Annotated in this window: 100 protein-coding genes and 6 pseudogenes (2 of these 106 cut by a window edge); 78 read left to right on the top strand and 28 right to left on the bottom strand. The window is 32.9% G+C overall.

What is annotated here, in order from left to right; translation table 11 throughout:
- From MHH96_RS24515 to MHH96_RS24335, 37 genes are all read left to right on the top strand, one after another.
- Positions 1 to 1,465, top strand: the 3' portion of a protein-coding gene (locus tag MHH96_RS24515) for a site-specific DNA-methyltransferase (RefSeq protein ID WP_341118268.1). Its footprint begins 431 nt before the window's first position; 1,465 of the gene's 1,896 nt are visible here — the last part of the coding sequence; the start codon falls outside the window, past its left edge; the stop codon is at positions 1,463 to 1,465.
- Between the two features lies 1 nt (position 1,466).
- Positions 1,467 to 4,244, top strand: a complete 2,778-nt coding sequence (locus MHH96_RS24510) for a DEAD/DEAH box helicase family protein (protein ID WP_341118267.1) — start codon at positions 1,467 to 1,469, stop codon at positions 4,242 to 4,244.
- 1 nt (position 4,245) lies between these two features.
- Positions 4,246 to 4,971, top strand: coding sequence for a hypothetical protein (locus MHH96_RS24505; protein ID WP_341118266.1), 726 nt, complete (start codon positions 4,246 to 4,248; stop codon positions 4,969 to 4,971).
- 225 nt (positions 4,972 to 5,196) lie between these two features.
- Positions 5,197 to 5,511, top strand: a complete 315-nt coding sequence (locus tag MHH96_RS24500; RefSeq protein WP_341118265.1) for a hypothetical protein — start codon at positions 5,197 to 5,199, stop codon at positions 5,509 to 5,511.
- The gene (locus tag MHH96_RS24495) at positions 5,511 to 6,581 is read left to right on the top strand and encodes a helicase HerA domain-containing protein (protein ID WP_341118264.1); all 1,071 of its coding nucleotides are present in this window, start codon (positions 5,511 to 5,513) and stop codon (positions 6,579 to 6,581) included. Before MHH96_RS24500 ends, MHH96_RS24495 begins: the two co-directional genes overlap by 1 nt.
- Positions 6,582 to 7,178 carry a hypothetical protein gene (locus MHH96_RS24490; protein WP_341118263.1) on the top strand — a complete coding sequence of 199 codons (597 nt, stop codon included), beginning with the start codon at positions 6,582 to 6,584 and terminating at the stop codon, positions 7,176 to 7,178.
- Positions 7,179 to 7,311: 133 nt separating this feature from the next.
- Positions 7,312 to 7,941 (top strand): replication protein, encoded by a 630-nt coding sequence (locus MHH96_RS24485; RefSeq protein WP_341118262.1) that lies wholly within the window; start codon positions 7,312 to 7,314, stop codon positions 7,939 to 7,941.
- A complete protein-coding gene (locus MHH96_RS24480; protein WP_341118261.1) occupies positions 7,919 to 8,122 on the top strand; it encodes a DUF3173 family protein in 204 nt (67 codons plus the stop codon). The genes MHH96_RS24485 and MHH96_RS24480 overlap by 23 nt, the downstream gene beginning before the upstream one ends.
- A 2-nt stretch (positions 8,123 to 8,124) precedes the next feature.
- On the top strand, positions 8,125 to 9,357 hold the full coding sequence (locus MHH96_RS24475; protein WP_341118260.1) for a tyrosine-type recombinase/integrase: 1,233 nt from the start codon (positions 8,125 to 8,127) through the stop codon (positions 9,355 to 9,357).
- Positions 9,358 to 11,190: 1,833 nt separating this feature from the next.
- Complete coding sequence (locus MHH96_RS24470) at positions 11,191 to 11,748, top strand: hypothetical protein (protein WP_341118259.1); 558 nt, start codon at positions 11,191 to 11,193, stop codon at positions 11,746 to 11,748.
- A 19-nt stretch (positions 11,749 to 11,767) separates the two neighbouring features.
- Positions 11,768 to 12,583 (top strand): hypothetical protein, encoded by an 816-nt coding sequence (locus MHH96_RS24465; RefSeq protein WP_341118258.1) that lies wholly within the window; start codon positions 11,768 to 11,770, stop codon positions 12,581 to 12,583.
- Positions 12,584 to 13,855: 1,272 nt separating this feature from the next.
- Complete coding sequence (locus tag MHH96_RS24460; RefSeq protein ID WP_152116068.1) at positions 13,856 to 14,179, top strand: hypothetical protein; 324 nt, start codon at positions 13,856 to 13,858, stop codon at positions 14,177 to 14,179.
- A 336-nt stretch (positions 14,180 to 14,515) separates the two neighbouring features.
- Positions 14,516 to 15,454: a hypothetical protein gene (locus MHH96_RS24455; RefSeq protein ID WP_213086491.1), complete on the top strand. Its 939-nt coding sequence runs from the start codon at positions 14,516 to 14,518 to the stop codon at positions 15,452 to 15,454.
- A gap of 748 nt (positions 15,455 to 16,202) precedes the next feature.
- Complete coding sequence (ltrA, locus tag MHH96_RS24450) at positions 16,203 to 18,068, top strand: group II intron reverse transcriptase/maturase (protein ID WP_171510404.1); 1,866 nt, start codon at positions 16,203 to 16,205, stop codon at positions 18,066 to 18,068.
- Positions 18,069 to 18,345: 277 nt separating this feature from the next.
- Positions 18,346 to 19,146 (top strand): hypothetical protein, encoded by an 801-nt coding sequence (locus MHH96_RS24445; protein WP_341118256.1) that lies wholly within the window; start codon positions 18,346 to 18,348, stop codon positions 19,144 to 19,146.
- A gap of 698 nt (positions 19,147 to 19,844) precedes the next feature.
- Positions 19,845 to 21,644: a group II intron reverse transcriptase/maturase gene (gene ltrA / locus MHH96_RS24440; RefSeq protein ID WP_341118283.1), complete on the top strand. Its 1,800-nt coding sequence runs from the start codon at positions 19,845 to 19,847 to the stop codon at positions 21,642 to 21,644.
- Between the two features lie 841 nt (positions 21,645 to 22,485).
- Positions 22,486 to 24,318: a reverse transcriptase/maturase family protein gene (locus tag MHH96_RS24435; protein ID WP_341118255.1), complete on the top strand. Its 1,833-nt coding sequence runs from the start codon at positions 22,486 to 22,488 to the stop codon at positions 24,316 to 24,318.
- An 842-nt stretch (positions 24,319 to 25,160) separates the two neighbouring features.
- A complete protein-coding gene (gene ltrA / locus MHH96_RS24430) occupies positions 25,161 to 27,041 on the top strand; it encodes a group II intron reverse transcriptase/maturase (RefSeq protein WP_341118254.1) in 1,881 nt (626 codons plus the stop codon).
- Positions 27,042 to 27,203: 162 nt separating this feature from the next.
- Positions 27,204 to 27,977, top strand: coding sequence for a hypothetical protein (locus MHH96_RS24425; RefSeq protein WP_047944136.1), 774 nt, complete (start codon positions 27,204 to 27,206; stop codon positions 27,975 to 27,977).
- A 573-nt stretch (positions 27,978 to 28,550) separates the two neighbouring features.
- Positions 28,551 to 30,365, top strand: a complete 1,815-nt coding sequence (gene ltrA, locus MHH96_RS24420) for a group II intron reverse transcriptase/maturase (RefSeq protein ID WP_144545618.1) — start codon at positions 28,551 to 28,553, stop codon at positions 30,363 to 30,365.
- A gap of 229 nt (positions 30,366 to 30,594) precedes the next feature.
- Positions 30,595 to 31,194 carry a hypothetical protein gene (locus MHH96_RS24415; protein ID WP_047944134.1) on the top strand — a complete coding sequence of 200 codons (600 nt, stop codon included), beginning with the start codon at positions 30,595 to 30,597 and terminating at the stop codon, positions 31,192 to 31,194.
- A 10-nt stretch (positions 31,195 to 31,204) separates the two neighbouring features.
- Positions 31,205 to 31,933: a hypothetical protein gene (locus MHH96_RS24410; protein WP_341118253.1), complete on the top strand. Its 729-nt coding sequence runs from the start codon at positions 31,205 to 31,207 to the stop codon at positions 31,931 to 31,933.
- Between the two features lie 285 nt (positions 31,934 to 32,218).
- Entirely contained in the window at positions 32,219 to 32,869 is a 651-nt protein-coding gene (locus tag MHH96_RS24405) for a hypothetical protein (RefSeq protein WP_047944132.1), read from the top strand.
- Positions 32,857 to 33,537, top strand: coding sequence for a hypothetical protein (locus MHH96_RS24400; protein WP_047944131.1), 681 nt, complete (start codon positions 32,857 to 32,859; stop codon positions 33,535 to 33,537). The genes MHH96_RS24405 and MHH96_RS24400 overlap by 13 nt, the downstream gene beginning before the upstream one ends.
- Entirely contained in the window at positions 33,530 to 34,087 is a 558-nt protein-coding gene (locus tag MHH96_RS24395; RefSeq protein ID WP_047944130.1) for a hypothetical protein, read from the top strand. The genes MHH96_RS24400 and MHH96_RS24395 overlap by 8 nt, the downstream gene beginning before the upstream one ends.
- A 20-nt stretch (positions 34,088 to 34,107) precedes the next feature.
- On the top strand, positions 34,108 to 34,656 hold the full coding sequence (locus MHH96_RS24390; protein WP_341118252.1) for a hypothetical protein: 549 nt from the start codon (positions 34,108 to 34,110) through the stop codon (positions 34,654 to 34,656).
- 164 nt (positions 34,657 to 34,820) lie between these two features.
- A complete protein-coding gene (locus tag MHH96_RS24385) occupies positions 34,821 to 35,267 on the top strand; it encodes a response regulator transcription factor (RefSeq protein WP_047944127.1) in 447 nt (148 codons plus the stop codon).
- A 97-nt stretch (positions 35,268 to 35,364) separates the two neighbouring features.
- Positions 35,365 to 35,676, top strand: coding sequence for a DUF2325 domain-containing protein (locus MHH96_RS24380; protein WP_047944126.1), 312 nt, complete (start codon positions 35,365 to 35,367; stop codon positions 35,674 to 35,676).
- A gap of 15 nt (positions 35,677 to 35,691) precedes the next feature.
- Positions 35,692 to 36,099, top strand: coding sequence for a hypothetical protein (locus tag MHH96_RS24375; protein ID WP_341118251.1), 408 nt, complete (start codon positions 35,692 to 35,694; stop codon positions 36,097 to 36,099).
- 14 nt (positions 36,100 to 36,113) lie between these two features.
- Positions 36,114 to 36,959 carry a hypothetical protein gene (locus MHH96_RS24370; RefSeq protein ID WP_047944124.1) on the top strand — a complete coding sequence of 282 codons (846 nt, stop codon included), beginning with the start codon at positions 36,114 to 36,116 and terminating at the stop codon, positions 36,957 to 36,959.
- 213 nt (positions 36,960 to 37,172) lie between these two features.
- On the top strand, positions 37,173 to 37,466 hold the full coding sequence (locus tag MHH96_RS24365) for a hypothetical protein (protein WP_047944123.1): 294 nt from the start codon (positions 37,173 to 37,175) through the stop codon (positions 37,464 to 37,466).
- A gap of 19 nt (positions 37,467 to 37,485) precedes the next feature.
- Complete coding sequence (lepB, locus tag MHH96_RS24360) at positions 37,486 to 38,019, top strand: signal peptidase I (protein ID WP_053215780.1); 534 nt, start codon at positions 37,486 to 37,488, stop codon at positions 38,017 to 38,019.
- Positions 38,016 to 38,426, top strand: a complete 411-nt coding sequence (locus MHH96_RS24355; RefSeq protein ID WP_341118250.1) for a hypothetical protein — start codon at positions 38,016 to 38,018, stop codon at positions 38,424 to 38,426. Before lepB ends, MHH96_RS24355 begins: the two co-directional genes overlap by 4 nt.
- 13 nt (positions 38,427 to 38,439) lie before the next feature.
- Complete coding sequence (locus tag MHH96_RS24350; protein ID WP_341118248.1) at positions 38,440 to 39,786, top strand: hypothetical protein; 1,347 nt, start codon at positions 38,440 to 38,442, stop codon at positions 39,784 to 39,786.
- Positions 39,787 to 39,790: 4 nt separating this feature from the next.
- Positions 39,791 to 40,438 (top strand): hypothetical protein, encoded by a 648-nt coding sequence (locus MHH96_RS24345; RefSeq protein WP_341118247.1) that lies wholly within the window; start codon positions 39,791 to 39,793, stop codon positions 40,436 to 40,438.
- Between the two features lie 1,439 nt (positions 40,439 to 41,877).
- Positions 41,878 to 43,041, top strand: a complete 1,164-nt coding sequence (locus tag MHH96_RS24340) for an ATP-grasp domain-containing protein (protein ID WP_341118246.1) — start codon at positions 41,878 to 41,880, stop codon at positions 43,039 to 43,041.
- A 98-nt stretch (positions 43,042 to 43,139) separates the two neighbouring features.
- Positions 43,140 to 44,369, top strand: coding sequence for an MFS transporter (locus MHH96_RS24335; protein ID WP_341118245.1), 1,230 nt, complete (start codon positions 43,140 to 43,142; stop codon positions 44,367 to 44,369).
- Between the two features lie 103 nt (positions 44,370 to 44,472).
- Here the strand turns inward: MHH96_RS24335 and MHH96_RS24330 are convergent, their stop codons facing one another.
- Positions 44,473 to 45,003 (bottom strand): nucleoside-triphosphatase, encoded by a 531-nt coding sequence (locus tag MHH96_RS24330; RefSeq protein WP_341118244.1) that lies wholly within the window; start codon positions 45,001 to 45,003, stop codon positions 44,473 to 44,475.
- Positions 45,004 to 45,321: 318 nt separating this feature from the next.
- Between MHH96_RS24330 and MHH96_RS24325 the strand changes: the two genes are divergently transcribed.
- Positions 45,322 to 46,542 carry an ATP-grasp domain-containing protein gene (locus tag MHH96_RS24325; RefSeq protein WP_341118282.1) on the top strand — a complete coding sequence of 407 codons (1,221 nt, stop codon included), beginning with the start codon at positions 45,322 to 45,324 and terminating at the stop codon, positions 46,540 to 46,542.
- Between the two features lie 57 nt (positions 46,543 to 46,599).
- Positions 46,600 to 47,622 carry an LLM class flavin-dependent oxidoreductase gene (locus tag MHH96_RS24320; protein ID WP_341118242.1) on the top strand — a complete coding sequence of 341 codons (1,023 nt, stop codon included), beginning with the start codon at positions 46,600 to 46,602 and terminating at the stop codon, positions 47,620 to 47,622.
- Positions 47,623 to 48,161: 539 nt separating this feature from the next.
- Here MHH96_RS24320 and istB (MHH96_RS24315) read toward each other — a convergent pair.
- Both istB (MHH96_RS24315) and MHH96_RS24310 read right to left on the bottom strand, forming a co-directional pair.
- Positions 48,162 to 48,881 (bottom strand): IS21-like element helper ATPase IstB, encoded by a 720-nt coding sequence (istB, locus tag MHH96_RS24315; protein ID WP_036179323.1) that lies wholly within the window; start codon positions 48,879 to 48,881, stop codon positions 48,162 to 48,164.
- Entirely contained in the window at positions 48,878 to 49,645 is a 768-nt protein-coding gene (locus MHH96_RS24310; RefSeq protein WP_445669013.1) for a Mu transposase domain-containing protein, read from the bottom strand. The genes istB (MHH96_RS24315) and MHH96_RS24310 overlap by 4 nt, the downstream gene beginning before the upstream one ends.
- Before the next feature lie 189 nt (positions 49,646 to 49,834).
- Here MHH96_RS24310 and istA point away from each other — a divergent pair, with 189 nt between their 5' ends.
- The gene (gene istA / locus MHH96_RS24305) at positions 49,835 to 51,124 is read left to right on the top strand and encodes an IS21 family transposase (RefSeq protein WP_061801336.1); all 1,290 of its coding nucleotides are present in this window, start codon (positions 49,835 to 49,837) and stop codon (positions 51,122 to 51,124) included.
- Positions 51,124 to 51,882 carry an IS21-like element helper ATPase IstB gene (gene istB, locus MHH96_RS24300; protein WP_061801337.1) on the top strand — a complete coding sequence of 253 codons (759 nt, stop codon included), beginning with the start codon at positions 51,124 to 51,126 and terminating at the stop codon, positions 51,880 to 51,882. Before istA ends, istB (MHH96_RS24300) begins: the two co-directional genes overlap by 1 nt.
- A 52-nt stretch (positions 51,883 to 51,934) precedes the next feature.
- On the opposite strand, the pseudogene MHH96_RS24295 reads toward istB (MHH96_RS24300), so the two are convergent.
- Positions 51,935 to 52,582: pseudogene (locus MHH96_RS24295) on the bottom strand (IS21 family transposase); the annotation flags it as partial.
- Positions 52,583 to 52,753: 171 nt separating this feature from the next.
- Between MHH96_RS24295 and MHH96_RS24290 the strand changes: the two are divergent.
- From MHH96_RS24290 to MHH96_RS24270, 5 genes and pseudogenes are all read left to right on the top strand, one after another.
- Positions 52,754 to 54,319, top strand: a pseudogene (locus MHH96_RS24290) (polysaccharide biosynthesis protein); the annotation flags it as partial.
- Entirely contained in the window at positions 54,316 to 54,996 is a 681-nt protein-coding gene (locus tag MHH96_RS24285) for a PIG-L deacetylase family protein (protein WP_341118239.1), read from the top strand. The pseudogene MHH96_RS24290 and the gene MHH96_RS24285, both read left to right, overlap by 4 nt.
- Positions 54,997 to 55,047: 51 nt before the next feature.
- A complete protein-coding gene (locus MHH96_RS24280; RefSeq protein WP_341118237.1) occupies positions 55,048 to 56,199 on the top strand; it encodes an ATP-grasp domain-containing protein in 1,152 nt (383 codons plus the stop codon).
- Between the two features lie 58 nt (positions 56,200 to 56,257).
- Positions 56,258 to 56,950, top strand: a complete 693-nt coding sequence (locus MHH96_RS24275; RefSeq protein ID WP_341118235.1) for an NUDIX hydrolase — start codon at positions 56,258 to 56,260, stop codon at positions 56,948 to 56,950.
- Between the two features lie 514 nt (positions 56,951 to 57,464).
- Positions 57,465 to 58,112: a DapH/DapD/GlmU-related protein gene (locus MHH96_RS24270; RefSeq protein WP_341118233.1), complete on the top strand. Its 648-nt coding sequence runs from the start codon at positions 57,465 to 57,467 to the stop codon at positions 58,110 to 58,112.
- A gap of 224 nt (positions 58,113 to 58,336) precedes the next feature.
- On the opposite strand, the gene MHH96_RS24265 is transcribed toward MHH96_RS24270, so the two are convergent.
- Both MHH96_RS24265 and MHH96_RS24260 read right to left on the bottom strand, forming a co-directional pair.
- Entirely contained in the window at positions 58,337 to 59,005 is a 669-nt protein-coding gene (locus MHH96_RS24265) for a DUF3885 domain-containing protein (RefSeq protein WP_341118232.1), read from the bottom strand.
- Between the two features lie 44 nt (positions 59,006 to 59,049).
- Positions 59,050 to 59,560, bottom strand: a pseudogene (locus tag MHH96_RS24260) (insertion element protein); the annotation flags it as partial.
- Between the two features lie 279 nt (positions 59,561 to 59,839).
- Between MHH96_RS24260 and MHH96_RS24255 the strand changes: the two are divergent.
- Positions 59,840 to 60,094, top strand: a complete 255-nt coding sequence (locus MHH96_RS24255) for a hypothetical protein (RefSeq protein ID WP_341118229.1) — start codon at positions 59,840 to 59,842, stop codon at positions 60,092 to 60,094.
- On the top strand, positions 60,069 to 60,476 hold the full coding sequence (locus MHH96_RS24250; RefSeq protein ID WP_341118227.1) for a hypothetical protein: 408 nt from the start codon (positions 60,069 to 60,071) through the stop codon (positions 60,474 to 60,476). Before MHH96_RS24255 ends, MHH96_RS24250 begins: the two co-directional genes overlap by 26 nt.
- Before the next feature lie 185 nt (positions 60,477 to 60,661).
- Here MHH96_RS24250 and MHH96_RS24245 read toward each other — a convergent pair whose 3' ends face one another.
- The gene (locus MHH96_RS24245) at positions 60,662 to 61,825 is read right to left on the bottom strand and encodes a tyrosine-type recombinase/integrase (RefSeq protein ID WP_341118226.1); all 1,164 of its coding nucleotides are present in this window, start codon (positions 61,823 to 61,825) and stop codon (positions 60,662 to 60,664) included.
- A gap of 284 nt (positions 61,826 to 62,109) precedes the next feature.
- On the opposite strand from MHH96_RS24245, the gene MHH96_RS24240 reads away from it, so the two are divergent.
- The 4 genes and pseudogenes from MHH96_RS24240 to MHH96_RS24225 all read left to right on the top strand — a co-directional run.
- A complete protein-coding gene (locus tag MHH96_RS24240) occupies positions 62,110 to 62,433 on the top strand; it encodes a hypothetical protein (RefSeq protein ID WP_341118224.1) in 324 nt (107 codons plus the stop codon).
- Between the two features lie 134 nt (positions 62,434 to 62,567).
- Positions 62,568 to 63,548, top strand: coding sequence for a helix-turn-helix domain-containing protein (locus MHH96_RS24235; RefSeq protein ID WP_341118223.1), 981 nt, complete (start codon positions 62,568 to 62,570; stop codon positions 63,546 to 63,548).
- An 824-nt stretch (positions 63,549 to 64,372) separates the two neighbouring features.
- The gene (locus MHH96_RS24230; protein ID WP_016204205.1) at positions 64,373 to 64,996 is read left to right on the top strand and encodes an NUDIX domain-containing protein; all 624 of its coding nucleotides are present in this window, start codon (positions 64,373 to 64,375) and stop codon (positions 64,994 to 64,996) included.
- Between the two features lie 359 nt (positions 64,997 to 65,355).
- A pseudogene (locus MHH96_RS24225) lies at positions 65,356 to 66,271 on the top strand (IS110 family transposase); the annotation flags it as partial.
- A 15-nt stretch (positions 66,272 to 66,286) separates the two neighbouring features.
- Here MHH96_RS24225 and MHH96_RS24220 read toward each other — a convergent pair.
- Positions 66,287 to 66,495: pseudogene (locus tag MHH96_RS24220) on the bottom strand (transposase); the annotation flags it as partial.
- Between the two features lie 412 nt (positions 66,496 to 66,907).
- Positions 66,908 to 67,252: a helix-turn-helix domain-containing protein gene (locus MHH96_RS24215; RefSeq protein ID WP_016204206.1), complete on the bottom strand. Its 345-nt coding sequence runs from the start codon at positions 67,250 to 67,252 to the stop codon at positions 66,908 to 66,910.
- 147 nt (positions 67,253 to 67,399) lie between these two features.
- On the opposite strand from MHH96_RS24215, the gene MHH96_RS24210 reads away from it, so the two are divergent.
- The 16 genes from MHH96_RS24210 (at position 67,400) to MHH96_RS24135 (ending at position 79,253) form a co-directional block, all read left to right on the top strand.
- Positions 67,400 to 67,702, top strand: coding sequence for a hypothetical protein (locus MHH96_RS24210; protein WP_016204207.1), 303 nt, complete (start codon positions 67,400 to 67,402; stop codon positions 67,700 to 67,702).
- A 212-nt stretch (positions 67,703 to 67,914) separates the two neighbouring features.
- Positions 67,915 to 68,142, top strand: a complete 228-nt coding sequence (locus MHH96_RS24205) for a hypothetical protein (RefSeq protein ID WP_341118221.1) — start codon at positions 67,915 to 67,917, stop codon at positions 68,140 to 68,142.
- A 55-nt stretch (positions 68,143 to 68,197) separates the two neighbouring features.
- A complete protein-coding gene (locus MHH96_RS24200) occupies positions 68,198 to 68,497 on the top strand; it encodes a hypothetical protein (protein WP_341118218.1) in 300 nt (99 codons plus the stop codon).
- A 64-nt stretch (positions 68,498 to 68,561) separates the two neighbouring features.
- Positions 68,562 to 68,750, top strand: a complete 189-nt coding sequence (locus tag MHH96_RS24195) for a hypothetical protein (protein ID WP_047944802.1) — start codon at positions 68,562 to 68,564, stop codon at positions 68,748 to 68,750.
- 12 nt (positions 68,751 to 68,762) lie between these two features.
- Positions 68,763 to 68,936, top strand: coding sequence for a hypothetical protein (locus MHH96_RS24190; RefSeq protein WP_171510434.1), 174 nt, complete (start codon positions 68,763 to 68,765; stop codon positions 68,934 to 68,936).
- A 185-nt stretch (positions 68,937 to 69,121) separates the two neighbouring features.
- Positions 69,122 to 69,742: a thermonuclease family protein gene (locus MHH96_RS24185; protein WP_144545656.1), complete on the top strand. Its 621-nt coding sequence runs from the start codon at positions 69,122 to 69,124 to the stop codon at positions 69,740 to 69,742.
- Positions 69,743 to 69,782: 40 nt separating this feature from the next.
- Positions 69,783 to 69,956 (top strand): aspartyl-phosphate phosphatase Spo0E family protein, encoded by a 174-nt coding sequence (locus MHH96_RS24180; protein WP_016204211.1) that lies wholly within the window; start codon positions 69,783 to 69,785, stop codon positions 69,954 to 69,956.
- Positions 69,957 to 69,986: 30 nt separating this feature from the next.
- A complete protein-coding gene (locus tag MHH96_RS24175) occupies positions 69,987 to 70,223 on the top strand; it encodes a hypothetical protein (protein WP_341118216.1) in 237 nt (78 codons plus the stop codon).
- A gap of 500 nt (positions 70,224 to 70,723) precedes the next feature.
- A protein-coding gene (locus MHH96_RS24170; RefSeq protein ID WP_095329094.1) for an IS3 family transposase occupies positions 70,724 to 71,886 on the top strand; the annotation gives its coding sequence in 2 pieces (ribosomal slippage) (positions 70,724 to 71,000 and positions 71,000 to 71,886; 1,164 coding nt in all).
- Between the two features lie 4 nt (positions 71,887 to 71,890).
- Positions 71,891 to 72,148 carry a DUF4257 domain-containing protein gene (locus MHH96_RS24165; RefSeq protein ID WP_341118214.1) on the top strand — a complete coding sequence of 86 codons (258 nt, stop codon included), beginning with the start codon at positions 71,891 to 71,893 and terminating at the stop codon, positions 72,146 to 72,148.
- A gap of 115 nt (positions 72,149 to 72,263) precedes the next feature.
- Entirely contained in the window at positions 72,264 to 72,518 is a 255-nt protein-coding gene (locus MHH96_RS24160; protein WP_341118213.1) for a hypothetical protein, read from the top strand.
- A 265-nt stretch (positions 72,519 to 72,783) separates the two neighbouring features.
- Positions 72,784 to 73,239 (top strand): hypothetical protein, encoded by a 456-nt coding sequence (locus MHH96_RS24155; RefSeq protein WP_152112338.1) that lies wholly within the window; start codon positions 72,784 to 72,786, stop codon positions 73,237 to 73,239.
- 15 nt (positions 73,240 to 73,254) lie between these two features.
- A complete protein-coding gene (locus MHH96_RS24150) occupies positions 73,255 to 73,398 on the top strand; it encodes a hypothetical protein (RefSeq protein ID WP_341118212.1) in 144 nt (47 codons plus the stop codon).
- 397 nt (positions 73,399 to 73,795) lie between these two features.
- The gene (locus MHH96_RS24145) at positions 73,796 to 75,388 is read left to right on the top strand and encodes an NlpC/P60 family protein (protein WP_341118210.1); all 1,593 of its coding nucleotides are present in this window, start codon (positions 73,796 to 73,798) and stop codon (positions 75,386 to 75,388) included.
- A 291-nt stretch (positions 75,389 to 75,679) separates the two neighbouring features.
- Entirely contained in the window at positions 75,680 to 76,654 is a 975-nt protein-coding gene (locus tag MHH96_RS24140) for a toll/interleukin-1 receptor domain-containing protein (RefSeq protein ID WP_341118208.1), read from the top strand.
- 100 nt (positions 76,655 to 76,754) lie between these two features.
- Complete coding sequence (locus MHH96_RS24135; protein WP_341118206.1) at positions 76,755 to 79,253, top strand: ATP-binding protein; 2,499 nt, start codon at positions 76,755 to 76,757, stop codon at positions 79,251 to 79,253.
- Between the two features lie 54 nt (positions 79,254 to 79,307).
- Here the strand turns inward: MHH96_RS24135 and MHH96_RS24130 are convergent, their stop codons facing one another.
- Positions 79,308 to 80,942, bottom strand: a complete 1,635-nt coding sequence (locus MHH96_RS24130; RefSeq protein ID WP_341118204.1) for an IS1182 family transposase — start codon at positions 80,940 to 80,942, stop codon at positions 79,308 to 79,310.
- A 139-nt stretch (positions 80,943 to 81,081) separates the two neighbouring features.
- Between MHH96_RS24130 and MHH96_RS24125 the strand changes: the two genes are divergently transcribed.
- The 5 genes from MHH96_RS24125 (at position 81,082) to xerS (ending at position 87,634) form a co-directional block, all read left to right on the top strand.
- Complete coding sequence (locus tag MHH96_RS24125; protein ID WP_341118203.1) at positions 81,082 to 83,610, top strand: hypothetical protein; 2,529 nt, start codon at positions 81,082 to 81,084, stop codon at positions 83,608 to 83,610.
- A gap of 422 nt (positions 83,611 to 84,032) precedes the next feature.
- Positions 84,033 to 84,920 carry a DUF3800 domain-containing protein gene (locus tag MHH96_RS24120; RefSeq protein ID WP_341118202.1) on the top strand — a complete coding sequence of 296 codons (888 nt, stop codon included), beginning with the start codon at positions 84,033 to 84,035 and terminating at the stop codon, positions 84,918 to 84,920.
- A gap of 16 nt (positions 84,921 to 84,936) precedes the next feature.
- A complete protein-coding gene (locus MHH96_RS24115; protein ID WP_341118201.1) occupies positions 84,937 to 85,761 on the top strand; it encodes a hypothetical protein in 825 nt (274 codons plus the stop codon).
- A 20-nt stretch (positions 85,762 to 85,781) separates the two neighbouring features.
- Complete coding sequence (locus tag MHH96_RS24110) at positions 85,782 to 86,468, top strand: hypothetical protein (RefSeq protein WP_341118199.1); 687 nt, start codon at positions 85,782 to 85,784, stop codon at positions 86,466 to 86,468.
- 59 nt (positions 86,469 to 86,527) lie between these two features.
- The gene (gene xerS / locus MHH96_RS24105; protein ID WP_341118197.1) at positions 86,528 to 87,634 is read left to right on the top strand and encodes a tyrosine recombinase XerS; all 1,107 of its coding nucleotides are present in this window, start codon (positions 86,528 to 86,530) and stop codon (positions 87,632 to 87,634) included.
- Between the two features lie 145 nt (positions 87,635 to 87,779).
- On the opposite strand, the gene MHH96_RS24100 is transcribed toward xerS, so the two are convergent.
- Entirely contained in the window at positions 87,780 to 88,271 is a 492-nt protein-coding gene (locus tag MHH96_RS24100; RefSeq protein ID WP_171510449.1) for a hypothetical protein, read from the bottom strand.
- A 211-nt stretch (positions 88,272 to 88,482) separates the two neighbouring features.
- Between MHH96_RS24100 and MHH96_RS24095 the strand changes: the two genes are divergently transcribed.
- Entirely contained in the window at positions 88,483 to 89,130 is a 648-nt protein-coding gene (locus MHH96_RS24095; protein ID WP_341118195.1) for a hypothetical protein, read from the top strand.
- Positions 89,131 to 89,150: 20 nt separating this feature from the next.
- Here the strand turns inward: MHH96_RS24095 and MHH96_RS24090 are convergent, their stop codons facing one another.
- From MHH96_RS24090 to MHH96_RS24075, 4 genes are all read right to left on the bottom strand, one after another.
- Positions 89,151 to 90,413 carry a Y-family DNA polymerase gene (locus MHH96_RS24090; protein WP_144545509.1) on the bottom strand — a complete coding sequence of 421 codons (1,263 nt, stop codon included), beginning with the start codon at positions 90,411 to 90,413 and terminating at the stop codon, positions 89,151 to 89,153.
- A gap of 10 nt (positions 90,414 to 90,423) precedes the next feature.
- Entirely contained in the window at positions 90,424 to 90,645 is a 222-nt protein-coding gene (locus MHH96_RS24085) for a hypothetical protein (RefSeq protein ID WP_016204233.1), read from the bottom strand.
- A 339-nt stretch (positions 90,646 to 90,984) separates the two neighbouring features.
- Positions 90,985 to 91,137 carry a hypothetical protein gene (locus MHH96_RS24080; protein ID WP_162837595.1) on the bottom strand — a complete coding sequence of 51 codons (153 nt, stop codon included), beginning with the start codon at positions 91,135 to 91,137 and terminating at the stop codon, positions 90,985 to 90,987.
- 134 nt (positions 91,138 to 91,271) lie between these two features.
- A complete protein-coding gene (locus MHH96_RS24075; RefSeq protein WP_053215800.1) occupies positions 91,272 to 92,132 on the bottom strand; it encodes an ATP-dependent DNA ligase in 861 nt (286 codons plus the stop codon).
- A gap of 324 nt (positions 92,133 to 92,456) precedes the next feature.
- On the opposite strand from MHH96_RS24075, the gene MHH96_RS24070 reads away from it, so the two are divergent.
- Both MHH96_RS24070 and MHH96_RS24065 read left to right on the top strand, forming a co-directional pair.
- The gene (locus tag MHH96_RS24070) at positions 92,457 to 93,638 is read left to right on the top strand and encodes a hypothetical protein (protein ID WP_047944558.1); all 1,182 of its coding nucleotides are present in this window, start codon (positions 92,457 to 92,459) and stop codon (positions 93,636 to 93,638) included.
- A complete protein-coding gene (locus MHH96_RS24065; RefSeq protein ID WP_047944559.1) occupies positions 93,631 to 94,377 on the top strand; it encodes a hypothetical protein in 747 nt (248 codons plus the stop codon). Before MHH96_RS24070 ends, MHH96_RS24065 begins: the two co-directional genes overlap by 8 nt.
- Here MHH96_RS24065 and MHH96_RS24060 read toward each other — a convergent pair whose 3' ends face one another.
- The 8 genes from MHH96_RS24060 to MHH96_RS24025 all read right to left on the bottom strand — a co-directional run bounded on the left by MHH96_RS24060 (position 94,378) and on the right by MHH96_RS24025 (position 105,853).
- Positions 94,378 to 95,025, bottom strand: coding sequence for a hypothetical protein (locus tag MHH96_RS24060; protein WP_047944560.1), 648 nt, complete (start codon positions 95,023 to 95,025; stop codon positions 94,378 to 94,380). It lies immediately after the preceding gene.
- Positions 95,022 to 95,567 carry a hypothetical protein gene (locus MHH96_RS24055; protein WP_047944561.1) on the bottom strand — a complete coding sequence of 182 codons (546 nt, stop codon included), beginning with the start codon at positions 95,565 to 95,567 and terminating at the stop codon, positions 95,022 to 95,024. The genes MHH96_RS24060 and MHH96_RS24055 overlap by 4 nt, the downstream gene beginning before the upstream one ends.
- A 17-nt stretch (positions 95,568 to 95,584) precedes the next feature.
- Positions 95,585 to 97,657, bottom strand: coding sequence for a peptidoglycan DD-metalloendopeptidase family protein (locus tag MHH96_RS24050; protein WP_321198294.1), 2,073 nt, complete (start codon positions 97,655 to 97,657; stop codon positions 95,585 to 95,587).
- 6 nt (positions 97,658 to 97,663) lie between these two features.
- Positions 97,664 to 102,058, bottom strand: coding sequence for a hypothetical protein (locus MHH96_RS24045; RefSeq protein WP_144545511.1), 4,395 nt, complete (start codon positions 102,056 to 102,058; stop codon positions 97,664 to 97,666).
- Positions 102,059 to 102,078: 20 nt separating this feature from the next.
- Positions 102,079 to 104,193 carry a VirB4 family type IV secretion system protein gene (locus MHH96_RS24040; protein ID WP_144545513.1) on the bottom strand — a complete coding sequence of 705 codons (2,115 nt, stop codon included), beginning with the start codon at positions 104,191 to 104,193 and terminating at the stop codon, positions 102,079 to 102,081.
- Positions 104,141 to 104,998: a hypothetical protein gene (locus tag MHH96_RS24035; protein ID WP_249937973.1), complete on the bottom strand. Its 858-nt coding sequence runs from the start codon at positions 104,996 to 104,998 to the stop codon at positions 104,141 to 104,143. The genes MHH96_RS24040 and MHH96_RS24035 overlap by 53 nt, the downstream gene beginning before the upstream one ends.
- Positions 104,999 to 105,050: 52 nt before the next feature.
- Positions 105,051 to 105,401 carry a PrgI family mobile element protein gene (locus MHH96_RS24030; RefSeq protein WP_016204245.1) on the bottom strand — a complete coding sequence of 117 codons (351 nt, stop codon included), beginning with the start codon at positions 105,399 to 105,401 and terminating at the stop codon, positions 105,051 to 105,053.
- 68 nt (positions 105,402 to 105,469) lie between these two features.
- Entirely contained in the window at positions 105,470 to 105,853 is a 384-nt protein-coding gene (locus tag MHH96_RS24025; RefSeq protein ID WP_341118192.1) for a pilin, read from the bottom strand.
- 851 nt (positions 105,854 to 106,704) lie between these two features.
- Between MHH96_RS24025 and MHH96_RS24020 the strand changes: the two genes are divergently transcribed.
- Complete coding sequence (locus MHH96_RS24020; protein ID WP_341118190.1) at positions 106,705 to 108,039, top strand: hypothetical protein; 1,335 nt, start codon at positions 106,705 to 106,707, stop codon at positions 108,037 to 108,039.
- A 274-nt stretch (positions 108,040 to 108,313) separates the two neighbouring features.
- On the opposite strand, the gene MHH96_RS24015 is transcribed toward MHH96_RS24020, so the two are convergent.
- From MHH96_RS24015 to MHH96_RS24000, 4 genes are all read right to left on the bottom strand, one after another.
- Positions 108,314 to 108,598 carry a hypothetical protein gene (locus MHH96_RS24015; protein WP_341118189.1) on the bottom strand — a complete coding sequence of 95 codons (285 nt, stop codon included), beginning with the start codon at positions 108,596 to 108,598 and terminating at the stop codon, positions 108,314 to 108,316.
- Between the two features lie 285 nt (positions 108,599 to 108,883).
- Positions 108,884 to 111,829, bottom strand: coding sequence for a Tn3 family transposase (locus tag MHH96_RS24010; protein ID WP_341118188.1), 2,946 nt, complete (start codon positions 111,827 to 111,829; stop codon positions 108,884 to 108,886).
- A 1-nt stretch (position 111,830) separates the two neighbouring features.
- Positions 111,831 to 112,400, bottom strand: a complete 570-nt coding sequence (locus MHH96_RS24005) for a recombinase family protein (protein WP_000668444.1) — start codon at positions 112,398 to 112,400, stop codon at positions 111,831 to 111,833.
- A 321-nt stretch (positions 112,401 to 112,721) separates the two neighbouring features.
- Positions 112,722 to 113,884, bottom strand: a protein-coding gene (locus MHH96_RS24000; RefSeq protein ID WP_095329094.1) for an IS3 family transposase whose coding sequence is annotated in 2 segments (ribosomal slippage) — positions 112,722 to 113,608 and positions 113,608 to 113,884 — 1,164 coding nt in all. Because the reading frame shifts where the segments join, the coding sequence is not laid out codon by codon here.
- A 152-nt stretch (positions 113,885 to 114,036) separates the two neighbouring features.
- On the opposite strand from MHH96_RS24000, the pseudogene MHH96_RS23995 reads away from it, so the two are divergent.
- A pseudogene (locus MHH96_RS23995) lies at positions 114,037 to 115,051 on the top strand (IS110 family transposase); the annotation flags it as partial.
- Positions 115,052 to 115,111: 60 nt separating this feature from the next.
- Here MHH96_RS23995 and MHH96_RS23990 read toward each other — a convergent pair.
- On the bottom strand, positions 115,112 to 115,343 hold the 3' end of the coding sequence (locus MHH96_RS23990; RefSeq protein ID WP_108072854.1) for a Tn3 family transposase. 2,726 nt of this gene lie beyond the right edge of the window; only the last 232 of its 2,958 coding nucleotides appear in the window; the start codon falls outside the window, past its right edge; it ends in the stop codon at positions 115,112 to 115,114.

The raw sequence follows: 115,343 nt of genomic DNA, 5'->3' as shown, positions 1-115,343 counted from the left end.
AAAGGATGAGATTGACCGTCTTTTTGATAAGAAAATATTGACGAATGTTAAACGATTCGAGGATACTTCGTCAGTTAGTACAGATAATGGGATTGTTTCTTTTGATAAGGAGAAAGACAATCTGATTATTAAAGGGAATAATTTGTTGGCTTTGCAAACTCTTTATAATTTGTATAGCAATCAAGTTAAGCTCATATATCTTGACCCACCATACAATACTGGTAAAGATGGTTTCGGCTATAATGATAAATTTAATCACTCAACATGGCTTACATTCATGAAAAACCGTCTTGAGATAGCAAAAGAGTTATTAAGCGAAGACGGTTCAATATGGATAACATTAGATAATGCTGAAATCCATTACTTAAAAGTTTTGTGTGATGAAGTATTTGGAAGAGATAACTTCGTTAGTGAAATAGTCTGGATAAATAACAAGCAGTCTAAAGGATATGCAGATAAAATATCACTCCATCATAACACGATTCTAGTGTATAGGAAGTCTGAATATTTTTCGATTAACCTCTTGCCTAGAACTGAAGAAGACAATGTAAATTACTCTAATCCAGATAACGATCCGAATGGGCCATGGAGAGCTTCTGATGTTCGAAACGCTTTATGGCGCCCTAATCTTCAGTATGACATTGAAACTCCATCTGGAAATATTATCAAACATCCTGAAAATGGTTGGCGCTTTTCAAAGGAGACATTTGAAAAGGAGTTAGAAACAGGAAAGATAAAGTTCAATGCGGATGAAACTCGTATTATACGAAAGATTTATCTAAAAGATCAATCGGGGCGTGTTGTCGAATCAGTATGGGATACACTAACTTCAGGAACAACTCGTGAAGCAAATTCTGAAATCAAAGAGTTATTTGGCTCAACTGTTTTTGCTACACCGAAACCTGAAAAACTGTTAAAACGAGTGTTGGCAGTCGGTTCTAATGAAAAAGATATTGTATTGGATTTCTTTATGGGTTCAGCCACTACACAAGCTGTGGCAATGAAAATGAATCGTCGATTTATCGGTATCGAACAAATGGATTATATTAATACTGTATCGGTTCCAAGACTACAAAAAGTTATTGAAGGCGAACAAGGCGGAATTTCAAAAGAAGTTGATTGGCAAGGCGGAGGTTCATTCGTCTATGCTGAACTATTCCCCAAAAACATGGGCTACCTTCAAGATATTATCCACTCAAACACTACTGAGGAGCTTAAATCAGTTTATGAACGTATGCTACAAGGAACTGATACAGATGAACCTGCGGATATTTCCTTCCGTGCGGATTTATCTAAAATTGATTGGGCTGAAGGATTTGATGAAAATAAACGTCTGTTAGTTAAGTTACTTGATAAGAATGGACTTTATTATAACTACTCGGAAATTGATGATACGAATGTCCGTGATTTAGTTTCTGATGAAGATTACGCCTTCAATAAAGCGTTCTATGAAGGTGGTGAGTAATATGGCGAGAGCAAAGAAAGCTTCTGCTAACGTTCGACAATTCCCCTTAGTTGAGCAGGCTGAGATGGCAGAACAAAACTTATTTAGTCAACATCAAGGGTATGTTATTCCAGAGTATATCAATCAAAATTTACTCCATACGTTACGTGATTATCAAGATGAAGCAATGCGTAACTATCATTATACGCAAACCCAGATTAACCCAAGTCCTCAACACGTTCTGTTTAACATGGCGACTGGTTCAGGGAAAACGGATTTGATGGCGGGTCTAATTCTCTACCTTTATCAGGAACATAAGTATCAGAATTTCTTGTTTACGGTAAATACAAATTCCGTCCTTATGAAAACGATGGATAATTTGGTAAATGAAAATAGTGAGAAGTATCTTTTTCAAGAGAAGATTGAGATTGAAGGACAACGAATTTATATTCGACAAGTTGAGCGTTTCCCTCGTGTTCGCCAAAATAATACCATCTATATTAAGCTTTCAACCGTGCAAAAGCTATCAGATGATTTGTTTGTGTTAAAAGAGAACACAATGGGTTTATCCGATTATGAAAATCATCCTGTGGTTGTTTTGGCTGATGAAGCCCATCACTATTCCGCAAGCACAAAATCAGAAAAAGAAGCTGAGAACACTTGGGAATTTGCTATCAATAAGATTCTAAGGGCTAGGGATTACGAGGAGCAAAAGAATCTATTACTAGAGTTCACGGCAACAGTGGATTTTGATAAGGAAGCAATTTACAACAAGTATCGTGATAAAGTCGTTTACCGTTATCCGTTAAACAAACTTATGTTTGATGGGTACTCTAAGCAGGTTAAACGTATTGAAACATCCGCAAGTGATGAAGATAAAATGCTAAACGTGGTGTTACTCTCACAATATCGAAAATATCGAGCCTATGCTGAGGGTGTCGCGGGATCGTTCAAGCCCGTGATTATGTTCAAATCACCAAAAGTTGCAATCTCACTTGAAGCAACAAAAGTCTTTAATGACCTCATTGCTAATCTAAACGTAAGTGATTTAGTGTCATTCATCCATCGTCAGCGTGTATTGGATAGTAATGAAAGCTCTGCACTAGAGTTGGCTTATAATTTCTACCTACAAAATGAAGATGATTTAGCAAAGATTGTTCGTGAGATTAAACACGACTTTGACCCTCGAAATGTTTTGAATGCTAACGATGCCAGTGGCAATATGCTTGAAAAAGGTCAGTATGAAGCCTTGAACACTCTCGAAAGCCCAAACAACCTCTATCGTGTAGTTTTTGCTGTGGCAAAACTTACAGAGGGATGGGATGTACTCAATCTGTATGATATTGTTCGTATCGAAAAAGAAGCAGGCACTAACAAGAACGCTACCATGGTTGAAGCTCAACTGATTGGACGTGGTGCAAGGTATTATCCATTTGAAATAGATGGTGAGAAAAGCTATCAGCGGAGATATGACAATGATTCCTCAAATAAGCAATTATTTTTGGAAACCCTCCACTACCATACAATGAATGAACCTCAATATTTGAAACAGCTAGTGGGCTCTTTGAAACAAATGGATTTACCAACGGGACAAGATAAGAAAAATCCGCCTATTGAAATTAAAGTTAAACCTTCCTTCAAGAAAACAGATACCTATAAAACAGGGAAAATCTATTATAACGAAGCCGAGGACGTATCAGTTGAATGGTTCGACTCTATTGAAAAGTATGGAATTAACCATAAGTCAGATATATCTCGAAGCTTGAACTATGGTAGTCGGGAAGTTTCTTATAAAGCTACTGTTGAAAATATTGAAACAAAAACTATCAGTATAGAAAAATTTGATGTTCGTTTCATTAAGAAAGCCATCCAACGCTTGGAGTTTTACCAGTTTGATAATTTGAAAAAGTATCTTCCCCTCCTGACTTCTATGAAAGAATTTATCTATGGAGAAAAATGGTTAAATGCAGGGAATTTGAAGCTCTTCTTGACTGTTCCTAAAGGATACAAAGCGTCAGATATTTCTCCAAATGAGATTTTGAAAGTAACTATCGATTTATTGAAAGAGTATGAAGTAAAATTCAAATCAGGTTATATTAAACAACGAGGAACCAATAGATTTATCGGCTATCCGATTAGGGAATACTTAACAAATTACAACAAGCGTGTTCCAGAGTATGACACCGTCAACCTTTTGAATGTAGCAACTCAAGAGGTTGACGCTTATGAAATGGATGATGAATTTTACGTTTATGAAAAAGCAATCGTCAACAAGCTAGAATATGAGTTGATTGAGCGAATTAAAGCCTATGTAGATGAGTTAAAACAAAAATACAACAAGGCTGTCTACCTATTCCGAATGGACGAAAATATGCACCGCGAATCAGCAAAAAGTGAGAAACTTAAGTTGCATCAATATGGATCACGCATCAATCGTGCAGGCGAAACAGTAGACATGCACTTACAAGGTTTTCAACCTGATTTTATTTTATTCCTTGAGGATAGCAATTTTTATTTCCAAATATTCATTGAACCAAAAGGAATGAGCGGCGACAGGTTTGTCAGCGAGTTATGGAAACAAGACTTGTTATTGTATATGACTGACCACCAAGCAGAGATGGAATTTGAAGATGATACAAAGAATGTCCGAATTAGTGGGTTGAAATTCTACACTAAGGGTGATGGTCAAAAAACTATGGCTCAACTTGCGGAAATTACTCAAGTGCAGGAAGTATCTGTTTCCTCCTCGGCTCAAGAAATATTAGAGTTATCTATTGGAATGGAGCTGGGTGGTGAGTAAGATGGCAAGAGCAAAGGAAACTTTAGAACCATCCTTTGATAAAACATGTGAGTTAATTTATAAACTTGCTTCAGCTCGGATAAGTCAAAAGTATGGTGAATGGAAGAAAAAGCAACCTAATCGTGGTGCCATGATTGAGATTTACCCTGATAGAAAATTATTTGGTAACGTTCTGAATTGTATAAGAACAAAGAAGGATAATCCATATCTTTTAACTATAAAGTTGGCAAAGGCAATCGAAGAACGATTAGATTTTCATGACCTAAACGAAGTCTATTGGGGTAGTGACCCAGAATCATACTTTGAAGAATTGTTTACCACTCTACTCTTAGATATGCATACTTGCAAAGATTATTCTAAGTTTTGGATGGAAACTCCCTTAACAACAGAAAGTGAAGTCAAAGACTTTTATCGACTTAATCGTGAATCCATTGTTGAAAACAAAGAAGTTGGAAATGGACAAAATGGTTATGAAGAATATAAGTCTCTGAAAGACCGTTTTATTGATTTCACATATAATAAATACGATTATTTCGAATTAGTTGATGAGGTTGGGGAGTATACTGATGGGGCATCTGTTCATAACAAAGATGGTGAAACAGTCCTGACGTTTTACCAACTACCACTAAAAATAAATACTTTTGCAGAGAAGGTTCTACTTCCATTCGTGAGTGGTATTTGCCTTAATAATCTATTTGATTCCTTTGAAGAAGCTCCAACTGAATAAAAGAAAATATTGTATCATATAGGCTCTCGCTTTGTGCGGGGGTCTTTTTGTTATGTACAGATTTTTTTCCCCCCACATCAGAATTTGAATAGTGTCATACTTTCAATATCAAATGAACAGCAAACATTTGATGTTCTAAGGTCAGTCTTGGTTGCAAACAATTCTGACCCACAGATTGACTAGTTGCTGATAGTCAATACAAAAAGAAAGCAGGGGAAATGTACTATGAAAACAAAAAACTCACAAAATGCATACAACGAAAAAACGGCACGTCAGTATATTTCTGACGACAAACCAATCATCAATGTTTCTTCTGAGATTGAAACACAATATAACTGGATTGAGGGAAAACGTACAGATGAGGTGACAGGCTACAAGCTCTACTTCACTCAGGAGGGAGTTAACCCATTCGCTGTGAAATTTGTCAAAAAACCATCGTTGCCACCGTTTCTTTCAGAAGTAAAATTGGATAATCTGGAAGCCATCGAAATTCGCTCAAATGTGTACTTCCGTTCAGAAGGGATACGGGTTGTTAAATAATGAAGAACTCAGAACTTGAAGGGTACCTGCTCCAAGCTCTGAACATGGCATTGCAGATAAACGGTGAGACTTCTTACACCAACGCATTTAATGTAAGGGTAGCGGACGAAGGCTTTTACTTCGTCCCTCGCCTACCTGCAAGCTATGTCGTTGATAATGAGCTTTATCAAAAAATCTATCTTATTAGTAACGCGGCTCTATACCCCAATTTTACGTTATTAAAACAGGCGGGAGCTTATTTTGTCCCATTGAAAACGGATGATATTCATATGAAACGTGCTCTTTTCTTCCCATGGATAAATGGTATTTCTAAGCGATTGGTTATTCGGGACATTGACGAATATGTTGCGAAATTACCAGTGAACAAAGTACCTGTCATGGAAAATTTCGAGTTCAATTTAAATAAGGTTACAAGTATTGCTATCGCAGGAAACTCCGGGTCAGGTAAATCTTATTTTCTCACCTACCTTCTATGCGTATTGAAGAAGAACTCGAAGCTAGTAATTGTAGACCCCAAATTTGATATGCCAAGTAGATGGGGCAGGGAGAACAACGTTAAGGTTATTGCCCCAAGCGATAACCGAAACAAAAGCGATTACGTTTCAAGTGTGAATGCCGAACTTAGTCAGAGCTTGGAGCTAATTCATCAACGGCAACAGGTGCTTTACAATAACCCTCAAGCTGACTTTGAACACTACACGTTGGTCATTGACGAGGTTCTGGCTCTATCAGATGGGACTGCAAAGCCGATTAAAGAGGCGTTCTTTAGTCTATTATCTCAAATCTCATTGTTAGGCAGGGCTACAAAAGTCCATTTGCTACTGGTATCACAAAGATTTGATAGTAATGCCATTCCTATTTCTTGCAGAGAACAACTTAATGTACTGATTCAAGTGGGCAATATAAATAGCAAAACGACACAGTTTTTGTTCCCAGACTTGTCACTTGAAGGAATAGTCATACCGCAAGGAATCGGGACGGGATTGATACAAGTTATTGACTCCGAGCATCCGTTTCAAATTGTTCCATTATTAACGCCAACAATTAATGATTTGAAAGGAATAATGTAGATGGGGAAACTGGGTAAATCATACTTCATACGCACGTTTCACATTAACGGCTTTCTGTTAATAAGCTCGTTATTGCTACTTTTAGTTCTAGTTACATTCAAGATGATAGGCGCTTTTCTGCAAGCCGAAACAAATTCATCGCTGATTGAATATGCAAAATTCTTGTACAAAGTTGCGGATGTAGTTTCCAAACTCTTAGAAGGCATGACTGCGGTATCTTTCTTGCTTCTTCTTATGTTAGTGGTTCCTGAGATTGTAACAAGGATATCTAAGGATTCTCTAGGAAATTGGTTCAAGTCAATCTGGGTGAGCCACCGTTTAAGAAGGTTTTTAGTCAGGCAAACCGACCATGAAGGAGAAGGTGTTCTCAAGATTCAACAGCATAATAGATCAATACGAAAATCCGTCATTGATATTAGGAATAAAAAAATCACCTATCTCGTTAAATTGCCAAATGACATGCAAGCCCAAAAACTAATCTTAGAAGCAAAAGAAATTCTTCGAGAAGAAATATCAAGTCGCTTTCCAGACTACACTTTCTCGAATTTTGAACGGTACAAACACTGGCTGAGAATTGAGGGAACAAATATGAGGTGACGAATATTGGAGCTTTTGCCTGCCTTAGGCAGAAGCAAATAAGCTCCGATATTTTAAAAATTGGCGGAAAAATACTCCACGGGGCTACTACGACCCCCGTGGGATCAGTAATCAATAATCAAGGAAGGCGACTATGGGAAAAATTAAAGAACAACGAAGTAGCAAGTGGGCATTCTTGATTTACAAGGAAAGTGCTCCGGAAAATTATTTAACGATATTAGAAGAAATGCACGTCCCATTTATTTTGAGTCCATGGCATGACGAAGATGTGAACATGGAGACGGGCGAAATTAAGAAATCGCATAAACATGGTGCTTTCTTCTTCGATTCACTTAAAAGCTTCTCACAAGTTAGCGAGATGATAAGCGAAAAGCTGAATGGTCCTGCTCATGTTGAAGTGGTGATGTCCCCAAAAGGAATGTTTGACTACTTCACCCATGCAGAAAATCCAGATAAGACAACTTATAGCATTGATGACATCGAAAGTGGATGTGGCTTTGATTTAGCTAAATTTCTTATTGAACAGGAAGGCGGTTCATTCTTGAATGAGGTTATTGATATTATCGAAGAAAATGATTTTATTGAATTTGAAGAGATTGTTTCATTCGCAAGAAAGAATAACTCAATGCTATTGTCTCTCATCGTTGATAAAACCTATTTCTTTGCAAAACTCTTAGATTCAAGACGGTACAACTCTGAAAGGCAGAAAGAATACTTCAAATTAGAAAAGGGGAACGTTAATGTGCAAGATGTTAGTGAGTAAAGAAACCCTTATTAGATCAGGTTTTCCACCTTATACGGCTTCTTCGATTCTTAGACAAGCGAAGCATTTTATGGTACAACAAGGGTATGAGTTTTACGAGGGGCGCCGTGTATCGATCGTCCCAATACAGGCGATAAAGTCCGTTATCGGTGATGTAGAGTTTTCCGAAACGGAGGAATAAATTTGCCAAAAACTAGCTACCAAGATGTCTACCAAGACAACAAAGGGCAATACTATTATGAGGTAAGCTTAGGTACGGACAAAATCACAGGAAAACGTATCAAGCGGAAAGGGCGCAAGTCACAATCTGGAAAGAAATTTGAAACAGCAAAGGAAGCGTATGCGGAAGCTATCCGTGTGAAAAATGACTTCTTACAAACTCAAGGTTACTCAGATTATGGCATGACCTTTGAGCAATTCATGAATAACGTCTACATTCCGCACTATAAGACTGAAGTGACTGAGGAAACTTTTGAGTCAAGGAATCCAACGCTGAAAATCCTTTTGGCACGGTTTGGAAAGAAGCCAATGCGAAAGATTACTTTGCATGATATTCAATTTTTCAGAACGTGGCTTTTGGATAAAAACGCGGCAGGGTACTCACAATCCTATGCTTCAATGGTCTTTGGAATGTTGAAGAAAATTCTTGAGTTTGCCGTATCACTCAATTACCTTGATAAAAATGTTGCTCGACAAGTGAAACCAATCCCCAAGGGGAAAACAGATGTTGCTTACTGGACGAAAGATGAATTTGAAAAGGTGCTTTCAAAGATTTACACGGAAGACTTCTATGAGCATTTATGCTTCGTCATGTTGTGGATTTACTATATGACAGGCGTTCGTGTGAATGAAGGAACTGCACTTTGGTGGAATGATATTGATTTTGAGAAGAAACAGCTTCGTGTTCATCATATGCTGATTACCAAGAGCCGTAATAATTACAATCGTAAGAATCACACGAAAACGGCTGATGGGAAACGGGTGCTTGCCTTAGATGATGATACGCTTGAAGTATTGCGTATCTGGAAAGAACGTCAAGCACAACATGGAGACATAGATTTCATTTTCTCCTATGATGGCTTACCTATGATAAAGTCAACAATCGCTCGAATTATTGCACGTTATGCGAAGCTTGCAGGTGTGCCAATAATACAGGCGAAAGGACTTCGCCATTCGCACGTTAGCTTTCTCATTAACGAACTGAATGCTTCGGTTTTAGTTATCTCAAAACGACTCGGGCATAGCTCGCCAGAAATTACGCTAAAACACTATGCACATTTGTGGCGTGGAATTGATGATGGTGTCGCCGAATCTATGGCAGGGATTATCAAAATTAAAACCGCCCTAAGTAAGCAATTTGCCTTTGTCGGTAATCAAGCGGTGAAAAAGATGTCGCCAAAACTGTCTCCAAAATAGTGGAAACATCCTAAAAACGTGATAACAACAGGCTTTATTAAGTCTAACCACCCCATTGAGATGGAATAATTGTAGGTGAGCGGCCTCTCTTTGAATAAAAGGTTTCGACCCTTCTCCTATTGTCATTGCATTATTTGCTTCTAACTCTTTTTCAGTGTTTTTTCGAAGGTTCGAGAAGGGATCATTACAGGGGAACAGTAAAAATGTAAAAAGAAAAGGAGATGAGAATTAGAGGTAGTTATGATTAATCAAACGCAATCAAACAAGTAAGGTGAGATCTATGGAAGAATTTGAATATAAGACTAGCAATTATTTATGTAAATTGGATGAAGAGCATTTAATAATAACAGTTTTTAAGAACGAGAGAAAAATTGGCAGTATCCAAAATAACCACAATATAAAAAATTAATAGGGGAGAATTCTTGCAGCTGGTACAACATTACACCATGAAGTATGTGAAATAATATTGTAGGTAGCTTCTATATATATAAGTTATAAGGAGGATATTTTTTCTTTTTTAATAAAATTTCTTTTAATATAAAACCACTTTAATTAACAATGATTCAAAAGAAATATAATAAATTTTCCAATATATAGTTTAACAAGAAGTGTTATGCTTAAGTTAGTTATAAATACGTGTAAATAATTTGTGTGCATTATCTTTTTATTTAATTTTGAATACAAATAATCCCAAAAATGTGTTAGAGTATTACATAAGAGGTAATATAACCAATGTTAAAGAAAAATATCATACTCAATTGTTCAACAAAATGGAATCCCCATAAAAGCAGAGTCAAATATTGATTTATATACTCTATATTATTCCTGGAAGCAAAATTATTAACTAATACTCATGATTTTGAACCTTTTTTTGCAAGATTATAAAATGGGTAATTTATATGATATATGGCTTTATTCAAAAATTTTAAAAAACCTCAACTTTCAACCCCTTCTAGAGATTCAATTATTACCAAACAATTTACTATCAACAAACGATTACTTTTATCTTTTCACGGAGAGATAGCAAACAAGAACTAGTGAACTATTTAATTTCTACCAAAATGGCTCTGGAAATAATAGATAAACTCTCTTATGAGTTATCAGATCAAATTTACTTTACTATAAGTAATTGGCTTATAGTAAAGTATTCTGAGTTTGAATTAGATACCAATAAATATGAAATTGTTTCATTTTCTGGGTTTTAAATTTATTTTCTTCAATAGAAATAACATTGAAAAAACAAGGAATTGAAAATCCGTCAATTATTAAACAACTAAATCTTCTTAATTTTCAGAAATCTCTCTCGGATACAAAATAGGACATACAATTAATGGAATCAATAATGGATATTAATCAACAATTAGATAAAGATATTGTTCCAATTGAGATATAAAAAAATTACCGAATTAGAAAATCAAGATGGAGGTTATCCATTATATAGCCAACCTAACGAAAAATCTGATATTTTAACAACATACTCTAGTATATAATTTTTTTAAGTCAATTGAATTTAGAATAAACCTCACAAATAAGCAACTCATATTTAAATTACTAATTTAAAATAAGTGTTAAACAAAGGTATCAATTAAATTGATATAAACAACAAAAAATTTAGGGAGGAGAAAAAATGATGAAAAAAATAAGTTAACTGGAATGTAAGCGATTGTAATCAATGTGGAAACTTTGCCGGAATTAATGCAGAGGTAATTAGAGTTAATGATGGGGTAGTAATGTAATGGTTATTTTTACCTGTTTTTGTAGTTTTAAGAAGGTATGCAGGTGCTTTTGAAAAACATGTAATTATTTGAAAATTCAATCATTAGGAGGGGAACTATGAAAGGATTAAAGGGTATTCTGAAGGGGACGATTTTCGCGTTGATTTTTTTATTAATGGTTCCACAAGTAAGTTTAGGTTACAGTGGTGAGGAAGAAGAAAATGTAGAACTAGGAGAAAGTGTTAAGGTTGAAGGTCAGTTATCAGAACCGGAATTCACTACAATGGCTGCACATACAGCAGTAACTACGCTTTCAGGACCAACAACTGTGAAAAAATTTGTTAGGTACTTAACAGGATCATGGGCAAAAGCAAGCTCATATACTTGGAGTAAAAGTCAATCAGCAAGTTCAACTATATCTTCTAATGTTGGGGTAACTGCAAAAGGTATTTCAAATTCATTAGGGGTTTCAAATTCTGTGACAACCACTTATAGTGTTGCCATCACTATTCCAGCAAGCAACAGTAAATATAGTAAACTTGCTTTTTATAGTGATTATAATAAGAGGTATGTCAGAGTAAGATTGTATAATACACAAGGTCTGTTATATTCTGATAAAAAAACTTACCATTATGCTCCGCGTAAAGATACTTATTTACAGGTCGTATATCAATAATTGAGCGAGGAAAAATTTCATGATACAAAGCCGAAAAAAAGTATTTAGTTTAGTAACAATTGTTGCTTTGGCCTTTGTTGTTTTCTTTTTGATATTTCAAACAAACAACAAACGTGTCGAAGGTAATCAACATAACTATATAAATCTCAAATTCGGTGATAACTTTATAAGTTATATCGTTGAGAATAAAGATGGTATGGCCTTTAATATTTTTGGTGTTCAAGATGTCCAAAACACCAATTCTTCAATTAAAGACTTGGTGTCATCTATTGAGTTTAACAATCCAAATATTGATGTTATAGATTACCAAGTGGATGAAGGAATTATATACCAAAACTATAAGTTGATTAACATCATTGTTACTACTAAGGTCTTAACCGATAAAGTTGAAACAGCAGATCAAGTTCTTATTCAATTTGGTAATGAGGATGTAAAAGCATATAATTTTGGGAATTTAGCTATCCAAAGTGATGTTTCTTATCAAGATCAACATATTGAACCCTCGGGTAAATATAATGTTGGTTATCCTTCTTTATCTTTAGATGTTAGTGTTAAAAATAAAACAGACAAGGATATTAATTTTTCTGAAATTCACGACCTTACGAAAGACATTTCATACGAGTTTGACCAGTCTTTCAACATTCATTCACAAGAAAAAAAGCAAATAAAAATAAATAATCTTAATAAAAAAAGTGAAGGAAATCATGATTTCATGACCATTACACCTATCCTCTCATATACCTTCGGAAATAGTAAGTATGTGTATAATATGCCCGGTGTTGTTTATGGAGTTCTTGATAATGATATTGATAAAATAAAAAAAATTATTAATTAAAAAAACAAAACAGTTCTATTCCGTATTGAGGGCGCTTCTGAGCGTCCTTTTTTCTTTTACTTTAACCCAAGGGGATTACCAAAGGAAAATCCCACGAAGGCGAGAGAGCCTTATATGGCGTCTGGCAACGGTAACGGACCGAAGGTAGGATAAGGAGTTGACGGACTCACTGCACCAAGAAACTCTTGGTGTGTCAAAAGGCGAACGTTAAAAGTAACTTTCACAGGAAGTGGTAACGGAGATAAATTGCTTGTTTATACAAAGTATACCTTTAACGGAGCTACATTCTCCATTGCAAAATCACCAGCGCTTTCTAGGACCAGTTGCACTGTTGAACGGAAATTTATACCGGTTAATATATAGAGACCAAATATTTATCATACAATACCTTTCGGCGTAAAAAATAAATCAAATAATATATTAAATTTATCTATAATGCTATAAGATATTGGATTGCTTTATATGATTTTGGTCTATATAGCATAAAGATTAACTTCTATTTGTTATTATTTAATTGCCAAAAAACATTTTCGTCATTCTTCCTGTATCTTTAATATGCTTATATCTTATAATTCTTTTTCTTTAGTGTTATTAAAAGAAAATACATTTTGAACAATCTTTCCTCAAATTTTTGTATTCTTAAAAATAATAAAGAGTCATTAAAATGTCTTAAGCAATCTTTATTCAAAACTACAAATAATGTTAGAGTTACCCACTAATATTTTCCGCATTATCAAAATTGTAAGGGAGGGTTGTAAATTTTCCAATGCGTTTTGAATTTTTTACATCCCCCCTTGCAAAATTTACAAAGCGGAAATATAACATGGGGTTGTAAAAATTACAAGGCGCAATTATCTAATAATTTTCGCTTTGTAAAATTTTCAACCCCTATTGTGAATTTTTTAAGGTATTTATAGGTTGAAAAATTTCCAAGGGGCGGTTGTAATTTTTGCAAGCAAATAAATACTAAGTTAATAAAAACAATTCTTTTAAAAATATATATTATATAAGGGAAAACCAATTTTGTTATCTACTTGTCTTAAAAGAAAAGTAGGGATATAATACCACTATACAAATGTTTCGTACTTTTATTTTTTATTTGCAATCCCTTAAGGGATTAGCAGTCTTAATATAACGTTAACAGCCTTTGTGGTTGATGAAAATAAATAGCTTATAAGCTATTTATCTACATTAAATCACAAAGGCTTTTTTGCGTTATTTTAATGAAGCACTTGTATAGATGAATTCATAACAGAAAGGATTGAGAGAGGTATGACGACGAAAAAGCAATCTAAAAAGAGAAAATTAAAAGAGGGTACCAAGAATTCTAGGACCACCAAGGAACTAGTAAAACAAATCGAAAAGAAAGTAGAACAGGATGGATATTGCATTTTAAAGCAGATTCATCATGGGAATGAAACTTACCATAAAATTTGGTGGTGGATGGAAATAGAATTAATGATTGGAGAATATGACGTAGCAGCTAACAAGGTTAAAGAAATAAAAGATATCAATATCGAAAATCGACAGAATCTACTAGATATAGTAGCAGGATTAGAAGGAAGCGTATCCCTTGTGCCGCTTGTTAAAGATTAAACCAATCAGGAAGCACAATGTAATGGGAAATGAGATTATAACCACACACAAAGGTGAAAATATGAACATAGAAACTGTTCAGTTCTCGTATTTCAAATACAAAGATAGATATATAGAATATTGCGGTTATCAATACAACCAATATTGGTTTTTGATTCATAATTCAAAAAGATCCGAAGTAGTGTCTATATCTAATGAGCTTTGTCCATCTTTTGATACAGCAATGTCTTATATATCTAATATGTATATTGATAAAAAAATGAAATAATAAAAGGGAGGTGCCCTACCTAATTAGATAGAGGCATCGATGCTTTCTATTCTTATTAGGTAGAAAGCATGAAGGAAACTAAAACGATAAGTATAACAGAAGAGTTAATAGAAACACCAAAAATGATTGAAGTATATCTTGATGATGCATGGCAGACTGCTTTTTGCTATGGATTAGCCTATGAAAAACCAAAGCAAAATTGGCAAAGAGCAAAACTGCTTTTAACTATTATTGCTGGTAATGATTCTACTGTACAAGCTATGAAGGCTGCTATTGATATAGGATCAAGTGGTTTGTCTTTCGGAAACGGAGAGAAAGGCTTAACAGATTATACTTATACAAAAGAATTGGAACTCTATACAGAAAAAGGGAAATACGAAAAATTTCCAATGACTATTATTAATAATAGAAAAGCAATTGTTGTTGTTCATGATGAATTAATGGGAAATGATGATTATATTTTATCTTTTACTGGGGATCCAGCAGATGACTTACGTACAGTTTTAGGCGGAGGCAAATTTGGACTACATATCCTACCCGAATGGAAAGATATTATTTTTCATGAATTTTTAAATATAGGAATTTTACAATCTGTAGATATTTACTTTGATTCTAAATTATTTCCAAAAGGATTTTCCTTATTTAAGTTACAAGCTACAGAAGAAGAGGTTGATAATTTAATCTCTAAAATGATTAAAGAGAAAAAGTTAAGATTCCGCAAAGAGGGTACTGGAACTGAAGTAGAAATGGTATCAGATTTGACAGAGTATATGCAACAAAATGTTGAGGGAATGATTAATAAAGTTAGCAGAGAGGTATCACCAATTCATAATCCTTTAGTGGATCATATTAGTCCTAAAATTAGTACTTATAAACGTGAATTGTTTCCAGTTCAAGCTCATGTAAGTACTGCTGTAGCGAAAAAACTTGCTAAGAGTAAGGCTGTAATCATCCAAGGCGAAATGTCGACAGGTAGTGCGGCACGTTCCGCTATAAGTGTAGCTTAAACACGAAAAGCGGGGGCCGAATCTTTATAAGATTGGTTACAACTCTTTAAACGATTTACAGGGTGAAATTTCCCTGTCATGGCTAATATTCCAAGTCAAGTCATGTCTATGAGACTCCTACATGCGTCTATCATTCCAATGTGATAGAGGTCTGAAGCTAGGTGAAGTCGTCCTTGAAGCGAACTCGTTGAACGTGGATATAGGGCGGTAGGCTTTAAAAACATTCTATGATGAGCGAAATCGAACCCTCGTATGTACGCTCCGTTACTCATTCCCCAACCTAATAACGAGATATATGGTTGGGATTTGCGTGAAGGTATTTCTCTTTTGCCAGTAGAGAAATTGCTTATATAGGTCTTTCCAGTGCCTATATAAGATTCATGAGAGTTAGGAATAGTCTACTCATGAACAAGTAGCGCCGGAGTATAGAGGGCATCTAAGGAATGTAAAAGAAGGGCTGGTTTAAAGGGAACGTGCGAGAGCCAATAAGTGGAGGTATTGGAACTTATGAAACTTATTGGAAGTCAGCGACACCATAGTACCAATAATGAATAGCCGTTTGTATCTTGCTATAAGTTGCTTCTGCAACGAAATGTAAGAGAGGGTAGAAACTATTCTAGGGAAGGGTGTTAGTCGAGAAGTATTGCACTAATTGAGGAAAATGTTCAAACGAACCATGTGAGAGTAAAAGAGTTAATTCATTTCGGATAGTCCATTTTCTCTAATCAAGGGGGCGATCCACATAGAAATGAAGGATAATAAACAATTTCCACAAAACGAAAAAGAGCTAAAACTAGCACTTGATAGTATGTACCGATTAGCCAAAGAAAGCAATAAACCTTTCTATAACCTTATTGAACTTATGAAGAACGAGCAGACTATACTGACCGCCATTCATAATATCAAGGGTAATAAAGGAAGCAAAACTGCTGGTATTGATGGTAAGACTATTGATTACTATCTTCAAATGGACAGAGATAAGTTGATGTCCCTAATTCGTAGGAATATCAATAATTATCAACCTAGTCCAGTAAGAAGAAAGTACATTCCCAAATCAGATGGTAAGCAACGTCCCTTGGGTATTCCTAACATGATAGACCGCATCATACAAGAAATAGCCAAAATTGTCATTGAACCCATAGCAGAAGCTAAGTTTTACCATTACAGCTTTGGTTTCAGACCAATGCGTTCAGCTGAACAAGCCATTGCTGAAACACTAGAACGTATTAGGAGAAGCAAAACCTATTGGGTAATAGAGGGCGATATTAAAGGATATTTCGATAATATCAATCATAATAAGTTGATTGAAATAATGTGGACATTAGGAATCCGAGACAAAAGAGTGCTTATGATGATTAAGAAGATGCTAAAAGCAGGAATTATGGAAGAAGGTAACTTCAGAGACAGCGTTAGTGGTTCACCACAAGGCGGTATCATCTCACCTCTTCTGGCTAACATTTATCTTAATTACTTTGATTGGGAGATTGCTAGAATGTTCCAAGAGCATCCAGCTAGGTATAAGGTCAAAGACGTTTCTCGAAATGGGTTACAACGTGTTCGTCAAAGACACGAAGATACATTTCTAATCAGATACGCAGACGACTGGGTTATACTCTGTAAAAGTGAGGAAAATGCCAAAAGGATTCTCAAAAAAGTGGAGAAATATTTTAACCACCAATTGAAACTGGAGCTATCCAAGGAAAAGACCTTAATTACTGATGTGAGAACTAATAGGGTCAATTTCTTAGGATTCTGGATTTTTGCAGAAGAACATCGGCTTAGAAAAGGCAGCATACAAGGAAAAGCTATTCCTAATATGGATAAAGCCAAATTGAAAATAAAGGAAATTAATAAAGATATTAAAACCCTTTATGACCATCGCGGTACTAAATCCAAACAGGTTGCCATAATCGAGAGTATCAACTCAAAGATTGTCGGTATAGCAAATTATTATAAAATCGCCAACGTATCTACTATATTTCAAGGGTTTGATAAACGTATTCATTATGCCCAATGGAGAACATGGTTGTTTATGAACAATCGTCGAGGACGATATCATCAACTAACTACTCCAGCGGACACCCTTATAAATAGAAGAGATAGACATAAAGAGCAAAAAAGCAAGGTGTTCTTCGTTGAAGAGCATGGAGCCAAAGTAGGAATAACCAAATTTGCATTTACTCCTAAACGTAATGCAATGAAAGTGAATCTCTTAATGTCTCCCTACACAGAAGAAGGTAGAAATATTTATAAACGGACAACTGGCAAACGTGAGGCACTAGAAAGACCGAATTTCTTCCAAGAGGATATTCCTTTCTATCAACTCAATAACCGTTATCCGATATATAATTTCGAATTCTATCTAAATAGAGAGTACGCATTTAACAGAGATAGGGGGAAATGTAACTGCTGTAAGGTTTCACTATATGAATGGAATCTTAATACACATCACAAAAACCCTAAACTACCGCTCAATAAAGTCAATAAGGTGATAAATCTAGTTTCCTTATGCAAAACATGCCACAAGCTGGTTCACAATGAAAATCCTGTTACCCATACCAAAGGTGGAAAGAAAATAGAGCAACTTAGAAAGTTGCTTAAAGAGGCTAAATAAGTACGGCTTTCGAGGATTAATTAACTCTTATTCGTATTTGAACAAATTAGTGTGATGTCAGTTATAGTCGCAATGCTATAACAGGCTTTATGGAGAACTGAGACAACAGTTTAAAATATGGCTTCCCGATGGAACGCCGTATGCGGTGAAAATCGCACGTACGGTGTGAGGCGGGGGAAAAGATGGAGATTACTTCAAATTCTTACCTATCGCACCCGAAATGGGTAGTGGCTACCTCAATCCTTACGGATTGGGATGCCACACATAAAGTACCATTATGACTGCTGTGGCTGATGTACTATCGGATATGAAAAATAAAGAAGGTTATCATAGTGTTTTAATGTGCCCACCTTCTTTAACTAAAAAGTGGCCAGAAGAGATTAAAGAAATAATTCCTCATGCTGAAGTGAGAGTAATTGAAAGAACGAGTCAATTAATTACTTATCATCGTGATTGGTTAATGAGTGGAAGAAAGAAACCAAAAAAACCAGTTTTTTTCGTTATATCTTTTACGACCATGAGAGGAGATTCATCTATCGTTCCGGCTGTTCAATTTAGTCAGAAAAAAACTAGTAAACAGCAAAGTGAAGATAGATTACCTTATCGATATGGTTATTATTGTCCTTCTTGTGGAAAGGCTCACCAGGTAATTGAAGATATAAAAGTGATTCCTGATACGGATGAACCTTCTAAAGAAATAGAAGTGCGTTCTACAAGAACCATGGATAAAGACGAATTCGGAACTGGAAGAAGGCTCCAAAATACACAAAAGCCCGCAAATGCCTTTTGTTCAGAATGTGGAGAAAGCTTATGGACCAAGAAGGTAGCAACTCGTTATTCATCAATAAAAGAATGGTATGTATATGAAAAGAAATTGATTCATGCCATTAAAGAGGGAAATAAGAACTTATTAGAGCATATTCAAAGTAACCAAAAAGAGGTTCCAAAAAAGCAGGGTCAACCACGAAGAGTTGCTAGTATTGAATACATTCGAAGAAAAATGAAAAATTTTTTTGATATTGCAATTGTGGATGAGATTCATGAACGTGTGACACGTTACCTTATAAGTGTCGATTGATACGAAATAGGTGGTTTGAAGTTAATCTTCAGATACAACTGATATACCGATGTCGGGAATGAAAGCCGTCATGTTGAGCTGAAACCGGCAGTCTAATACTCCTACACGCATCTATCGTGATAGCGATAATTGCGTTTTGTGTGGAACTAGGTGAAGTCGGCTGAATCTAACACTATAGCCGCTTGCAAGAGAAAGGTATGGTTAGAGATAGGCCGGGACGCTATAAAATACCTATGGTGAGAATGTTCCGTTGGGGAACTGTCAAAGATCGCGAATGTACGTGCCTAGAGGATTAACGACTGGGAAACCTTTCGTACTACTTTTGTAGGGTGAGATACCGATGAGTAAGATTGTTCGTTATGAAAACCGGAATAACCGACTAAGAGGTTATAAGGCTCACAGGTGTAAAGCGACCACCTACGGGTATATATGCACAGCTAGGTATATCGGAACGTGGTAAGCAACCAACTCCTACCCAAACACCTATCAGTGGGGAGGTCACTATAAGGTTAATTTTAATCGAAGTGTGTTTATGGTTGTGAAAGTAGGGTCACAGTACCGTTGAAGCTATGGAAACATAGTGGAGGGATAGGCCCAAGTCTAGTCTTACTAATAGAAATCCGAGTAAAAGTTGAAGCTCATGTTTCGGGTAAGAAGGTGAGTTGGAAATCACGCTAAAGGAGTTGATTTCTGCACCAATGAGCGCAATAACGAAAAGACACAAACAATACTACGACTTCTCTGAAATACAAAATAATTTATTCCTTAGAAGTCGAGAGGGAACAAGAAATTTCAAAAGTTTGTTAGAGGTAATAATTTCTGACGAGAACATCCTTCTTTCCTATCGGCTTGTTAAGTCAAACATGGGGTCAAAAACTCCGGGTACTGACGACCAAACAATTTTGAATTTAGCCAAAAAGGAACAAAATGAATTTATCTTATATATGAGGAAGCTGGTGTTGAATTACAAACCCAAGTCTGTCAGACGCAAATGGATTCCTAAGAATTATGGAAAAGGGAAAAGACCTTTAGGAATACCTTGCATACAAGACCGAATCGTACAACAAATGTTTATGAATGTTCTGCAGCCTATATGCGAAGGGAAATTCTATAATCATTCTTACGGTTTCAGACCGACTCGTACTACAAGGCACGCAGTCGCAAGGGTACAAACACTAGTTAATATCAATAAATATCATTACACGGTAGATATTGATATTAAAGGATTCTTTGACAATGTTAATCACTCAATACTTCTTAAACAAATTTGGAATATCGGCATAAGAGATAAAAGAGTAATTGCAGTAATCGGGAAAATGCTTAAAGCACCAATAAAGGGCGAAGGAATACCAACAAAAGGTGTACCACAAGGCGGGATACTATCTCCTTTGTTATCCAACATCGTTCTCAATGAACTAGACCATTGGGTAGCAAATCAGTGGGAATCCTTTGAAACAGAGCATAAATACTCGGTTAATCACTCTAAATACGTAAATCTTAGACGTACTTCTAAATTGAAAGAAGGTTTCCTAGTAAGATACGCTGATGATTTTAGAATCATGACAAACAACCATGATTCAGCGGTTAAATGGTTTCATGCGGTAGTAGACTTCTTAAATAAGAGACTAAAGCTTGAAATTTCACCCGAAAAGTCAAAAATTATTAATCTAAGGAAAAAGTCTTCAACCTTCCTCGGTTATAAATTTAGAACAGCTATCAAGGGAGATAAAAGAGTGTTCTTCTCTCATATAGATGATGAAAAACGAAAACAAATCGTCAGAAAATTAAAAGGTAGAATTCTTAACATACAGAAACATCCGACAGCCTCAAACGCAAATCTTTACAATTCGGTGGTTTTGGGAGTACAAAACAATTTCAAATATGCCACTCACATTGTCAAAGACATGAGCGATATTGAGTACCGAGTTCTCCGAACTCTTAAAAGTAGGCTGAAGAAAATCTCAAAGTATGGCATTCCCATAAACCTTCCTAAAAAGGGAGCGTATTTAAAGTTTTATAGTAACACTCGTAAAACTTATAAAGTGGCAGATGTGTACCTGTTTCCAATAGGACAGATTAAGACAACGAATAACTTTAATTATTCTCAGTCTTTAAATCCTTATACAGATGAAAAGAATTTTGATTGGGACAAACAAATTGCTGAACTAATGCGTTCCAGACTTCCTAATAGAAGTGTTGAATACATGGATAATAGACTATCCAAATATTCCGCTCAAAAAGGGAAATGTTTTATTACTGGATTACCGCTTAAAGCAAACGATGTCCACTGTCATCATAAGAAGCCTACTAGTTTAGGTGGAAACGACGAATTTCAAAATCTTATCATTGTTCACAAAGATATTCACATTTTGATACACGCTACTAAGGAAGAAACCATATTAAAGTATGTTAATAGATTCAACCTTCATACCAAACAAATCGAGAAAGTAAACCAACTCAGGAAACTTTGTAAACTCGAAAGGATTACTATTAGATAAAACTAGATGGAACGCCGTATGAGCTGAAAGGTTCACGTACGGTGTGGAGCGGGGGAAAAGGTCAGTCTGAAATGGCTGTTTAAGGAGGAAGTTTAATTTATTCAACTATCCAAATACTTACCTATCGCTATTGAAAGCATCGACAAGTGCTCAAGGAAATGCACTTGGAAGTATTGCAGCTGCAGCTAAGAAAGTGGTTGGAGGAACGGGAACATTATTTGGTGGAAAAGTGCGCCCATAAGGGCATTTAGTAATTCGACTTTAGGCAAGTCGTAGGAGTGTAGAGGCATCGATTGTCTCCTATCATCTACTAATTTACTCGTGAGGGAAACCAATAACGGGGAACACAGCATATTAGGTGAAAAGCCATAAGTCACCAAGTTGTCATGGTGCAACTGAATGGCAAGATGAAACCGAAACAGACGAGGATGAATGCTAAACTGCGTGAACGATAGCCAAAGGAGTCCTAGCGAAGACATAGACGGAAGACTTCTATTAACGTCTATTGACCAAATATTATCTAATAGCCTTGCCGTTAGATAATTACTGCTTTATAAATAGCTTTTCCGTTTATAAAGTTATGCCTCAGTGGTCTTCCAACCATAGTAAATGGTAAATGGCGAAAGTCGCATCCGACACTGGTTCAAGCCTATGTTACTAAATGTACTAAATGGGGATTGCCTAAGTTGGAATGCCTGTAAAGGCTATGGCACTTTAGGTGTCTGAATATCCAATATGGCAACAGAGAGTCCGTAGTAGTCAGAGCTAGGGAAAGCCTAGTACATGGCGAAGGGACCAAGTTATCTAGTCCAGAACAAAATCAGGAAGGTGTGGAGACACTTTGAGAATCCCAAAAGTAGTTATGGACAACCTAGTTGAAATGTCCAAGAGAGATGAGAATTACGTTTTCGAGCGTATATATCGAAATCTATATAATGAAGAGTTCTTCCTAGAAGCTTATGCAAAGTTAGCCAAAAAGGAAGGTAATATGACAGAGGGAACGGACGGAAAAACCATTGATGGTATGAGCATCGACCGAATCCGTAAAATTATTGAACAGTTAAAAGACGAAAGTTATCAACCAAGACCTTCAAGAAGAGAATACATCCCAAAGAAGCCAACAGGTCAAAGACCTCTAGGAATTCCTTCAATGGATGATAAGTTAGTTCAAGAAGTAGCACGTAGAATCTTAGAAGGGTTATACGAGCCTATCTTCCGTGATTCTTCACATGGTTTTAGACCTAAACTTAGTTGCCAAACTGCTGTAGACAAAATACAAAAAACATTCACTGGAGTTAAGTGGTTTGTTGAAGGAGACATCAAAGGATTCTTTGACAACATTGACCATCACACTTTAATCAATCTTCTTAGGAAAAGGATAAAAGATGAAAAGTTCATCCGACTTATCTGGAAATTCCTCAAAGCAGGATACCTAGAGGATTGGGTTTACCACAAGACTTTCAGCGGCACACCTCAAGGTGGCGTTATCAGTCCATTATTAGCAAATATCTATCTACATGAATTGGATAAGTATATGGAACAATATGCTGAAGAATTCAATAAAGGTAAGAAGCGAAAACGGACACATGAATACAGAGCGTTAGAATGGCAACTAACGAAAATGAAGAAATCAGATGAAGAATGGGCTTTAATGTCCACTTCCGAGAAAAAGGAACACACCAGAGTTTACAAGGCACTCATTAAGAAACGTAATGAGATGAATGTGACTGACCCGTTTGATCCTGACTTCCGAAGAATCAATTATGTTCGTTATGCTGATGATTTTCTTGTCGGTGTAATTGGTAGCAAGGGAGATGCATTAAAAATCAAACAGGATATTAAAGCATTCTTAGCTAATAAGCTAAAACTTGAACTATCTGTAGAGAAGACCCTTATCACTCATGCTCATAAGGAGAAAGCTAGATTTCTAGGTTTTGATATTGTAACAAGTTACAGTACACAACCAACAAGAAATAAAGATGGCAAACTCCAAAGGCAAAATAACGGTAAGGTTAAACTTTATGTCCCGAAGGAAAAATGGGTAAATAAACTTCTTGATAGGAACATTCTAAGAATAAACGATAACGATTGGAAAATGATTCATAGACCTGAACTTATCAATAATGACGACCTTGAAATTATTAGCATCTATGATGCTGAATTACGAGGATTCTACGAATATTACAAAATAGCAAATAACGTGAGTGTGCTTAATAAAATGGCATACATCATGGAATACAGTATGTATAAAACGTTTGCTAGTAAATATAAAATTTCGGTTAGAAAAGTCATAGATAAATTCAGTGTTAATGGAGTATTTACTGTTCAATATGAAACGAAAAAAGGAATGAAGTCTAAAACTTTAATCAGCTCGTTTACAAGAGCAGAAAAAGTAAATAAAGATTTCAAAGTGGATAATCTACCTAATGGTTGGATGTACAGTGGTATCACAAGCCTAATTGACAGAATGAAAGCTCGCGTATGTGAATACTGCGGAGCGATAGATGTCGATTTAGAGATGCATCATGTCCGGAAATTAAAAGACCTCAAAAAGAAGAAAAATCTTCAAAAGTGGGAAATGATTATGATTGCTCGTAACCGAAGACAATTAGCTTTATGTGCTAGAGGACAAGGAAACGACTGTCATATGAAATTACACAAAGGACAATTGTAATTAAACTAGGTGGATAATAGTGAGCCGTATGCTTGGAGACTTGCAAGTACGGTTCTGGGGGAGAGTTGGTGGAAACCTACCATAGTAATATGGCAAGGCACCGCCTTCTTATCTCGTTGCGGAAGATATTTATTATAGTGCGCCATGTTTCTCTATAAATCTGGTAACAGATGAAATGAGAGGGTTTGAGTGAAAAACAAATCTAACTGATTTTCAGATTAATCAAGGTGAAATCCCTTGTTAGGGTCAAGGACTTAAAGATTCTACCCTAATACTCCTACATGCGCCCCTTTGTTCATAAAGGCGGGGTATGAAGCTAGGTGAAGTCGTAACGTGAGAGATTTACCTACATTTCTCAATATAGTGCGGGGGTCCTTAAAAGTAGGCTATGACAACGCGAGGAACTCATGTTTGAAGCATCGTAAATGTCTCCTGAACTTAAGTAGGTTCAAAGGTTCATATATTCACCGAATATCGGCTCAGTTTTAAATTGGAGAAGATACTAATACCAGTTGTTGTAGTTGGCTGGATATTAGAGCTAATCAGTTAAAGTCCATCTCGATTAGTGAGTAGGTGCGGTGTAGAGTGAGTGTCTAAGGTCTGCAAAAAAAAGGGATACGAAAATCGGAACGTGGGAAGTTACTTTAGATGAGGATATGGAACATCCTATGACTCTAATAGTAATGGCAGCAGCCCGTAGTAGTATTGAAGCAGAGTAATGTCTGTGGAGCGAAGGGGCATAGTCAATGCAAGAGGGAATTAATTAACAAGCTAACACGAACCGTCTTCTATATGAAGATTGTGAGAGTTAAACAGTTAACCTACCGAAAGGAAGTGATCGGTTGGGGGATAAAAGGCTTGTTATCAAAAAAGAGCAAGATTTGAGAAATACATTCGACAGAATGTACAAATCTGCCAAGGAAACTAATAAACCGTTCTTCAATCTTACGGATTTAATGATGGAAACCGAAACCATTATGACAGCAATTCACAACATTAAATCAAATAAAGGTAGCTTTACTGCAGGAATCGATAGGAAAGAAATTAACTACTACTTGCAAATGGAGCCCGATACCCTTATACGCTTAACTAGGAAAACAATACATTCCTATAATCCAAAACCGGTAAGAAGGGTTTACATTCCAAAGAAGAATTCTGAAAAGAAAAGACCTTTAGGAATACCCACTATGCTGGACAGGATTATACAAGAGATTGCAAGAATGGTAATCGAGCCAATTGTTGAAGCTAAGTTCTTCAAACACAGCTACGGTTTTAGACCTTATCGGTCAACCAAGCACGCAGTCGCCAGGATAGTTGACCTAATTAATCGAGGCGGTTACAAATTTGCTTTGGAAGGTGATATTGAAGGCTTTTTCGACAATATCAACCACAACAAACTGATATCGCTAATGTGGGAAATGGGAATCCGCGATAAACGCTACCTAATGGTTATAAAGAAAATGTTGCGAGCTGGAGTTATGGAAAACGGTAAAGTCTCTATAAGCGAAAAGGGTTCTCCTCAAGGAGGAATTATCTCTCCTGTACTTGCCAACATCTACTTGAATAACTTCGATTGGATGATTGCAAGTGAGTTTGAAGAACATCCTGCCCGCTATAAAGTCGATAATCCGAGGAAAAACGGAACAGCAAGAGTAAAAAGAAGACACTCCGCCTGCTACCTAATTAGGTATGCAGATGACTGGATCGTGCTTTGCGAAACCAGGAAAAAAGCGGAACAAGTTTATGGCATAGTAGACAAATATCTAAAACACGTTCTTAAGCTTAACCTTTCTAAGGAAAAAACGCTTATCACAGACCTATCACAGGAACCTGCAAAATTTCTTGGCTTTAACATAAAAGCTGAAAAAGCTAGGGGAAAAGACAAGATTGTTGGTAAACCCTTCATTAATATGAAGTCCTTAAGAGAGAAACATCGAGCCATCCTTGATGACATTAAGACAGTGGAACACGATTTTGTAGATGATGCCTACCTTGCTTACCAAATAGAACGAATCAATGCGAAAATCATCGGAATTGCTAACTATTATAATGTGGGCATATGCAATGACACATACAACAAACTTTCATGGAACCTAGTGAACCGAATGTTCAAGGTCTTTAAAAGGCTTAAGGGTGAAAAATGGAGAGATTTCTATAGACCTATCTATGAATCTAATAATCGAATAGAACGACACAAAAATTCTAAGAGAAAAACATTCATGATTAAAGTCGATAACGTTAACATCGGGCTTACTCAGTACATTCTTACCAAAAGCGAAAGGGCAATGAATTTCAATCAAGAAATGACTCCCTTCACTCCTTTTGGCAGAGAACTACGGAAAAAGCAGACGGACAAGAAACCTTTGTTGGTTAGGCACTCCCTATACAATGAAAACGACCTCCGTTTCATAGCCTATAAACCGAAGCGAGGTAATATTCTATTCTACAATTTCGAATACATTCTCAATAGGGAATATGCTTTCAACCGGGATAAAGGTAAATGCAAATGTTGCGGTAAAAATCTCAACTCAAATACACTCAGGTGCCATCATAAAGACCCAAGTCTTCCTATGGAAAAGGTAAATAAGGTTACAAACCTCATTTCCTTGTGTGTTGAATGTCATAATGCAGTTCATGGTAGTGAGCTTCCTAATGATGATAAAGTCGCAAAGAAAATAGATAAACTAAAAGGTTATCTCAAAAAACAAATCCTTGTGAGTTAATCCCAAAAAGTTTGTGAAACCTAAAAGGTCAATCACACGCTTGCATTGATGGAACGCCGTATGCGGTGAAAGTCGCACGTACGGTGTGAGGCGGGGGAAAAGACGGAGATAACTTCAAAGTCTTACCTATCGCCATCCTTATGGAGGCTGTTTCCTTCTTTGATGGTGGAAAATGGTTATAAATATTCTGAAGTTAGAAAATGGAACGAAGAATATGGGGTAATTGAAACCACCACTTATAATCAAGATTCCAATGCTGAATATACAAACAAGCAATCAAGAGGTGGGACAAAAAGAAACGAGAAAATACTACCAGGTATTTCACCGTTTGTTTTTTCAAAATTTCTTGTACAAAATACAGTACTTGTTAGATTAGTTGATGTTTGGCCAGATCCAGTTGAATTCGTGAATGTGCCAACTATACTAGTGAAACCAGATGAAGATCTTCAACAAAATTATCTGAGAATGGTCAACACTTTTGAAAGATCCATTGAGGAGTTAGAAGATGGGTTTAAATTATATATGCCGTTAACTCAGACTGGAATTTCATACCCAGATAATCCATTTACTTATCCGGCATTTTATATGAATGGTGAACTTATTTGGAAGCCAGAACCATTTGAACAAGAAAGAATTCTTAGTAAAGAGAAGAAGTTACAGGAAATAATTAAGGGCGAGATATCTGAAGGAAGAAAATCTATTGTTTATGTTCGAGATACCGGGTCAAGCGTTGAAGGTAGGGATGTTAGACCACGATTAAAGCATATTTTAGAAATGATTGGTGCTAAGGTCTGTATCCTGGATACTTCTTCAACAAGTACAAATAGACGAAGTGAATGGTTAGAAAAAAAGATAAAAAAAGAAAATTATGATGTTTGTATTGTATCTCAAGAATTAGTGAAAGTAGGATTAGACCGTGCGACAAGAAGTTGCTAAATAATAGTGTTTCCATAAGAAACCGTCTTAGTCATTGAGGACGTTCCCGCCCGACACTGCTTTTCGAGTAATCGAATTGTTGGGTTGCATGAGGGTTAAATGCTTAATGGAGGAATTTACACAGAATTCCAAAAGAGCTAGGGAAAGTTAGGAAGGTATAAGCGTAAGCTGAACCTTTGTAGTCTTCGTTACCGACAACAAGCGTACTGTGATTGAACAAGCTTGTAGATGTGGATAGGAAAAGTTCTACGGTCGAGGAACTGCGAAATGACCCATAGATCCACCGGAGTAAAGAAGGATGCCTAACCTAACGTATCTATTATTAGTGAAACTTGGTAAGCCCTATACATTCCTCTCATCTAAGGTAGGGTGACCGTAAGGAAACCACAATATGTAGAGGGTAAAGGAACGTGGAGAAAGCGAATGTCGACATAACGAAAGTTAAGGTGAAAACTCATTTGTATAAGCCGTCGAATAGGGCAATACCCAAATCGAAAGATTGCAGACTTCCACGTGGTCATCAACACGAATAGAAAGCGAAAAGAATAATCCTTAAAGAGAGGGAGATATGTTATGAAAACCAACGAGTACGTTGCGTCGGCTGTTTCCCCACTGGTGGATAACTGGCACTCAATTAATTGGATGAAAGTTAATCGCTATGTAAGGAAACTTCAACAACGAATCTATCGTGCCGAACAACTTAAACAAACGAGAAAAGTAAGGAAATTACAAAGACTTCTACTTAGAAGTAAAGCGAATTTACTGTTAAGTATTAAGCGCGTAACGCAAGAAAATAGAGGCAAAAAGACAGCTGGTATAGACGGATATATTTCTAACACTCCGCAAGAGCGAGTTGAATTATACAACAAACTTAAAATGTACAGTATAAGAAATATTAAGGTTAAACCGGCTAGAAGAACATATATCCCTAAAAAGAATGGAAAGAAACGTCCGTTAGGCATTCCTGTAATTGTTGATAGAGTGTACCAAAACGTATTTAAAACTGCTCTAGAACCACAGTGGGAAGCAAAATTTGAAATGACATCGTATGGATTCAGACCTAAACGTGGCGCACATGACGCTATGAGCGATTTATTCGTGAAATTAAGCAGAGGAAGCGCTAAGGGGTGGATTTTCGAAGGTGATTTTGAAGGCTGCTTTGACAACTTAAACCACGACCTTATTATGGAAAGAATTAAAAACTTCCCAAATAACAAAATCGTTAGAGAATGGTTGGAAAGTGGATACGTTGACAATGCTACATTCCATAAAACAGACAAGGGAACACCACAAGGCGGAATCATCTCACCACTGTTAGCGAACATAGCATTACATGGGATGGAAGAAGAAATTGGAGTAAGATATATCCACTCTAAAAGACAGGGAGATACATTGTATACCTCGTCAGTTGGCGTTGTTAGATATGCAGATGATTTCGTTATCGTCTGCCCTACGAAAGAACAAGCCGTTGGGATGTACGAAAAATTACAACCATATCTAGACAAACGTGGATTGAAGTTAGCAAAGGAGAAAACAAGAGTTGTTCATATTAGTGAAGGATTCGATTTCCTCGGATTTAACTTCAAACAATACCCAACTAAGGATGGAAATAAATTATTCATTAAACCATCACTTGAAAGTGTCAAAAATGCTAAACAGAAAATCAAGGAAGTATTCGACTGGGGAAAAGGCAGAGAAACAGCATATCTAATTGAAAAACTGAATCGTGTATTACAAGGGATTGCAAACTATTGGTCACCAACAGTAGCCAAAGTAATTTTCAGAGACATTGATACTTATGTTAATGAAAAAGTCGTAATTTACCTTAAACACAGACATCATAGAACTTCATTTAGAAAACTGATGAAAATGTACTTTAAACCAGACAATACAGGCGTAAGCAAAGACAAGTGGCTCCTAACGTGTCCAAAAGATAATACGAAACAGCTTATTCGCATGAGTTGGACTAAGATTGAAAGACACGTAAAGATCAAACAATATAATAGTCCATTTGACGCATCGCTTAAAGCTTACTTTGATAAACGTGACGAGAAAATATTCAATAGGGAAAATACTAATGCTAAAAGGAAACTTGCGAAAAAGAGCAGATACAAATGCAGAATTTGTGGTGAATCCTTACAAGGAATAGAACCAATTGAAAGCAATCATATAGTGCCTGTAGTAATTGGCGGAGTTGATAGTTATGATAACCTCGAACTACTACACAAATCATGTCATAAAACACACCATGTATTGTTAGAGAATTATGGCGAAGGTAAGAAATTACCAAAAGTCGTAAACTACCTAGAAAGCAATGGTATCAAAGACGTGAATAGTAAAAAGGCTATTAATCTTATGAAAAGAGCATTCAAGAAGTTCCGTTATTAAGTTGAGAGGATGATAGATGGCTTGAGCCGTATGTGCTGAAAGGTACAAGTACGGTTCTTAGGGGGGAAAGAGGTGGTAACATCTCCGACCTACCCGACTATTATGTACTCCAACATTGATATTTTATCAATTTAGTTGGTCTTTATTTACAATTAATCAAGCTGCACGAAGAGCGTGGAGAATAAAACAAACTGAGGAGTGTAGACTGTATTATTTAGCGTATAAAAATATGTACCAAGAACAAATGGCAACATTGATAGCCATGAAGAATAAAGCTGCTGGTGCTATTAACGGTGATGTTTCTAGTGATGGATTGAATGCTATGTTAGGGGATACAGGGGATTTACAATCCATGTTAATACAGTCGATAAAGAAAGGAAATGTGCTTCAAGGAAGTACGGAAGAATGGGTTGCAGAAGCGTCTGATAGAGCTAGAGAAATTCTTTCTAATATTGGAAAACCAAAGAATTTCTCATTAAAATCAAACAAAGAATATTTCGAAGAATGGGCTAATAAGTACATTAAAACTGACAGTTCAAGAAATGTTCTTATAAGAAAATCTAAAACTATCGCTAGCAATATAGAGAAAGGTAAAATTCCTGGTTTTCATTTTAACGAAATGATATTGGAAGTAGATTTATATGCTGCTTTTGGAAGTGATTCAGCTCTTGATGGTGAAATAGTAGACTATTTAACTCGAAGTGAGAGGGAGTCTAAAACAAATAATGATAGTTCACAAATTTCCTTGTTTGATTTAGTGGAGGAAAAACCAGAAAAGAAAAATAAACGTAGAGTAGTCAGTGGTCAGCTGGCATTCGAATTATTTTAGGAGGATAAAAGTGCATACTATTACGATAAATTTAGATTGGTTTGTATATATGTATTTTCTAATAGAATATTTTTTCCATGCAGTCTGTATGGATTTAAAGATGAAACAGTATTATTTAGAGAATGGATTAATTCCAACAGAGACAGAACCTAAATCGAAAGATGAAATTATTTATTTAGAAGAAACTCAAAATCTAAATATACAGGAAGATGATTGGGAAGAAGTTATGCGCCCAACTAATATTTATCATATTACTCCGACTGTTTCAGAATTAGATGATAGAACAATAGAATACTTATCGAATTTGACTAAAGAAATTAATTTTGAGGAACTATGTGACGAGCAAAGTGGACCTCTTGAAGAGGAACTTAACCTTACAGATTTAAATACCACAACTTCTCGAGAATGTAGAAATAAACAAGTAAATTCAGAAATAGAGGATCAAGTGGATGATATACCCACTACAAAAATAGCTGATAATTTACAAGGGAAGCAGCGTTGGCTTGTATCTGTTCTAGGTATGGAAGAGGAATATATTCATGTTTCAGATGGTAAAAGAGCGTGGATAAATATTGGCGAAAGTGTGTATCGAATAAATAGAAAGGATTCCTTGTCTTTAGAAATTGAAAGAGAAGGAAAAAATATAAGAGTTTTAAAGATAGAAATTTTAGAACATGCTGTTTCATCAGATTATATTATCCCGGATGAAAAAATCGAATATGAGGCAGCTGCAATTTAAGGGTTATTTGCTATTCGGAGGAAGTGAATTTAGTTCACCTCCTTCACTAAATGAACAAATTAGGATTTGTTCATTTAGTGAAGGGGGAATCCTCTCGGGTACAAATCCACCAGTCAAGGTCTATTTAACTAGTTTTTGGTGAATTTTTCATGAAAATTAGTAAAAATATCCCTGTAATCGACAAGCTTCGACAGTTTTACTATATATATTAATACTATACTAATGTACATCTATGATAAAAAAAATGAAAGAAATTATAAAAAGCCATCTAAAGGGGGCAGTGGAATGAGATCTGAAATCAACACAGCTGGTTTAGAATCTATATTGTCTGTGATTGAGGATGACAATCGTTATATTCAAAAACTAAATTTAGATTATAGGATAAAAGATAATAAATTCTATATTGGTTGTTTATATGGAGATACATTTAATACGTCACTCAAGAAAAATTACTTAGAGGTGCTATCTCAAGAAGTAATTAATATGTACGAGAGATGCTTATTGCCTTTAAGCACTCTTAAAGTTCATGATTTTACAGTAAATTTAGAAATTAATGATAGAGGTGAATTTATACGGGAAGAGCAATATATAGAGATTATTATCCCTGTAGAAGCAGTTGATAAATTATCAACTTTATCCCAATTATATAGCAAATTTAAAAAGCTCATCCCTCTTTTTCCCATAATTAATTCGATAGAGGTTCAAGGAGAAAGAAAACAGTTAAATCAAATTCGAATTTACCTTAACCCTAAGGAAAAATCCTATTTAATAAATGAAAATAAAACGGATGTTTTAGGACAATGGATAGCAAGTTTTGATAATTTTATAGACAATCTTCCAGAAACACCGTTCTATACAAAAATTAAAGTCCAAAATGGAATGATAAAACCAATACAATTTAAAAATGAAAAGGAGAAATGGAAATGGTTCGTATAGGAGAAAAAAGTATAAATGAGATTATGGTAACAATTAAGGAAAAACAATTAAACTTATCGAGATTAGAATTTAAAACGAGAGATAAGTTTGTTTTAATAGGGCCAATTGGTACAGAGAAAATAAAGCAAGAAGATGACTATTATGAAAATGTAAAAGAAAATCTTATATTTGCTAATTATAGCTGGCTTTCACCATTATGCGATGATTTAAATTGTCCATTTCAAGGACATTTAGAAGTCTTACCATCAGGAGAAATGAACCATCATAATATTGATTTAACAATCAGTATCCCACTATCTGGAAGCCTAGAAAAGGCAAAAATAATGAGTACATTATATGAGCAATTTAAGGTGTTAGAAAAATATCGGAATTTCATCCAATTTTTTGATGTAAGTGGTTTTAAATACATGACAAATCTCATCCATGTAAGTTTAAAAATTCCTGGTAATAAAATTACGCCTCTTTTAAAAGAGGCAAAAACAAAACCTGTGAATAAACAAATTATTTCTCAGTGGTTAGCTACAGTAGAAAATATCATGGATCAGAATGCCAATAATTTCAGTTATTCACATAAGGTTTATGCTGTTGATGGTAGAATGCAATCCACTACTTTTGAGTCGAAATTCACTTTTAAAGTTCATCAACGAAGAGGGATCTTTAATGATTAGAAGCCAAGTCAAAACGATTATGTCATTAATAATAATCACAATTTTATTGATTCCTACAAAAGCAATGGCAAATCCCTTTAGTGATGCTCCATCTATGGATGATATGATTACAAATTGGGGAAATTCCATAAATGATTCTGCACCGATAGTTTCTAGTTTATTCTCATCTCTTTTTACGATAATGTTCCTGGTTGGAGTTGTTAGGCTAGGGTATTCAATTGTTACAAAAACTGGGCAAGTTATGAAAGGGGCTACCGGTGTACTAATTTGGGCTCCAATTTCTTTCTTTATAATTCGTATTTTTTTAATTGTATTATTTACAATAAACACAACAAATGTTACACTGTTTGCAACTGATGTAATAAACTTATTACAGTTATCTGGTTTTTATACAGTAGTGGGAATGACATTAGTTGGATTAGTTATGTTTCTATTCTATAAACTTTTGAAACACCCTGAATTTGGTAGATGGAGTAAGAGACTATGGGCATCTGCGGGATTTCTATTGATTATTAGCTTTATAATCCCATATGCATTTGGTGCAGCATAAATAAAGAAGGTGATATCTTGTTGTCTTTAGTAGTAGATAATACAAAAAATGCGAAAGAAATATCTTATACATGCCGGAATTCTTGTGATCTTTATGATGTTTTAACAGAATCCTGTTCAATTAAGAATAAGGTAGATGTAGATAATTCATTCGTTGTTTCAAAATGTAGTAGATATTTACCCATAAGTAGTTTGGAACTGGATATAAAAATAAATCAAAAAGAATTGGATGGTTTAGAAGAAGAGGAAATCTCTTATCCTGAGATACAAGGACAAATTGAAACCTTAGAAAAATCGTGCTATCCTTTTAAACCGGATTTTCCAGCTGGAAGAACGGATGCCAATTGGTATGTTTCTCCTTGTCAAGAATACGGTTGTTGGATAGTTAATGATTATAAGAAGCCAATTGTATTAGTTAGTCCTAATCCTGGAGAAAAAGTCTATAAGTCGGCAGTACCACTTCATAATCATAATGCATCAATAGGTTTAGCATCACGAATAGCTTGGTATATTGATGAAAATGGTATGGGGCGATATGTAACCTTACTCAATGGACATATTCTAAACTAACAAAGCCATCAAAGTTTGAAGTAAACGTTGATATCTAGCGATTCAAAGGATATAATAATATCAATTAATTGAATATCTAAAGGGAAAAACCCTATCTGAGTTAGACACTTTTATGGTGTCTTACTTAAGATAGGGTTTTTTTGATTTCTTAGGGAGGACCAGCTATGAAGGAATGTATTTTTATTGTTGAAAATGAGAATATTACTTTTCGCAAAGGCTTTAAAGATCTATTGGAGGTGAAATTCGGTAAAGATTATATAGTCTCGACAAAAGATAGTCTACAAGATACTTTACGTGGTGAGCCAAAACTTATAATTCTCACACAAGAGGCTTTAAAAGAAGTAAAAGCTATGGATAAGATAAAGACTTTGTACGAGTATGGTACTAAGTTCATTTTGATTAAGGAAAATGATAATGGGTTTCCTTTTGAATTAAATATGTTCAACGGTTTTTTATCCAAACGAATGCCTACTAAAGAAATGACTGAAGCGATAGAAAACGTATTGTTACATGGAACAATCTATGTTCACCCTGATATAGGTGCATATATCTTATCAAAATATAACCGATTTGTTAATGTCTTAAAAACAAAAGAAGAGATTCGGTTGTGAATGATGTAATGAAAGTTTTGTTTTATTTAAAAAAATAGTTGTATTTGTGGTATTTTGTGTTATGATTATTTTAAATTAAGTAATTGGAGTGATCATAATGGCAAATACATTGTTGGTTGTTGGTGGAAATCAAGATAAAACGTTCAAAAAAATGGGCGACAGATTTGAGCTTAAAGTGCTACATCATCCTGGAGAATCGAAAAAGTCAGGAAATAAAAAAGAATACCAAACGTTAATCAATAAGGCGGATTGTGTAGTTGTGTTAAAAGGGGCAATAAATCGTAAATCTATGATTATGGTTAAGGAGATTTGCAAAGAGCAAAACAAAACAATTGTTTATCATCAAGGACGCGGAGTAACTGGAGCAATTCAATCATCACTTGCTTATTTTGAAGGATTGTCTGCATAAAAAGGAGCTAAGATAATGTTCTTCATTACTACGGACATTAAAGGTGTAAAAGGTAAGATTTACGTATTTTATAAAATTTCTTTTTCAGATGAAAAATTTGAAAAGTATTTATTAGAATTAGCTTACCAAAAGGTAACCATACATTTAGAAATTAAAAAGCAACATTTTCATTTGTTTAGTAGAAATAAAGGAGCAAAAATCATTTTCTCTGATAGTTTGCTAACAAAGGATCAGGACTGTTTAGAGGACTATATTTTGAGCGGAACGACATTCTCCTTTTCTGAGATGGAAGAGGCATTAGAGTTTGCAAAAAATGTTAGAAAAGCAACTATATATTATTTGAGAAAGCAAGAGAAGAAGTATAAATGGAAATGCCGCCAAGTTAATTGGAGCACATATGTTAAAGCTAAATTTATGTTATGAAAGGAAGACATAAAATGATATCAGCTATGTTTCGTGATGGAAGGATTATCTCTATTAATGAATATAATGATGATCTACACAGTCAACAAATTTATTGTATCGATAAAAGCTGCAAGGCACCATTGGTTCATGTAAAAGGTAACGAAAGAACAACACCATATTTTAAAACTACAGGTAAAAATGAATCTAAGCATACTTCTTCCTGTGGATTTTACAGACCTCTATCGTTTGAAGAGAGCCTTTCGAAAATTAATGACTATCAAAGTGATTTTATAGATCAAGGGTTAAGTGAAACAGTGATTAAATTAAGTTTTAATAAATTAGACCCTGATTATGAACCTAGAAGAATCCAAAGAGAAGACAAAGATGAAGAAAAAAAGAATAAGGAAACTATTAAAATAAAAAACGAAACCGCTCCTCCTAACAGCATAAGCTCACTGAAATCTATTGTTAAATTGTTTTCCACTTATGAACCAGATATTCTTAGTAGTATTTTAATTCAAGTGAAAGGCCACAAAATCCCTATTTCCAATTTGATTTTGTCCCAAGAGGTAGCTCATGAGAAGTTATGGTCTGATATGGCTGTACTTAACCTTCCTTATTTAGTTCATGGAGAGATAGAAGCAATAAATAGAAGAGAAAAAGTTATTTACTTGAACTTTAAAAAAATTAATAATATCCCTTTTTCAATCGTTATCTTTGAAAAATACTTTAAATATTTCACTTATACGGATGAAGAATTAATCGGAAAGTACATTCTTTGTTGGGGACACCTACATAAAAATACATTTAACGATAAGAGTTTTACCAATCTACTAATTAAATCGGACGAATATATAGAAATCATTAAAAAAGGATGAATTAATTTGATCAGACAAGAAGTAATAGAAACCTTAGAAGGCAACCTAATAAAAGGGATATTTTTAGGGGGATGTTTCTCCATTCCGTTATGGATTTGTTTGATAGGTTGGATAAAGCTATTTATATCTATAATGGAATATTTTTTTGAAACGGGTTTCCCCTACATATAGAAAATTTCAACTTGTAGGAGAAACAAAAAGGTGAGGTTGTACATGAAAAGGGTGGGTTACTTAACTAAGAAAACCTCTAAAGGAAAGGTGTATTTGTATATTCGTAAATCTTATAGAGAGGGGAAGAAGGTAAAACATCAATATATATATGGATTTGGACCAATTGAAACGGCCAAAGAAAAGCTATATAAAATTTTTGAGGAAGAAATAGAATTCCCAAAAGAATTGAAGATAAATGGATTTAATCTAGATGATGTCTATGATTGGATATTAACTTTAGAAACAGGTGTAACAAAAAGTGGAAGGTTATTTGATATAGGCTGTTTTCGAAAATAGATAGGAGTATAGATATAAGATGATGAGTCAAGAAGAGAGAACAAAAATGAAAACATATGTAAGGAAAATTCTTATTTTTTTTATAGTATTGTTCATCGTAAGATCATTTATTTTTGTTCCTTTAAAGGTAGATGGAGAATCTATGAAGCCTACACTACAGAATGGTGATTTAGTTCTAATAAATAAATTTAATACACCGGATAGATTTTCAATCATAATTGCCCGTCTTCCATCAGGAGAGAAAATAGTAAAGCGAGTAATTGGGTTGCCAGGTGAAACGGTCCAATACAAGAACAATCAATTGTTTATAAATAATGAAGCTATTGATGAGGTGTTTATACCTAAAAACAAAGATATTTATACGGAAGATTATGCTTTAGTGGGGAAAGTACCAGCTGATCATTTATTTGTATTAGGGGATAATAGACAATTTAGTACGGATAGTAGAGAAATAGGAACAATTCCTATTGAAAGTGTAGAAGGCTGCATTGGAATGCGTTATTGGCCTTTAAACAAAGTGTCTATTTCAATCGGAAAGGATAGTTTTAAATGATTATTTTTCTTCTAATATGTGTTATATCGTTAATGTTTGTTATTGACTACTTGCAAAGAAATATAACGGAGTTGAAAAAAGAACAACGAAGAGACAGTTTGGAACATAGAAAAATCCAACAATTCATAAACGGAAGTAATGGTACTGAAATAAGAGAACGAAGTGGAATGAAAAATGGGCAATTGAAAGGTTACTCTAATATAAGCAGTTATGAAACTAACAAAAACTCTAATGAGTTTTTCAATAATAATTTTTATTTTGAAAATGGAAATGTCCTAAGGGAAATGATTGAAAATTCAAACGAGTCATCAAGTAGTTCTGATTATACAAACAATAATTCTTATGATTATTCATCTAGTGATTATAGTAATGACTCTTCAAGTGATAGTTCTTCATCTTTTGATTAAGGAGGAAAATGTAATGAAACAAAAAATAGCAATAATGTCCCTCAGTATTATTTTATTATTTTTCACAGCATATAGTACAGCCTCTGCAAAGGTATCTTTAGGGAAAACCGGAGGTTCTAGTGTGAAAAGTTCTTCTATTAATAGCGGTAAGGTTAGCTCAGTGAAATCAAAAACTAATACAAAAACCAATGTAAAAACTAGTCCTAGTAATATTAAAAGTAAAAATGCTGCAGCAACTGCAACTAAAGGAAAAAATAAATATAAAGGACAAGCTTATTATAAGGGGAATAATTTTAGCAAAACATTATTAACCGCTGCTGGTGTGTATTTGATTTTAGATTCTGTGACCAATGAAGGAGATCCGATATACGTTTCTGCTGAAACAGGCGAACCAGTTAAAGTTGAAGAATTGAAAGATGTAAAACCTGTTGAGGATACTGAACCGATTACTGAAGAAGAAAAGGAAGAGGCGAGCAAAAAGGTAAATAGTTATTATGAATTAATAAGGCAAGGGAATTATGGAACAGCAATTAAAGAGCTGTTACTATCTAAACCGGAAATTGAAAGTCAATTAGTGCCTGAAGATAAGAGAAATACCTCTGATATTCAACAAGTAATAAAACAAATATCCCAATTTTATACTAGCAAAGGTAATTCTGTTGCTACTTTTAGCATAGAAGATGCTAAGGAAATCGATGGAAGAAGTATTTTGTTTACTGCTTCGTTAACTGACACCAAAAAATATACCTATCAAGAAAGAATCGTTGCTATTAAGTTTGAAAATCAATGGTATTTAACTTTTGAACTAGTAGATGATGCTGTTAACCAAGTGATCGATAAACATGATTTAACCCCAAGGGAAGTAGTTACTAAATATTATAAAGAAGTAATAAATGCAAACTATGGGGCTGCAAGCACTTTAGTCTCTAAAAATCAAAGCTTTACAAAGGGGAAGACAGATGAAGAAATTAAAACTGAAATGATTGAAGCATTTAGTGAAAACGAAAACCCGTTATCATCAATAGACATACTTAAAGAGAAAAAAGAAAATGATCAAATGTATTCTTTCACAGTTAATCTAACTCATCTATATCCTGGATTTTTTGAGGATTATATAGAGAAAACAACTGAGGTTGAAATTAAAGCTTTATATGAGGGAGGAATGTGGAAGCTTAACTTTGATGATGAGAAAAAGGCAAGTAGCAAAAACGAATCCCCCTTTTTATCACTAGATGATTTAAAGATTCTGCTGCATATCGTCTTTATAGGTGCTTTATGTATTTCAATAGCGATAATGTTAAGCAATGGTTTAAAAGATCGGAAGAAGCTTAAAATGACCATTATAAAAGGGAGAAGGTAATAACATGCAAATAATATTATGGATAGAAAAAATACTGTTGGTTTTTCTTATTGGTTCATTATTATTTAAGATTCATTATTCTCGTAAATATTTGGACCAATTAAAAAATCATAAAAAGGTAAGTTTTATAAATGAAATTGATATTCCTTATGGGAAGAGCATAGGGAAAGTTATTGAGTTTTCTTTTCCTATTAATGAATATGACCCTCTGAATCCGAAATGGAATCTGATTTGGTCCATGAGAAAAGAAAATCTTAGGGTAAGTAACCGTTACTACGAAGTAAATAAAAAGAGATTTGCTTTCAAGCTGGACAATAGCAATTATTACTTATTCAGAAATGAAATTTTGATTCCTTTATCAAAAATTAAAGAAGAATATTTTGTGATTCATTTTAATGAAGAAATTATTTATTCGATTTCGTCATTGGAAGACCTCTCTAAAAAACTTTCTGAGCAGGATTTAAAAAAAGAGATAGAGAGAGTTATAGGTTTTATTAAGGAAATTTCTGAATATGCTAATGGAATTGAAAAGCAGGCTAGTCAAAAAGTAAAAATCTATCAAGATGAAAAGATGAAAGATTTATTGGAGAAACATCATTTAGCTATGGAACAAAATATAAAAAAGGTGCAATTGATCAACAAGATCAAATAAATAGAGAAGGAGATCAGGTATGTTGTTCTATATTGATGTATTGGGTGCCATTCTGAAGATACTTGGTTGGATTAAATCATTGTTAGAAATGATTGATTAGTAAAAGGAGATATTAATGTTATGAATGAAAATTAAATGTTACTATTTAGTCCAGATAGTTATTACGATGTAGTGTGAAACTATATATTACTCTCGTTGACCACTTTGGCCACCCGGACTGCTCCTTCTAGAGTCAAAGTGGTGAAACACATTAATAAGCGAACAAATTGATTCAGTTTAAAACTAGGGATGAAAGTAAAAAAAGTTTTTGTGTCTTTACTCTTGATTAAAGTAATATTCGATCGATTTATACTCCATGTGAAAAGAAAATTTAGTGATGTCTGGAGAGTGTGAAAATGATTTTAAAACCAAATTTCTATTTCATCTTGATGGGGAGTTGTTAAAAGAATAGTTCTGCTTTCTTCTTTGAAACGAAATATAAACTTACGCTTGTTCTTAATGTTATCCAAATTTAATGCAAAAAATAGCTCATCAAAATATTACTTTCAAATTCTCTTAATGCCCGACAAATTGATAACTTAAACGTCATACTGGAGAATAATACTTAGTCTTTTGAGTATAATTCGGGTGAAATTACTCTGCGTTGTTTAATTATTTGGGTATCGTATCATCAATTTTCCTTCTTATCTACTCTTGTAAATTTTAAAACTATTCTTACTAGCAATAAAAACTGGACGGTCTATAATAGCTTTTGAAATTTTTTTCATTATCTCTATTACGGATTTATAAGAAAGTCTGTATTAGTAGTTTATTATACTTTTTTGTTTTTTATTAAAATTTACTGGTAATTATAATTCAAAAATGTTATTATTTACCTGTATAGGTGTAAGAGTTCAAAGTATCATGAAAATTACAGAACTGCTTGGGCGTATACAAAAAGATGGAGATTCAGCAATTGCATAGTTAAACTAAGTAACCTAACTATAAGTTTAAAATTTAATGACTAGTCTAAAATCGGATTGTTATAAAAAATGAGCGCTTATTTTATAACAAGTTTAAAGTTAAAAATACTTCTTTTTTTAATCCATTCTTATTTATCTATTATTTACTTATTTGACTCTTTTCTAACTTCATGTCTAACTATATTCGGTAAGAAAGATTTTTATTGAATCTCTATAAATTTCCAAACTCCTATTATAAGCAAATCAAATAAAAAATCCCGTAGTAATTTACACAATAGTAATAGAAATAATTTACAAAGATATAAGAATATTAGTGTGAATAATTGAATAGTTATTAATTCAGTAATTAGGAAAATTAAAAATTTATATCTATTTTATTGGAAGGAAATCTTGTAGGAACTAAAATTTTAAAGTTATAGGAATTAATTGGTATGATGTTCAATTATTATAGTAGTTTGGAACGTTAGGAGTGCAGAGATGAAAAAAAAACTACTTATTATTAGTATTGGAAAGCATCGAGAATTTGGTGTTAAAACTATACTTAATAGAAATGATATTATTCCTATTCTTATTGAAAGTTATAATAATAGAGGATTATCGCCTTTTTTTGAAAAAACTATCTTTGTAAGAGATATTAAGAATGATAATGAAGTTTTTGAACAAATCATATCTTATCTAGATAAAGATGAGATCATTGGAGTAATAACCTATGTAGAGCATCTAGTACCTGTGGTTGCAAGAATTGCTGAAAAGTTTAGATTACCCACATTGGGATATGCTAATGCTATAAACGCTAGAAATAAATGGTTTATGAGACAGCGAATTAGAAATGAAAGATTAAATTTTGTTAATCAACCTAGATTTAAATATCTTTCAGGACCTACAGATCCACAACTTAAAAATATTGATATTTTTCCAAGTGTTATTAAACCCTTGGATATGGCAGCAAGTATAGGAGTTAAAAAAATTAGTTCTAAAACTGAACTTTTTTTCGTTATTAATAACACTCCTAATTATAATAATAAGGGATATTTATTTGAGGAATATATTGTAGGAGAAGAATATAGTGCAGAAGGATATGTACAAAAAGAGCAAATAAATTTATTATGTTTAACTAAAAAAAAGGTAGATAAAACAAATTCTAACTTTATTGAAGTAGGTCATGAATTGCCCGTAGAATTCAATTCAGAAATAGATACCTATATTTATAGTTGTGTCTGTGAGGTAATTAGTGCACTTCAATTAAATAATTGTGTATTTCATTTAGAATTCAAGTTGACGGAAGATTCTAAATTTTATTTTATAGAAATCGGTGCTAGACCCGCTGGGGGATTTATTTGTGATTTAATATATCACTCTTTGAACTATAATCTTTATGATATATTAATTGATATTTCAATTGGGAAAACAGTTAATATTCCAAGTAAAGTTCAGAAAATTCGTTTTTCAGGGGTTCGTTTCTTTTTAGATGAAATTCCTAAGTTAAACTGGATATCCAATAATAATATTTTAAATCTAAATGCTTCTATTTCAAAAAATACTAAAATAATTAATTCAAATATTGATCGTACTGGTTACGTTCAAGTCTCAGCAAATACCATTGAAGAAGTAAGAAGGATACTTTGGGAAAAAGAGAAATAAAACAAAAAATTTTATTTATTTTAAATTGCCTAGGCATATAACGATTTCTTTTTAAACAATATTTAATTTTTGTAAAACAGGATTAGATGGGAGGTATTATGTATAAATTATATTATAAAAAATATCCTTGGTTATTTTCATATTTACTCGCATCTTTAATTTCAAAGACTGGAAACAAAATGTATTTAATACTCCTTCCTATTTTAATTTATGATTATACTGAGTCTGCATTGTTAATGGGAGGTACTTTTTTCTTTCAGACATTACCTATAATTCTTTTTTCGCCTTTGATTGGAATCTTTATTGATAATTATAATAAAAAGATAATAATGTTTTTTTCGTCTATATTGCAAATATTACTTTTGTTTACTTTATTAAGTGTAGTTTATACAGACAATGTTTCCCCTACCTTAATATTCTCTATTTCCTTTTTACTATCGACTTTTGGAGTTTTTTTGGGTTTATGTAATGAAACGATTCTTCCAGAAATTAGTGAAAGACAAGACTGGCTTACTATAAACTCCCACTTTCAAGTAATAGACACTATTGCACTAATGCTTGGTCCATCAATCGCAGGAGGGGCAATATCCTTATTTGGACATGAATTAACAATAATTGTAAACATGATTACTTATCTGCCAATCATTTTTTGTATTTGGCTTCTTAAATACAAAAAAATTAATAATAGTAATAAAAAACATTATATTAAGATAGGGGAAATTATAGCAATCCAGAGACAAACTTTTAAAAAATTGTTTGATAATAAAATACTTTTGCCTATATTATTAATTTCTACATTGGCTAATTTTTCAAACGGAATCATAGAATCAATGTTCATCTTTTTTGCTAAATATGAAATGAAAATAGACTCATTTGAGATTGGAGCAATATTTTCAATCTCAGCAACTATAACATTAGTTACAGGTTTTTTTGCGAAAACTATGGTAAACAAATTTAAATATAGCAAGATAATTTTAAATACTAAATTAATAAGTGGATTGGGCGTACTACTTATGATACTTTCTCCAAGTTGGATTTTCTTGGCGGTTGGTAAATCATTATTCGAAGGGCCAACAATACTTTCTAATATTGTAAACAGAACAACAAGACAGATTTTAGTACCTATTGAAGATTTGGGGAAAATCAACTCCATATATAGGATGTTTGTATTATCTTCTTTTTCCATTTCAGGTTTAATTGCGGGTACTCTAGTAGAAACAGTAGGCTTAAAAGTTACTTTTGTAATAGCAGCACTTATATTTGTTTTTTCTTATCTACTATTTTTTCAATCATCATTAAGAAAAATAGATGAACTTTATGACAACTAGATTAGTTTGATCTTAAATCTGATTACTTTTAAAGCAAAGATAGGAAAAATTAAATAAAGAAAGCTAAAATTTATTAATAAAGTTAGAGGATAATCTCAAACTCCTATAGATAATCTCTTATGATTTGATTTAATTCAGTCTGTATTCTACGGATAATATCTTTATTATTATGTTTATTTAAATAGAAAGTGTTGATGTCTTTTTTTTGTTTAATTTTATCTATAACAGGATGGGAATCAAAATAAATTGTTCCTAACACAGTATGTGAAGATTCTAATAAATTTTCTATAGTGTAAAGAAATTTATTAGATGAAATTTGCATAGGTCCAATTTCATCTATAACAATAATTTTATTTTGATTGAGAGACTTATTGATTGAATGTATGGCAATATTCTCGAATTTTTTAATATCTATCCCGTATCGCCCCACTCTAGTTAAACTATTAGAATAAATACTTGCAAATATAGATTCAGTACCATCCAAAGAGATAACTTTAAATCCTGTTCGCTGGTAGTTAACTACGACTTCCTCAGAATAAAACCCACTAAATTTTTCGCTACCAATTTCAGCTATTATTTTCTTTAATGCCGTTGTTTTGCCTACCCTTGGTACTCCTGATAGAAAGTATTTCATAAATTTGATTCACCTCATTTTTAAATTTATTTTAGTTAATATATATATAACATTTTTAATACTAATAACCAATTTATTTTTCAATTAATTGTTATCAATCATTTTATTATAGGAGTAGGTGCATATAATAATAGAATCTATATTAAAAAATAGGCGTTATATTTTGGATGTAATTCCAAAGTGAAGTTCCTAAAAGAATAGTAAGATGAATTTTTAACATTCAATCAATTTGTAATGATATCATTTTTATAGTATATATATTCCAAGTATTGGCATTGGTTTAAGAATATCTTAAAGGGAGTGGTTACATTGAATGAAATGATAATTTTACTGTTTGGTCATTATGCTGCTTTAAAAGCAGCTAGAAAAAATGGATATAAAGTTATAAATATCCAATTAAAAGAAATGATAGGTAACAAAGATTTAAGCAATAAGGTTATCAACGAAGCCTTTCAGACTTACATTTTAGATAATGCTACACAAATAGAAGACGTTGTGAAACAAATAATCATAACAAATAAAGTAGTAGGTGTTTTATCATTTACTGACAGACATAACGGGGTGTTAATAGCAAATGAATTAAACAATAAGTATATTTTTAATAATAAATTCACTCCAAATGACTCTGTAGGTATTATAAATGATAAGGGACGGTTAAGAGAGTTTATTAGAGAGAAAAAATTGAAATCCATTCCATATAGGGTCTGTAAAAATCCAATTGAGGTAATAGAATTCTTAAAGCAATGTAATACTTCGATTATACTAAAGCCAACGAAAGGACAAGGTAGTAATAATGTGGTTAAAGTTAGCAGTGAATGCGAAGTTAAAGAATACTTTTCTGTTAACGAAAATATAGGTGAAGTTATTGCTGAACTATTTTTAGAGGGCAGAGAATTTAGTGTTGAATCTATAACTTATAATTATACAACAAAAATATTGGCTGTAACAGAAAAGCTCACAATAGGAGAAAATATACACGGAGCTAATCCGTTTGTTGAATTAAGCCACACTATTCCAGCTAAAATAGAAGATACTTTTAGATATGAGATGGAAACACAGGTTAAGTTACTATTTGATATGTTAGGAGTAGTACATGCTGCAGGTCACACTGAATTTATTGTAGGGGAAGAAGGTCCATATATAATTGAATCCCATCTTCGACCAGGAGGGGACAGTATTCCTAAACTAGTAGAACTCTATAGAGGATGTGATATACACTCATTAGTTTATGACTGTTTTTATAATAAAAGCATTCCAGAAAATTTCTGTTATTTAAAAAAGGCTTGTGTATATTTTTTTATTCCTCCATTAGGAAAAATTACGTATATTGAAATCCCGGAAAATATAAAAAATAGAGAAGATGTTCATTTAGTAGATGTGCGCTTTAAGGAAGGCGATTGGGTAAATAAAATTTCTAATACAGTGGACAGAAAATATGGACATATCATAGTTACTTCGAACCTAGATCAAGGAGTAATTGAGAAGACTAAAGATTATATTAATTCTATTATTATTAAAACTGATATAAAAGTAAATTGAGAACTTCATATTATGTTGTAGCTTGAATATAATTGATTATTTATTGGGGGAATTGAAATGAAGAAAGAATTGAGGATTTATAGCCAAATACCAGGTCCAAAGGCATTAAATGAAAATATAACTTTTAAAGAGTTTGTTATAAAGATTGCTAGACTTTCAGAAGGATTTAACTTTGATGGTTCTCTTATTTTTTTCAATTATAAAATGTATGATCCATGGTCTATTGCGTCTATTGTTTTAGAGAATACTGAAAAACTTACACCTCTAGTTGCGGTTCAGCCAAATACAATTAATCCCTTTATGCTTGGGAAAATTGTTCAAAGTTTAAGTAATTTATATAACAGGAGAATAGACCTTAATATGATAACTGGAAATTCAGCAATTGAATTAAGTCAAATTAATGATAGGCTTAACCATCAGGAAAGATACGATAGGCTTGTAGAATATATAAAAATTTTAAAAATGATTTTTTCAAAGAAGCATGAGGAGGTTTCCTTTAGTGGAAATTACTATAATTATAAAAGTTTGGTTATGGAGCCAAAATTACAAAATAAAAATTATCCCATGTTTTTTGTTCCAGGAGCTTCTTCTACAAGCATAGCTATTTCGAAAAAATATGCAGACGTAGCTTTAACAAGGCCACAACCTATTGAAGTATTTAAAAAAGAGTATAGTACAAAATTTAATGATTCAGATACAAATTTAGGCATTCGTATTGGCATTATTGCTAGAGCTTTAAGTAAGGAAGCGTGGAGTGTGGCAAGGAATTTATTTGGAGTAACAAAAGAAGGGAAAGAAAGATCCAAATCTGAAATTAAAAATGGTAAGACTATAAGTAATTTAATTATGGCTAAAACAGCTAATGATAAAGAACTATATGATGATATTTACTGGATGGGGGCATATTTAAGCGGAAATAATAACAATCCTTATTTGGTAGGAAGTTATGAAGAAGTTGCAAAGTATTTAATGCGGTATATAAAGTTAGGTGTCAATATAATTTTAATTCCCGACCATTACTCTGAGGAAATGTTTTTTCATACAGATAAAGTATTTTCTATACTACGAAACATTAATTAATTTCATAAAGTTTTAATTAAGACTTTTTATCTTATGTGCTAATAGCTTCTATGACACAGATAACTAGTAGTATTCTAAAGGAGATTCTATTTCATGATTAATTTTAATTAGATCTGTAAAAAGTGTATATAACACGTAATCCCCTTTAAATTTCTCCTATTTATTAATATGTTTTACTATTTGATAACTCTTATAAAATATTCGTACAACGAACCACTAAAGAGGGGAAAAAGAATGATAAAACAAAAAAGGATTGTATTTTCATTACTCCTAGATTTATTTCTTATTCTAGTTTCTGTTTATTTTGCATTCTGGAGTATATATCCAGGGAGATTCTATTTTACTTCAGAGATTTTAATTACAATGATTTTGATAACAACCAGCTATTATTTTTTTGCAACTGTTTTCAAATTGTATCGTTGTGTAGGGGGGGGAATGGACCTATTTACGATAATAACAATAACCAAAGTCACTATGTATTTGGCAAGCAAAAAATGCATAAAACGGCAATCAAAAATGTAACCACTTGCCAACGAAATTTAATTCTGAATAATTGACTCCTTATAACGATAACTATCGCCTTTAAATACAATCAAATGCGAATGATGGATGAGTCGATCAATTACTGCCTCCGTTAATATTGGATCCCCAAAAACGTGATTCCATTGACCGAATTGAAGGTTTGTCGTGATTATGATGCTTTTGGTTTCATAACACATCGAAATAACCTGAAACAATAATTCAGCCCCTTGTTTGTGAAGAGGAATGTAACCTAACTCATCCAAAATCAAAAGATCCAATTTCTCTATTTGCTTAAAAAGCTTATTGAGATTACCTTTTTCATTTGCTTCTAATAATCGATTAACTAATGATGCCGCTGTATAGAATTTAACAGCTTTGCCATACCTTTGTATGGCATTCAATCCAATTAACGTAGCTAAATAGGTTTTACCTGCACCTACACCCCCATAGAAAATTAGATTTTCTTGCTGCTCCATGAATACTCCATTTAATAGGTCTTCACTACTTAGTCCTGCTGTTAGGACAATGTCCTTCCAATCAAAAGGTTTCCCATTGACTTTAGGTAAGCTTGCTTGTGTAAGTAAAAGATTTGTTTTTCGTTCTTCTCGTTGCTCAATTTCTTTTTCAAAAAGCTTCAGTAAATACTCTTCATTTGATGTGGCTTCTATCTCTTGATAATGTTCTCTAATCCAACTTAATTTCAATCGTTTAGCGAATTCTTGAATCTGCGTACTCAATTTATTTCAGCTCCTTTTAGAAGCTGATTATAATGCTGTAGACCTCTAGTAGCCTCCGGCATAATAGGCAATGACTTTTGGAGATGTACTTCTTCGCGTATCCCTCGACCATTAATTAGTTGGTAGAATACTTGTTTAATTGATTCAACCGAAGGATGACCATGCTCTGATGCAATCTTCAGCGCTTCAGTAATTTTACTAAAATCATAATCTTTCATCACTGTACCTAATAACTTCAGGGCTTCTGATTTTTCAGAGGAAGTACATGAATTAAAATATGTTTGCCATTCTTGTGGTAACTGCTCATAGAAACTAGTATATTTAAGTGCCATAGGACGTTTGGCCATTAGATTTAAGTATGGCTGCCAATTAATCGATTTTCTATATTGACCATAGAGTCGAGGATGGCTAACGACTAGTTGATAATCATCTGTAAGAATATCAATTGAATTATATGAAATACGAATTAGAACCTTATTTAAAGCGTATCTTGGTGAAGTAGAATATAGATTTTTTTCTACTTTAATATAACCGTACTTATCGGCTTTCACTGTTTCGTATCTGATGCATTGGTATTCCTTACTTGGTAAAACCAAAAAGGCTTTCCGATCCTCTTCAAACAGCTGGGATATGAAAGATTCCTTTTCATAATGTTTTCTCTCACGATCTTTCTCAGCTTTTTCCCACAACGTCTTATTAAGTTCGTCTAAATTCAGTACGTGGAGACCAGGCAATAAATAATTGTTTCTCACATATTTCACCATTGCTTCCACATGACCCTTTTCATTCCCACTATTAGGATTACAAAATTCACTTTCGAACCCATAGTGTAGAACGAAGTTCTGAAATTCCTCTGTTAACTAGAAATGCTATTTTAAATATGTACAATAATGCTTGGATAAATATGTACAAATTTGCTTTCATTTTACATACTAGTCTTGAGGTGACTAGTCATGTATATATCATTAAATGTCGATGTTAATTTTGAGATTAATAGTCTTTCAGACTTACCAAAATTCAAACAAATAATGGAGCATATGAAAATGAAAATTAATAAGAGTAAATTGGCTGAAGAACTTGGAGTAGATCGACGAACAGTTGAGAAATATCTAAATGGTTTTGTCCCCAAGAGGACAAGAAAAAAGTCCTCAAAAATTGATGAATATTATGAAGTGATCGCTGCTCTTTTATCTGAGGATTCTAAACAGGTGTTTTATTATCGGCGGGTGCTTTGGCAGTACTTAAAGGATAATCACGGTTTAGACTGTGGTGCTTCGACCTTTCGAGCCTATATCGCTCGAATACCTGAATTTAATGCTTACTTTGTGGAGGACAAACGTATTGCTTCTCCGAAGGGGACGGTTCGCTATGAAACTCCGCCAGGTAAACAAGCTCAATTAGATTGGAAGGAAAATATTCAATATGAAACAAAAGATGGCGAGCAGGTCGAGATCAATGTAGCTGCGCTTATTCTATCTACTTCAAGATTGCGAGTATTCCACTTGAGTATTTCCAAGTCACAAAGTACGCTGTTTTCCTTTCTAACAGAAGCTTTTGAAACGTTTGGCGGTGTTCCTGAGGAACTCCTTACGGATAATATGAAAACAGTGATGGATGAAGCAAGAACGGAACATTATCCGGGTAAAGTGAATGCAAAGTTTGAGCAATTCGCAAAAGACTTTGGCTTTAAAGTGAAAGCCTGTATCGCTGGCAGACCAAGGACAAAGGGAAAAGTCGAAACGACAATGAAATTGTTAGACGAAATTCATGCCTATCAAGGACAATTCTCTTTAGAGGAACTGCATCAATTTATACAAGAGTTAGCCAACAGAGTGAATCACCAGATTCACCAAGGGACAGGAAGAATACCAATGATTGAATATAAAAAAGAAAGGAACCACTTACTCCAGCTACCAACTGATAAAGTAAGAGATTCCTATCGCATTAAGCACACACAAGTAAAAGTCAATGCATCCAACATGATCTCCTACAAATCAAACCAGTATTCCGTACCACCAGAATATCAAGGAAAGAAAGTAGGTTTACAAGTGTATGATAACAACTTATGGATTTATTATAACATGAAACTTATTGCACAGCATCCAATCAGCAAAGCGAAGCTAAATTATCAGGAAGCACATTATAAAGCAGGTTTGGCTGTTTCAGCCCCTTACTATAACTATCCGGAAATCGATGATTTGGCAAAGAAAAATCTAGCAACGATTGGAGAAGTGTATAAATAATGAATCTATCCACTAATTATCAACAATTATTAAGAAACCTAGAGTATCTAAAGCTGAAGCAAATGACTCTACATTTAAATGAAGTAATTGATTTCGGAGTCCAGAACCAGCTGTCATTTATTGATACGTTAATCAAGTTAACCAACTATGAAATTGATGTGCGAGAACAAAATATGACGCAGTCGATGGTAAAGGTGGCTGCATTTCCACATATGAAAGAAATAAAAGATTTTGATTTCACTTTCCAAACCTCAGTCAATCAGCAACAGATTCAAGATTTTCTAACCTTTCGCTTTATTGAAGAGAACGAGAATATTGTTTTCTTAGGACCAAGTGGTGTTGGCAAAACACACTTGGCCACCGCCATAGGGATTGCGGCAGCAAAGAAAAGAACAAGTACCTATTTCATTAAATGCCATGATTTAATTCAGAATTTAAGACGAGCACGATTGGAGAACCGCTTAGAAACTCGTCTAAAACATTATACAAAATATAAACTATTAATCATTGATGAGATTGGTTATTTGCCAATTGATCAAGAAGATGCGAAATTATTTTTCCAACTGATTGACATGCGATATGAAAAGCGCAGTACGATCTTAACAACGAACGTAAACTTTAAGGCATGGGATGAAGTATTTCAGGAGCCTAAGCTGGCAAATGCCATCTTAGATCGCATCTTACACCATGCGAAGGTTGTGACAATGGTGGGAAATTCCTATCGTTTAAAGGATCATTTAGTGCAAGAAAACGAGTGATTTTGTACATCCTTAAACGAGCGAAAATGTACATATTTGTGTTGACATTTATAGTTAACTGCCGTTCGCCATTTGGCAATACCTTCTTTACGGCAGCTGAAAGATTATCGAATCTAATTGTTCTTGGAACACCACCCATATGGTGAAAAATACGCTTTAATCCTTCTAAAAAACACTCTTTGTTTTGAGCGGGGAATACCTGAAAATAAAATGAATTACTATATGGATAAGAAAGAACCAGATAGGGTAGAGTTATCTGTTCCCCTTGATATTTAAACGGAGCTTCTCCAAAATCCACTTGAGCTGACCCAGGTTTGCTCTCTAGTGATAACGCTGCTTGATTCGCTTCATTTAATAGTTCTTTTTTTCGATGGGATATGTAGTTTCTTACTGTTCGATCAGAACCCTTAAAATCAAACTCCTCTTTTAATTGCTCCCAAATTCTCTTTGCAGTTCTACGGAATTTTCTCTTTTGTTTAAAATCTTCTATTAACCATTCATCTACTATATGTTTAATAGGATCCATCACTGGAGATGGTCTGTCTTGTTTGATATTTTCTACAGGACTAAAATCATCCTGTTCTGCATACTTCTTAACAGTTCTACGATCTCTTCCTATTCTTTGTGCAATCTCCGAATAGTTACTGTCTTTTATGTTTACCTCATGTCTGATATAATTAATTTCGGCCACTGCCAACATCTCCTTAATACCTCCTGCGCTTGTTTGTCCCAACAGGAAGTGTATGTGTATTTTGGAATGTTGACAAGTGGTTTTTTAATTTGTGCAGGGCCTACGGCCCTATTGCACAAATTTAATGCCATACCCTACATTTTTATGATGCCATAAACAGTCACTACCTTTTCATTCTTATTTAACATATTCATTGAATTATTTATTGTGAATTATGGACATGAAAGGGTGATCTTTGTAAGCTACTTTTTTTATACTATGTTGGCTTCTGTTTTTCGGTTATTAGTGCCTTTTGGAAATAAACTTACAAAAAAACCTGGGAAAATTCGAACAATGGTAATCGGAGCAGGAATAGAGGGAATGTTAGTTGTTAAATACTTACAATTAAGTTCAGGGACGGATTTAAAACCAGTAGTTTTTATTGATGATGATCCATTAAAACAAAATACTATTCTATTAGGAATAGAAGTTATTGGTGGAAAAGAAGTAATACAGGATACTGTAAATAAATTAAAGATTAATCGCATAATTATTGCTATGCCAACACTTTCTAAAAATCAGTTAGATTTAATTATAAATGAATGTAATAAAACTCGATTAAAACCTAAAATTATTCCCAAAATAGAGGATATTATAGTTGGGGAAAAGTCACTTCATAATTCAAATGAAATACAAGTTAAAGATATTTTAATACGAGAACCAGTGTCACTTAACACTGAAAGTATCTCAGTTACTATAACAGAGAAAACTATTTTAGTAACAGGAGCAGGAGGATCAATTGGTTCTGAAATATGTTGTCAAATATGCAAGTATAATCCGAAGAAAATCATCTTAGTCGGACATGGGGAAAATAGTATTTATTCCATTAACACAAAACTTAGAGAGCAATTAACAAAGGGAATTGAAATTATTCCTATCATAGCAAGCATTCAAGATAGAGAAAGAATTGAGTATATATTTAAAAAATACAAACCAGATATAGTCTATCATGCAGCTGCACATAAGCATGTACCTTTAATGGAGGATAACCCAAAAGAAGCAGTTAATAATAATATTATTGGAACTAAAAATGTTGCTGAAGCCTCAGAGAAATACTGTGTTGGTACATTTGTCCTCATATCTTCTGACAAAGCAGTTAATCCCACAAGTGTAATGGGGGCAACAAAACGTTTAGCAGAAATGATAATTCAAAATATATCGATTGTTAGTAAAACTAAATTTGTAACTGTTCGTTTTGGAAATGTCTTAGGAAGTCGTGGAAGTGTCATTCCTTTATTTAATAGGCAGATCCAAGAAGGTGGTCCGATAACGATTACTCACCCTGAAATGCATCGCTACTTTATGACTATACCTGAAGCTTCGGGACTAGTAATTCAAGCTGGTATAATCGCAAAAGGTGGGGAGATTTTAGTTTTGGATATGGGAGAGCCAGTTAAAATTGTAGATTTAGCAAAAAATTTAATAAAACTATCTGGACATAAAATAAGTGATATTGGTATAAAATTTACAGGGTTAAGACCTGGTGAAAAATTATATGAAGAACTAGTAAATAAAGATGAAGTTTTTAAAAAATTTATTTTCCCTAAAATTTTTGTTGTAAAGACACCTATTTATAATAAAAATACAATAGATAAGTTTTTAAAGAATTTTAATAGAATGAATGATAATGAAATTAAAAGTAATCTACTTGCAATCACTAATTATACTAACCTAAAGAAAAAAATAAAACAGGAGGATTTAATTTGAATTATTTAATTGTTGTAGCACATCCGGATGATGAAGTACTTGGCGCAGGTGCAACCATATGTAAGTTAATAGAAGAAGGTAATGTTGTAAATGTTTGCATATTATCTAGCCAAGTAGTGGCAAGAAAAGGGAGACCAAGTTTAGAAAAGCTGAATCAAGATATTGATAGATCTTTGAATATCCTAGGAGTGAAGAATGTAATAAAGGGGACATTTCCTAATATACAATTTAACATCGTTCCTCATTTAGAATTAGTTCAATTTATTGAAGACTCTATTATAAAAACTAAAGCAGAAACTATTTTTACACATCATCCTGCTGATTTAAATAATGATCATTATCATACTTCCATAGCATGTCAAGCAGCAACTAGACTGTTCCAAAGAAGAACATTAGATTTTACAATTAAAGAATTATTATTTATGGAAATTCCATCATCTACTGAATGGAGACTGAATAGCTCATTAAATCAATTTAATCCAAATACCTTTGTACTGGTAGGAAAAGAAAGAATTGATAAGAAATTTGAGGCACTAGCTGCGTATGAAGATGTAATAAGAGACTATCCACATCCTCGAAGTAAGGAAGCAATAAAAGGTCTTGCTTTGTATCGCGGTGGGCAATCTGGGATGGTATATGCTGAAGCCTTTGAAAGTGTATTTAGAAGAGAGCTGTGATTATGCTCAAAGTAATGAATATTTATCTAGAATCTATGGAGGTATATAATAATGAGAGTATTAATTGTTGTAACATCTAGGCATTCCTTCTTATCAAATATGACTTATGACTATGCAATAAAAAAAGGATTTGAAGTATTTATTATAAACGGGTTTAAACATGATGATTACCTAAAAAGCACGTTTGATTTTTTTAATAATGTTGATTCAATAGTTAATATCGCCATTAGCTTAAAGGTAAATGCAGTTATTTGCTTATCAGCGGAGAGAGTAATCTTAAGAGACGCTTTACTTAAAGAAGAACTTGAAAAAAAGGGTATAAAAGTTATTGGAAATAACTTCAGTACTGCAAAAATTTTACATGATAAGAGAGAAACAAAGGATGCACTTATTAAAAATAATATTAAAACTATTCCGGGATTTAATATGATAAATTCGAAATTACAGTGTTCAAAATATGCGGATGAAATTGGATTTCCTCTAATAATTAAACATACCTTGGGATCTGGGGGTTTTGGGAATTCAATTATTAATCACAAAGATGATTTCCTGGATTTTTTTGAAAAAACTTTTAATATTGAGGATTTTATTTGTGAAAAGCTAATAGATGGTATAGAGCTATCTGTAGAAGTATTTGGCTCTACTAAAGGTTATATAGCTCTACCTTTAATAAACAAAGGAGTTACATCCAAAATGGGAATTCATCCAAAAAATAAAATTAGGTATACCCACGAATTTGATAATCTTACACAAAAGTGTCATGATATAGCTCTTACTATAGCTGAGAAATTTAAAATTTTAGGTGTTATCGAGGTAGAATTCATTTGGAATGAGGAAAGTGATAGCATATACATAATGGAAATTAACCCTAGAATGGGTGGAGCAACCTTATTAAGTATGGCCGCATCTAACCTTCTATTACCTGAATTGTACGTGGATTTACTTTATGATTACCAGGTGTTAGATACTATTAATTATGATTTAATTCAGAGAGCCGTAGAAATTCCTCTAAAAGAGCCAATTAAAAAGGAAGATCAATGGAAATTTCTTAAGTTAAATACCTTTAAGTACTTTTCAGGGACTAATTCTAGGAAAGAATTTCAGGGTATAATTTTAAGTGGAAAAGTAAAACAAATACAAAAAGATTTATCTTTAATCAAAGATTTTGTCTATGAAATTCCAGATAACACACTTAAATTTTAGGGATAAAATCTAAGTATTTCTTTTAAAACTATATTTAAAATGGAATGGGGAGATAGAGTTGTTTGTTGAAAAAGAGTATAAATTAAGTAAGGTCTCTCTTTCTGATTTTCAATTATTTTTAAAATCCAGTATCCACCCTTTTTACTTTAGGCATAACGTTAAACTAATTGATAGTTGGTATATACAAAGTGAAAAAATCATCAAAGAATACTGGGAATATAAAGATATACCTCATTTTAATTTAGTATGCAGACAATATAATGAGAATTTACGTTCTATAATTGATAGTAAAATTGCTTATGAAAGTTTTTCATTTGTTTATAGAATGGGTGGAGGAATCCCTAAAAATATAGTTTCAGTTTTCGGCTGTATATTCAATGACAAAGATGAAGTACTTATTATGAAATCACTATTACGTCAAGACACATGGGAGTTTCCAGGAGGGTTAGTAGATGAAAATGAACCCTTAGATTTAGCTGTTAAAAGAGAGATTTATGAAGAAACTGGGTTTAACGTTGATTTAGAAGGGATAACAGGTATTTATTCTAATATAGGAGTTGGAAATATTGTAATTGGATTTAAAGGTAGAATATCTGGAGGTAAACTTAAACTTTCAGAAGAAACCAAAGAGTTAAAGTTTATTAAGTTGGAAGAAAAAAACATTTCATCATATTTCAAAAGAGATAACTTTGCTATAAGGGCGCTTGATGCTATAAAAAATAAAGCACAGCCAATTCATAAAACCACTTGAATTAGATTCAAAAATATTAGCCTTACGCTCATAAAAAATGAATAAAAAGGAGTATTTAAAATAGCCTAATCGAATGAATAAGTAGGAATAGAGAGTCTTCCTCTAGTCTAAGAGTTAGTCTGTACATAAGACCTGACATTCAAGATTAAATGGTTTAAGAGTCGTCTATCCTTTTTGAGCTTTTTTTAAGTATTTAAATGGATTAAGATATATAGTCAAGAAAATCATGTTTATGTGTATCATTAACTGTGTTGAAATACCCTACCAGAATTTACTACAGGTCCTATTAATTTGTAAAACAAATTTCATGCATACAAGCTTTTTTAAGATTGTTAATTGACTTCATTTCCCTCTTGATTGTTAATTTTTAATATTACTATCTGAATCATCTTATTCTCAATTAATTCAAATTAGTAGAATCTTAAATTTTTGAAGATATAAAGATTCTCTAGGATTGTCAATAGTAAATATGAAATTAAGTTATTATATATATTTAATATAAGGAGTGAAAAAAATGTTTGATTATAGGGATTATTTTCAAATAAGTGATTTTTCTCATAAAATTCTATTCTATGATGTTAAAAATGTTTGGGAACCCTTATTAAGGATTGAGGATACTATGTCAAAGACAAAATCCATTATTAAAGGGATTGTGGAACCTGGAGCTTATATCAGTGAGTATGGTGTAATTCTTGAAGAAGATACTTTTGTTGAGAATGGCGCTTACGTTAAAGGACCCGCTTATATTGGTAGAGGAAGTAAAATATTCCATGGAGCTTATATAAGAGAAAATACAATAATTGGGGATAATTGTATCGTCGGTCATTGTTCAGAAGTAAAACATTCAATACTATTAAATGGTTCTAGAGCGCCTCATTTCAATTTTGTTGGAAATAGCATATTAGGTAATAATGTAAACTTAGGTGGAGGTGTAATGATTGCGAATGTAAAAAATATTCCATATGGAGATAATATTATAATTAACACTGGAACCATAAAGATTGATACAGGTTTAAAATATTTTGGAGCCATAATAGGAGACCAATCTAAGATTGGGGCAAATACAGTAATTAACCCTGGGACTCTAATAAAAAAAAATGTACTAACTTATCCGCTTTCTTCTGTTAAAGGTGTTATAGAAGATAACTCAATAGTTCGATAATATTATTTAACTTACTAATCGTAGATAAATTTCAATTATATGTTGAAAAATAAGCAGGTGACTTCAAGACTAACGGGTTCGGTTTTGAGCTACAAAAGTTTAAATAGCATAATGAATTTAAGGCGTTTTAGCAACAAATTCGAATTACAAATAACCATAAAAACAGCAATAAAAATGGACCATCATTTAGTGGACCATTTTTTATGTTAACCAGCTCATATTAGTTAGTTGAAAAGTAGTTCAATCTTTTCCTTGTCATATTCGCCAAGCCAATTTTTGTATTGATTATATAATGGTCGAATGGTTTCTTTATTATTTGCAATGACTTCGCAACCTCTATCATCATAAATAAAAAAATGATATTTTTTGAAGCGTTTATGAAAAAATACATCTGGATAATACGAGCCATTTCTTCTTCCAAATTTAGGTTTCAAGGGAAAATCTTCATTACAAGCTGCTTTAATCAGCGAAAGGTATCGTATATCACTATTATTACACTTTAAAAAAAACTGAGAAGTGTAAAATTCATCCGCATCTTCTTCATCATCAAAAACAAATGGTAATGTCGTTTGCCGTATATTAAATTTCAAATTTTTATTTTTTATAGAACATTGATACACTTTTATTGGATTTGTCCTATCTTTCAAACATTTAAGATGATATACATTCGTAACAAGAAAAATCTCATCTTGGTCAGAAAAAAGATAATCGAAAATAGCTAAGGCTTGATTATATACACGATTAAACATATCAAGATTAAGAGTATTATCGTCATTAAACTGATACATCCCTTGGGCGAACTCGAAGTGCAGACCAATATCCCATTGATTATAAAGACTTGGCTTTAAGATTAGTCCTGGAAAAGTTGTATTTAAATATTCCTTTAATTCCATAATTCACGAACCTCGTTTACTTCTAATTTTTAATATCCCCCCTATTATCTAAGATAAATAATATCATTCAATTCAAATTTTTTTGTGCTTATACCTAGTCTTTGGGTTGGTGTAGCGATTGTTTCGGTCTTTCCTTCCTTTGTTTTATACGCCAAACAAAAATTGTAATAAGTCCGAAGGATTGTCAATGCCATTTGAGCATACTTGGGATTGAAGTTTGAGTAAATATAACTTTTTCCATCGCCACGAGCCGTTGTCAGCGGTCTTTCTAAAATGGATAACCTTCTCCGAATGTGTTGAATGAAGGTGTTCGTAGCATTATCATTTACATTTTCAATTAATGCCGCAACATCCCTTTGGCTCAAGAAAAGAAACATCCGTTGTACAATCGACTGAACGAAATCCTCTATCAGGTGTGGCTAAAGGATGTTCAATCGGATTATCCGCATACTCGTTATGGGAACTCGCTCCATCCGATATTACTTTATGGAATTTGTGAGTTTCAAATAATTCCGCTAAGTAAAGGTACGCCAATTTGCGTAAAGAGTTAGTTCTAACTCTCAACGATACCAATGTAAGGTGTGCAAGAAGTTTACCAATGTTCTGCTGAACCAAAGACAATCATCCACCTACCACCAAAAAAGAAGCGAGATAATGCCGTTATTTGCTAAACTCCTGCTTAACCGAACCCCAGTAAGCAGAACCTGTGAAATCTTAGAGATTGGCAGAGGTACTTATTATGATAAGCTCGAAATCTTATACCGAAGGTGTTTGGAGTTCCTAGAAAAACACGAAACCAAGCCTTTAAAAAACACTGAATTCAAGAAAATGTGGTTGAATACAGATAAGATGACCTATTATCTAAATAATGTCCGCAAAAAGGGGCAAGGCAGTTTTCAATTTGATGGAATTGAGGAACTCCAACTGCCGACAAGTGTAGTCATTTCTGCTGATGTTCTATCCAGGTATGTGTTTAGATGCGATGTGGCGTATGTTTGGGATATTACCTTAAGTGACATTGCCCTTGATACAGCTTTGTTGAAGGAAGACCATTTAAACCTATTTGCCAAAAAAACACGCTCGGTTTGATGATTATTCTCATTACCCAATGCCACCATCTAAAAATGATACACAAACGCAATCCGATTACCATCGAGAACCTCTTAAAATAGAACGTCGGGAAAGGTACATTGATGGTCTCCACGTTCAGGCATCTTATACTACCATTGCTCATTATTGGCTTTTCAAACAGCTTGTAAATGCTTCTGAATGGCGTTTTGTCACCGATGATGATAAATCATTAATCAACTCTATCCATTGTGTATTCTCGCAAGAAATCCTCCGTACAGATGGGCATTATTTTTTATGCCAAACCGATCAAACCAAATTACGTAAAAAAGCCTATGAGGAGTTTAAGGAGGCAAAAGTGAATTTATTGGAATGGGGTTCGGTTAGGGATATTGGAAAATAACTATACCTATTTAAATTCTTTAACAATCCCAGTAAAAGACTTGTAAGCTTTATATTAATTTAGTAATGATAAAAAAATTATTTTCTTTTACTGAAATATGTAAAAGTCTCTAGTAACAGTTTATTTGTATTGGTAAAAAATGCTATATCGCTTTAATTACTTAACGTTACTAGAGAGCTTTAAGATTATATTGAATTAAGTATACTTGAATTTTTCCAAACAAGACCAGCATTGTTCTCTCTTCTTGATTTCTTCTGCAGATAAATAGATGTTGTTTGAATCGATTTGTGCCCCAATGCAATTTTAATTTGATCCAAACTCGCTCCTTGATCAGAACTAATTTGTGCAAAAGCATGTCTAAGTGTATGTGGCGTAATTGGATTTTTCCTTGTTTTAATGAAAGGCAATTCCACTTCATTTATTTTTTTGGTTAAATAATTGGATAGATATTTATAATGGTACGTTTTTCCTTTGTTCGTCGTAAAAATATATGAATTATCACTACCATCTAATATAAAATCTAAACGTCTTGTTCGTCGAAATTTCCGTATTTCTTCTATTATATATGGATGTAAGAGTACCTCTCTTTCATGTCTCCCTTTTCCTAATACATATAACCAGTAATCTCCATCCACATAAGAAATATCCGATATTTTACTATGACATAATTCGTTTATTCTAAGCCCTGTTGTAATTAAGGTTGCTAGTAAGCAATGAACAATGGGATGGTCTTTATAATAGTCCAATATCTGCACTACCTCATTTTTTCCTAAATCCCTATCCGGCCGATCAATATCCCGCACATTACTACTCAACATTTTTTCATGCAGCGGAACTTCAATATACTTTGTTTTATATAAAAAAGAAAGGAATCCTTTAAGAACTACTATTTTACGACTCAGTGTAGAAACTGCGTATGGCTTCTTCCCCTTCCCTAACGGAGCTGCAGCTAACCACTCTTGAAATTTTCTAATATGTACATGATTGAGTAGTTTAATTATCTGGCAGGGATTTTGCTGTGCATTTAAATCTAATCCAATGGAAAAAGCATTTTCTATTATCTGTTTATACATGATAAGTAAATCTCTGCTGTACTCTTTGATGGTGTTCTCCATTTTATTCTTTCGTATATCCATATCTTTCTTTTGGTGTAAAAATAAATACATCATTTCCAAGTCATTTATTTCCTTATTGTTAGATACGTCCTCCATAATGATTAACTCGTCAGGTAAATTTTGAAATAGCGATGGATCTGTTAAAGTTTTTGAAAACGATGCGATGGACGACTGACTTCCAGTAAATTCTAACGAATTCTTGTTCGAATGGAATGAAATTTCCTTTTCTAGCATTTTTACACCTCTTTTAGCATTTTTTGAAAACAAAGTGATTATATGGTTATAGGTGACTCGTTATTAATTTAATTTAGGTATATTTAATATACACTACTATATTAGTAGAAAAATACTTTATTTGTCTACTATATATACATATAAATAAAATTAATATTTAAAATACATTTTAATATAAAATAGTAGGCGATGTATTTATTTATATAAAATAGACATTAAACCTTTGTTTAATATTAAGATATATATTATAATCTGATTAATGATAAAAGGAAGAGGTGGATTTTTTGATTAGCGAAAGTTTATACCGAGCATTAGATGAAAGTACTTTTTTTGTAAGTAAATATGAAGTGCAAGTGAAAACTTATTTCTTACAAAAATCCAAATATGGTCTTAGAGTGCAAGTTAGTAGATTTGTAGATAAAAGAGGAAATTTGAGTCGAGAAAAAGATACAGTGGAGATTAAATTATTGATAGGGGGAGGAGGGGTAGTTATTGATAAAACTTTTAAAAGTATTACATTAGAAAAACCAACAAGAAAAAAGGTGGAAGAATGTATTACAGATTTTTTAGAACATGCTAGTGAGTATTGTAAACAAAGTGAGAATTAATACATAAATTAGAATTATTCCCCAATTGAATATTGACTATAGTAAATGGTAACATATAAATAGATTATAATATTGAGTTAATATTAAATGATATGTAAACACTATTTTAATAATGATTAGTTGGGGAGAATAAAATGGGCCAAGAAGATAAGAAAAAGCAAATTACTACAAAACAGGCTGCGGAATTATTAGGTGTTGCTGAGAACACAGTTTTATCATATTCCAGACAAGGCATATTAACTGCAGTGAATGAAAAAAGTTGGCAAATTGACAATACGAAGTACTTTTATATAGATGATGTAGAAGAGGTAAAAGACAAATTAAAAAAGCCAGGACTTAGCACTGGTGAAGTTGCTGCACAATTAGGTGTATCTACTGTAACGGTATTTAACTATATAAAGGATGGTAAACTTACTGCAGAGAAAGAAGTTTATAGAGGTAGGGAATTATATTTTATTAAACAAACGGAGCTTGAACGTTTTCAAAAAAATTATAAAAATATGAGACGTAGAAATAATAAAGAGTTTTATTCCAAACCAAATAAACATGGTTGGTTTCAATTGTTTATTCATGAAAGAAGTGAAGAACATGGAAGATTGATGGTTGGGGAAGATGAAGATTACTTTTTATTAACTGCTAGTGGAAATAAGATTCCATATACGAAAATTGAGCAATATGGTTTTAAACCGGTTTATTTAATTGAAAGAGGTTCGATAATTTCCAAAAGGAAATTTGCTAAATTTGAGTTCCCTTATGAAAATAATGTTGAATCTAATATATACTCTTTCTTAGATATATGTTATGAATATATCACTCCAACAAATATGAAGATGAACATAAATAAAGAAAAGATAGAGTTAGAAATTAAACCATATTGTTTCCCTTACGATACTTTAGATGAAGATACGATAAAAACTATTAAGGAATATATGGTGGAAGGTTCCATAATCTCAACGATTAAAGGAATTTATATAGATTCTGAATATGATGTGTTATCTTTAGAAATACCATCTCAGGTTAAAGATTCATTGAAACGAATTGCGTCTGAAAGAAATTTGACTTTGGAAGAGTTGGTTTCTGAAATTCTTGTAGAATATGTGAATGAAAAACGTTAATATATGAATAAACTCAATTGATTGTGCAGGAGTAATCATATCTCGAGATTTTATAAATGAACAAAGTGAAATTATTTGGGTTTCCATGGATGTAATCTTAAATTTAACGTCCATCTTTATTGTGTTGTATTAATGTAGAATATACAACCATTACAGATAAAAAAAGCTACCATAGGCGGCTTTTTATATATCGCTAAAGGAGCATGTTAAAGTGAAATAAACCTTAGAGTATTACCATTATTTCAAAGATAATATGATATACTAAATATAACCATTGTTAAAAATTACTTTTGGTTACTTAGAAAAAGGCTGTCCTATATAGAGGATAGTCTTTTTCTTACAATTTTGAAGTAAATATTTGAGTATAAGGAGAAGAAGAAAATTTCTATGAAAGAGCATTTTATGTATGAGAACGAGTTTACAAATAAAATAATACCAGCTGAAGATACATTAAAAAGAGAAGCGTTAAAACAAGTATTGGACAACCGATTATATTTTTCCTAGTGACATTAATATTTCTTTTTATAATTCTAATAGAAGGTAAGGTTAAAAATTATAAAAATTCTTTTACAAATGATAAAGATGATCATTTCTCAACTAGGTGAGAAATATCAAAATAACATCCATTATCTAAATATGATTTTTCATCATGTTCACGAATAATAAATAATAAAGTTATTTAAAAATGAAGAGCATTCATCGTGATCTTGTCAGTTTTTCTTGAACGAAAGGGTAGGATAGTGAAAAAAGGAGATTGATGTATTAGTTTATAATCTAAGTGATGGTACCAAAGTGTTCTACTAAATATTTGCTTGGAGGTTTATATGGAAAACGTATTAGGAAAGGTAACATGCTTTATCACTAGAAAAAAAGATAACAGGCAAGAACTTCTTTTAATCCAACACCCAAATGCAGGTGTTCAAATACCAGCGGGTACAGTCGAAATCAATGAGAACTTTTATCAAGCAGCTTTGAGAGAAGCTATGGAAGAAACTGGTCTTAAAGAATTTATTTCAAGTAAGAGTATAGGAAAACAAGAACAAAATTTAGAAGGTAAGTACATTATTTTTGATAAGGCAAAAATATATTCGAGACCAGACATCTCAAGTTTCCAATGGGCGGAAATTAGAAGAGGGATTACTGTCCTTCATGAACGAAGCCATGAGGAATTTGTGCAAATTTCTTATAAAGAAGGAGATAAAATTCCAGAACCAAATTACATAACATATCAGATAACGGGTTGGACGGAAAAATCTAATTTAGCATCAAAAGTAACAAGACAATTCTATCATCTACAATCAAATAGTCAGCTGGATGAATGGGAAATAGATACAGATAATCACAACTTTAAATTATTTTGGTCTCCGTTAGACAACTTACCACAGATTGTTTCTCCTCAAAATGAGTGGCTTGACTATCTTTTAAAGGAGATTAACAATTTGGTTTAAAATTATTACCTGACAATATGCAACCTTTATCGAGAAAATAATATATTTAAATTCACCAAACATATGGTTCACTTGTTTCAATAATGTGTGTTTGGCTGTTGAAGAGGTGCTTCGTATTATATGGTTAACCAGTTTTTACTGGTTGACCTTTTTTTAATAGATTCTATTATAGCAGTAGCCAGGGTAGGACGTACGGGTGCGTGAGTCTTTGATTCCGTCAACTAAACTGTCCGACCTTACTTGTAGAAACATGTTTGAGGCTGGTTGGGATGTCGATCTCGTATAACAAGCGAAGCTATGATACTTCAAGGTGGAATAGGGGTTACTGGTAAATAAATCGAGAGAGGAAGAGATAAATAATGAATCCAGTAGTTGGTCTGGATGTTTCAAAAGGGGAAAGTGAAGTCCAAGCATTTTTAGATAAGGGTAAGCCTTACAGAAAAAGTTTTAAAGTATCGCACACCAATGTGGGCTTAGATTCCTTACTTCATTTTTTAAAAGAGGTAGAAAATAAGTCAAGGCTGAAGCCAATGGGTCATTATCACGCTCCTATAATTCAGTTTTTAGAGGAACAGAATTACTTGTATATTATGGTCAATCCAATACTGTCTTAACAGGCGAAAAAATCGAGTTTGCGAAAGGTGAAAACAGATGCGATTGATACTTTTCACTTATGTGAGCTGTATTACAAATAGGACTTAGAACCTTATAAGAAGTGAGGAATTCAACTCTTGAAATTCGTAATCTTACTTGACAGCACGAAACAATTACGGTTTTTATGCAAGCTAAGTTACAGTTTCATGCCATATTAGATCAAGTATTCCCTGAATATAAAGAGGTATTTGGAGATATGTATTCGAAAGTCTGTTTTAAATACTTTATTGGAGTTTAATACGTCCGAATCCGTGTTACAAGCTGGGGAACGTAATTTAATAGATAAGATTGCGGGGTTATGTATAACTCGTTCAGAACGTTGGGCATAAGAAAGGGCGAAGAAACTGAGTGAAGCGGCACAGCGTAATCCATTCAAAAATACATTGTATCAAAGTCATTTGATAAGTCTTGAAATATATTAAGATGTTTCTCCAGTACCAAGAGCATCTAGCGAAGTTAGATAATCAAATAGATGCCCTTGCAGGAGAAATAGAAGAATATAAGATTATCCAATCAATCCCTGGAAATGGTGAAAAAATCGCTGCAACGATTCATTCCAAAATGGATGATATTGAGAGGTTTAATCATCCTAAAAAACTGGTTGCATTCTCTGGAATAGATTCGAGTGACGTTTAAATAAGTCCAATGAATAAGTTTGTTTACACATGCAATCATAGCTACTTTAAATGGCTTTCCTTCTTCTCGCTTTCTATCATAGAACTTCTTTAACTTTTTATTGCGAGAGCCCCTAATTCTACAAAGGCCATATATAATGCATGACGTAACCTACTCGAACCTCTTTTGGCAATCCGATTTATCGTTGCTTTAAATTTACCAGACGAATGGGCTTAAGAGATAAAATTAAGAAATATATATAAAAATTCCAAAATGGTTGAGGAAAGTTATTTGGCATGAGCTTTTTAGTATATCATTAACTGTTTAATAATTTTACAGAAAAATATGGACATCCTATTAGCTGGTTTAGTTTGATAAGAATCAAACAACTTTATTATCAAATTCAAAAATAAGAATAATTATATTGATAGAAATTTAAATAACTTTAAAAAATCCTTACTACAATAAATCGTAATAAGGTTATGGTTTTATGTCAAAAATAAACGTCTTTATTATCTCTATACACATCAACAATTTAACTAATTTAAAGAACCTAACTACACACTAAATTGTAGCTAGGTTCTTGTATATTTATATCCAACCTAAAGATCTTTATTTTCACTAAGTTTTTTTCTACCAATATCATTTTCGATCTATTAATTGCAAAATGTTTTGGGTTAATTGATGGACAATTATTATCTCTTCTGTACTTCTTGTACTTAATAATTCCTGATGAAGCTTTAATAGTACTGTCTTGTCAGTTTCTTTTTTTAGGTAGTTATGTTCAAATAAATCAGTAGGTGAAATTTCAAGAGCTTCCGTAATTTTGTTAAGCGTTTCCAGGGAGATATTTCTTTCTCCTCTTTCAATACCACCAATATATGTATAGTGAACATTTGCCTTTTCAGCTAGTTCCTCTTGTGTAAAACCTCTATATAATCTGAAATAACGGATTCTTTCTCCAATGGTTTTTACTAAGTTATTCATTTTTTCACCTCTTTCTATAAGGGTAAAAAACAATGGAAATACTATACAGTAGTTTATATTCAAAAAAATAAGTAAAATAATATTTATAAGTATTAAAAGACAGGTGAATTTCTACATTACTATAATAAGTAACAGAAAGGATTTCCCATGAATGAAGAAAACTACTATATTAAGAAAAAAGAAACCATTATACCATTTTCGCATGGTAAATATAAAATTAAGAAAACTACATACTATCTGCAGGATAATGAGTATGGATTAAGAGTTGAAGTCACAAGATTTAGTCTAACCGGAACTGTTGAAGTGAGGCTAGTGTATGGTGGGGGACTAATTATTGAAAAAATTTATACAACTAAGAGTATTGTTCATCCTACAAAGGAGCAACTAGAAAAGATAATAAAAGAGTTCTGTGTAAATTCCCACCAATATAAGAAATTAAGTGGTAAATAATCAGTAATTATTGCTTTTTTCAAAATAATCAACTAGAATTTATATATACATTTTTTTGTAATTTTTATTTTTAGCTATCTTTATGATAAGCATATTCTAATAGACACGAAGCCTTTGGGCCTTTGATTTTTACTTAACAATATTTTTGTTAGGTTAATAAAAGGACCAAAGGCTTTTTTGTGTTTATCACAGAAAGGAGCGGCATGTAATTAATGAAGGGGAAATATTTAGGAAAAGCAGATAGTTCTAACTTAGTGCCTGGAATGAGTTATTACTTATTTGAAAATGGTAAGGATTATTTTTATGTTTCTCGTTTTAACAATAAGAAGGCTCATTTTGGTTGCTACGAAAAAACACCTTTTGAAATTAATGAGGAAACAAGGGAGAAAAGTGAGGTTACATTTAAAGTAAGTAGTTCAGGACAGATTTCATTTTTCTAAAAGAGATCAGTTGGCATTTATCATTGGTTTTTTTTATAAAAAGGGAGGCAAAAGAATGGAAACTTTAATAAATACTGTAGAACAGGTGAACTTTAAAGTTGAAACTTCATGTTTTAAAACATATGAATTTTCCACGCATAATGGATTATATGTTGAAGAGGCACAATTGGAGTTTAGTTCATTTCGTTTAATGATCTATAAAAATGAAGAAGCGGCTATATTTGTTGCAAATGAGTTTGATTATGATATTAGCGAAGAGGTTTCTTATTTATTTGATATCGAAAAGATTAAAAATATTTGTGAAAACAAAAAGGATGTACCAGATTTCTCTGATGATTACTATGAAGAAAATTAAAAATTCTGATAATTGTTGAAATCATATTAGTAAGAAATGGTACAGGTGAAATGGAGGAACTGAGATGTATTACGATCGTGAAATACATATAAGAGTGGAAAGAGAGAGAAAAAGAATAATCGAATTCCTAAAAGAAAAGGGGATCACACGAAATAAAGATGATGAAAAAATAGATGATTTAACACTTTTGTCATTAACTTTAATGGAAAATGAATTACTAGCAGATATAAATACCAAAAAAGTATCTATATAGGAGGACTATTTAATGATTAGTTATACTGAAGAAGAAAAAGTAGTTGTGACTAAATTAGTTATGGAGTTAGCAAGAATAGATAATAAGAAAAGAAGAAAAGATTTAGTTTGGTGGTATTCCATGGCCAGTGGAATCAATAATAATGAAAAAACTAAGAAAATCATGGAGGATATAGAAGCAATTTAGCTTTGCCTTTTCTGAAAGGAGAGTTTAGTTTTTTTGAGGTTGAATTTTTCTATTTTAATCCTTATTATAAATATATAGGAAATTAGAAGAGTGAATATAATATTTGGAGAAATGGGAGCACCCCAATTACTAAGTAAAGTCTTAGTATATTGGAGTGCTCTCTTTTTTGGAAATGAGGGGTTTAGATGAAAAAGATTATTTCCACTTTATTTATTTTATTTTTATTAAGTGGATGTTCAACAGATAGCCTAGTTACATACCAGTCTAAAGAGAACTACAAGACTGATAATCAGGTAGAAAAGGAGATTTCGTTTAAGAAGTACTTTAATGATGTCAATCGTTCTAGTGAAAAGGCAGCTGATATTAAAACAGAAAAACACAAAGCTATAGTAAAAAAAGTGATAGATGCTGACACTTTAGTTTTGGAAGCAGATAAGTATACCGCTTTGAGGTTAATCGGAATAAATGGACCTGAAATTACAAAAGGGAAGAATGAGCCATTTGGACAAGAAGGCAAGGAATATCTGGCTAACCTTATAGAAGGCAAGGAAATTACCTATCAATTGGATCCTAATGCTGATGAAAAGGATAAGTACGGAAGAATTTTGGCGCATGTCTTTTTAGATCAAATTAGTATTCAGTCATATTTATTAAAAGAGGGATATGTTAAATTAGCTTACTTATTTGATGAATATGAATTTATTGATGTCTATAAGGATGCAGAAAATATAGCAAAAGAAAAACAATTAAATATTTGGAGCATCCCTGGTTATGCAGATACTGACTTAAATGGTTTTGTTAAGTAATACAAAGATATTCTAAAACAATAAAATTGGAGGAATACTCATGTATAAACTAAGAGATCAAATAGAGCGGGTAAGAGAAGAAATGTTAAAAATTGCATTCTCAGAGGGATTTAATTCTCCCGAAGCAATAAAGAAGAGTAAAGAGTTAGATGAATTAATACTAAGATATCAGCAAATGAACCAAAATGAATCGGTAGAAGTTAGAATTTGTTAAGAGGGTAAGAATAGTTTAGGAGGGGACTTAATGATAGATTGGAGAGAAGAAGACGTTAATAGATTCTTTAGCTATCATAAAACAATTACTTATTATGGTGATGAAATACCTAAGTATCTGGTTCTAGAAAATCCAGATGGGGACGGTTGGATAATTGGTATGTTTTATCCATTTATAGGAGGAGAGTACGTTCCATTAGAAGAAGCGGGAGACGTACGACTAATATTTTCTACATTAAAGTCAGCAAAAAAATTATGTGGATTTTAATTTATGGTGAGAAGTGATCAAATAATAAAAATTCTTAGACTTGAAAATTTATAAATCTAGTAAAAAGGGATAGGTTTACTATCTCTTTTTAAATTGTGTAGTGTTATAAGAAAGAAAATCGTATAATAAATGTATAACCATTTTTTCTTTTTTCTTTTTTGGCAATCCTATTTAGGATTAGCGTCTTAACTAATAAACACGCAGCCTTTGGGCTAATAGGCATAATACATGTAACGCATGTATTTATTGTCTATTGCCTCAAAGGCTTTTTTGTGTTTGCGCAAATTTTTCAAGAGAGGTGAATAGGCATGTTAAATAAAATAATTTTGGCTGGTTGTATTGGATTTGGTATGGGAGTTTTAACTCACGCAAAGAGGTATGGGACAATAAAAAAACCGAGGAATAATAAACTTACATTAGACTAACCTAAATAAATGAGACACTATAAAACACCTTCGAATGGTACACTTAAACAAAGTACTAACTCGGAGGTGTTTTGCGTGGGCAAAAACATATATTCAAGTGAGGTTAAATGGGCAGTTGTTAAAGATAAGATGAGTGGTCAGTTTACGAATCAAGAAATCATGCAGAAATATGGAATTAAAAATGTTTCTCAAATCAAAACGTGGATGAAATGGTATCGGGAAAATCAAGTTCATCGATTCGATCAACCTATAGGAAAACAGTATTCATACGGGCATGGTCCAGATAATTCAAGTGATGAAGATAAAAAAGAACGTCAAATGAATCACTTAAAGCAGGAAAATGAAATCTTAAAAAAGTATTTGGAAATCGAAAAGGAGTTGAAAAGGAAATTGTCCTCCAATTAGTACAGACATTACGAAAAAAATATACTGTATCAGCTATTTTATCTGCTTTACATGTTCCAAGATCTACGTATTATCGCTGGGCATCTTCGCAACCAATGGAGTTATCTAAGGAGGAGGAAACAATTATTTCCCTCTGCAAAGAAACAAAGTACCGATATGGACACCGGAAGATCAAAGAGCTGTTAAAGCGTAATTATCAAATTAAATTAAACCGTAATACTGTTCAACGGATTATGCAAAAATATCATCTTCAGTGTAGAATAAAGCAAAAGAGAAGGTGGAAATCACAGGGGGAATCGGTCATTGTTGCGCCCAATTTATTACAGCGAGAATTTTATGCAAGCAATCCTAACGAAAAATGGGTAACGGATATTACCTATATTCAATATGGTCCAGATACTTTATATTTATCTACCATCATGGATTTGTATAACAATCAAATCGTTGCCTATAAGCTTTATCCCCATCAACAAACTTCTTTAGTAATGGATACCTTGGATGAAGCACTAGAAAAACGAGGGAATCCTGAAGGAATAATCATCCACTCCGATCAAGGCAGTGTCTATGCTTCTTATGCGTATCAAAGTCGGGTCAGAGAGCAAAATTTAGTCAGTAGTATGTCACGCAGAGGAAACTGTTGGGACAATGCCGTCATGGAGTCCTTTCATTCTAATCTAAAATCAGAGGAATTTCAGTATGTTAAATTCCATTCTTTATCTTTAAAAGAAGTAAAAGAGCGTGTAGATCAATTTATGAGATATTATAACGAAGAACGTATTCAAGAAAAATTAGGCTACCACACACCAATAGAGTTTGGTAATATGGCAGCCTAAGAAGGTGTTTTATTACTGTCCCATATTGCTAGGTCAGTCTACATTCTATCCGGGTTTCTTATTGGATGGTTGTTTTGGAGCTGTTGGAGCTATTGTTACAATTTTATTCAGTGATCCAAATGGAACGGAACGAGTAATTTTAACATCAATCTTAGGTGGATATGTAGGTGAAAATGCAATTATAAAAGTTGAAGAATCACTTCAATCAAAGAAGGAAAGCAGAATAGAGGAAATAAACAGAAAGATAAATCAGGATCTGTAGTGTTTATTTTTTCAACATGATTTCGATATGTTATAATATTTATAACAATAATCGTAGTATAGTGCAGAAGAGCATAGAATATAGTCGAGGTAAGATAGACGAGAGGAGAGAAATCATGAAACTGAATGATATCCTAACGGAAGAAGAAAAAAAACAAGTTAATGATTTAATGGTAGAGTTAGACGATTGTATTACTGAACGCCAAATGGATAAGATAACTAAGGCTATAGAAGAGATTTTTAATGAAGCTAAAAAAAGATATTATGAATCAATAGGTTCAAATAAAGAGCAAGCAGCTGCCTTACAGGAAGATAGAAGGATATTTCATAGAAGATCCCCTAAGCGATTAAGAAAAGTATCATCTTACTGAACAGAGAAGAGATTAATAATCTCTTCTTTTTGTTTTGTTTTTGATAAGTACATAAGTACGATTCTTATGAAAATAAGAAAATAAAAGTGCTTATAGGATAAAGGAACATTAAATTAATGAAAATTAATAACAACTAGACTTTTCGTTATATGGTTGCTATAATTTACCTATATAAATAACGAAGAGGGAATCCCCCTAGATGAAGACATATAAACTGTATGTCTTATTCTAGGGGGATTTTTTTGTTGAAAGGAGAAAAAGCGTCATGGAAAGAGAGAAAAAACTGAAAGAAGGCACATACTGTACGAATGTTTTATTAAGATGGTTAACAACAGATTTATTATTAACTAATAAACGGTTTAAAGGGTATGATCGTAATACCGTTTTAGGTTTAATGCCTATAGGAAAAAATGAAGTTACTATGTCCTTAAAGAACATAGCTAGTGTTTCAACATCAACAAAATTTCATCTAAAGAGATTTTTGTTTGGTCTGTTTTTTACATTCATATTAGGACTTCCTTCTTTTGTTAATGGTGATTTTTTCATAGGATTAGTCCTTATTCTTATCGGTATTGTTCCCTTGTTTAACAGTTATACTTGTTCGTTAAATGTATCGAATAATGGAGGGGTAGCTTTACCTATTGAGATTTCTATACTGGAAAGAGGGAATTTACAAGAATTTGCAAATGCGATTAATGACACAATTGCTGAAGTAGAATAGGGGGCTTAGAAACAAATGTCTCTATCTTCAGAATTAGTTAAAAACGACTTTATTCAATTTCCTACAGATTATACAGATATGGTAATTAGATATGAATTAAGTAAATATGAATATATTGAAATACCCTTTATTAAAAAAAAATGGAGAGTAAAGAATTAGCAGAATTAATTATAGAAAAAAGTAGTAGAGAAGAGAAAAAAACGCTTGTTGAGATGATAAACCGTATTCAAAAAAGAAATAGCTCGACAAAAGGGTATTTGGGGATCCTAGCAGTAGCTTTATCTACCAAAGAGTAATGTTTGAGAAAGTAATCACTTGATTAACAAAGGTTTGATAGAGAGTGAGAAGTAAATGTGTATAGGAAAAGTACTTTTTGGTCTGAATATGGGCATTGTGCTAGCATTACCTCAATTAATCCTAATTTTAATTGATTATTTAAAGTGTTAATACATGAATATGTTGAACAAATTGAAAATTCAAATGGGATAACCCCAAGATTCATAGAGAGACATTCATTTCTATGTATTCTTGGGGTTGTTTTTTGGGGAGGGTTAAAATGAGTAGTAAAAATAAAAGTATCACTTTTCTTTCTGCTATTGGGTTATCCATAGGGTTGATAAATGGACCAATCCATGTTGCTGCAAATGAGAGTGAAAAAGAAATAACAACGATTGATTCGATTGATGAATATAATAAAAATTTGAAAGAACAAATTGTAAAGATGGATAAGGCTATAAATATAACCCAAAATGAATTAGTTTTAAAAAAAAGGCAACTAAATCATTTAAAAACAGCAATAGACTTAAATAAAAAGCAGGTAAAAAAAGTTAAAGATGAACTGGCCGCGAAAGAACATGACTATCGGGAAAAAAAGAAAAGTTCGGTGAATGATTTACCCTTTCTTTCGGATAATTTTGCCGGGATAAATGAAGATATTATTATAAAGAAGAACGTAAAGAACTTTAATTTCGTAGAAGATTTGAACAGAGATTTTACGTATTTAATGGAAAAGCAAACATTACTCAATGAATTTAGCGATTTGAATGAACAATTGCAACAACAACAGGAAGCTTACAGTAAGTTAATAGATGCATTGAAGGAAAAAGAGGATACTTATAAAGAAGAAAAAGAAAAATTAGAATTAAAAAGCAAAACTTTATCAAAGGATAAAGAGATGATTGAAGCCGCTATTACTAATGAAATTGCCAGGGTAAATGGAGAACGATTTGAAAGTGATTTTTACCAAAAAAGCATTACATCATCTAAAGAGGTACCAGAAGAATATATGCCATATTATCTTTATGGTGAACAGACCTATAACATACCATGGTATTACTTAGCGGCTATACATGCTGTAGAAACCTCCTTTTCTACTCATGTTACCATGGAATCCAGTGTTGGAGCCATAGGACCTATGCAATTTATGCCTTCTTCATGGGTAGGATCTAAGTACGATATTGGTGGAGGATTAGTATCTGAAGATATAGACATCACCGATTTAGAAACCATAAAAAGAGGAAACGGGTTTGGAATTGATGCTAATAATGATGGAAAAGCAGACCCATGGAATCCAGCGGACAGCATTGCAAGCGCAGCGTATTACTTAGCCTCTCATGGATTTGAAAATAACAAAAAGAAGGCAATATGGGCCTATAACCATGCAGATTGGTATGTTGATAAAGTTATAAAGTTAGCAGAGAGCTTTAAATTCCAAAAGGACATATCTACAATCGATCTAAATATTAATAAAAGTAGTGGGATTGATGTTACAACAGTAGGATATAAGTGGATAAATAATTCTTATTACGTATTTGGAGGAGGAAGGAGCAAAGAGGATATAAGTAGAGGGTATTTTGATTGTTCTAGCTTTGTTCATTGGGCATTTGAACAAGTTGGAGTAACCTTAGGCAATAGAACCGGAGTGACAACAGACACTCTTAAAGAAATGGGGAATGCGGTTAATTATGAAGCTGCTAAACCAGGAGATCTCGTATTCTTTGATACTTATAAAAAAGATGGGCATGTTGGGATTTATTTAGGAGAAGGGAAATTTATCGGCGCGCAAAGCTCTACCGGAGTTGCAATTGCAGACATGTCTAATGGCTATTGGAATCAAAAGTTTAATGGGAAAATAAAAAGAGTGATGTAATGAGAGGGAGAGGAGAGGGCTTATGCTATATTATTAGCTTAGAAAAGCTATATGAAACTAGTTGGTAATTAGTTAATCACAAAAAATATATGGTATAAATCTCATTATAATAATTAGTTACTAAATTAATGAACTTTCTAATATAAATAGAATCCCATCTTTACCTTTTCAATAACTAATTTCATTTAGGAATATTTTAGAAATGAACCAAAATATTCCTAAAATATGATAAACTATAGATATTTAATTAGTAACATAACAGACCAAAAATTAACTAAAAGAGAGGATATTATGGGACAAGTTAGTGATATAAAAAAGGTGTTTATTAGTTACAGTTGGGATAGTACCGCTCACCAACAATGGGTACTAGAATTAGTATATAAGCTAAGGGACAATGGAGTTGACGCCTCAATAGATATACTCAAAACCCATGAAACAGTTAATTTAAATACCATGATGGTTTCTAATATAAGGGATAATGATTATATCATTATTGTACTGACTGAAAACTATTCAAAAAAAGCTGATGAACTTACTGGGGGGGTTGGCTTTGAAACATTGCTTACAATACCGTTATTATTACAAAATCCTCAAAAGTTAATTTTTATTACTAGATACTCAAACAGCTTTAATGAATCTATTCCATTCCATCTAAACGGTTGGTATATAATAGACTTTTCAGGAGATGTAATGGATAAGCCGTTTAAAGAATTATTACACCGTATAGAAGGTATTCCATTATATGAAGAAAGACCACTTGGTCCGAAACCTAGTTTAGTTCCTCAAAGTAAATTAGATCAAGTACCAAAAACTAAATTTGCAAATATAAAGATTTCTAATGTTAAAAAGGTTACAGATTTAGATAAGGAAATGTTTATTTCAAATAAATTTAAGGAATTAAATATTATTTTGAAAGAGTTACTTTATGAAGTTCAGTCTGTAAATCCAGAATTCAAATTTACAGTTGAAGAGTATCATGAAAAGTATATATATAAAGTGTTTATTAATGGAATTTTAAAAGTATGTTTATCAATATGGTTTACATCCAATCATAAATATTCATCTATAAAAATTGCATATGGCAATAATTTTTATTCTATATTTAATGGGAGTTATAATGAGGCAATAATTTGCGAGGAATCTAATAATAATGAATTAGTTTTAAAAACTACAATGAATCTTAGCAAAAGGAAGAATTACAACGATATGGTTGAATTAGTAGAAAATATTTGGAAGGAATATATTAATATATACATTAGTTTTTAGGCTCCATATGTGGAGCTTTTTTGTTTATTATTTGTAACGAAATTGTAAAATTTTGACGGATTAATTATAATATTACTATAAAAATATTGGGGGAATAGAGATGCAACAGCAATTAATGGATTTAATCACTGTATCAAGTACATATCCTCATACTTCTCCGAAAGATTTAATAACCCTGGATAATATACTAGAAACAATTGATCAACGTTTTCAAATCTACGATGATGAAATTTTGATAATAGAAGGAGAGGACGGAGCTGGAAAGACAAGTTTACTGAAACAATTCTGTGATAAATATCATAACAACGCTATCTCTGTATTTATTCGTCCAACGAGTAAATATGGATATGATCCTCAAATTATTAGGGCTGAGTTATATAATCAAATCTATTGGATACTCCACAAGAAAGAATGTAAAGAATTCGAAGATATAGACCAAGCCCAATTGAATATCTTATTTTTAAGATTCAATAAATTTATTAGGCGTAGTAGTGATTTATTTTATATAGTCATAGATGGTCTAGAAGACATTCCAGAGAGCGAAAACTATATATTAGAAATGATTCTAGGGTTTATTCCATTAGGAAATAGTAAGTCTAAACTCTTAATATCTTCAAATGGAAAAAATAGAATCGCAAACTATTTAAATAGAAATCACATAAATTACAAGTCGAATTTTTTGTCAGGCTTCTCCAAAGAACAGGCATCTAAATATTTCGAGGAATTTGAAATAACAGAAGAACAGGTAGAGGAAATTAGGAAGGTTTGTAAAGGAAAACCAGGGGACCTATATACAGTTAAAAGGACATTATTAAATGGCATTAGTCCAGAAGAATTATTAAATGAAATGCATGATAAATTACCAAATTTGTTTGAGTATGAATGGTTTCATATGGATAAACAAAATGATAAACTGTTAGAATTTTTAGCTATAATAGCTCATGAACCTAAGAATAATAAATTGAGTTTTTTATCAAAACTTTTAGAAGTAACTGAAACTGAAGTTAAAGAACTGTCTAAAATGGTTGATTTTATATATTTTGACTTGGAAAAAAATGAATTCTACTTTGATTCAGAAAGCTATAGAAAATTTGTTGCAAAAAAGCTTGCTCATAAAAAGGATTATGTCGTTAATTTAATTATAAGACATCTCTTACAAGAATCAAACGATGAAAATATTATTCTTTTGCCCTCATACTTAAATGAGGCTGGTAAATTAGATGAATTAATAGATGTATTAACCCCAGAGTTATTTTCTAAATTGCTTAAAAAAACACAAACAATGGGAACTCTGACTAGAATGGCTAATTTAGGTTTGGCAGCCTCTTCACAATTGAGAAAGGATGGGGAGCATTTTCGATTTGGAATACAAAGCTCTTTATTAATGGAAAATTATAATACAAAGATTTGGGGCTCTGAAGTAAAGGCACTAATTAGTCTTAATGAAGAGGATCGGGCTATGGCATTGACACATAGTAATTTGCTCATGGAAGATAGACTACATATGTTGAGTATTATAGCGAGATACAAAAAAGAACAAGGCTTTACACCCGACCCTGAAATATCTCAAGGTATTAAATTTCTTTATGATTCAATTGATTTTAAGAACATAGGAGAGAAGGCATTAAATATAGCAGAGGAGTTAGTTTATACAAATCCTGAGCTTGCTATTTCTTTAATAGAAAAATCAACTGGTAACAATGGTGAAGAAAACGCTCTTGATTTTGCAATAGCAAAATTATCATTAGCTACAATGAGCGGGACAAATAATCATAGTAATAATTTAGAAGTTTTCGAAAGTCTCAATTCTAAAATTAAAGATCCAAGAATGAAATCTTTTTTTGATGATTTTTCAGCATTTATAGCAGATAATTCTGCAAAGGACCTATTGAATCAAGTAAAGAAGTTTGAATCTACTAGTGATCAAATATATATATTGAGTAATTGGTGTGCTGTAACTTCAGTTAAAGAGGACATTGAAGATGTTATTAAATATGCATTGAAAATAACTATTCAAACAACTAGTTATGCTCCTAATGCTGGAGTTTATAGGAAATTATCTACACAGTTACCTTCATTAGGTATTAATAATTCCACCAAAGAGTTAGTAGATTTATTTGAGAGTCAGTTGTATAATATCGAGAAAATAGGACCAACTGAAGATTATATTTTAATTCAATTGAATTTAGCAAAAGTTTTATTTAAATATGATTATGAAGGTTGTACCGAAAAGTTAGTAGATTTATATTTATATTTAGGTGAGTTAGAGGACATTAGTGTACAAACCCAAGGGTATGCTAATCTCTTAAACACATTAAATGATATCGATCATAATTACTCTATTGAAGAAGAACATGGATTACAGACACTGGTTACTATTGATCTAGATAACAAAATAAATGATTTGTTAATGGGTGCCGCCAACCAATTTGAGTGTTTTAGAGGTACAATAAATGCTCTTTCTAAATCTTTTCCTGATAAAACTTTAGACTTAATAAAAAGACTAAATACTTCTTTAACAAGAGAAAAATCATATGTAGAATTTATTAAATCATATGTTAATGAAGAAATGGGGCTGTCCGAAAAGTCCCTAAAATAAGGCAAGAGGAGAAAAAGGCTCGTTTTTCTCCTCTTGCTTTTCTATTCTGTTGTTTTATTTTTGAAAGTAGCTGGCGATGCCCGCTACTTTCAATAGGTTGTGGGCCAATGCCACAATCCCAAACTCGGCATGAACCTTATCGAGCCCCCGCAACGAAAACCTGCGGAACGACCGATTGCCCTTAATATGACCGAACGCACTTTCTACTTCGATTTTCCGTCGAGCGTAGATTGCGGTCTTCTCTTCACATTCAAGGGCTGTTTTCGCTTTGGTTTTCATTTCTTCAAAAATCGTATTCCAGTGAATTTGCCGATTTCCCTTGGCTTTTGTGCACTGGGCCTTCAAGGGACAATCTGTACAGTCTTCGCATTCATAGATTTTGAAACTTTGTTCATAACCGGAGCGATTTTTTTTGGTTTGATATTTTTTAAAGAGAACCTTCCTTCCATTTGGGCAAATAAAATAATCGTCTTGTTCCATATAAGTCCAGTTTTTAGCGTTTTTGATATCATTTTTGAATTTACGTGTTTGTTCATGGAGGTAGGAACCATAAGGAATAAGAAAATCAAAACGTAGCTCTTTTTCTTCTCCTACCGCATAAACATAATTTTCTTCGCTTCCGTAACCTGCATCGGCAATGACGGTTTTAGGCATCGGTAATGATGTAGAGGCGAGCTTTTCCATATGTGGAATAAAACAACGTGTGTCAGTTGGGCGTTGATGAATCGAGTAGAATAGGATAAATTGATTTTCTGTCCCCATTTGAACATTGTATCCTGGTTTTAGCTGACCGTTTTTCATAGGATCTTCTTTCATTCGCATAAAGGTGCCATCTTTGTCCGTTTTTGAATAACTGTTTCGTTCGCCAAAGACTTCGTTCTGTTCCTTATATTTGGCAAGTCGCTCGATGAAATCCTGTCGGATTAACTTCACTGACTTCTTTAATGTACTACGTTCTTTTCGCTTTTCTTTACGGATGTGTGTACAAGATTCTATTTCGATTTCCTCTGTTAACGTTTCTACTTTCTCCTCGAGTTTCTCCGCTACACTTTCTAGAGTAGGTATCGTGTGGTCTTCGTTGAGAAGAACTTCTCCTTGGATCATACCAGCTTCCAATTGGGTTAGTTCCTGAATATGTTGAAGGGTTTCTTGAATTTTTTCTTTTAATTTAGCTTCAAATTTCTCGGTTGATTTCTTCCATACAAAAGTATACTTATTGGCATTGGCCTCGATTTTGGTCCCATCCAAAAAGTAGTTTTCCATTGTGATGTAGTTTTCTTCTATTAGTTTTAGAATCATCACTTCAAATAGCTCGTCTATCAAAACATTCAACCGTACTCCTCTAAACTCATTAATGGTACGGAAATCAGGTTGTTGCATCGCAGCTAGCCACATCGCTGGGATGTTTTCTGTAATCAGCTTTTCGATCCCACGGCAAGAATAAATTTTTTGAGAATAGCCAAATAGAATGATTTTAAGCATCATTTTAGGATGATAAGAGCTTCGTCCTCCACCTTTATAATGGGAGAATAGAATTTTGTCCGAAACAGCCTCTACCATTTCATCTATCACACGGGCCACATGATGAGCTGGAATGAAGGATTCTAAATCAAAAATTGCTTGGATTTGACGGTTGTTGTAAGGTTTGAACGTTGGGGATAATTGCCTTTTATTGTTTTTTTTCTCCATCTCATTCCCTTCTAGAACTGGAAGTAATGTCATTTGCGTGTTATAATTTTCAGTAGTAATCATTTGATTGCACAAAAAAATCATCCTTTCTTTTAATGTTGTGTGGTAACTTCATTTTACTAAAAAGGATGTTTTTTTTGTGCATTTTTTTAGAAAAAGGATAAAAAAAGGGGTCCGAAAAATTAGCTTTTACTCACTTTTCGGACAACCCCTTGAGGATATCCTTGATAATAATATAAGTGATATCGACTTGTTTAGCGAGGCATTACTTATAATTATAGAAACTTTATACTTTTCGGAGAAAGAATATGAAGAAGAATATATAAAAAAATTTCTAAATGTTTTCAATAAAGTCAGAGAAATAGCTGAACCCACGTCTAGATGTAAGGGCTTGTGTTTAACATATCTTCTAATTAAAAATATAGATAGCCTAGCCTCATTAAAAGACTCAATTTTAAGTAATATACTAAAATCATGGGAATCCATAGATATTGGATGGAGAAAAGTAAATATTGGATTTAATATTATTGAAGCACTTTCCACTGGTTCAATAGAATTTTCACGAGAATTATTGAGGAAGATTGAAGAATTTCGTAATGATATTTCATTCTATGATCCTCATATCTCTTGGTCTTATTTAGGTGTTTTAAGACTCGCTATTAGAGCATTTAATGGTTTACTTACTAACGAAATCAATAGTGACCGTGATATGGAACATATTTCTACTCTAATTGAAATGGTACCGTCAAATGGAGAAAAGGCAATTCTTTGGAATGAATTAGCACAAAGATTGTTCTTAAATGGTAAAATTGCCGATAGCAAAAGGCTAGTTTTTGAAAAAATTAAGCCATGTATTAACAAGATTTCAGATTCTGACTACCGATATAAAGTTTATGTACTTACAAAGGTTGCACCAGCTTTATTCATTGCACATAAAAGTACCGCTTTTGAATTATTAGAAACAATGCCAATAGTTGAGAGAGACTTTGCTTATTATCATACTGCTCAATTTTTATTCACTAAAACTCCTCCTTCTGATCCTTATGATTCTTCACCAGGTAAAGGTTTTGATGTGAATTATGAAGATGTAGTAGATTTGTGTGAAATAATTGAAAAAACCAAACTAGATAGTATAATTTTTTCAATTATTAGAGATATAGCTGATAGCATACATCAAAATAGACGATTTACTGTTGAGCAGAAGTATGATATTGTAAAAAAATTAGAGGGCTTAATTAACAAAAAACTACCAAGTACAGAAGATATTAAACATGAAGGCTATAAGATTGTTAGTCTTGCACAGATATTAAAAATAAAACCTTCTGTTAAAATGCAAGAATGGCTAGATTTAATATCACAAGCGAGAAAAATTCCTAACAAATCTGATAAAGTTTATGTCCTGACATTGGTAATAACAAATCTACCTAAAAGTAAAACAGAAAAAATTACTGAAATAATAGATGAAATAGATGAGATGGTTGAAACACTTCCTACAATATCTGACAAAATAACACAATATGAAGCATTAGCTAATAATCTAGTAAAAATAGATCAAGTGAGAAGTAAAGGTTTCATAAGAAAAGCAATGGATTTATCCTTATCAAAGGACAATGAGAGTAATGAATTTACCTTGCAGAAGCGATTAATTGATTTTGCTCACAAGATAGACCCAGAATTTGCCCAAAGTTTAGTATCTATAAATGATAAAGATCCAGCAAGGCAGAGAATAAAGCATGAACTTGAAGAAGAGATTCAAATGCTAGAATTGAAAAAAAGGATGTTAGATATTAATGATGATAATAGTAAAGAAACAAATGTAAGTGAACAATATATACAGGCATCATGGAAATTATTAGCTGGTCTACACTCTGGCAGAGTAGGTACAATCCATGTTGAAGATGCTCGAGAATATATTGATGTTTGTTCAAGTTTACCATTAATGGAAGCATATCCTATATATAGTTGGCTTATAGAAAATTTAAATTATAGATTTAAACAGAACAAAAATAGAGCTTCGGAATATATTAGACCAATATTTGAGTCTGTATTATTAGGAGCGGATTTATCTATAATTATGTCAGGAAATAATAAAAACCAAATTAACCGAACTCAAAATAATGTTGTATCTAACTCGAATTCGAGTATATTAATTAAATCAGGAGACAGAGAAAAAGCTATAAGCTACTTAAAAGAATGGTTTGAAAACAATGCAGAAACCTATGTAAAGATTTGTGATCCTTTCTTTAGTCCTGATGATTTAAAAATTCTACAAATATTTAGAGATATTAAACCAAATATAAAGTTTGCTATTTTAACTAGTGTTAAAAATCAAAGACAAGAAAATATCAAAGGTAATTATGAAGAAGAGTATATGAATTTTTGGAGATTAAATATATCAGATCAGGATCCTCCAGAAGTAGACATAACTATTGTAGGGAAAAAATCAGATGGAGAGTTACCAATCCATGATAGATGGATTTTTACTAAGGAAAATGGTTTAAGGATGGGCACATCTTATAAATCACTTGGTCTAAAGAAGGATTCTGAGATTTCTATAATTGAAAGTAATGAAAAAAGTTTATTGGAGGAAGATGTAGATAAATATTTAAATATGGCAATTAGGGAATATGATGGTGAAAGATTGATTTATAGTACTTTTCCATTATAAATTATCCACTAAATGAAGTAAGAGTTTTAATATCTGAAATAACTCTTACTTCATTTTATACATATATAAATTACATATTAAAAGATATAACTAAATAAATTTTTGGATTATTTATAAAAAGGTAATAGTAAATAGAGGCGATAATATAACTATTCGTATAATACAAATTTTACGAATAGATGTTGTTAGTAGAATGTTTGTTTGGTATAATAAAAGGACTAGAAATGAAGTTCTAGTCCTTTTACATAACGTTCTAAGAGCCATAATAATAAATTGGATTAATTTTCATCGTATCTTGATACGAGTACTCTCTTAATCCTATATTATATTAACCGTATCTCGATACGGGGCTATAATGTTCTTATACTATACAATTTTATTGTGTTTTTGTCAATTATCATATACCTAGGAGGAATAAAAAGTTGTCGCTATCCCCACCTCTTAAAACCGAATTAATGAATATATTTTTTGATGAAAGTGGTCAAGATTCTGATAAACCCTCTACAATGGGTGGCCTCCTAATTCCCAGCTCCGTTTATAAAACAGCAGAAATGATGGAATTAAATAGAAGATTAGAATCCAGAGAACTTAAATTACACTGGACAGAATATACAGGTCATAGCGGGCTTAAAGATAATATTATAGAGGCTATTATTATTTTTTCTAAGATAGCTAGATTTACTAGGATGAATGTTATTAATTACAATCGTTCTACATTAGATTGGAGGTATAAACTGTCGGGAGATCCTGCAAGTGGTAAATTAGAGAAAAGAGAACGCCAAAGACAGTTGAATTATGCCACTTTAATGGTGTATACGAAGATTCCTGAACGGATTTTTTACGGTTTATTAAGGAACTTCGGGAAAGACGTGTACATAAAAACAGATATATATATAGAAAAAGAAGGTAAATATGAGAAGTATGATTTAGAAAAAAGACTCAGAGAAAATTTAAATACTCAATCTTTATACAGAGCTGAGCAATTTTGGGTTACTGATTGTCAGATGGTGAGTAAAGGAGAAATGATTGGGGTGGAGTTAGTAGATCTCTTATTAGGAATAATACGTTTAATAATAAATAATAAACCAATTCCACCTGGTCTTTCATTAGAAGAATATTCTACATTAAAAATTAAAGGACTCTATATGAAGACTAAATTGGTAATTGAATTGCTTAAAATACCTTCTTTTTATAACTTTATCAGTGGTATTAAATATTTTGAATGGGATAGTCATAAGGAACTAGCAGAAGTAACATTTAAAGATTATTTAGATTTATTTATGGCTAATCATTATAGAGAATTTCTCTAAATAAGGAGCGAGACTAGTGGGACATTTGCTAAATTGCACAAATTATGAATCGGTTTTTAAATCGATCAAAACTATTTTTGGGGTTTCTCATAATAGTTTAATTGATTTTATCAAGTTAAATGAATATAGAATTAAACTAAGAAGAGATTTTGGATATCCTATTTTTGAACGATTTGAAATAAGTGAAATCAAAGATTATTTCAAAATTGATGTATTTAATTACGATGAAATTATAGTACATCACGCAGCTTCACTTTTAGAAAATAGCACTCATTTAGAACAAGGCATTTATAATCTTAAGAGACTTGCTGAGACTCATAATTCATTTAAATTATTTTTAAGTAATTATGGAATAACATATGATACTGACCGAGTTGGAACACCTTATTTCGCTTATAATGGAAACAAAGTAACCTCACCTTATCTAGAAAGCAGGTTTAAAAAAGATCGATGTATTAATGGATTCTTATTTAGTTATTCCGTATTAGAGGATACTAATATTAAGGATTTAAAATATTGTCCAGAAATTGTTGCTCACCTTGGTAGAGAAATAGGAATCGATTTACGCAGAGAATGGATTGAACAGTCAAATCCATGTAGCGTTTCATTTAAAGTAAAACTAAGAGAAATAGATAATAGTACTTTGAATACTAGTGTTGCAGATAATAAAGCTAAACAGGAATATTTTATTAAACTTGCTATTGAATATCTAATTATTGATGAAGTAATGATATATCAATATCCGAAAGATAATCCTATGGTGTTTTTAAAAGAAGAAATTCAAATCAGTCCTGAAAGAATTGTAAATATAGTCCCTCTGTCTGAATTGGAGAGTTTTTAATTAATTATAAGGAGGTTATTATGAGCAAAACTAACTGGCATGAAGCTTCTGGAAAGTCAATTTCTGCTGATGAATGGTTTATAAAATTTAGAGACGATATACCAATTTGTAAAGTATGTAATAGTTCATTAACTTTTGTTGCAACTGCAAGAAATCAAAGAACAACACATTTTAGACATCCAGATAATTCAAATTGTCCCACTGTTAAATTTAACAGTAAATTATATGAAAATTTTAGACCAAAAGAGAAGGATTATCAAAATGCAAGAAAATTAAAAGAATGGGTTATAGATAATCCATATCTATTATTTAGGCAAATGTGGAAAATACTTGGTGGATCTATAAGATACTCTGAGTTTACTGATATTCTAACAGCAGCTAATAAAAGGCAAATATGGTATTATGTTGGTCTAGAAGTAGAAATGCTCCCCTATACATTATTGGTTAATTATGGATTATTTCCGAAATTGAAAGATCGAACTGGTAGAGAACGTGAAATGTATATGGCTTTTGAGTCTAATCTATCTTCTTACGAAGAAATATGGAATAAACCAAGTTCTGAAGCAAAATATATTTTTAGAATATATCGGGATACCTCATCTACTAATGAATATGAGTTGGTGAGAATTGGAGATATTATGTTACCTGAAAATTTAACAACACCAGATTTTATGGATTATTATCTAAAAAAAGCAAATTTGATATAAATAATTGTTCGTAAAGATCGTATTATACGAACAAATGTTCTTGTTTGGAGGTGAGCCGAATGGCTATAACAAAACAACATGAATATTATGAAAGGCGACTAGAGGAACTTCTAAAGGAAATGCCAGACTTTATAAATGAATATGTAGAAGCCAAAATGGATAATCGCTCCCCTCTTACCCTATTCAATTATGTTAGAGATTATAAGGAGTTTTTATCTTGGTTAATGGCAGATGAAAGGGTCAAATGGTCTAGTTTGAAAACATTTCCAGTTAGCTTGTTAGGATCCCTTCCCCTATCAGATGCACAAGATTACTTTAAATATGTCAGTCGTAAAAAGTACGAAAAAGCAAATGAATCACATAAAATAAGTTCAAAAACGGTTAATAGGCATAAGTCCTCCCTTCGTTCGCTTTTCAATTATTTAACGATTGAAGCAGAAGTTTCAGGAACACAAGGTGAACCTTACTTTCATCGAAATGTAATGAAAAAAATTCCTATCAAGAAAGTTTCGGAAACTTTTAATGAAAGAGCACGAAAGATTTCGGAGAAAATTTTTATAGGAAATGAAGATCTCAATTTTTTAGAGTATATAAAAAATGAATATGAAAACACTCTTTCCCCTTCAGAATTAAAGTTCTTTAATCGTGACAAGGAACGAAATTTTGCTATCATTTCATTATTTTTGGGTAGCGGAATTAGAGTAAATGAACTGATAGAATTACGCCTTAAAGATATAGATAGTAAAAATAACGAAATAAGTATTATTAGAAAAGGCGGTAAGAAAGATACTATTCCAGTTACTCCTTCTTCTATGTTAGATGTATTAGATTATCTATCTATAAGAAATGAAAGATATAAAGCAGGAAATGAGGAAAGTCAGTTTCTATTTGTGAAACAATATAAGGGAGATACACTCCCTCTTACTGCACGTGCTGTTGAGAATATAGTTTATAAGTATACCAAATCATTTGATAAACGAATGGCCCCCCATAAATTAAGACATACTTACGCTACTAATTTAGCAGAACAAACAGGAGGAGACATTCCGCTTATTATGAACCAATTGGGTCATACACAATCTGACATTTCCTTGCTTTATATCAATACATCTAGAGAAAAAGCTAAGCTTGCTGCAGAGTTATTAGATCAGAGAAGAAAAAAATAGAATAAAGCATAAATCTTAATTATTTGTTGTTTTGCAAAGAATAGCTAAATATGATGAACATAATTTGTGTTTTGTAAGTAAAAAATGGAAGTATCAGTTTACATGCTGCTACTTCCATTTATATTTTTAGCTATGTATAAATTCGTTAATCAATTTCTCTCTGTAACTCCTCAATCAATTGACTTGTTTCTTCAAAAAGATTTAATAACTCATTAATTATAGGTTTTACTTCTTCTGCATTTAGTTCATTATCCTGATGATCGTTCATAAAGCTTTCGGTTATATTCACATAATCAAAAGAACCAATTATTCTATCTCTAACACTACTATCTAATAAAATAAAAAATTCACTAGAAAACAATTCCAGGGCAAGCTTTTTATATGTGTGTACAGCATACTCGTGTAAGTCAATTAATAGAAAGGATAAATCTTGATCCTCTTCAATTACACTACGTTTATATTTCTGCTGATATGAGAAATAAAAAACGGATAATATATAGCGTATTTTATAGAGTTCTTTTAAATGTACTGTACCAAATTTCTTTTTCTCTTTTAATCCTAGTTCAAATGATAATCCCAAAAAGCTTATAGTAGTACTTTGGATTCTTAGTGATGATAGAGTTTCTTTCACACTCATTATAATTTTCAACTCCTTTCTTGTAATGTGATAGATGCTTTTTTAGTTTCAATTTTGAATTTCATAGAATTCTCGAGGTCTTCCTATTTTGTTCACTTATATTTATACCCTACCGTTAAAGCTGCATCAAGAGCTTACACCGTTTAAATATCAAGAACATTTTAAAATCGACGATAATAATAGTAGATAAGAAAGGGGATTGTAAATTATAATGAGTTGGCCGTTTAGTAAAGAAAGATTATTTTTATATCTTTCATATGTTATATATAGTTTTATAGTTATCTATGCTATTACATACATATATCCAAATTACTTTAGTGAAACGATAGTTATATTCCTTGCTGTAATGTTTTTCAGTTATGGTGCATACTTGATATCCCGCTTAACTGGTGTTTATAAAAAGGTGCAGGAAATCGAGGGGGAAATTTATCGACAAGAAATTAAGAAAGCATATGCTCATTTCTACTCAGAAAAAAAGAGCGATATTAGGAATTCTGCTTCTTCAAAGGAAACGAAAGTGGAAAAAGAGGAATGGATAGAATTCGAGAAGGCTCAATGGTCTTGGAAAGGGAAAACCAACCGTGAATTAACAGCTGCAGAGAGGTATTTCAAAACTGAAAATAGTTTAAGACGGATAAATACTTTCGATAGGATTATAAATCTCATTTCTTCTCATTGTTACGGATTCTTTATTTTAGTTAATCCTCTCTATGCTTTTCTAACAACTATTCCAGTAGTTATTATTTCATTAGTACTATTTTTAATCTACAGAAAACTAAGAAAAAAATTACAGGAATTGTATATTGAAGTATACCCCGAAAATGTACGAGAGACATTGGAGAGTCTTGGTATAAAATAAAATCCCCCTTTAAGGGGGGATTAGGCTCTATGCCCACCAACCAATTTGGAACGGTGTACAGCTGTCCCTCCTGGAGTATAGGAGACTGCCCTTAGTAAAGAGGTGGGGCCAAATTTATTTCTTAATTCGTCTACTACATAACCTATTTTTCGTTTTTTCCAACTATTAGTATCAAAAAGATCCAATTGCACTTCGTAATCATCTACGAGTTTGGACAAACTAACAGATATTTGTCTAACAATTTGTCCGCGATAATTTTCTCTCATAATATCCAAACATACCTTATATATATCCATGGTTGCATTAGTAGGATTTTCGATTGTTCTTGACCGATTAAATCCCCCACCATACTCATCTCGACTATATCCTAACCCAAAACTTATAGTGCGAACCGCATGATGATTTTTTCTTGCTCTTTTACATACCTCTTCGCACATTTCTAATACTACAGTTTCTATCTCTCTTCTTTCCTTGTAATCCCGAAGTAATATTTGACTTTTACCGTAACTGACTTGTCCAGCCATAATTGGTGAACCAATTTCGGATAAATCTATTCCCCAAGCATGATGAAACAATTGGTTTCCCAATATTCCAAACTTATTTTCCAGTAATTTTAAATCGTATCTAGCAAGTTGCCCTATAGAAAATATCCCCATACTGTTTAATGTTTTTTCAGTTCGCTTACCAATCCCCCACATTTCACTTAATGGTGATATTGGCCATAATTTCATTTGTACATCATTGAAAGTCCAAGTTGCAATACCACTATCCACCTTTTTAGCTTCTAAATCTAGACACAGTTTTGCCATAAGCATATTTGGACCGATTCCTACTGTACAGGGGAGTCCGAAATCACTGTAAATATCATATTGAATTTGTTTAGCTATTTCTTCTGGAGTGCCCCATTTATCAGAAGGGCCAAGTTCTAAAAAGCTTTCATCGATGGAGTAAACATGTACTTTATTAGGAGGTACATATCTATAAAATAACTTAATAATTTCTGTAGATACGCGGACAAATAAGGACATCGATGGATCCACTACAACAATACGAGGATCTTTTGGAATTTCAAACTTCCGAGAACCCGTTTTTATCTTAAAATCTCTTTTCATAGCAGGAGAGGCAGCAAGTACTACACTCCCCTCCCTCTCCATATTCCCTACTACAGCTAAGTGACAAGTAAGAGGGTCGAGACCTAATAATACAGCTGATACTGATGCATAAAATGACTTCATATCAACGGCTAGTATGTTTTTATGAGGAAACTGAGAGTAGTCGAACATAAACAATCACCTATTTTGTTATTTTACTTATCATTGAAAAAGGTAAATATAAAATTTCTTCTGTTGTATCTTTAACTAATCGAAAATGCTTGTTGTTGTAATCAATGAATATGGTTTTCCCTGTTATGATTGTCTCGCCTAATGCTAGGTGGTCAAAAACATAAAAAGAAACCGAAGAATTAGTTTCCATTGCATTATAAATTGTTTCTTCTTCAAGAAAAGAATAAGTCATTACTATCTCCTCCAATTAATATAAAAATTATATAAGAACTTATGTTCGATTACAATGTTATTTTCTTACTGGAATGTGTGATTTATACTATCGAATTTCAAATAATTGATATGATGAAATGAGAAAATGGAAGAAGAAGGTGAAATAAAAATACCTGTTATTGGAGAATTTAATTGAAGATGAATAGAGAATGTTAGAGGATTATCTATCTGTGATTTTAGATCCTAACGGATTGAAATTTTTGTAGTAAGGGTATATTATAATATATAAGAATTAAACTAAAAAAACCAAGGAGCTACAACTCCTTGGACAACTACTTACGAGTGGTATGCTAAATAGTTATTTAGAAGACCCACCCTTTTGCTTCCTACGGCGCGGGGCGGGTTTTCGTTTGTTCTTCTTTTTGCTTGCAAAGCGATTTGCATAGCCTGCAGCAAGAGTAGTAAAAAAGATTTTTGCTACATCTTTGAGTAAGTCCAATACGAAATCCATTTGTATGTCACCTCCTTTCCCTCTTAGACAGGAAAAGAGTGCATACCACCCGCACCTATGTAGTTGTATCACCATTATATCACACCATTTTTTCATTAGGACAAACAAAAACCCCTTACATTGTGTAAAGGGTGTTAAATGATAAATTTTTGAAAGCTAGCACTTCTCATAAAACCTTTAGAAGTTAAACATTGATATTTAATTTCGCCCTTTAGAAGAGGGTCTAAATAAACAAAGTTCTTATCTTCTCCGATAATTAATTGTTTTGAAATTTTATAAAAGGCTTCCCTTTCCTTTTTGGGGACAAATTCCACAATTCCTCTTGATTGGTTCCCTTCTTTTATCAACCATCCAAAAGAGTATTTTTTATATCCATAAATATTTCCTATTAAGAATTTGTAATTTTTGATTTTTTGGAAAGCGAAGGTTCGACTATCTAATATATATTTAGATGAGAGTTTTTTACTTACTATCCCTTCTAATCCTAGCTCCTTCACTTTATTAAATAAGGTTAGTCCATCGTTAAATGAGGTAGCTGCTGAAATTAGATGGTCATTATCAATAATCGAACTTAAGATATCTAATCTCTTTTCTAGGGGATCATGTATTGTAGATACTCCATTAAGGAAAAGAATATCAAATGCAACGAAGTGTACGGGGATAACTTTCGCTAGAGAAACAATTTTATCTCTTTGAGACGCTTGAAATCGTGCCATTAGGCATTCGAAATTTGGTTTGGGTATTTCACCATTCTTATCAAGAACAATCATTTCTCCGTCCAATATACATGTTTGGACAGGCAAGTTTAAATTAAGTAATTCAATGTACTTTAATGTAACATCATTTCCATGTCTGGTGTAGATAGTGATTTTCCCATGATCGTAATGGAATAAAGCTCTATGTCCGTCAAATTTCAACTGATGTATATAATTTGAATCAGTTGATATAACCTCAGATGGTTGTAATAACATTGGTTTTAAAGGAGTGTTTAACACAGATTTTTCACCTCTTCTAATATCATAACAGAGACAGATTGGTCGATAAATAAAACGTTATTGTTAAAAGAGGAATAATGTGGTGACATAACCAAGGAAAAGCCCTTCAGTTTATTAGAAGGACTTAAGTGTGGTGATTCATGCTTTAAGACTAATATATATCCATCCCGTCTATTTTATGCATTTGAAGTATGTATGATTGTATTGGTTTTTGATTACAGTTTTATCGTGGCGAAGAACATTGACTAAACATTGGTAATAATTTATAATTCAGTTATAATCGGTGTAGTCATTGTTTTGTTCATGAAAAGGGAGAGGGCAGTTATGAATACGATACTTACATTCCTTAACGGTTTTGTTCAATACCGAAGGGGGAAACAGACAGGTTTAGCTGGATTATTAGGACTTATTATTTTTGTTTTGGCAGTTTACAGATGGGATATTACTTATCCAATTTTAGAATCGCTAAAAATTATTGATTTCTTTGATAATTTGGGTTTGATATATGAGGGCGAACCAGGAACGACGTTGTACGCAATAATGTTATTCTTATCAAGAGCAGCAATAGTAATAATGTTTTTCTTAGCTGTAGCTTTAATTCTAAGTTTATTTTTAATGATTATTGGCTCTTCTAAGTTAGGACAAAATTTATTAGCATATGTGGTACTTACTATAATGATTCCCCTTTTAATAGTATGGATGTTAGGATATTATATTGCTTATTGTTTTGGATTTCGTACTAAAAAGGAAAAGGCAGAGGAGTCATATGAAAACTGGCATCAAGAGACTTTTGGAGAACATTCTGATAGATATAAGGAAGAGCAATTAAAGTATGAAGAGTCTCGTCTTTCTCCTTCTGATTTATTAAAAAAATACTGCACTACTTATTATATAGAGGATACAATTAGTCATTTAAATAGATTGCCTATTTTTGGTGATACAGTTTTCATGCTAGGAGAAACCTATGATGGATCACTCTATATCTTAATGCCTGACCCTTTATTGAAATATAATAGAAAGATGGATATCGAATATAGGAGGGACTATTCTACTCCTATTAAAGCAGTACCATTTACTGTGAAAAATGTTGTGTTAGAAAAAAAAGATGATTCTAATATCATGAAATATAGACCAGAAAAAATGGTCATTTCTTTAAAGAAAAATCCCGAGTATAATGTAAATAGTGAATTAATTAAATATGAATTTTTAGTAGATATAGACTTTTGGGATATCAAGTCTTTTTATATGCCGGATATTGATATAAAAGACATTAAACATTACATTAGCTCTTTCGGCAAAAGAAATGATTATCGAATTTATTTAGAAGATAAGGTAGAAAAATATTTTTCTCAAAAACAACATCTTTTAAATTTTTTATATAGAGACATATCAAGCGAAAAATTTCAAGAAGTTACTAATGACCTTAAAGAATTAAATGCAACAAATGAAGATATAGTTAAAATGATAAATGATTCTCCCAAAATACTAGGAGTGAATAATGAATAAAGAAACTTTAATAGAATTGTTAATTCCTCATAAAGAACATTTAACAACGGTAGGCAAGTGGGAAGAATATGCTTCAAAGCACAACCTACCATCCTATTACTCATTAAGAAAGTTCTTTAATGATTGGAACGAAATTAGAAGCGCTTTAGGAACAGAGATAAAGGGAAAATATGATCGAAATAGCCTTATTCAAATCGGAAAGGAACATAAAGAGCACGCTAAAACAATAAGAATGTGGAAAGATTACTCTGCTAATCAAACACTAGATCTTCCCTCTCCTGGTCAGATTTTAACAGTATTTAAAGATTGGTCATCGTTTAAAAATGCCATTGGAGTAGAGAATGAAAGAACTCCGAAGTATACAAAGCAAAAAATAAAAGAAGTTCTTGAAGAACATAATGAATTTTTTATTTCACGTTCTCAATGGGATATATATGCTTCTGAGAATAAATTACCAACTTATAAAACAATTAGAAATCATTATACGTACGATGAAATATTGGATATAGTAGGAAAGAAAAAAGTTTTTAATTTATCAAAAGAAGAACTAATAAAACTTACATTAAAACCAGAGTATTTTTACAAATTTCTCAATTCTACTAAAACAAAGTGGGATGAATTTGCAAGGGAAAATAATTTACCTTCTTCATATAAGTATATAAAAACTTTCGATACATGGTTAAAAGCAAAAGAAGAAATTGATAAAGCCTATCTAACAATGTCAAAAGGTACGGAATAATTACTTTACCGTACCTTCTATTTGTTTAACTATTTCCCAAGCGGAAGTTACAATAGAATATGTGGAATGGTGATGCTCCTCTGAGTGAGCGTACTCGGAGGGAGAAATACGAATTTCTATCCTTTTAGAAAGACCGTCTGAGTATTTTAATTCTAATAATACTCTATTAGAATTAGGACCAATCCCTTCTTTCGCTTCTTTGATTTTTAATCCCTCAATACTGCCGTTTCTTGAAATTCTGTTTATTATTTCCTTTACCACTAATTCTTTGTCCTCTTCTTTTGATTGGAATAAATCCTGCGAAAGAACTTCAATATCAAATGCAGAAGTAAAATAATCAATATTATCTTGTAATAATCCAGTCATAAAGTAGTTGATGACGTTTCTCTGAGGAGAAACGTCACTATGTTCATTTGGTTCATAAAAACCTAAGTCTAACTCCATGTCACCTTTTGCATTTTTTTCTGCCCACTCCATTGTCTTTTCTTGATATTCTTTATTAAATGATACTTCCTTAGCCACATTGTTTTGCATATCTTTTAAATCAACTGGAGTAAGTTTTTGACTGGAAGAAACATTGATATATATCGCAATACAGATTGTGATTATTGAGATACTGATAATCCAAATATAATGTTTTTTCATCATTTTTCTTCTTCCATAGCTGCACTTGCCAGCTCTTCTCTTAGTATTTTCCATTGGTTAGCAGTATTTGCTTGTTCCTTTTTAATTTCTATATATTCTTGTCTTAATGTGTCCTTATCCATGGTATTAGATTCATCTGTACTACTATTATTGGCACTTTCAATTGCTGTAAGTAATAATTGATGCGAACGATTGACTAAAACAATAAGATTTTGGTGTGCCTCAAAAAGTTCTGGATTAACATCTAGTGCCTCCACGTTGGAAACAAGTTCATTTGATTTTTTTATTGTTTCTTTCATTATTGTTGCAAATTGACTATTACTTACCTCGTGGGTGTATAGACCATCTAAAGAATTATTAAAATTTGTTAAAATACTAGTCATTTCTGTTATAAATGTTTGTAACGATTCATCGTATTCAATGAGGTAGTCTATATTATCTTCTGTCACTTTTATATTAGCTTTAGAACTTGAAGAGCATCCACTTAAAATTATTACTAACGACAAAATTAGAAAAGAAAAACGTAGTTTACTAGTAACTTTCATATACTCACCCCTATAACTTAAAATTTGATGTATAAAGCGGGATTTTTAGCATTTGCTTTATTTGCAGTCCATGCTGGTGAATGGATTTCAAAATGCAAATGAGGTCCGGTGACGTTCCCAGTACTACCCATATATCCTAAAAACTGCCCTTGTTTTACTTTTGTACCGGCAGAAACAGCTCTATTTTGCATATGTGCATATACAGTTTCATATTTCTTACCACCTATTGTATGTTGAATGTAAACAACATTCCCATATGAACTACTTAGATAGGATCTATGAACGACACCATCTGCAGCAGCATATATTTTCACGTTTGATCTACCACCTAATCCAATATCTATACCATAGTGAGTAGTACCCCATCTTGCCCCAAATCCAGAAGTAACTTTTCCTGTGGTAGGTCTAATAAAACTTCCTGGATTTAGTTCTGGCGAATCAGATCCACCGCTATAACTAGCGCTTGTTTTGAATTTTTCTGCCCTAGCTAGTACATCGTTAACATACCAATCTGCATGGTTATATTGATAAATTGATTTTCTCTTATCTGTAGAGTAGCCGTTCTTTGAAAGATAATTTGCTGCGGTGAAAATAGCATCTTCTAAAGTAAAAGGATCTGCCTTTCCATCATTATTACCATCTACTCCGTATCCTCCACCTGCTTTAATAACATTCAAATCTGTATAATTTGTAGTATTGGAAACTCTTCCCCCTCCAATATTGTATTTCCATCCTGCCCAAGTTGCAGGAAGAAATTGCATGTGACCAACAGCTCCTGCATAAGAAAGCATTGGTTTTATTGTACTGAAGGCTGTCTCCTTACTATGAATAGCGGCTAGTGTATACCAATGTACCCCATACTTTTTTTCTGCAGCAAGGTATATAGGCATGTATTGCGGAGGTACCCCAGCTCCAGGAATTATGTCACCATCATAACTGATATCATCAAACCCATATACGCCACCATTCCCTTTCAACCAATCTATATAATTTATATCTCCTTCAAGGAAGCTATAATTTGCTTCTATAAGCATCTTATCGTCCAAGCCCAGTCCCATTGAGTTTAATATTGCATCAAAATTCGCATAATCTTGTTTTACTTGTTTACTAGATTCAAAATATTGCTGTCTAGTTTTAGTTGTAGTTTTTACTTCTACAATTCTTTCAACTTTAACTGTCTTAGTTTTTAAAAGGTACACTTTAACATAACCTGAAGTGTTAATCTTATTTTTTTTCTGTCTGCTTTCTTCTGCTAGTAGTGATTTCCACGTTTTGCTGTTTGAATTATAAAATGGAAAATAAGGATCTGACCTATCTACAAGATACATAGGGACTTCTAACGCTTTCCAATAGTCAACTTTTTTATTTTCTTTTATGGTTTTGTGGGTAATGACTGTATTTGATTTCCACGCTGTGACTTTGGGTTTATAGGTGAATATAGTTGAACCATTCCAATATTCTACAGAATTTAATTTGGTTACCATGTTTTTTGTATGTTGAACTTTCCCAACATTACATTCTTTACCTTCCTCACAAACAGTCACTTGCTTTTCTTTCCATTCATCATATTGACCATACTCAAATTCAGGAGCGAGTTTAGTAGCCATGTTTCTAATAATTTTTTTCGTTTGGGAAAGACTGTAATCTTTTTGCTCAAAAAAATCTAACATTATAGTTGAGGATATTAACCCTTCTGGTACACGATAAGGTCTTTCTAAATCACTATCCATATTCACAGTAGATTCGGATTGTTCCTTAATATACGCTTGAATTTTTGCATCATCACCACTTAAATTATCATCTGAAGTCCAAAAAAAGGATAATGCAATAGAGATGATAACAGTTACAATTATTATTCCTAAAGTTATTAAGATACCAGGAATACCTACTGTACCAATTAACCAAGCAAAAATCTGTTTTAGTACTTTTAATATTACTTTGGCTGCAACTTTTATGGCTTTTTTTGCAACCGCAGCAGCTTTTTGTTTTAATTTTTTACTAAAGGGTTTAGATAGTAATCTACCTAATCCCTTCATTCCATTTACTAATTTTTCATTTAAGGTTTCTTGAGTATTTTTGTTATCACTCATCACTTATCACCTTAAAGAACTAGTAAATGCCTTATTTCTATGCATTTCTAATTGCTTTCTTGCAAAATTACGTTTATTTGGTACAGCATATGCCATTAAATCTTCGGGTTTAAGTGAAGTTGTAAAGTCACTATCACTAAAAGAAGGAATTAATTTTTTATTTCGTACTTCACAATTAGCAGTTATTGTTTTATCATTTTGAACTCTTGCATCCCCTGGACCGTAAGGAGAAATACGATAAGTCGTTCCATTTCTAGTACCAGTCATATAACTTCTATTATGATCAATGACCATTTTGATGTTTTCCATTTCGTTTAGAGCATCTTTCATGTAATACTGTCCACTATCGACTAATTGATTGTAGCTTTGAACCTCTTGTACTACTCTTGGAGTCTTACTAGTGTTTCTATTGGTAAATAACTGGTTTGGATTTACATTAATTTTAGGTGCTGGTACTTTCCCACCTCCACTGTCTAAAGAGTAGGAAGAACTTGCGGATAATAATTGACCGTCCCTAACAGTTAAATCTTGATAAACCACTTGGTTATTTTTCAATCCAGAGTGACCTGAAGCCATACGCGAAACTACATGAGTTTGACCAGTTTTATCCCTAACTTGGACAACTGTATTTTTATTATCAGTTACCATTTGAATAGCCCCTTGTGCAATTTCAGTTTGACCATTATCTAAAGTAACTGTTTGAGCCATATGTGCAACATCAGAAATTTCTTTTATTTGTTTATTAACTGCATTATTATATGGATTAAAACCTTTTAGACCAAAAGCCTTTGAGTTGCTCATACTTGGAGCGGCATATTTAGCCATCACTTGATAACCCCCAACTCCTGCAACCATACCACCTGCATAAGCAACAGCGTTTCGGAATTTCGTTTGCTTCTCTACCAAATTACTTGGAGTATAAGACTTATAATCATTTGCAAAGGCTTTTCCGCCATCTATAATACTTTCTTTTGCCGCAGAAACTAATTGCGTAGGATTTTGTGCTAGACTATTTAGGTTAGGTTTATTTTTAATAAATGAAGTAGCAGCAGTCATACCAAGTGTTTTTGTTGCATGACCAATTTTGGTATCTCCAACAAATTGACTTACCTCTTTAAGACCAGAGGCACCAACAATACCTTGTACTAATCCATTTCCTAGTCCAGCTGTAATACGTCCAGCTGAATTCTGAATAATTCTTTGTCCTAATGGAATGTTAGAAGGCATCGACTTTTGAACAGACGAAGTAATCTCTTGGGCTTTGCCACTTGAATCAAAGTTTTGATACGCTTGTGCGCGTGGTAGATTACTATTATTCGCAAAGGTCTCTCTAGCTTCATTTATTTTCATACTTGCTATTTGATTATTAACATAAGGAACATTCACTTCCTTACCAGAGTACATGGAAGTCCCTTTAACAGATGCAATTGAATCTTTTACATTATTAATAGAACTAATTGATTTTAACCCTTTATCAACTAACGATGGTGATGAAATACCTGTTTGAAGTTGTTGAGTAATAGCATTCATACCAGCTGTATTGTTAGAACTAATTCCCATTTCTTTTGCGATAGCTGAAGTTACTTTACTAATTTGAGAAGGAGTTCCATGAAGAACAGCATTGCTATTATCTCGGATAATATTACTAATACTTTGTTGTTTTTGTTGAACCTCAGAATTCCATGCTTTTTCTTTTTGTTGATTATGACTCGTTATCATTTCAGAAGTTGCATTGGCAGGAAGTGGATTAGACTTATCATAATTTTTCATGAAATTTTGTTTGTTGTTCTTTGCCCAACTAGATGCTAATACTTCAGTAGTATTGCTTACTTTTGAACTAGCACCTTGTACTGACGACAATCCAGTTTGTACTTGTGATGAAATAGCATTCATTTTACTACTATCAGAAGTACTAATTCCTAGTTCTTGTGCAATTGACTTTGTAACATTTTCTAGTGGAACATTTTTACCACTCATTATTGCGTTACTTTGGCTAGTTAAAATATTTCCAAGTTTTTGTTGCTTTTGTTGTACCTGGTTATCCCAAGCATTCTGTTTTTGTTGAGCATGGTTTGCTTTTACTTCAGATGTTGCATTATCTGGAAGTGGATTAGATTTATCATAATTTTTCATAAAGCTAGCTTTATTATCTTTAGCCCAACTGGATGTTAATGATTGAGTAGCGGTAGAAATCGGATTAGGTGAATACACATTATGAAGTTGATCACTTATTTGATCCATTTTTTCTGAGTTTTCGTTTACACCTATAATAGAACCGATATCTTTTGCCAATTGATTAGTAAATAGCTGATTTTTTTCTTGGCCATTTCTTAATTTCAAATTACCATTGCCAAGAACATTAGCTATACTTTTCTGTTTATTATCAATTTCATTTTTCCATGCTTCTGCTTTAGCATTTGAGTGTGCAGATTTTTGTTCTGCAGTCGCATTTAAAGGTAAAGGATTTTTCTCATCATAATTTTTCATAAAGTTATCTTTGTTATCTTTAGCCCAATCTTTGGCAAGGTTTGTACTTGTTTTAGCAATAGCCTTTTGGGATATACCACCAGCCATTCTTTCGGCCATTCTTTTTTCAAAGTCCTCTTTATTTATATAACTATGATTTAGGGAAGCACCATTTCCGATATCATTAGCAACATCACTCGCTAAATTTTGTATCGAGCTTTCTTTTTCCTTTAATTGAGATTGCCATGCATTTTCACGAGCGTTTTGATGGCGTGATATCTCCTCTTTACTTGCATTTACGGGAAGAGGATTTTTCTGATCATATTCCTTCATAAATGGTTCTTTATTTTTCTCTGCCCATTTATTTGTTAGATTACTAGTTGCGTTTTTAACTAAAGAAGAAGCATTAGCATTTTTCCCTTCTTTGCTTTTCATACCCGCAACCATTCCTCTTGCTTCATTTAAAAATCCTGCTTTTTTTGAAGCTTTTTCATTATCCCAAGCTTTATTCACAGCTTCTTCATGGGCATCCGGGAAACGCTCTTTAAAGTCTTTTCTGAACCCATCTTCATTTTCATTTGCCCATGCTGTAGCTTTTTCATCAGCAATAGTATTAGCTAGTTGTTCATCCGCTGCTTTATCAGCATTATTAATATCTTTAAAACCTTTAAGTCCATTTTTTAAAAGAGCTGAACCTCTGTTTGCTAATAATTGAGCACTTGCTCCACCAACTCTTCCTGCAAGTCCACCAGCTACACCGCCCGCATGAAAACCAATTGTTGAACCAGTTAACACACCCATTGGTCCAAGAGCAGAACCAGCAAGGGCGCCAGTAGCCCCAAATACAGCTTTACCACTTCTAGACAAAATGTTTCCTGGTTTTAACATTTTTTCAGCATTAGCAGTAGTCCCAGTATCTGTTCCTGTATTTCCTGCAAGAGTTTTTTTGATGTCACCTACTGTATCATTATCTTCTGATGATACATTGTCAGAGTCTTTTCCTTTACCTTTACCTCTGTTTTTAGCATTAAGATATCCCCTTTTAATAGCATCTGTAACTGATGTACCTTCTAATGCCCCTTTAGCTGCTCCATACATACCTACTAAAGCAGATCCACCCATCATAGCAGCTGCTTTCGAAAAGCCATCATTCATTTTTCCTCCAAGACCGATTAAAGCTCTTAAAGATTCAGTTACTGGAATAAAGATCATCATTAGAATAACAGCTTCAATTGGATTTGCTGCACCAACCATGACAGCCATTATGAAATATACGGCTGCATGAATAGATTGAACAAATATAGTACCTACTAATTCTTTAAACCATGCAATTGTAATGGACTTTGTTTGAGGAATTAAGAAAAATACCAGCATCAAAGGACCGGTAATTAACAACAACATAAGTGTAAATTTCCGCATTGAATAATAGAAATACGCCCATATACATAGACCGACTTTTACTATCGTAATTCCTAAAACCCCTAACACTCCACCTGGATATATAGACATCTCTATAGCATTTTTTAAATTTAACAAGTCCACATCAGATCCAAATAATCCGACAATTGCCTGGTTAGTAAGAAATAAAATGGCATAAATTGAGTACAAATTTGCGAATAGTACTGCAACTAATAATAATTCTTTAAAATACTCAATTACATAGGTTCTATTAGATGGATTGATACTGGTCGATGAAATTTTCATTGCTGCCATAATAATACTAATTAATAAAACGGTAACTGCTAAGGCTGTGAAAATATTCATTCCTGGAGTATAAACCTTAGTAATTTCCTTTTCTGTAAAAGTTAAGAAAGCTAAATTTTCATCCCCACCAAAAATCAAATTCTTTAAAGTTGGGAGACTTTTAAAAGGAGTTGCTATCCAATCACCCATAGCAGAAAAAAGTGAGGATATAAGTTCCTGGATTTTATTCAAAGTAAGATAACGCCTCCTTCCTAATAAAAACTACTAGCTTTTTGTTTTTGTCTTTGCATTGTTTCTTCATAAACCGCTTCATTGGATTCAATAAAGAATAATTCTTCTTTACTAGGATTCGTTCGTAACCATACAGATGATTTTCCGACTCGGAGAATTCCTTCTCCTTTATCCGGATTACCGAATAGAATGTTAATTTCTCCTTCAGATAAATCAAAATTTTCTCTTATAGCTTTTAAATCCAATTTGCTTTGTTTTAAAAACATAAAAGAGTAAGTGTTTTGTAGGATCCCCCTAGCTTTCTTATTTTCAACAAAACGAACAAAATCTTGACTTGCAAGTCTTAAACCAGCGTTCCGCTTACGAGAACGTCTTGCCATTTTCTCAAGAAAGTTAACGGTTTGCTCTGAATCTATTAAAGTCCAAGCTTCGTCGGCATAAACAAATTTCTTTTTCTTTGCGTTATCCAAACTCTTAACAAAGTGTTCCCATGTATAGTTAAGGAGTACATGATAAGCAATAGGTCTTAAAAAGCCTTCTTCCATTTGACTAATATTGAAATTTACGAGTCTAGCATTTTCTAATGATTGAGTGACTCCCTTTCCTAAAAAAGTTTGTCCATCAAAAATAGGTTTACTACCAGTTCTTAAGAATGGTTTGATGGCAGCTATTAAGCGAAACGCCCTTGGTTCTTCGCCGTATTTTGTGATTAAGTATTCATTAACATCACTTATTGTTGGTTCTGGTTTTCTAACCCGCGATTGAACAAGATGATTATCGATAGTTCTTACATTGTTTTCAAATAAGGATTCAGGGTGTGAATTTATGTTTAATTTGTTATGAATAACATGCTGAAGTGCTTCTTCTAAATAGTTTCTTTCAAAAACATCTAACCCTTCAGCTTCTTGGTTTTTACCTCTACATATAATGTCAAAGAAATCGATTGCCTCATTGATTTTTTCTCGGATAGGTACAAATCGAATATAGATTTTCCCATCCTTTTCTATAATTTCCTTTTCGTCGCTTTCTTCTATTAAACTAAGTTCTTCATCTCCATCTTCAAAGGGAATATCAGAATAGTTTAATGCAAGAGGGTTGATACAGATATCTTCTTCTTCGTTAATATTTAAATTAATTCCACCTAAACGTTTTGTAATTTTAACAAATTCACCTTCAGGATCTATTAATCTAGCATATACATCTGCTCCGGTAAGTTCTCTTGCAATTAAAAGTTTAAGAGTAACGGACTTTCCGCTACCAGAAAATCCCGAAATAAACATATTATAATTATCAGGTCGAAAATCTTCATTTCCGAAACTATTTATAAATTCAAGTTGATCAGTAATTTTATTTATCCCAATAGGAACTCCACCCATGTACTTTCCACTTCCAGAAATAAAAGGCGCGAAAGTAGATAAAGCACGTCTATCTATATTTCTAAGAGAATCATGTATATGGTTTTTTCCAAAGGGCAAGATACTTTTGAACCCCTTTTGGATCCTGCCCCATGTACTAGTTAATCCAAAGAAAGAACTACTTAATTCATCCTCTAAAGACTCACTAAAATAGTTTAATTGCTTCTCATTTTCTGCATATAACATGGCCAAAGTTCCAACATTAAACATATCATTTTCACCAAACTGTATTTCAGACATCAATAAGTCTGTATCTCTTATCTTTGCTGTTAAATCGTTAATTTGGTCAATATTCCCTCTTTTCGTTTGAAAAGAGAGGTTAGATTCCAACATTGTAATTTGTCGCTGAAGAGTACGTATTGCATCTGATTTACCAACTTTATGAATATCAAGAAATACATCTACCTCTCCACTTGATAGCAAGGAATTGAGCCAATTGGTTTGCATTTTCCGTGGATATCCATCTCGAGGTATGTACATTGGTCTAAAATATGTTTTCGTACCTAATGATGTCTTTATAACTCCATAATCTTCCGACTCGATTTTTAAGCCTTCCGGAGAAATAATTTCCCACATTGTTGGTTTTGTATCAATTTGATAATCTATATCTTTTACTTCATTGCTTTTTTTATTTTTATTCCCTTTTACTTTCTTACTAGTATTTTTTTTAGCTAGCTTCTTTTTCTCTTGCTCTCTCTCTTTCGTTTTCATTATCTTCATATTCCTGAATCGTCTCCTTTACTAAGTCAATATGAGAGTCTGTTTGATCTGCAGTTACATATAATGCATCCTTTTCTTGATTAACCAAATCTTTAAATCGGTTTTTTACAGCTTTACGACGATTAAATGTATAGTAAAGTAATTCATAAATACCTTCTGTTGGTAAAAGAGAGACATGTATATCTGCTTTTCGCAATTGATTTCTTGCAGAATTAACCCTTCTCATTAATTCAGCAAAAGCTTTATCTACAATTTTTTCTTCTAACTCTTCTTCAGAATCCGCGCTAATAGAGTTAACATTTATTTTATGAGTGAAAATCATATAAATTTTAGTTTCAAATCTTGGTGCGGATTTTTGCCATTCAACAATATCTGCAATCATCGCTTTTCCAAATGAAAGGGCAGCTTCATTTAAATCCTTGGATTCTTCCATTACTTTATTCATTGCTTCAATAGGCTCCGAAACATCAACGAATCTATTTTGGAGATAAACACTTACAGGATAATTAAGTGTTGCTGTCCAACTCTCAAAAGTTACATCAATTGCCTCTTGTTCAAATTGGCTTTTAAGAAAATAGTTAACAGGGTCTACTTCAGCGATTATAGAAAAAGAATAGTCAGTATAATGAATAAGGTGATTAGATATATCTTTAACATCAGAGAATAACTCTTCGAATATTCTTGGATCTTCTTCGGCTTGAAGAGGATTATTCTTCCCTTTTTCATTATTTTTCTTATTTAACTTTATTGGTGTTGCTTTATTTCCTCTACCTGGGATAATCGGTTCCTTTAGCATGATTTTCATGAAAACATAAGCTCCAACTGCAAAGAGCAGCATAATCAAAAGAGTTCCCACTTTAACTATTCACCATCCATTTCTTTGGATACGTTCCTTTTCTCCATATGCCATTTTGTTTTTTCATGTTCATTTTTATTAAAAAGTACTGATCGAAGTTTAAATGAAGGTTTTTCTTTTTGAAAAAGCCAAAAACAATTACGAAAATTGCTGTTGGAATAACACTAAATACACATGCTATCAATGCCACAATAACACCGGCACTAGAGAATATTTTGTAAACCATTGGGATATATGCATAAACTATTGACCCTGCTGCTCCTAAATAAATCAATTGTCTAATTGAGATGAATCCCAAAATAGTCTTTTGTTCAGATGCCATATCTATTGGAACCTCAGCTCTTCGACTCATATAATAATTTCCCTCCTAGAAATGAACCCCTCAATGTAAAGTACGATAGAGGGGTTTCAAACCAATATTTAAGCTCCAAATCCTGCAAAATATCCAGCTATTACTTTTGCTTGTACAATAACAAAGACTCCGATACCCGCCATTGCAAGACCAATAAAACCTTGTGTTCTATTTTGTGGATTCCCTTGTGAGCCAGATAACTTCATTCCAGCAAAGATAATACAAGCTAGTGCCCATATTGCACCGATTCCTGTGATAAGATATACAACGTTATTTAACTGGTCATATATCTTACTGTCTTTTACATTCCCTTGACTGGTGATTCCAGCTTTTTTCCATGCTGCTAATGCAGACTCTGGAACAAATAAGTACAGATAGGTTAGTATCAGTGCCCCTAGGTAAAAAGGAATATCATTTAACCCTTTTACTCTTTTGATTGCCCCTGTCTTCATTCTTTAAATCCCTCCTTTTAAATCAAGGAAAAAAAACAATAAAAAAAGTCCCCGAAAAGACTATGGAAGATTGTACTTATGCACAATGCCATAGAATTCTCGGGGACTTCCCGTTGTTTTTTCACTTGTAACCTTATCATAATAAAAACAAGAAATATGGTCAAGGTATTTTATCCAAAAAATATACTGATACGAAACCCAACTTTAATTTAAAACATCAGAAAGTAAAACTATTAGAAGAAATATTAGATAATGCTGCTCTCGATTTATTTATTAATATGACTTTAGAATTTTAATTTTTCGTGATTAATTCTTAGGAAAATTAAATCATTCAACCAAAATATTACACTACTAGAGATGATCATATAATAAAAATTTTGGTCTAAGTAAAATTTGGGATTTAGATCGGTAGCAAGCGGATAGAAAATCAAATTAACTATAAAACCTAATATAAAAAATAATACAAAATTTTTAATATAGGAATTATTTAGGGACTTTCTAAAGAAAAATTGAATGGGCGCTCCTATTACTAGATAGATTAAACTAAAAATTGTAAAAAATAACAAGAATGAAGCTAAATCAAAAGAGTCAAAAAAAGAAAATGGAACCGAGTTAATAAAGTAAAACAAAAAAAGAGCAAGAAAAAAAGCTGAAGAAATAGAACAAATTAATAGCCTGATAAAAAAGTTGGTTGTTAATTTCATGATAAACATATTACCTCCTCTTAATTCCAATATTAGTAAGTTATACCTATATATAGCATAGATGTATATTGTTACAATTAATTATAGCATTACTACTATACATATATAGGTTTGTAATGAAAATTTAAAAAATAAAAGGAGGAAAAAATGTATAAAAAAAAGATTATTTTTACTTCAATTATAGCCTTAGGATTTGCTATGTCTCCCTTAATTGTTAGCGCTGACAATGATGTAACTGTTAAAACAAATGATAATAAGGTGATCTTAGAGTTAAGCCCTAAAGAGAACGAATACTATAAAATATACAAAGACGACCAGTTAGAATATAGTGGTACAAACAATAAATATACAGACTATATTGATCAATCACAAAAATATAAAATAGGAGTCTATTCAAATGGTAAACTAAACGAGGTACTCTCTGTTAAAGCGGCTGATAATAAACATAATATTTCTGAACCAACATCTATGAATACCGCAGAAAAAGAGGAATATATTGATAGCATAGTTCAAAATACAAGATTAGAAACTATCGTCACCTCTAATTCAGTAACTATACAATGGCCTAAACTTCCAGATGAAGATAATGTTTATGAAATATTCAAAAATAATGTAAAAATCGCTGAGACAACAGATCTACATTATGTTGATACTAATGTAGAGAGTGGCAAAGAATACAATTACATGCTAAAAATTAATAATGTTGTTTCTGAAGAAACTGCAGATTTAATAAAAAATGAAGCAATAAAAGAAAAAATAGTATTAACTGATGAAATGTTTGAATATGATGGCTCAATATCTACCCTAGTAGCAATACCATCTGTAGAGGAAGAATCATTGACTGAAGATCCAATTATGGATCCTATCTTTGAAAAGGCAAAGGGTAGCGGTACTATTGGTACAAAAGCAATTCCTAAATCAAATGAGTTTTCATTTGATTACAGGACTTATATACCATTCAAGTCAGTTAAAAATCCCAATGTTTTAACTAATGATGACTATCCTTACTTAAAAGGAGATAATAGAGCAAATCCTTCTGCTTATTCTGACAAATACAGAACAGAAGCTAAAGTATATGCAATGTTAAGTCAACCAGCAGCAGTAACCTTATGGAAAAATGTTTCAGAATCACATTATTGTACTGCTTCAAGCTGTTCATCACCAAAATCTCTTGGAACTGCATCGGATAGTGGAATTAAATTACTTAAACATAGAGTAAAGACTAATGACTTAATGTGGGCTGTGAATCATGCAGTGGGTGTTCCAAAAATTTCTGCTCCTAAAATTGATTATAATTATGTTGCTCAACTTTCTAATAAATCATTTATTGCTTATGGAAAACACGATAGAGCACCAAGTCATGAATTTTATATGAATTACCCAACTGGTAGCAAGAAAATTTATTCCCATCAAGTTACTAGTCCACTCGAATTTTTATTGCTTTTTGGTGTGGTACAAGGATCATGGAGTTTTGATATGTAATAATAAAACCATAAACTGTGCTCACTAGAAGGTGTATTGAAGCAAAGGTTTTACATCAAATAAAGTAAAAAAATGCAAGTATTAAAATATTTCTTCTCATAGCATGAGGTAGCGTTAGGAAAATGTGGTTTAGCAATGCTAAACCTATTTTCCTGACGATTACCCCTTCTTCATCCTTATGATGATATAAGGTTTATTTTCCCATAGGGTATTGACTTATTCCCCAATGAGTGGGAATCTTTCTAACACAGTCCAGTTAAACGGATCTTTTATTCTAAAATGACTCTAAACCTATCATTAAATGATAGAGTGGACTAAAGAGATCCGATTCAACAAGTTCTTTCATATGGTCAAAATGAATTTGTAAATCTTCCATTTCGCTGAGAAGAATTTCGTTATTTGAACTTCCTTCTAAGCTGACCTTAATATAAAGAACATCTGAAGATAATTCATCAAGAATTTTCTTATCATACAACTTTTTTAAAAGTTGATCTTCCTTTCTTCTGTTTATCTCATTTAAAAAATTTTCTAATTGATTAATTACTTCTTTTTTCTTCATTTTATTATCTCCTTTCACTTTGAACTTTCTAAGTAAATAGATTACTTCGTTCGTGACTTTATTATAGTTAACTGTCCTTCATATATAACCGGAAAAGGTTCGAGTCATTTCAGCCCTATAATTAGATACTTGCAATCTTAACTTCTATTAGGACAAACAGTTAAGATTAAACACCTAAAGAGTTATAGGGGTACTGCCGACAAAACGCGGATATTATACGCTAAGACATTTTTTGGATATGAAAACCCTAATTTTTCTACGCTAAGCAGAAAAATTAGGGTTTTTTTATATCCTAAGTGGACTTAGGGAATGTATTGAGTTCAAAATCTCAGGTATAAATGAATATTCTCCTAGAAAGTTTATATGTTCCCATCCTAATGGTGATATGTGCGGGAGCAATTCCTCTTGATACTTTCCTGTATTTTTAAAATGTTCAATTGCTTGTGATAGATACACGGTATTCCAAATACTAATAGCATTAATAATTAAGTTTAAGGCGCTGGCACGCTGTAATTGATCTTGTAATGCTCTTTCTCTAAGTTCCCCATGTTTCCCAAAGAAAATAGCTCGTGCCAATGCATTCATAGCTTCTCCTTTATTTAATCCACGTTGAATTCGCCGACGCAATGTTTCGCTAGAAATATAATCTAATATAAACAAGGTTTTATCTATGCGACCCATCTCTCTTAAAGTTGTCGCAAGGCTATTTTGACGAGAATAAGAACCTAATTTCCCCATAATGAGAGAAGCAGAGACCGTTCCTTTACGAATGGAATGTGCCAACCTTAATACATCATCATAATTTTCCTGAATGATCTTGGTGTTAATTCTTCCACGAAGCAACTTCTCCATTTCTGGATATTGGTCTGGCTTTTCAAATGAATAAAGTTTTGAATCTGCAAGGTCTCGTAGTCTTGGGGCAAATCGAAATCCTAACAAATTAGTTAATCCGAATACTTGATCCGTATAACCAGCCGTATCTGTATAATGTTCTTCAATATGCAAGTCGGTTTCATGATGCAATAAACCATCTATAACATGAACAGCGTCTCTTGCGTTTGTATTAATCACTTTCGTATAGAAGCTAGAAAATTGGTCACTAACAAACCGATAAATGGTTGTTCCTTTCCCTGTGCCGTAATGTGGATTTGCATCAGCGTGTAAGGATGAAACTCCTACTTGAACACGCATTCCATCTGAAGAAGAAGTTGTACCATCGCCCCAGTACGACGACAAGTTTAACTGGTGTTGAAAATTCACCATAACGGCTTGTGCTTTATTCATAGCATCTTCATATAAACGCCACTGTGAGGCTGTGGACATTTGCCGGTAAGAAACCCCTTGTGTCGCTTCTGCCATCTTAGTAAGACCGATGTTTGTTCCCATAGCCATAATCGCTGCCATGATCGCAGGCTTTTCTTCTTCTTTCGGTGGATTCAGCGTAGAAGCATGGAGGAACTGCTTTTCGAATCCCGTCCAACTTGCTACTTCCATAAGCAAATCTGTCAACTTCACACGAGGTATCAGTTGATATAGAGATAAACTATATTCTCGTGCTGTTTCTGGAACGTTTTTCTCCAAACGATGGAGATGCAGCCGTCCGTCTTCAAAATTAACCCCATCTAATTCTGTGATATTCGCTTTAATCCATTCAAGCCGATCATGTAATGCATCTATTTTCAATTTTAAGTATTCATCAACAGAAGGTGGTGCGGTAAGTCCATTAAGGTGCTTGTTTTGCTCCCATGCTTCTTTTGTCACTAAATAATTATCAAAATCTTGATGCTGACGACTTCCTTTAATAGAAACGTTACCTGAGCGTACAAGATTTCTTAACTCGGTAAGAACAGACATCTCATAATATTGGCGATTTATATTACCATCATCATCATAAACGTGCTTTTGCCAGCGATTCGAGATAAAGTCCAAAGGAGCTCCTTCTGGAATTTTTCGTTTATTATTTTTGTTCATCTCTTTAATGGTCTCAATAGCTTGAAGCAATGGCTCTCCTGATTTTGTAGAAGTGAATTCTAGGGCTTCTAACAATGTTGGAGTATATTTACGTAAGTAGTTAAAGCGAAATTTTAGTAAGTCTAAGTAATCGTAATCCATAGGGCGTGATAATTGCTTCGCCTCTTCTATTGAGTTTACGAAGTCCTCCCAAGGCATAATAGCTTCTAAGGCTTCAAATGGGTCCTTCCCTTGTTCTTTTGCTTGAATCAATGCTGTTCCCAAATCTGCAAAGTGAATAACCTTTTCATTAACTGATTTACCATTTAACCTCTGAATCTCTTCTTGAGCTTTACGTCCTTTTGATAACAATAGGCTAATTTGCCGATCATGTATCTCAAAGGCATGATCAGTAAGGTTTTGGCTAAGTTGTAGGAGGTGTAAAACTAAAAGCGCAAATTTCTTATTCTCTTTAAATCTACGGAATGAACGGGGTTCATATTTGGAACCCAATCGTGCTAGCTGTAAGACCCTATTTGGATGAATTTCTTTAATATCCACATTAAGTTGCAAAGTTCGTATGACTTGAAGACGTTTTATAACCTTTAAGAAGGCATCTGGAGAAGATTGACCGGGAACTTCTCGCAACCAAGCAAGGGGTGTCTTTGAATTGGTGGAACTTGCATCAAGTAAGTGATCTAACTTTTGTTGAGATTCACTTAATGTAGAGATGATAGATTTAAAAATTCGTTCTTCTGCCCGTTGACGAGCTTCCCATACAATCCTTTCTATTGTTGTCAGTGCTGGCAAAATTACTTTTTGTCTTCGCAATTCTTCAATTGTTGAGCGAATCAAGTAGTCTGTATTTCCGTTCTCAAGAGCAAGTTTAAGAGTAAATTGTGCAATTATTCGATATGCCCCAAAGGATAAGTTTTGGTAGCCATAATGTTGCCGAAGTTCCTCTAGATGTTCATTTCGAGTTGCTACCCGTTTTGCATACTGGGTATATTCTTGAGGGGAGACATCAATTTGTTTTGCAATATAATCGAGTATTGGGCTGGGAATGTCTTTAATCTGAAATAAAGTCCAACCTGGATACCGAAGGACAGCGAGCTGTAAAGCAACCCCTAAGCGATTATGGTCTCTTCGGTGCTTATTAATAAATCCAAGATCTTCTGAGGTAAAAGTATAGTGCATTTCTATGTCATGCTCATTCATATCATCAGGAATAGACACAAACATATTTCGCTGATCGGAGGTTAACAGCTCTTTCCCTCTCATGTTATACCTCCTTGCCAGATTTTTCTTTTGTTCCTAAGTAACGATATAACGTTGTTGCTCCTATTCCTGTGGCTTCTTTAATTTGAGATAAGGAGTAGTCTTTACTTTCATACATCTTCATGGCAAGCATGATTTTTTTAGGTTCAACCTTCGGTCTACCTCCATTTCTTCCCCTAGCTCTAGCAGCTACCAGTCCATCTTTAGTTCGTTCACTAATGATGTCCCGTTCTAATTCGGCTATGCTGGCTAACATTCTGAAAAAGAATCGCCCCATAGCTGTTGTTGTGTCAATTTTATCTTGAATAGACACGAAATGAATTCCCTTAGCTTCAAACTGCTCCATGAGTTCAATTAAATGTTTGGTACTTCGACTGATACGATCTAATTTGTAGACAACTACTGTGTCGCCCTTACGCAGAACTTTAAGTAGCTCGTCCAATTGAGGCCGGTTTTTCCTCTTACCTGATTCTTTTTCTTCAAAAATCTGTTCCACTTCATAATGGTTCAAAGCATCCAGTTGTAATGACAATGACTGATCTTGCGTACTTACCCGTGCATATCCAAATTTCAACACAAGTCCCCCCTTACTTAATACATTTACTATACCATAAAGGGTATTTAAATAGATATATTAGTAATTTGATTTTGGTTATATTTTTGGTTATGTGTTTTAAGTAGTTTTTGAATATTTTTAGATAATCTCTTTTCTACAACCAAAAACGGTCGTTTTTGGTATTTTTTTATATAGAGGAAATGGATATAGGAGATTGTGAAAAGGTGTACTTACACTAACGGGCAGCATTCCTGTAATGAAGAAATATGAGGTTTGAACATAAAAAAGCCCCTTGGTATAGACTGACCTAGCAATATGGGACAGTAATAAAACACCTTCTTAGGCTGCCATATTACCAAACTCTATTGGTGTGTGGTAGCCTAATTTTTCTTGAATACGTTCTTCGTTATAATATCTCATAAATTGATCTACACGCTCTTTTACTTCTTTTAAAGATAAAGAATGGAATTTAACATACTGAAATTCCTCTGATTTTAGATTAGAATGAAAGGACTCCATGACGGCATTGTCCCAACAGTTTCCTCTGCGTGACATACTACTGACTAAATTTTGCTCTCTGACCCGACTTTGATACGCATAAGAAGCATAGACACTGCCTTGATCGGAGTGGATGATTATTCCTTCAGGATTCCCTCGTTTTTCTAGTGCTTCATCCAAGGTATCCATTACTAAAGAAGTTTGTTGATGGGGATAAAGCTTATAGGCAACGATTTGATTGTTATACAAATCCATGATGGTAGATAAATATAAAGTATCTGGACCATATTGAATATAGGTAATATCCGTTACCCATTTTTCGTTAGGATTGCTTGCATAAAATTCTCGCTGTAATAAATTGGGCGCAACAATGACCGATTCCCCCTGTGATTTCCACCTTCTCTTTTGCTTTATTCTACACTGAAGATGATATTTTTGCATAATCCGTTGAACAGTATTACGGTTTAATTTAATTTGATAATTACGCTTTAACAGCTCTTTGATCTTCCGGTGTCCATATCGGTACTTTGTTTCTTTGCAGAGGGAAATAATTGTTTCCTCCTCCTTAGATAACTCCATTGGTTGCGAAGATGCCCAGCGATAATACGTAGATCTTGGAACATGTAAAGCAGATAAAATAGCTGATACAGTATATTTTTTTCGTAATGTCTGTACTAATTGGAGGACAATTTCCTTTTCAACTCCTTTTCGATTTCCAAATACTTTTTTAAGATTTCATTTTCCTGCTTTAAGTGATTCATTTGACGTTCTTTTTTATCTTCATCACTTGAATTATCTGGACCATGCCCGTATGAATACTGTTTTCCTATAGGTTGATCGAATCGATGAACTTGATTTTCCCGATACCATTTCATCCACGTTTTGATTTGAGAAACATTTTTAATTCCATATTTCTGCATGATTTCTTGATTCGTAAACTGACCACTCATCTTATCTTTAACAACTGCCCATTTAACCTCACTTGAATATATGTTTTTGCCCACGCAAAACACCTCCGAGTTAGTACTTTGTTTAAGTGTACCATTCGAAGGTGTTTTATAGTGTCTCATTTATTTAGGTTAGTCTAGTATGATATGAATGTCCAAAGCCTGGCGGCAAAAAGGACAACAAACACATATACCAGGAGGCTATTCAAATGAATTATAACCAAAATGAAAAGATTGCTCAAATTACTTCTCAAACATTAATTATAGGTGTTGATATTGCTAAATACAAGCATGTGGCAAGAGCCCAAGACTTTAGAGGTTTAGAATTTTCAGCACCTTTATACTTTGAAAATACAGATTCTAGTTTTAACTGTTTCTTAGAGTGGATAAAAAAGTTAATGAATCAAAACAATATGGAAAAAGTGATCGTAGGAATGGAGCCGACAGGTCACTATTGGCTGAATTTAGCTCACTTCCTTAAGGCGAAAAATATCAAGTTTGTAGTTGTAAATCCTTTGCATGTAAAGAAAAGTAAAGAGTTAGATGATAATTCTCCAACTAAAAATGATGTAAAGGATGCAAGAGTTATCGCACAGTTGGTCAAAGACGGGAGATATGCAGAACTTCGTGTGGCTAGAAAAATACGTGATCTTCTATCTGTTGATCTTCAAGCAGTTCAAGGGCAAGTCCATAATTGGATAGACCGCTATTTTCCAGAGTTTCTTACCGTCTTTTAAGGATTGGGAAGGTAAATCTGCTATACAATTACTAAAACTAAATTTATTGCCACATGAGTTAGTAGCTCTCTCCGAACAGGAGATACTAGTACATCTTCGAAAAGCTGTTAAACGTGCAGTGGGACTCAGTAAAATAAAAGAACTAAAGAAGATTGCAGTTGCTTCAATTGGTATTAGGGAAGGTTCTGATATGGCTAAGTTAGAGCTTCGCACGTTAATAGACAAATATGAACTAATAAAAGAAAAGTTCGAAGAACTGGAATCTAACATAGATAAACTTCTTGAACAAATTCCAGGTGTTGAACAAATGTTGGCTATTAAGGGAATAGGGAAAGACACGGTTGCAGGCTTTTTTTCAGAGGTAGGAGACCTAAGTTACTATTCCCACCCAAGGCAGATTATCAAACTAGCTGGGCTTAGTCTTAAGGAAAATACATCTGGTAAGCATAAAGGGGTCCTACCAACAAAAAGCGCAAAACATACGCTAAGCAAATTTCGACATAAATAAAGCCGAGTTTTCCTACGCTAAGAAAATTCGGCTTATTATTTATTGAATAAGAGGGCGCAGCGAATGTAAGCTTGCTATTTTCTTCATATCAAAGGTGTATTCCCCAAGAAAATTGATATGTTCCCATCCTAATGGCGAAATATGTTTTAGTAGATCTTCTTGAAAATCCCCTTTTTCCTTCAACAATTTTGTTGCTTCGGTAAGATATACGGTGTTCCATACACTAATAGCGTTAATTATAATATTTAAAGCGCTTGCACGTTGAAGTTGA

The organism is Niallia sp. FSL K6-0212 (assembly GCF_038007605.1).
Classification (GTDB): Bacteria; Bacillota; Bacilli; order Bacillales; family Cytobacillaceae; genus Niallia; species Niallia circulans.
Note: the sequence above shows the minus strand (reverse complement) of the source record. Positions and strands in the feature narration are given on the sequence as shown.

What these genes read in the sequence shown, in the direction of transcription:
- MHH96_RS24010 (WP_341118188.1), bottom strand. Translation starts at nt 111,829, where the DNA reads ATGAGAGGGAAAGAGCTGTTAACCTCCGATCAGCGAAATATGTTTGTG.
- MHH96_RS24265 (WP_341118232.1), bottom strand. Translation starts at nt 59,005, where the DNA reads ATGGAATTAAAGGAATATTTAAATACAACTTTTCCAGGACTAATCTTA.
- MHH96_RS24110 (WP_341118199.1), top strand. Translation starts at nt 85,782, where the DNA reads ATGAGCAAAACTAACTGGCATGAAGCTTCTGGAAAGTCAATTTCTGCT.
- MHH96_RS24030 (WP_016204245.1), bottom strand. Translation starts at nt 105,401, where the DNA reads ATGAGTCGAAGAGCTGAGGTTCCAATAGATATGGCATCTGAACAAAAG.
- MHH96_RS24395 (WP_047944130.1), top strand. Translation starts at nt 33,530, where the DNA reads ATGATTAGAAGCCAAGTCAAAACGATTATGTCATTAATAATAATCACA.
- MHH96_RS24330 (WP_341118244.1), bottom strand. Translation starts at nt 45,003, where the DNA reads ATGAAATACTTTCTATCAGGAGTACCAAGGGTAGGCAAAACAACGGCA.
- MHH96_RS24070 (WP_047944558.1), top strand. Translation starts at nt 92,457, where the DNA reads ATGAATACGATACTTACATTCCTTAACGGTTTTGTTCAATACCGAAGG.
- MHH96_RS24185 (WP_144545656.1), top strand. Translation starts at nt 69,122, where the DNA reads ATGAAAAAGATTATTTCCACTTTATTTATTTTATTTTTATTAAGTGGA.
- MHH96_RS24365 (WP_047944123.1), top strand. Translation starts at nt 37,173, where the DNA reads ATGAAAAGGGTGGGTTACTTAACTAAGAAAACCTCTAAAGGAAAGGTG.
- MHH96_RS24370 (WP_047944124.1), top strand. Translation starts at nt 36,114, where the DNA reads ATGATATCAGCTATGTTTCGTGATGGAAGGATTATCTCTATTAATGAA.
- ltrA (WP_341118283.1), top strand. Translation starts at nt 19,845, where the DNA reads ATGAGCGCAATAACGAAAAGACACAAACAATACTACGACTTCTCTGAA.
- MHH96_RS24245 (WP_341118226.1), bottom strand. Translation starts at nt 61,825, where the DNA reads ATGCTAGAAAAGGAAATTTCATTCCATTCGAACAAGAATTCGTTAGAA.
- MHH96_RS24205 (WP_341118221.1), top strand. Translation starts at nt 67,915, where the DNA reads ATGAAGGGGAAATATTTAGGAAAAGCAGATAGTTCTAACTTAGTGCCT.
- MHH96_RS24215 (WP_016204206.1), bottom strand. Translation starts at nt 67,252, where the DNA reads ATGAATAACTTAGTAAAAACCATTGGAGAAAGAATCCGTTATTTCAGA.
- MHH96_RS24065 (WP_047944559.1), top strand. Translation starts at nt 93,631, where the DNA reads ATGAATAAAGAAACTTTAATAGAATTGTTAATTCCTCATAAAGAACAT.
- MHH96_RS24080 (WP_162837595.1), bottom strand. Translation starts at nt 91,137, where the DNA reads ATGGATTTCGTATTGGACTTACTCAAAGATGTAGCAAAAATCTTTTTT.
- MHH96_RS24355 (WP_341118250.1), top strand. Translation starts at nt 38,016, where the DNA reads ATGATTATTTTTCTTCTAATATGTGTTATATCGTTAATGTTTGTTATT.
- MHH96_RS24055 (WP_047944561.1), bottom strand. Translation starts at nt 95,567, where the DNA reads ATGAAAGTTACTAGTAAACTACGTTTTTCTTTTCTAATTTTGTCGTTA.
- MHH96_RS24085 (WP_016204233.1), bottom strand. Translation starts at nt 90,645, where the DNA reads ATGACTTATTCTTTTCTTGAAGAAGAAACAATTTATAATGCAATGGAA.
- MHH96_RS24400 (WP_047944131.1), top strand. Translation starts at nt 32,857, where the DNA reads ATGGTTCGTATAGGAGAAAAAAGTATAAATGAGATTATGGTAACAATT.
- MHH96_RS24325 (WP_341118282.1), top strand. Translation starts at nt 45,322, where the DNA reads ATGATAATTTTACTGTTTGGTCATTATGCTGCTTTAAAAGCAGCTAGA.
- MHH96_RS24460 (WP_152116068.1), top strand. Translation starts at nt 13,856, where the DNA reads ATGACGACGAAAAAGCAATCTAAAAAGAGAAAATTAAAAGAGGGTACC.
- istB (WP_061801337.1), top strand. Translation starts at nt 51,124, where the DNA reads ATGAATCTATCCACTAATTATCAACAATTATTAAGAAACCTAGAGTAT.
- MHH96_RS24320 (WP_341118242.1), top strand. Translation starts at nt 46,600, where the DNA reads ATGAAGAAAGAATTGAGGATTTATAGCCAAATACCAGGTCCAAAGGCA.
- ltrA (WP_144545618.1), top strand. Translation starts at nt 28,551, where the DNA reads ATGAAAACCAACGAGTACGTTGCGTCGGCTGTTTCCCCACTGGTGGAT.
- MHH96_RS24210 (WP_016204207.1), top strand. Translation starts at nt 67,400, where the DNA reads ATGAATGAAGAAAACTACTATATTAAGAAAAAAGAAACCATTATACCA.
- MHH96_RS24135 (WP_341118206.1), top strand. Translation starts at nt 76,755, where the DNA reads ATGCAACAGCAATTAATGGATTTAATCACTGTATCAAGTACATATCCT.
- MHH96_RS24445 (WP_341118256.1), top strand. Translation starts at nt 18,346, where the DNA reads ATGACTGCTGTGGCTGATGTACTATCGGATATGAAAAATAAAGAAGGT.
- lepB (WP_053215780.1), top strand. Translation starts at nt 37,486, where the DNA reads ATGATGAGTCAAGAAGAGAGAACAAAAATGAAAACATATGTAAGGAAA.
- MHH96_RS24350 (WP_341118248.1), top strand. Translation starts at nt 38,440, where the DNA reads ATGAAACAAAAAATAGCAATAATGTCCCTCAGTATTATTTTATTATTT.
- MHH96_RS24150 (WP_341118212.1), top strand. Translation starts at nt 73,255, where the DNA reads ATGTCTCTATCTTCAGAATTAGTTAAAAACGACTTTATTCAATTTCCT.
- MHH96_RS24050 (WP_321198294.1), bottom strand. Translation starts at nt 97,657, where the DNA reads ATGAGTGATAACAAAAATACTCAAGAAACCTTAAATGAAAAATTAGTA.
- MHH96_RS24310 (WP_445669013.1), bottom strand. Translation starts at nt 49,645, where the DNA reads ATGGTGAAATATGTGAGAAACAATTATTTATTGCCTGGTCTCCACGTA.
- MHH96_RS24335 (WP_341118245.1), top strand. Translation starts at nt 43,140, where the DNA reads ATGTATAAATTATATTATAAAAAATATCCTTGGTTATTTTCATATTTA.
- MHH96_RS24235 (WP_341118223.1), top strand. Translation starts at nt 62,568, where the DNA reads ATGGGCCAAGAAGATAAGAAAAAGCAAATTACTACAAAACAGGCTGCG.
- MHH96_RS24485 (WP_341118262.1), top strand. Translation starts at nt 7,312, where the DNA reads ATGGGAAAAATTAAAGAACAACGAAGTAGCAAGTGGGCATTCTTGATT.
- MHH96_RS24495 (WP_341118264.1), top strand. Translation starts at nt 5,511, where the DNA reads ATGAAGAACTCAGAACTTGAAGGGTACCTGCTCCAAGCTCTGAACATG.
- MHH96_RS24145 (WP_341118210.1), top strand. Translation starts at nt 73,796, where the DNA reads ATGAGTAGTAAAAATAAAAGTATCACTTTTCTTTCTGCTATTGGGTTA.
- istA (WP_061801336.1), top strand. Translation starts at nt 49,835, where the DNA reads ATGTATATATCATTAAATGTCGATGTTAATTTTGAGATTAATAGTCTT.
- MHH96_RS24025 (WP_341118192.1), bottom strand. Translation starts at nt 105,853, where the DNA reads ATGAAGACAGGGGCAATCAAAAGAGTAAAAGGGTTAAATGATATTCCT.
- MHH96_RS24510 (WP_341118267.1), top strand. Translation starts at nt 1,467, where the DNA reads ATGGCGAGAGCAAAGAAAGCTTCTGCTAACGTTCGACAATTCCCCTTA.
- MHH96_RS24200 (WP_341118218.1), top strand. Translation starts at nt 68,198, where the DNA reads ATGGAAACTTTAATAAATACTGTAGAACAGGTGAACTTTAAAGTTGAA.
- MHH96_RS24095 (WP_341118195.1), top strand. Translation starts at nt 88,483, where the DNA reads ATGAGTTGGCCGTTTAGTAAAGAAAGATTATTTTTATATCTTTCATAT.
- MHH96_RS24415 (WP_047944134.1), top strand. Translation starts at nt 30,595, where the DNA reads ATGTACCAAGAACAAATGGCAACATTGATAGCCATGAAGAATAAAGCT.
- MHH96_RS24500 (WP_341118265.1), top strand. Translation starts at nt 5,197, where the DNA reads ATGAAAACAAAAAACTCACAAAATGCATACAACGAAAAAACGGCACGT.
- MHH96_RS24160 (WP_341118213.1), top strand. Translation starts at nt 72,264, where the DNA reads ATGAAACTGAATGATATCCTAACGGAAGAAGAAAAAAAACAAGTTAAT.
- MHH96_RS24345 (WP_341118247.1), top strand. Translation starts at nt 39,791, where the DNA reads ATGCAAATAATATTATGGATAGAAAAAATACTGTTGGTTTTTCTTATT.
- MHH96_RS24175 (WP_341118216.1), top strand. Translation starts at nt 69,987, where the DNA reads ATGATAGATTGGAGAGAAGAAGACGTTAATAGATTCTTTAGCTATCAT.
- MHH96_RS24195 (WP_047944802.1), top strand. Translation starts at nt 68,562, where the DNA reads ATGTATTACGATCGTGAAATACATATAAGAGTGGAAAGAGAGAGAAAA.
- MHH96_RS24375 (WP_341118251.1), top strand. Translation starts at nt 35,692, where the DNA reads ATGTTCTTCATTACTACGGACATTAAAGGTGTAAAAGGTAAGATTTAC.
- MHH96_RS24380 (WP_047944126.1), top strand. Translation starts at nt 35,365, where the DNA reads ATGGCAAATACATTGTTGGTTGTTGGTGGAAATCAAGATAAAACGTTC.
- xerS (WP_341118197.1), top strand. Translation starts at nt 86,528, where the DNA reads ATGGCTATAACAAAACAACATGAATATTATGAAAGGCGACTAGAGGAA.
- MHH96_RS24060 (WP_047944560.1), bottom strand. Translation starts at nt 95,025, where the DNA reads ATGATGAAAAAACATTATATTTGGATTATCAGTATCTCAATAATCACA.
- MHH96_RS24480 (WP_341118261.1), top strand. Translation starts at nt 7,919, where the DNA reads ATGTGCAAGATGTTAGTGAGTAAAGAAACCCTTATTAGATCAGGTTTT.
- MHH96_RS24035 (WP_249937973.1), bottom strand. Translation starts at nt 104,998, where the DNA reads ATGAAAATCATGCTAAAGGAACCGATTATCCCAGGTAGAGGAAATAAA.
- MHH96_RS24100 (WP_171510449.1), bottom strand. Translation starts at nt 88,271, where the DNA reads ATGAGTGTGAAAGAAACTCTATCATCACTAAGAATCCAAAGTACTACT.
- MHH96_RS24385 (WP_047944127.1), top strand. Translation starts at nt 34,821, where the DNA reads ATGAAGGAATGTATTTTTATTGTTGAAAATGAGAATATTACTTTTCGC.
- MHH96_RS24270 (WP_341118233.1), top strand. Translation starts at nt 57,465, where the DNA reads ATGTTTGATTATAGGGATTATTTTCAAATAAGTGATTTTTCTCATAAA.
- MHH96_RS24455 (WP_213086491.1), top strand. Translation starts at nt 14,516, where the DNA reads ATGAAGGAAACTAAAACGATAAGTATAACAGAAGAGTTAATAGAAACA.
- MHH96_RS24190 (WP_171510434.1), top strand. Translation starts at nt 68,763, where the DNA reads ATGATTAGTTATACTGAAGAAGAAAAAGTAGTTGTGACTAAATTAGTT.
- MHH96_RS24490 (WP_341118263.1), top strand. Translation starts at nt 6,582, where the DNA reads ATGGGGAAACTGGGTAAATCATACTTCATACGCACGTTTCACATTAAC.
- MHH96_RS24155 (WP_152112338.1), top strand. Translation starts at nt 72,784, where the DNA reads ATGGAAAGAGAGAAAAAACTGAAAGAAGGCACATACTGTACGAATGTT.
- MHH96_RS24015 (WP_341118189.1), bottom strand. Translation starts at nt 108,598, where the DNA reads ATGAAGAAAAAAGAAGTAATTAATCAATTAGAAAATTTTTTAAATGAG.
- MHH96_RS24470 (WP_341118259.1), top strand. Translation starts at nt 11,191, where the DNA reads ATGAAAGGATTAAAGGGTATTCTGAAGGGGACGATTTTCGCGTTGATT.
- MHH96_RS24405 (WP_047944132.1), top strand. Translation starts at nt 32,219, where the DNA reads ATGAGATCTGAAATCAACACAGCTGGTTTAGAATCTATATTGTCTGTG.
- MHH96_RS24465 (WP_341118258.1), top strand. Translation starts at nt 11,768, where the DNA reads ATGATACAAAGCCGAAAAAAAGTATTTAGTTTAGTAACAATTGTTGCT.
- MHH96_RS24230 (WP_016204205.1), top strand. Translation starts at nt 64,373, where the DNA reads ATGGAAAACGTATTAGGAAAGGTAACATGCTTTATCACTAGAAAAAAA.
- MHH96_RS24505 (WP_341118266.1), top strand. Translation starts at nt 4,246, where the DNA reads ATGGCAAGAGCAAAGGAAACTTTAGAACCATCCTTTGATAAAACATGT.
- MHH96_RS24280 (WP_341118237.1), top strand. Translation starts at nt 55,048, where the DNA reads ATGAGAGTATTAATTGTTGTAACATCTAGGCATTCCTTCTTATCAAAT.
- MHH96_RS24180 (WP_016204211.1), top strand. Translation starts at nt 69,783, where the DNA reads ATGTATAAACTAAGAGATCAAATAGAGCGGGTAAGAGAAGAAATGTTA.
- MHH96_RS24425 (WP_047944136.1), top strand. Translation starts at nt 27,204, where the DNA reads ATGGTGGAAAATGGTTATAAATATTCTGAAGTTAGAAAATGGAACGAA.
- MHH96_RS24040 (WP_144545513.1), bottom strand. Translation starts at nt 104,193, where the DNA reads ATGAAGATAATGAAAACGAAAGAGAGAGAGCAAGAGAAAAAGAAGCTA.
- MHH96_RS24340 (WP_341118246.1), top strand. Translation starts at nt 41,878, where the DNA reads ATGAAAAAAAAACTACTTATTATTAGTATTGGAAAGCATCGAGAATTT.
- MHH96_RS24090 (WP_144545509.1), bottom strand. Translation starts at nt 90,413, where the DNA reads ATGTTCGACTACTCTCAGTTTCCTCATAAAAACATACTAGCCGTTGAT.
- MHH96_RS24130 (WP_341118204.1), bottom strand. Translation starts at nt 80,942, where the DNA reads ATGGAGAAAAAAAACAATAAAAGGCAATTATCCCCAACGTTCAAACCT.
- ltrA (WP_171510404.1), top strand. Translation starts at nt 16,203, where the DNA reads ATGAAGGATAATAAACAATTTCCACAAAACGAAAAAGAGCTAAAACTA.
- MHH96_RS24140 (WP_341118208.1), top strand. Translation starts at nt 75,680, where the DNA reads ATGGGACAAGTTAGTGATATAAAAAAGGTGTTTATTAGTTACAGTTGG.
- MHH96_RS24020 (WP_341118190.1), top strand. Translation starts at nt 106,705, where the DNA reads ATGTATAAAAAAAAGATTATTTTTACTTCAATTATAGCCTTAGGATTT.